This window comes from Nostoc sp. (assembly GCF_036917975.1).
Classification (GTDB): domain Bacteria; phylum Cyanobacteriota; class Cyanobacteriia; order Cyanobacteriales; family Nostocaceae; genus Nostoc.
Genome location: NZ_JBALEJ010000028.1, coordinates 1 through 115,343 on the forward strand (window position 1 = coordinate 1; position 115,343 = coordinate 115,343).

Annotated in this window: 55 protein-coding genes and 5 pseudogenes (1 of these 60 running past the window's edge); 39 read left to right on the forward strand and 21 right to left on the reverse strand. The window is 42.6% G+C overall.

From position 1 onward, the window contains the following. Positions 1–229: 229 nt before the first annotated feature. Both carB and V7K76_RS13245 read right to left on the reverse strand, forming a co-directional pair. On the reverse strand, positions 230–3,490 hold the full coding sequence (gene carB, locus V7K76_RS13240; RefSeq protein ID WP_334952070.1) for a carbamoyl-phosphate synthase large subunit: 3,261 nt from the start codon (positions 3,488–3,490) through the stop codon (positions 230–232). Between the two features lie 722 nt (positions 3,491–4,212). Then, positions 4,213–4,767 (reverse strand): Dps family protein, encoded by a 555-nt coding sequence (locus tag V7K76_RS13245; RefSeq protein ID WP_334776135.1) that lies wholly within the window; start codon positions 4,765–4,767, stop codon positions 4,213–4,215. 766 nt (positions 4,768–5,533) lie between these two features. Here V7K76_RS13245 and V7K76_RS13250 point away from each other — a divergent pair. Beyond that, positions 5,534–5,785 carry an Asr1405/Asl0597 family protein gene (locus V7K76_RS13250; RefSeq protein WP_334776136.1) on the forward strand — a complete coding sequence of 84 codons (252 nt, stop codon included), beginning with the start codon at positions 5,534–5,536 and terminating at the stop codon, positions 5,783–5,785. Positions 5,786–5,855: 70 nt separating this feature from the next. After that, a complete protein-coding gene (locus V7K76_RS13255; RefSeq protein ID WP_334776137.1) occupies positions 5,856–6,503 on the forward strand; it encodes a (2Fe-2S) ferredoxin domain-containing protein in 648 nt (215 codons plus the stop codon). Between the two features lie 209 nt (positions 6,504–6,712). Here the strand turns inward: V7K76_RS13255 and V7K76_RS13260 are convergent, their stop codons facing one another. From V7K76_RS13260 to V7K76_RS13270, 3 genes are all read right to left on the reverse strand, one after another. Then, positions 6,713–6,838 (reverse strand): hypothetical protein, encoded by a 126-nt coding sequence (locus V7K76_RS13260; protein ID WP_334776138.1) that lies wholly within the window; start codon positions 6,836–6,838, stop codon positions 6,713–6,715. Between the two features lie 30 nt (positions 6,839–6,868). Continuing rightward, positions 6,869–8,629, reverse strand: coding sequence for a tetratricopeptide repeat protein (locus V7K76_RS13265; protein ID WP_334776139.1), 1,761 nt, complete (start codon positions 8,627–8,629; stop codon positions 6,869–6,871). A gap of 142 nt (positions 8,630–8,771) precedes the next feature. Then, the gene (locus V7K76_RS13270) at positions 8,772–9,551 is read right to left on the reverse strand and encodes an ATP-binding protein (protein WP_334952067.1); all 780 of its coding nucleotides are present in this window, start codon (positions 9,549–9,551) and stop codon (positions 8,772–8,774) included. Between the two features lie 228 nt (positions 9,552–9,779). On the opposite strand from V7K76_RS13270, the pseudogene V7K76_RS13275 reads away from it, so the two are divergent. The 3 genes and pseudogenes from V7K76_RS13275 to V7K76_RS13285 form a co-directional block, all read left to right on the forward strand. After that, positions 9,780–9,952 (forward strand): annotated as a pseudogene (locus tag V7K76_RS13275) (MotA/TolQ/ExbB proton channel family protein); the annotation flags it as partial. Between the two features lie 127 nt (positions 9,953–10,079). Next, positions 10,080–10,286, forward strand: coding sequence for a glycogen debranching protein (locus tag V7K76_RS13280; protein WP_334776141.1), 207 nt, complete (start codon positions 10,080–10,082; stop codon positions 10,284–10,286). 435 nt (positions 10,287–10,721) lie between these two features. Continuing rightward, positions 10,722–11,279, forward strand: a complete 558-nt coding sequence (locus V7K76_RS13285) for a methylmalonic aciduria and homocystinuria type D protein (protein ID WP_334776142.1) — start codon at positions 10,722–10,724, stop codon at positions 11,277–11,279. A gap of 212 nt (positions 11,280–11,491) precedes the next feature. On the opposite strand, the gene V7K76_RS13290 is transcribed toward V7K76_RS13285, so the two are convergent. Continuing rightward, a complete protein-coding gene (locus V7K76_RS13290) occupies positions 11,492–11,710 on the reverse strand; it encodes a hypothetical protein (RefSeq protein WP_334730754.1) in 219 nt (72 codons plus the stop codon). Positions 11,711–11,766: 56 nt separating this feature from the next. After that, positions 11,767–12,783 (reverse strand): potassium channel family protein, encoded by a 1,017-nt coding sequence (locus tag V7K76_RS13295; RefSeq protein WP_334776143.1) that lies wholly within the window; start codon positions 12,781–12,783, stop codon positions 11,767–11,769. Positions 12,784–12,976: 193 nt separating this feature from the next. On the opposite strand from V7K76_RS13295, the gene V7K76_RS13300 reads away from it, so the two are divergent. Then, positions 12,977–13,723 carry a creatininase family protein gene (locus V7K76_RS13300; RefSeq protein WP_334776144.1) on the forward strand — a complete coding sequence of 249 codons (747 nt, stop codon included), beginning with the start codon at positions 12,977–12,979 and terminating at the stop codon, positions 13,721–13,723. A 95-nt stretch (positions 13,724–13,818) separates the two neighbouring features. Here the strand turns inward: V7K76_RS13300 and V7K76_RS13305 are convergent, their stop codons facing one another. Together V7K76_RS13305 and V7K76_RS13310 are read right to left on the reverse strand one after the other, a co-directional pair. Continuing rightward, the gene (locus tag V7K76_RS13305; RefSeq protein WP_334776145.1) at positions 13,819–14,469 is read right to left on the reverse strand and encodes a Uma2 family endonuclease; all 651 of its coding nucleotides are present in this window, start codon (positions 14,467–14,469) and stop codon (positions 13,819–13,821) included. An 81-nt stretch (positions 14,470–14,550) separates the two neighbouring features. Continuing rightward, on the reverse strand, positions 14,551–14,697 hold the full coding sequence (locus V7K76_RS13310) for a hypothetical protein (RefSeq protein WP_334776146.1): 147 nt from the start codon (positions 14,695–14,697) through the stop codon (positions 14,551–14,553). 222 nt (positions 14,698–14,919) lie between these two features. On the opposite strand from V7K76_RS13310, the gene V7K76_RS13315 reads away from it, so the two are divergent. Continuing rightward, complete coding sequence (locus V7K76_RS13315) at positions 14,920–15,300, forward strand: hypothetical protein (RefSeq protein WP_334776147.1); 381 nt, start codon at positions 14,920–14,922, stop codon at positions 15,298–15,300. On the opposite strand, the gene V7K76_RS13320 is transcribed toward V7K76_RS13315, so the two are convergent. Further along, the gene (locus tag V7K76_RS13320; RefSeq protein ID WP_334776148.1) at positions 15,282–15,755 is read right to left on the reverse strand and encodes a hypothetical protein; all 474 of its coding nucleotides are present in this window, start codon (positions 15,753–15,755) and stop codon (positions 15,282–15,284) included. The two genes, V7K76_RS13315 and V7K76_RS13320, sit on opposite strands and share 19 nt — an antisense overlap. A 35-nt stretch (positions 15,756–15,790) precedes the next feature. Here V7K76_RS13320 and V7K76_RS13325 point away from each other — a divergent pair, with 35 nt between their 5' ends. Continuing rightward, positions 15,791–16,099, forward strand: a complete 309-nt coding sequence (locus V7K76_RS13325) for a hypothetical protein (RefSeq protein WP_334776149.1) — start codon at positions 15,791–15,793, stop codon at positions 16,097–16,099. Positions 16,100–16,454: 355 nt separating this feature from the next. Here V7K76_RS13325 and V7K76_RS13330 read toward each other — a convergent pair whose 3' ends face one another. The 3 genes and pseudogenes from V7K76_RS13330 to V7K76_RS13340 all read right to left on the reverse strand — a co-directional run. After that, positions 16,455–17,846, reverse strand: a complete 1,392-nt coding sequence (locus V7K76_RS13330; protein ID WP_334952062.1) for a malic enzyme-like NAD(P)-binding protein — start codon at positions 17,844–17,846, stop codon at positions 16,455–16,457. A gap of 215 nt (positions 17,847–18,061) precedes the next feature. Continuing rightward, entirely contained in the window at positions 18,062–18,754 is a 693-nt protein-coding gene (locus V7K76_RS13335) for a Uma2 family endonuclease (RefSeq protein WP_334776151.1), read from the reverse strand. 217 nt (positions 18,755–18,971) lie between these two features. Then, positions 18,972–19,160: pseudogene (locus tag V7K76_RS13340) on the reverse strand (transposase); the annotation flags it as partial. 8 nt (positions 19,161–19,168) lie between these two features. Between V7K76_RS13340 and V7K76_RS13345 the strand changes: the two are divergent. Then, complete coding sequence (locus V7K76_RS13345) at positions 19,169–19,300, forward strand: hypothetical protein (protein WP_334776153.1); 132 nt, start codon at positions 19,169–19,171, stop codon at positions 19,298–19,300. A gap of 33 nt (positions 19,301–19,333) precedes the next feature. Here V7K76_RS13345 and V7K76_RS34590 read toward each other — a convergent pair. The 3 genes and pseudogenes from V7K76_RS34590 to psaA form a co-directional block, all read right to left on the reverse strand. Continuing rightward, positions 19,334–19,637: pseudogene (locus V7K76_RS34590) on the reverse strand (transposase); the annotation flags it as partial. 155 nt (positions 19,638–19,792) lie between these two features. Beyond that, positions 19,793–22,018 carry a photosystem I core protein PsaB gene (psaB, locus tag V7K76_RS13350; protein WP_334776154.1) on the reverse strand — a complete coding sequence of 742 codons (2,226 nt, stop codon included), beginning with the start codon at positions 22,016–22,018 and terminating at the stop codon, positions 19,793–19,795. Positions 22,019–22,136: 118 nt separating this feature from the next. Then, a complete protein-coding gene (gene psaA, locus V7K76_RS13355; RefSeq protein ID WP_334776155.1) occupies positions 22,137–24,395 on the reverse strand; it encodes a photosystem I core protein PsaA in 2,259 nt (752 codons plus the stop codon). Positions 24,396–25,345: 950 nt separating this feature from the next. On the opposite strand from psaA, the gene V7K76_RS13360 reads away from it, so the two are divergent. Then, on the forward strand, positions 25,346–26,989 hold the full coding sequence (locus V7K76_RS13360) for a hypothetical protein (protein WP_334776156.1): 1,644 nt from the start codon (positions 25,346–25,348) through the stop codon (positions 26,987–26,989). Here V7K76_RS13360 and glsA read toward each other — a convergent pair. Together glsA and V7K76_RS13370 are read right to left on the reverse strand one after the other, a co-directional pair. Further along, the gene (gene glsA, locus V7K76_RS13365) at positions 26,954–27,868 is read right to left on the reverse strand and encodes a glutaminase A (protein ID WP_334776157.1); all 915 of its coding nucleotides are present in this window, start codon (positions 27,866–27,868) and stop codon (positions 26,954–26,956) included. The two genes, V7K76_RS13360 and glsA, sit on opposite strands and share 36 nt — an antisense overlap. Before the next feature lie 29 nt (positions 27,869–27,897). Further along, positions 27,898–28,596, reverse strand: a complete 699-nt coding sequence (locus tag V7K76_RS13370; RefSeq protein WP_334776158.1) for an HAD family hydrolase — start codon at positions 28,594–28,596, stop codon at positions 27,898–27,900. 275 nt (positions 28,597–28,871) lie between these two features. On the opposite strand from V7K76_RS13370, the gene V7K76_RS13375 reads away from it, so the two are divergent. From V7K76_RS13375 to pgmB, 25 genes and pseudogenes are all read left to right on the forward strand, one after another. Further along, a complete protein-coding gene (locus V7K76_RS13375; protein ID WP_334776159.1) occupies positions 28,872–30,500 on the forward strand; it encodes an energy transducer TonB in 1,629 nt (542 codons plus the stop codon). 809 nt (positions 30,501–31,309) lie between these two features. Next, complete coding sequence (locus V7K76_RS13380; RefSeq protein ID WP_334776160.1) at positions 31,310–37,924, forward strand: amino acid adenylation domain-containing protein; 6,615 nt, start codon at positions 31,310–31,312, stop codon at positions 37,922–37,924. A gap of 62 nt (positions 37,925–37,986) precedes the next feature. Beyond that, entirely contained in the window at positions 37,987–43,809 is a 5,823-nt protein-coding gene (locus V7K76_RS13385) for an SDR family NAD(P)-dependent oxidoreductase (protein ID WP_334776161.1), read from the forward strand. A 78-nt stretch (positions 43,810–43,887) separates the two neighbouring features. Continuing rightward, positions 43,888–46,410 carry a condensation domain-containing protein gene (locus tag V7K76_RS13390; protein ID WP_334776162.1) on the forward strand — a complete coding sequence of 841 codons (2,523 nt, stop codon included), beginning with the start codon at positions 43,888–43,890 and terminating at the stop codon, positions 46,408–46,410. Between the two features lie 94 nt (positions 46,411–46,504). Next, the gene (locus V7K76_RS13395) at positions 46,505–47,266 is read left to right on the forward strand and encodes a class I SAM-dependent DNA methyltransferase (protein WP_334776163.1); all 762 of its coding nucleotides are present in this window, start codon (positions 46,505–46,507) and stop codon (positions 47,264–47,266) included. 74 nt (positions 47,267–47,340) lie between these two features. Next, positions 47,341–50,604, forward strand: coding sequence for a non-ribosomal peptide synthetase (locus V7K76_RS13400; RefSeq protein ID WP_334952055.1), 3,264 nt, complete (start codon positions 47,341–47,343; stop codon positions 50,602–50,604). After that, positions 50,601–57,137, forward strand: a pseudogene (locus V7K76_RS13405) (amino acid adenylation domain-containing protein); the annotation flags it as partial. The gene V7K76_RS13400 and the pseudogene V7K76_RS13405, both read left to right, overlap by 4 nt. 14 nt (positions 57,138–57,151) lie before the next feature. Then, positions 57,152–59,821, forward strand: a pseudogene (locus V7K76_RS13410) (type I polyketide synthase); the annotation flags it as partial. 328 nt (positions 59,822–60,149) lie between these two features. Beyond that, positions 60,150–65,651 carry an amino acid adenylation domain-containing protein gene (locus V7K76_RS13415; protein WP_334776166.1) on the forward strand — a complete coding sequence of 1,834 codons (5,502 nt, stop codon included), beginning with the start codon at positions 60,150–60,152 and terminating at the stop codon, positions 65,649–65,651. A gap of 2 nt (positions 65,652–65,653) precedes the next feature. Continuing rightward, the gene (locus V7K76_RS13420; RefSeq protein WP_334952052.1) at positions 65,654–70,378 is read left to right on the forward strand and encodes a type I polyketide synthase; all 4,725 of its coding nucleotides are present in this window, start codon (positions 65,654–65,656) and stop codon (positions 70,376–70,378) included. A gap of 136 nt (positions 70,379–70,514) precedes the next feature. Beyond that, positions 70,515–71,585 carry an LLM class flavin-dependent oxidoreductase gene (locus V7K76_RS13425; RefSeq protein WP_334952050.1) on the forward strand — a complete coding sequence of 357 codons (1,071 nt, stop codon included), beginning with the start codon at positions 70,515–70,517 and terminating at the stop codon, positions 71,583–71,585. A 67-nt stretch (positions 71,586–71,652) separates the two neighbouring features. After that, the gene (locus V7K76_RS13430; RefSeq protein WP_334776169.1) at positions 71,653–78,243 is read left to right on the forward strand and encodes an amino acid adenylation domain-containing protein; all 6,591 of its coding nucleotides are present in this window, start codon (positions 71,653–71,655) and stop codon (positions 78,241–78,243) included. A gap of 43 nt (positions 78,244–78,286) precedes the next feature. Further along, the gene (locus V7K76_RS13435; RefSeq protein WP_334776170.1) at positions 78,287–79,927 is read left to right on the forward strand and encodes a pyridoxal-dependent decarboxylase; all 1,641 of its coding nucleotides are present in this window, start codon (positions 78,287–78,289) and stop codon (positions 79,925–79,927) included. A 60-nt stretch (positions 79,928–79,987) separates the two neighbouring features. Then, a complete protein-coding gene (locus tag V7K76_RS13440; RefSeq protein ID WP_442936213.1) occupies positions 79,988–84,664 on the forward strand; it encodes an SDR family NAD(P)-dependent oxidoreductase in 4,677 nt (1,558 codons plus the stop codon). Further along, positions 84,657–89,321 carry a type I polyketide synthase gene (locus tag V7K76_RS13445; RefSeq protein ID WP_335029810.1) on the forward strand — a complete coding sequence of 1,555 codons (4,665 nt, stop codon included), beginning with the start codon at positions 84,657–84,659 and terminating at the stop codon, positions 89,319–89,321. The genes V7K76_RS13440 and V7K76_RS13445 overlap by 8 nt, the downstream gene beginning before the upstream one ends. A gap of 44 nt (positions 89,322–89,365) precedes the next feature. After that, entirely contained in the window at positions 89,366–93,490 is a 4,125-nt protein-coding gene (locus V7K76_RS13450; protein ID WP_335029811.1) for a non-ribosomal peptide synthetase, read from the forward strand. Between the two features lie 22 nt (positions 93,491–93,512). Continuing rightward, positions 93,513–94,892, forward strand: coding sequence for a cytochrome P450 (locus tag V7K76_RS13455; protein ID WP_334776174.1), 1,380 nt, complete (start codon positions 93,513–93,515; stop codon positions 94,890–94,892). A 43-nt stretch (positions 94,893–94,935) separates the two neighbouring features. After that, positions 94,936–96,318 carry a cytochrome P450 gene (locus V7K76_RS13460; RefSeq protein WP_334776175.1) on the forward strand — a complete coding sequence of 461 codons (1,383 nt, stop codon included), beginning with the start codon at positions 94,936–94,938 and terminating at the stop codon, positions 96,316–96,318. Positions 96,319–96,390: 72 nt separating this feature from the next. Then, on the forward strand, positions 96,391–97,425 hold the full coding sequence (locus tag V7K76_RS13465; protein ID WP_334776176.1) for a methyltransferase: 1,035 nt from the start codon (positions 96,391–96,393) through the stop codon (positions 97,423–97,425). 123 nt (positions 97,426–97,548) lie between these two features. Next, on the forward strand, positions 97,549–97,698 hold the full coding sequence (locus V7K76_RS13470; protein ID WP_334776177.1) for a hypothetical protein: 150 nt from the start codon (positions 97,549–97,551) through the stop codon (positions 97,696–97,698). Next, the gene (locus V7K76_RS13475; protein WP_334776178.1) at positions 97,695–97,922 is read left to right on the forward strand and encodes a hypothetical protein; all 228 of its coding nucleotides are present in this window, start codon (positions 97,695–97,697) and stop codon (positions 97,920–97,922) included. Before V7K76_RS13470 ends, V7K76_RS13475 begins: the two co-directional genes overlap by 4 nt. A gap of 25 nt (positions 97,923–97,947) precedes the next feature. Then, positions 97,948–99,012 carry a sucrase ferredoxin gene (locus tag V7K76_RS13480; RefSeq protein ID WP_334776179.1) on the forward strand — a complete coding sequence of 355 codons (1,065 nt, stop codon included), beginning with the start codon at positions 97,948–97,950 and terminating at the stop codon, positions 99,010–99,012. Between the two features lie 162 nt (positions 99,013–99,174). After that, on the forward strand, positions 99,175–100,548 hold the full coding sequence (locus tag V7K76_RS13485) for an MATE family efflux transporter (RefSeq protein WP_334776180.1): 1,374 nt from the start codon (positions 99,175–99,177) through the stop codon (positions 100,546–100,548). A gap of 568 nt (positions 100,549–101,116) precedes the next feature. After that, positions 101,117–103,528 (forward strand): sucrose synthase, encoded by a 2,412-nt coding sequence (locus V7K76_RS13490; RefSeq protein WP_334776181.1) that lies wholly within the window; start codon positions 101,117–101,119, stop codon positions 103,526–103,528. 432 nt (positions 103,529–103,960) lie between these two features. Beyond that, on the forward strand, positions 103,961–106,921 hold the full coding sequence (gene pgmB / locus V7K76_RS13495; protein ID WP_334776182.1) for a beta-phosphoglucomutase: 2,961 nt from the start codon (positions 103,961–103,963) through the stop codon (positions 106,919–106,921). Positions 106,922–107,098: 177 nt separating this feature from the next. On the opposite strand, the gene nifH is transcribed toward pgmB, so the two are convergent. Next, positions 107,099–107,989: a nitrogenase iron protein gene (gene nifH, locus V7K76_RS13500; protein ID WP_334776183.1), complete on the reverse strand. Its 891-nt coding sequence runs from the start codon at positions 107,987–107,989 to the stop codon at positions 107,099–107,101. A gap of 1,570 nt (positions 107,990–109,559) precedes the next feature. On the opposite strand from nifH, the gene V7K76_RS13505 reads away from it, so the two are divergent. The 4 genes from V7K76_RS13505 (at position 109,560) to V7K76_RS13520 (ending at position 113,848) form a co-directional block, all read left to right on the forward strand. Beyond that, positions 109,560–110,903 (forward strand): adenylosuccinate synthase, encoded by a 1,344-nt coding sequence (locus tag V7K76_RS13505; protein WP_334776184.1) that lies wholly within the window; start codon positions 109,560–109,562, stop codon positions 110,901–110,903. Between the two features lie 102 nt (positions 110,904–111,005). Then, entirely contained in the window at positions 111,006–111,611 is a 606-nt protein-coding gene (locus V7K76_RS13510; RefSeq protein WP_334776185.1) for a 50S ribosomal protein L25/general stress protein Ctc, read from the forward strand. Between the two features lie 99 nt (positions 111,612–111,710). Then, positions 111,711–113,240, forward strand: a complete 1,530-nt coding sequence (locus V7K76_RS13515) for a bifunctional aminoglycoside phosphotransferase/ATP-binding protein (protein WP_334776186.1) — start codon at positions 111,711–111,713, stop codon at positions 113,238–113,240. Between the two features lie 101 nt (positions 113,241–113,341). Further along, positions 113,342–113,848: a hypothetical protein gene (locus V7K76_RS13520; RefSeq protein WP_334776187.1), complete on the forward strand. Its 507-nt coding sequence runs from the start codon at positions 113,342–113,344 to the stop codon at positions 113,846–113,848. On the opposite strand, the gene V7K76_RS13525 is transcribed toward V7K76_RS13520, so the two are convergent. Together V7K76_RS13525 and V7K76_RS13530 are read right to left on the reverse strand one after the other, a co-directional pair. Continuing rightward, the gene (locus V7K76_RS13525) at positions 113,829–114,143 is read right to left on the reverse strand and encodes a hypothetical protein (protein WP_334776188.1); all 315 of its coding nucleotides are present in this window, start codon (positions 114,141–114,143) and stop codon (positions 113,829–113,831) included. The two genes, V7K76_RS13520 and V7K76_RS13525, sit on opposite strands and share 20 nt — an antisense overlap. 45 nt (positions 114,144–114,188) lie before the next feature. After that, positions 114,189–115,343 carry the 3' portion of an APC family permease gene (locus V7K76_RS13530; protein ID WP_334776189.1) on the reverse strand. The gene runs 303 nt beyond the window's last position, so 1,155 of the gene's 1,458 nt are visible here — the last part of the coding sequence; its start codon lies beyond the right edge, outside the window; the stop codon is at positions 114,189–114,191.

Below are 115,343 nucleotides of genomic sequence, written 5' to 3' on the forward strand. Positions count from 1 at the left end.
TGGGGATTGGGGATTGGGGATTGGGGATTGGGGATTGGGGATTGGGGATTGGGGATTGGGGATTGGGGATTGGGGATTGGGGATTGGGGATTGGGGATTTATTTGAAAAACTTTTTCCTAGTCCCTAGTCCCTAGTCCCCAGTCCCTAGTCCCCAGTCCCTAGTCCCTAGTCCCCAGTCCCTAGTCCCTAGTCCCCAGTCCCTAGTCCCTAGTCCCCAGTCTCTACTCCCTACTCCCTCGCACAGTACTCTTGGATGGTTTTTACGTCCAAAGTCGTATTTTGTAAGGAACGGATGGCGGCGACGGTAGCTTTTGCGCCCGCGATGGTAGTAATGATGGGAATTTTGTAAGCTAAGGCTGTGCGGCGGATTAACCTAGCATCAGTCTGGGCTTCTTCCCCGGATGGTGTGTTGATAATAATTTGGATTTTTTGGTTTTTGATTGCATCTAAAACGTGGGGACGACCTTCATGGAGTTTCAGCACCAACTCAATATTTAATCCCTGTTCGAGAAGAACTCGGCGTGTACCAAGGGTAGCCATCACTGTAAAGCCCAAATCGATAAATTCCTTCACCACACCACTTGCAGCAGCTTTATCGCGATCGCTCATTGATACAAATACAGTTCCCGTTAGCGGTAAACGCTCCCCAGCACCTAATTCTGCTTTGGCAAAGGCACGGCCAAAGTCGCTGTCAATCCCCATCACCTCACCAGTGGATCTCATTTCTGGGCCTAATATTGTATCAGTTCCAGGGAATTTATTAAAGGGTAATACTGCTTCTTTTACAGCAATATGTGTGGGTATGACTTCCTCAGTGAAGTGTAGCTCCTCTAAGGTTTTGCCTGACATAATTAAGGATGCTAATTTCGCTAACTGTACCCCTGTCGCTTTAGATACAAAGGGCACTGTGCGGGAGGCGCGGGGATTAGCTTCGAGAATATAAACTTGGGGAGAATAGCTGCTTGCACCAACAACAGCAAACTGAATATTCATCAACCCGACGACTGACAGCGCTTGTGCTAGCTGCACCGTCCAAGTGCGAATTTGATTGAGAACTGCTGGTGATAGGGAAATGGAGGGTAAAGAACAAGCGGAATCTCCTGAGTGAATACCCGCTTGTTCGATGTGTTCCATAATACCACCAATCACTACCCGTCCGGTATGATCGGCGATCGCATCAACATCGACTTCAATGGCGTTTTCCAAAAACTTATCAATCAAAATCGGATGTTCTGGTTCCACTAGTACCGCAAAGGTCATGTAGCGTTCCAACTCAGCATCGGAATAAACGATTTCCATCGCCCGTCCCCCTAACACATAGCTGGGACGCACCACCACCGGATAGCCTATACGTTTGGCAACAATCAGCGCGTCTTCGTAACTCCGAGCGATACCATTGGGCGGTTGGGAAATATTCAACTGTTGGAGAATCTTTTCAAACCGCTCCCGGTTTTCTGCCATGTCGATAGAATCTGGTGATGTACCCCAAATTTTAGTGATTAGTCCAGAGGTGCTATTGCTAAGGAATTCTTGTAATGGGATAGCCAACTTTAGCGGGGTTTGTCCGCCAAACTGGATAATTACCCCAACTGGATTTTCAGTTTCGATGATGTTAAGGACATCTTCTTTTGTTAAAGGCTCAAAGTAAAGGCGATCGCTAGTATCGTAATCTGTCGAAACTGTCTCTGGGTTAGAGTTGACCATAATTGTCTCATAGCCCGCATCCTTCAAGGCATAAGCGGCGTGACAACAACAATAGTCAAACTCAATTCCCTGTCCAATGCGGTTGGGGCCACCACCCAAAATCAACACTTTTGGCTTGGTTGCGGGCATTACCTCTGTTTCTTCTTCGTAGGTAGAATAGTAGTAGGGGGTAAAGGCTTCAAATTCGGCAGCGCAGGTATCTACGGTTTTGTAAACTGGGATAATTCCTAGTGATTTGCGGTAAGCACGAACTTCATCTTCGGTGGTTTTGGTGGCATAAGCAATCTGGCGATCGCTATATCCATCCCGCTTCACTTCATAAAGTTGCTCTTTTGTCAATTGCTGCAAGGGTGTCCGCTTCAGGAATTTTTCGACCTCTAGGAGTTGCTGCAATTTATCTAAGAACCATCGGTCAATACCAGTGAGTTCATAGATTTCTTCAATGGTCATCCCTTGCTGCAAGGCATGACGCACAGCGAAAATGCGATCGGGGTTAGGTGTTCGTAGTTGGGCGCGGATTTGTTCACCACTGGGTAATTTTTCGGCTTTGTCGCAACCCCAACCCGCGCGTCCGGTTTCGAGCGATCGCAGTGCCTTTTGAAAGGATTCGTTGAAAGTCCGCCCAATTGCCATCGCTTCCCCGACAGACTTCATTTGAGTTGTCAGCACTGGGTCGGAACCGGGGAACTTTTCAAAGGCAAAGCGGGGGATTTTTGTCACCACATAGTCAATTGTCGGCTCAAAGGATGCGGGAGTTTTCTTGGTGATGTCATTTTTAATTTCATCCAAGGTGTAACCCACAGCCAATTTTGCGGCCATTTTGGCAATGGGGAAACCGGTGGCTTTAGAAGATAAAGCCGAACTGCGGGAAACGCGGGGGTTCATCTCAATTACAACCACATCCCCATTAACTGGATTGACGGCAAACTGGATATTAGAACCGCCAGTTTCCACCCCGATCTCGCGGATGATTTTAATTGCCATATCCCGCAGCCTTTGATATTCTTTATCAGTGAGGGTTTGCGCGGGAGCGACGGTAATAGAGTCCCCGGTGTGAATGCCCATTGGATCAAGGTTTTCGATGGAGCAGATAATCACCACGTTATCTGCCAAGTCACGCATCACTTCAAGCTCATATTCTTTCCAGCCGAGTAAAGACTGGTCAATGAGAATTTGCGAAACCGGGCTAGCATCTATACCAACCTGTGCCATTTCTTCAAATTCTTCTTGGTTGTAGGCAATACCGCCGCCACTTCCGCCCATTGTGAAGGCTGGACGAATAATTAGGGGATAAGTACCAATTTGGCGGGCAACAGCTTTGGCTTCTTCTAAAGATTCGGCTGTATCGCTGGGACAAACAGCTACCCCAATCCTTGCCATTGCTTCACCAAACAGCTTTCGATCTTCGGCTTTTTCGATCGCTGGGAGTTTAGCGCCGATTAATTCAACACCGTACTTTTCCAACACGCCATTTTTGGCTAAAGCAACGGCGAGGTTGAGGGCGGTTTGTCCTCCCATTGTTGGTAATAAAGCATCGGGGCGTTCTTTTTCAATGACTTTTTCGACCAATTCTGGTGTTAGCGGCTCAATGTAAGTGCGATCGGCCGTTTCCGGGTCGGTCATAATCGTTGCAGGATTGGAGTTGACCAAAACCACTTCATAGCCTTCTTCTCGGAGCGCTTTGCAGGCTTGAGTGCCAGAGTAGTCAAACTCACAGGCTTGTCCAATCACAATTGGACCAGAGCCTAACAGTAGAATCTTCCGGAGGTCGTCACGGCGGGGCATAGTCGTTGCCTTGAAATACGAGAATACAAATCCTGATCATTTTAAGGGTCTTTACCCCCCATCGTGCTTTTTATTATTAAGTTTTCTAAGTTTGATGATAGAGAGGGAGGGGGGACTGGGGACTGGGGACTAGGGACTAGGGATTGGGGACTAGGGACTGGGGACTGGGGATTGGGGACTGGGGATTGGGGACTAGTACAACACGGCGTAAATAAACCACCCATTTAAAATAGTCAGAAAGCCTACAAAATAAGCATTCTTTCTTTTTACTTTTGCCTTTTTACTTTTGCCTTCTTGTACTAGGGACTGGGACTAGGAAAAAGTTTTTCAAATATTCAATACCCAGTCCCCAATCCCCAGTCCCCAGTCCCCAACAATTATTTTGTATTTCTAATTTTATTTAATTGTGATGCTTAAATTTTTAAAGCTTTTGCAAATATTTATTATTTAACCGGATAATGCTTTTCAACAACTGGTGATTTATTATGCTCTATATCCATTCACTTATTTATGCACAGATAGATTACTTAGATAGGAATTTGTTTTCACTAGCTAATTGCTAAAGATTATCAATGTTAAATATTATGTAAATATGTTTACTTAAATTAAAAATGGCAGAGATATAGGGATAACATTCTCTGCCATTTTTTATAATATTTTAAGGGTTAGTGCTGCCAACTTTTTCTTTCAGTCTAGGTAGATAAATCTAGATTATGAGAGTTTTAGCTTTGAGCAGCTTGGACAAATCCTAAGGTTAAGCTGTCTTTAGCGAGGAAGTGTGACAAATGATAAGCACGTTCCTCAGTTTTCAACAAAATCTTTTCGTACAGATAGCGTGTACCCCGATCGCCTAAACTCTCTGCCTGAGCAGCTTGGCGGCGAATTACACCAATAATCGCTTGTTCAGCAGCTAGGTCATTTTCCACCATTTGGCGGGAGGAATATACGCCCTCAGATTCTTGCTCAAAAACAGTTAATTCTGCTAATTTGCTAAAGGTCGCTACTGGCACACCACCTAGCCCGTCCAAGCGTTCTCCAATTTCATGGATATGGTCTTGTACTTGGTCATAGCTTTCGTTGAAAAACTCGTGCAGAGAATAAAATTCTGAGCCTTCAACTACAAAATGATGCTTCTGGTACTGCAAGTACAGTGCCTGGAAACTAGCTAATATAACGTTAAATCCTTCTGTTACTGGAGCAGTTACGCTGTGATCCAGCAATACAGGATTGTCATATACATGACCAAAATTTCGTAACAAAGTTTGCGTTTCAGACATTGTTCTCCTCGCTTTTTAGCAGCTATAGATTTTAACTGCTCATTGCTTACATATTAACATTTTAATAATAAGAGCAAGCCAATGTGCCATCACAAGATTTTGTATTTTTACCTACCAAAAATCTCTAGTTTGTTGTTTGGTGGATGATGGTACTCTCATTAAAACAAGTCGCAAGTCGCAAGTCGCAAGTCGCAAGTAAGTTTTGTGACGGGGATTTAGACCCCGACCCAAAACTTGCCGGTTATTGAACCGGGGGACTTAAACCCACGGAGTTTGTTAAATTGCATAATATATATCACTATCGATATTGACAAATAGGTTGTAATGTGAATGTTTTTCAAGGTAGAGACATGGGGAAGACAAGGTAAAATTTTCTCCTTCATCTCTCGCTCTGTGGGACGTTAAGGGACTTCCAACAAATAAATTATTCAATCTTGTGGGGTGGACAAGATGTCCACCCTACAAGAAGTAGTTGAGTATTTTTTATTTGGAAGTCCCTAAATTTATAATGTCTCCTAGTGTTTTTCTTCTTTACGAGACACGCTTGGAGAAGTCTCAACGACCACTGCGCGAACAATGTAAGAATTTTGACTTGATTTCTGCCTGATGCGATCGCTACAAAATTTTATTTTTTTCCAAAATTAATGAGAATTCTTGGCACTTAAGCTATGCTGGTTTTAAGAGGTTATACTCCTAAGATTTTGAAAAAGCTGGGAGTTAAATTGGGGTGCTTACTGGAATTTTGTTGCACTTTGAGGGCAATTTCTTGAAATCGTTTAGTTCAGAAATAGAAATAAGTCACCTTGTAGAGGTGAATTGGGCCGATCGCTGGCAAGTCTATCAACGCCTAAAGGAGTTAGACATTCCCTGTAGTTGTGCGGCTAACCAGCCATTGAGAGTTGAAATTAGCAATCCGACTGCGGCTGTTCAACTTTGGAGTGTGATACGGCGATTTACAGTCTCTCGTCAAGACCAGATTTGGACTCTTGAGTGCTGCTGGCAGAATCGCTATCAATAGTTCTAATCTGTTGGTACTGCTGAGAATTTATTGCTTGATAGCTTGTATTAGTTAAAAGGAGGTCAAAAAAATGGGTGTATCTCAAAGTTCAGAATTTTGCCTTGAAGGCAGGTTTATAAATTTTGTTATTAAAGATGGCTATAAGCTCAAAGGTTTACTGCTGAGTACTCATGAGGGTGAATGCTACGTTAAACTTGCTAAACATTTACGGGCTGCTTTTGATTTGCGGCTACCAGCAGGTACTTGGCTACAAGTGGTTGGTTATAAAGAACACGATATAAAAAAAGACAAAGTTACACTGAAAGCTGAACGTGTGATGGCGGCGAATCCTGAAATGGCGAGAGTTCAAACGATCGCAGCACCACAAGAACCCCCATCTATTGATAATGTTAAGGCAAAACCAGCTAAGACCAAGGCCACGATTTTGGTGTGTCAAAAGTCTGATTGTATGAAACGTGGTGGTAACGGAGTTTGTCAGGCATTGGAGGCGGCTTTAAGCGATCGCGGTTTAGAAGACCAAGTTACAATCAAGGGCACTGGTTGTATGAAAAACTGTAAAGCTGGGCCAAACCTAGTTATGCCAGATAAAACTCGCCATAGCCGAATTCAAGCTTCACAAATCCCGGCGCTGATGAATCAGCATTTTGGTGACAAGAATTTACCAGCAAAGCCTGAGAATGTAAGGGAAGTAGCGATATCTAACGGTAAGTTTGGCTGAAAAAATTAGTTAAATCTTGACATTTCAATGAGGAAGCTTAATAATATCTTCATTAAGTGTGTTCCATTTCCATTAATGCTCGGCTGTAAAATTTGCTAGAAGTTAGCAATAAAATCAAAAAACTGGCTTTAATTAAGGCCAGTTTTTTGAGTCGAAGGGTTTCTATTGAGCAATTTTTAACCGGAATCTTACGATCGCTTACTCACACCCTAACAACGTAGTGCAGGTTCTTCACCTTCAGGGGGAATTTTTGCCAAGCTTTTGCAAAAGTTGGGAATGAAGCGATCGCAATGCACTTTGTCATGAGTTAGGTACAGTTGTAAAAGCGTAGGCATCGCTTCATATTTCTACTGAAAATTCACAACCTAAGTTAGAGAAGACTGCAACAACTGTCGCAATGATGTAGCCTGCACATGGTTAGGGAACACGGTTAAAAAGTCATTAAGGTTTTGGATAGCTTCACGAATAGATTCTGAAGAAGCATTTTGAGATATAGCATAGCGATATAACTGCTCTGCTGGTTGAGTATAATGAGAAGCCAAATAGTAAAGGGCTAAATTAAAGGCATTACGCCAGTTTTTAGCATCTTTTTCGTAATTCTGTTTAGCAAGCTTGATGGCAAGTGCTAAGTCAGCCCGTGCTTTATCTGCTAAGTTAAGGGCTTGGTAGGCTAAAGCACGATTATACAATCTCCAATTACTTTCAGAATCTAAGTTAATAGCGCGGTTGAAATCTGCGAGAGCCTCATTATATAGCTTAAGCATCAGGTAAGTTTCACCGCGACTTGCGATCGCCCAGTCATATTTGGGGTAAAGTTCAATAGCGCGGTCAAAATCTTGTAGGGCTTCAGTATAACGCTCCATTAAACGGTAAGTTTCACCGCGAAATGCGATCGCCCAGGCAGATTTAGATTTGGGGTTAAGTTCAATAGCGCGGTCAAAATCTTGTAGGGCTTCGGTGTAACGCTCCATTAAACGGTAAGTTTCACCACGACTTGTGATCGCCCAGTCATATTTGGGATTAAGTTCAATGGCGCGGTCAAAATCTTGTAGGGCTTCTAGGTAACGCTCCATTGATTTGTATATTTGACCGCGACCTGCTATCGCCCAGTCAAGTTTGGGGTCTAGTTCAATGGCGCGGTCAAAATCTTGCAGTGCTTGGGTGTAACGCTCCATTGATTTGTATGTTTGACCGCGACCTGCTATCGCCCCGGCAGATTTGGGGTCTAGTTCAATGGCGCGGTCAAAATCTTGTAGGGCTTCGGTGTAACGCTCCATTAAACGGTAAGTGAAAGCGCGATTTGCGATCACCCAGTCATATTTGGGATCTAGTTCAATTGCGCGGTCAAAATCTTGTAGGGCTTCTGGGTAACGCTCCATAAAAAAGTAAGTTTCACCGCGCCAACCTAAAGCAATTGGTTGCCATTTTACTTCAATCCTAGAATTCTCTAAGACTGCGGTAAAGATTTCTAATGTAACTTGATAAAGTTTCTCCTCATAAGCTTTTAACCCATTAGCTAGTTGCTCACCCCAAACCTTAACTTCAGCAGAATCCGCATCTTTACCAGCCTGAAGCATCGTTTCTGCATATTGTTGTGCAAATTTGCGTTGATTTTTGAGTGCAGCCAAAAATTCATTGAGAGCTAGAGATAAACTCTTTTGCGGTGACTGACATAACCTGTGGTATAACACATTTAAAGTGTGACTTTGCCAGCTAGGATCGCGCTGTTTTTCCTCTTGTGACAATTGCAGATCATTCCGCAGACCGTTATAATATTCTGCCAACTTACCATGTATGTCAGCCCAACCTTGCGGCGATGAAAGGCGCTTGTGGCGTAACATTTGCGTTTTAACGACATCATGATAAGCCCAACCATCGGTACGTTCGTTGACAAAGGATGTTTCTTTCAGCCAAGTAAACAGTTCATCCGCTTCTTCTTCTCCTCTCAACTTGGCCATAACATCCCGATTCAAACACCGAGGAATAGCAGCATCGAGCGCCACTTGTCGCCGCTTGGGGTCGTCAATCCATTTTAAAAAGCGTTCTACAGCACTACTGCTAGGCTCAACTACTTGGTTAGGGTCATTGGGATGAGCATCTGCTAGCATTCCTACTAGCAGGGGCAAATTTCCAGAAAGGCGCAAAATCGTTTCTACAACCTGACTATTGGTAATATCTTTGCGAGTTAAATATTGTTGGGCTTCTTCTTCTGTAAAGGGTTCCAGAGAGAAACGAACTATTAACCCCTCGTAAGGTGCCCAATGATTTTTATCTATCTAATTCATGCCGACCGGCGATCGCTATCAATATATTGAGAGATACTTCTCCGTGGCGACCCTCCAAAATTTCCCGTAGCCAGTTATCTAGAAATTCTCCTGTGCGTTCATAAGTATCAAAAAACAAAACAACGGCAGTTTCTTTAGCAATTTTAAAAATATCTTGCAAAAATAGCGGCGTCAGCACTTCTTCAGGTTCTTGAACTAAACGCACCTCGTCTTTATTTGTTATTTTCTTGGCAACATAAGATGCCCATTCTCCGGCTTGGGTAGCGAAAGCATCCTCATCTACAAAGTCAAATACAGCACCGCCAACAGGAACTCGACGCGCCAGACGCACACCAGTTTTTACCATAGTTTTCCCGACAAAAGCGGAAAAACCTTGAGGAGCGTCTGGATCGGTTTCTAATTCTTGGCGCTTTTGACGGTAAACTTTGTAGCGTTCTGTAAACTGCGTTAGTTTATGACCTTGCCGTTCTAACTCCTCAGCTAAACGACCCATAACTTCTGGTATAGTTTTTTCAGCTTCATCGATGTAAGCGGAAATAATTTTTGCTTCGTCAGCAATTTTACGAAACTGCCGTAACAGAGTGCTTTTACCAACTCCACCTTGACCCCAAACGTTATAAAGAAAACGACGGCGATCGTCTTCTGGGGATAATGCTAGATTTTGGCGAAATTGGTTTATTTGGTCTTCACGACCCACAAAACCTGATTGCTGACGCTGCTTAAGAATATCTTGTAAACTCTTGGGCTTGTTTTGTGGGTTCATTACAAGATTTAATTTGAGGTGCTAATGATAACTACTAAATATACAAGGTGTATTTCGGATTTTATCAGACTTTTTCTAGGTAATTTTTATGCGTTGACCTTCTGAGGCTCAAAAATCCTGGCGACTAGAAGTCGCGGCTACACAGACAAAACCCGCCTACACGGGTTTCAAAAATCTTTAGATACAAAACGCGAAAAGGGCATAACAATTATGTGTATTTTAGCAAGTTTACAAACAGCATCAGGATTGGTAGTAGCAATTTTTACCCTTTTATTTGCCAATACCTTTCGAGGACTCTATCAGCGCCAGATTCCCTATATTCAGGAATATGGTGGACAGTTGAATTACTCTACCGTAGCCGCTATGAAAGAGGAAATCAATCATACCTGCCTACCAAATGAAGTGGAACTGGCTAATTGTAAATTAGTAGCTAGTAATTGGGATTAGTTTGCTACAAGTAGTTTTGATTTTAATAGTATTCTAAAATGGCAAATAGCTTTTTTGCTAAAGTTTTTGAGGTAATATTCTATGACCATTTGGGTAAATGAGCAAATTGATCCGTCTGGGATGATTCATGCCTGTATTGCCACTTGTAATGAATCTCAAGCTAAAGATTGTCATGATTCTTTTGAGAATAATTTGACCGAGACGCAAAAGTCCGCAGGTTGGGTAGCGCGATTACGGACAGTTGATTCTTGGGATGAAGTTCCAGTGAATTCTTTAAAACTCAATTAATTGGGTGTTATGGAAAGTAGGCTGCATAGCTGAATGCCTTTGGCAAAACTCTCACACCCTTTGCTTAACTAGACATCTGTCTAATCAAGTTTTGCTGACAGCTATATCATTTTGGTTTTGACTGCAAATTATATGGGATGGAGGTTATTTTTTGGGATTTTGATTGACCATATTTCAGGCGCGTAGGCGTAGCCCGCCATAGGCATCGCTTGTCTACGACAGCTGCACCTATGCCAACGCCTACAGCGATCGCAGTAAATCCCATTAGAACAGGTTAATAAAGGTTAAAATTAGGATTAAAATTCTCAAATTATTAGTAACTACTTGGAAAAAAAGCAGCATATTAGAGAAAAATGATGCTTTTTTGGAACTTTTAAGAGTTATTATCTATAGCAGAGATTAAATTAAAAATTTTGTATAAACCGAATCAATTTAGTGAACTATCCCAAGGTTTACACTCCGGAGCAAGCCTGTCCCATTAATTTAGTTGGTGAAGCGGGACAAGCGGTTCAAATTTCAATTCATCCTCCCAGTCAATATATCTGTGCCAACTGCGAACGGATATTACCAGATTGGAAACGACAGCCATTTTTACGGGTAGTGATTGTTTTACAACAATCGCGTTATCAATTAGTTGAAAAAACAGCAGAAGTAGAGACAGAGAAAGAACGCTTGCGAGAAAAGTTTATGAGATTTGGCTGCGATTTAGCATTTAATCTACGCGATCGCGGCTATTTAACAGACCTAATCGACCCTCGTACAGGCTATCCTTTACTCTCCCATCCCGGAGCAATTCCCCACGATGACACAGCAGTTGTCAAAGCTTTGCTCAACTATCCAGTGATCAAAAATCAATGCCGTGTATTAATTCATCCCGATTGGGGTGCAGCAGTTTATCCTAGCATTTTGATATCAGAAGCTCCCCCAATTGTGATCGAATGGGTTACAAAAGGCATAGCAGCTATGCATGGGTGGAGAGAAATTGATTATTAGTCATTTGTAATTTGTCGTTGGGCATTGGTTAGAAAAGCTAATATTTTTCAGTGGTTGAGTTAAGCATAATGTATCAAAAGATGTGTTAAAACCTAATAATGACTAAAACACAGCCTAATCACATCAAAATTTACCTAGCCCAACCGCAAGATAGAAATCAGATTTTTGATATCCAAAAAGATGCCACACAGACACTAATAGTATAATCAAAATCATAAATCTGATACAATGCGAACTTTTTTCTCAAGCATAGTTTGTTTTAGATGCTGATACAGAGTATCATCGTGAGTTAGCAAAGCTCGCTTAGTTTTCGTGTTGACAATTACATATCTTGGTTCTTTTTCTGAAGGTGAGGCATAAAATTTTAACAGTGCCCAATCAGGTTCTTGGCCATTCCATAGATATGAGAAATCTTCTAAATTTGTATTCATATCAATACCTATTTTTTTAAAACTTTTTGTCTACAGAAATTATCTGATATCTGCCCTCAACTATTTTTCGGTCGTCGCAATTTCTGAGAACCAATTGGGCCGAGAATTTGATTCAGACTCCGTAACTGTTCTGCTGTACCCATACCAATTAGCCGATCGCCTGGCATTAACACCGTATCGCCAGTGGGGCCACCGATGAGAGTCCCATCAAGACGGCGAATTGCTAGGACTAATGCCCCAGATTGCGATCGCAATCTCGCTTTTTGCAAACTTTGACCCACAAAGGGACAAAAAGCCGGATCGAGTAAAAATTCTTCCATATACAACTGACGGTCTGCACCTGTCAAAATTCCATCTACAAAATCTAAGACTTGGGGTCTGAGAGCCGCAGCAGCCATACGTTTCCCACCAGTGATATAGGGGGATATAACTTCATCTGCACCACCGCGTCGTAACTTCTGCAAAGCTTCTTCTGTACTTGCCCGTGCAATTACCCGAATTCCCGAATTCAGTGTTTTTGCTGATAAAACAATATATAAATTTTCGGCATCTGAAGGAAGGGCAGCAACAATACAAATCGCCCGTTCAATACCAACTTTCAGAAGTGTGTCATCTAGGGTAGCGTCACCTTGATATGCCGTGTAACCTTCAGTCTGCGCCCTTTGTACAGATTCCATGTCAGCATCAATCACTACAAAAGGTGCGTCTTCTGCCCGAAATTCCTTGGCAATTTGACGACCAGTGCGGCTAAATCCACAGATGATGTAATGTTCTGTTAGAGATTCCATTAACCGCCTCTGTTGCTGTAGCCGAATTCCTTCTTGAAAGTAGCCTTGAATGATCGCTTCTGTAAATCTGTTGACAATGTAACCGATATTGACTACACCCAACAAAATCAAGGCAATTGTAAACAATCTTCCTCGGCTACCCAGTGGGTGAGTCTCTCCGTATCCCACAGTGGCTAAAGTGATGACTGTCATATAAGCTGCGTCTTCCCATGACCAGCCTTCCACTAACCAGTACCACAAAGTACCAATGAGGAAAACACCGCCAAGAGCGATCGCCCCAGCCATTAACTCCTTTTGGATACGCTGATATTTTTGCTCAAGTGTTGAAAATGAGGTAACAATAGTACTTTTAACCTACTTTTTCTAGTTTTCTGCTAGCTTTTTAGCATTCGTCCTTTTTAGTATATTTAAACTGAGTAAGTGGGCAAGAAGAAATCGGGTGGATCAGAGATTATTTTATTAAGGGAAATCGTCAAAAATGTTACTGCATTTAAGTACTTGGCAAGAAGTCGAAGCTTATTTACAGCAGTCAAAGGGGATTATTTTCCCTATTGGTTCCACAGAACAACATGGGCCAACGGGGTTAATTGGTACTGATGCTATTTGTGCAGAAGCGATCGCAGCTGGTGTAGGTGATGCAACCCAAGCGATCGTTGGCCCTACAATCAATGTGGGCATGGCACTGCACCATACTGCTTTTCCTGGCTCAATCAGTCTGCGTCCCAGCACTTTAATTCAAGTAGTGCGAGATTATGTAACTTGTTTAGCCAAAGCTGGTTTTAGCAGGTTCTACTTTATCAACGGACATGGTGGGAACATCGCCACCCTGAAAGCGGCTTTCTCCGAAACTTACGCGCACTTAGAAGATTTGCAGATTCCCAATGCTCAACAAGTGCAATGTCAAGTGGCAAACTGGTTTATGTGCGGTTCTGTATATAAGCTAGCTAAAGAATTATATGGTGATCAAGAAGGCTCTCATGCAACGCCAAGTGAAGTAGCGCTCACTCAGTATGTTTATCCAGAGGCGATTAAGCAAGCATACCTTTCACCAGAAGTTGCAAGGGGACATCGGATTTATAGCGCTGCTGACTTTCGAGTGCGTTATCCAGATGGACGTATGGGTTCAAATCCGGCTTTAGCAACGCCTGAACATGGTAAGCAATTTTATGATTTGGCGGTGAAAGAACTTAGCAGTGGGTATTTGGAATTTGTGAACGCAGAATAAAAGTCAAACAATTTTGGATTTTGGATTAATTCTACAGATAAATCTGATTGCTCTATACCATCAAGAATTGCCAGACGGTGCCTGGTAATTCTAATTTATTCCTGCTTTTGCTGAAACTGGCTCAATAACCAAGTTCCAACTTCAGATTGACTCATTTCACGGCTACGGCGTAAGGCTTCTTCTAAAATAGACATTGCCAAACCAGGCAATAGCTGTGATTCTTGAATACGTTTACTGCCTTGATCTGCGATCGCATAAGCTATAATTTCTGCATTTTGGACATCTACTACCCAGTATTCAGTAACACCCAACTCTTCATAGAGCGATCGCTTTGTACCCAAATCATCCAACAGGGATGTTTTCGCAATTTCAATCACTAAATCTGGTGCAGGATAGCGATCGAGGTTGACAATTCCTGTACCTGCTGGGATAGCTTGGGCGCGTTCTCTGAGGTAATACGCCACATCGGGCTGACAATCCTGAACACCAGTTTTACGAAAGGTAGTGGTGTCTAAACCTGTGGCTAGAATCCCTTTAAGTGCTGCAAATAGAGTCACTGCAAAAATAATTACAACATGGTCTTGACCATGATCAAAACTAACTGGTGCCATCTCCAGCCTCATGTGCCCCTTATAGTAGTAACTCTTTGCCTTCTCGTTGAGTAAGTTAGCGACTATCTGCTCATACTCCTGCCAAGAAGTGTAAATCCATGTATCTGTCGGTAACTGGGTCTGAGTTTCACTCATTGCCTAACCCTTATGCGTTTCTGTTTCTGATAGTAATCAAATCTCCTAGCTAAGTCAGTAGGTAGTTTTTGCCATTCTTCATCAGGGACTTGGGCAGATAGGTTTCAAGTCTTTCCCTAAACTATTAAACAACCGTTCCAGCGCACCGTAATAGGAAGTTTCTTTAACCGCAGCACCTGTAGACCGAATATCACGCAATTCTTGGAGGTAGGTTTCTAAGGGATTCATTAGTATATCTCTTTGCTTGCCATACTGGAAGCTCTATAATTAGAGGCTAATTTTCAGGATGCCCCTTTCACAGTAGTTATACACAATCTCCTGTAAATAAACCTTGAAATATCAAGCGTCTACTAAATTCTTTAGGTTCAACTCCTGAGATATTAAGACTTTAGCTCAAATTCCAGACTGCTGAACTTCAAAAATTAAGCTTTTATCTCGAACGTTGAGCCTTTGAACTCGGAAGTTGCACCTTTTTACTCGAACGTTGCACCTTTGAACTCGGAAGTTGCACCTTTTTGCTCGACTGTTGAGCCTCTGAACTCGGAAGTTGCACCTTTTTACTCGAACGTTGAGCCTTTGAACTCGGAAGTTGCACCTTTTTGCTTGAACGTTGAGCCTTTGAACTCGGAAGTTGCACCTTTTTGCTCGAACGTTGAGCCTTTGAACTCGGAAGTTGCACCTTTTTGCTCGAACGTTGAGCCTTTGAACTCAAAAAAACAAGCTCAGAACTCGGAATGTCGTGCTTTTAACTCCAACATCCAATTTCTGAGCTTCAAAGTTACACTTTTTAAGTGCAACTACCGAGCTATTTTCTACAATGCAGCTTTTTGAGACTTGGATTTTCCAGGTTTACGAGCAAATCGCTGTCCCATTTCCACAACTACTGCATCTAAACCCGCGCCCTGTCCACTGGCTTTTGCGTAGTTATACACCTGTAACGCGGCTGCATAAGCTTCACTACCGACTGCAAGAGATGTATCATCTACCAACTCTTGTAACTGCGTCAACGACAATAACACCGGATACAACGCTTCAAATAATTGCACATCCTTCCGCATCTCTTCTAAGTCAAACGATCGCGGTAAAAACTCTGGGTTCTGCGCCGCCACCTCTAATGCTTTACTCACAAACGCCCGACTCTTATCTCCCATCTTGGGTAAAGTCTTGCGATCGTCGGCACTCAAATCAACCAAAAATGGTAGCTTTTCTTTAATGGTGGCGATGGCTTGCAACACAGCATCTCTGTCTGTTTGTGCTAATGTTGCACTAATTGGGGTCGTAGACATAGAAATCACTCTCCAGTAAGTTTCTTAAATCTAGAGTGCCCACATATACAACCAAAATTTTAATTCGCTTGATAGCATGGCGATCGCGCTTGAGTCGGGAGGAGATGGGGAAAATGTTCGGATTAAGTGAGTTAAAGCAAACTAGATTTTACCAAGAAGTTTTTGCAGAGGGTAAAGAAGAAGGTAAACAGGAAGGCAAGCTAGAAACAATACCTCAGCTATGGGCGTTAGGATTGAGCATTGAACAGATATCCCAAGCATTAGGTTTGGACGAACAAGTAGACATCTCCGAAAAAGAACGTAGAGACGTAGCACTGCTACGTCTCTACAAGGGTTCTGGGTAACGCATATTTAATTTCTGGAGATGTCTAGTTGTTAGGCAAGTTGTACAACCAAAATCATAAGATGATGGAGAGTACCAAAAATGGTTTGCTGGTTGTGGCAATTCACTATAGGAGATTGCATACAAGAATGTTCTGTGGGACGGGTGAGACAACCATCCCACAAGAGTCATTATTTTAATTAACCCTGTTTTGTCACTCTGGGAAAATAAAAATCAAAGCCAAATTTTGAACTATAGATACAACGGGCATTTGAGCGTTTATTTTCTAACACAATGGCTGAAATCATGATTTTTTGGTAAAAGTCTTATGCTGTAAGCATTCCAGATTATTCTCTCCCGAAAGTGATAAAAGAGGGTTAATTCCGAGCAATACCTTCTTCCCGCGCTGCACGTTGCACAGCAGCAGCAACAGCAGTGGCGACACGCTCATCAAAGACTGAAGGAATAATGTGTTCCCGATCTAAGTCTGAGGGCTTGACTAAGGAGGCGATCGCACTTGCAGCTTCCAAGTACATTTTGATGGTAATTGTCTGTGCCCGACAATCTAAAGCACCACGGAATACGCCAGGAAAAGCGAGGACGTTATTGATTTGATTTGGGTAATCACTGCGACCGGTCGCAATCACAGCAACATCTTGACTGATTAATTCTGGCTGAATCTCTGGAATGGGATTTGCCATTGCAAACACAATTGGATCTTTCGCCATCGATTGCACCATTTCTGGTGTCAAAACTCCTGGTGCGCTGACGCCAATAAACACATCTGCCCCTTGCATTGCACCCGCTAATGTGCCCTGACCTTTCACCGCAAATTCGAGTTTTTCTTCTGTCAAATCGGTGCGACTGGTAGAGATAATCCCTTTAGAGTCGCACATCCAGATTTTTTCTGCGCCAGCTTTACGGAGTAACCGAGCGATCGCCACTCCCGCCGCCCCAGCACCGTTAATCACAATCTTGATTTCTGCTAAGGATTTATGTACCAGTTTCAGGGAATTAAATAATGCTGCCAAGGTGACAATTGCTGTACCGTGCTGGTCATCGTGAAAAACGGGGATATCTAATTCTTGGCGTAATCTCTTTTCAATTTCAAAGCAGCGAGGTGCAGCAATATCCTCTAAATTCACGCCCCCAAACACCGGAGCGATATTCTTAACTGTCTGGATAATTTCTTCTGTATCTTGGGTGGCGAGACAGATGGGAAAAGCATCTAGCCCAGCAAATTCCTTGAATAGCATTGCTTTACCTTCCATGACTGGTAGGGCGGCGGCGGGGCCGAGATTTCCCAAACCCAAAACGGCACTACCATCGGTGACAATGGCAACAGTGTTTTGTTTGATAGTTAAGTTGTAAACTTCTTCTGGGTCTTGAGCGATCGCTGTACAAATGCGACCGACTCCGGGCGTGTAAGCCATTGCCAAATCGGAAACACTCTTCAGGGGAATTCTGCTGACAATGCTGATTTTGCCACCGCGATGCAAATTAAAGGTGCGATCGTAGACACTGAGCAACTTGATGTCTGGTAATGCTTTGACTGCTTGCACAATGGTTTCAGCGTGTTCGGTACTCGCAGCATCCACAGTCAGATCGCGGGTGGATTCTTTGCGGGTTTGCTCGATTAGATCAATTTGACCGAGATTACCGCCAGTGGAGGCGATCGCCTGGGTTATTGATGCCAACATCCCTACACGATTGGGAATCTGCAAGCGCAGTGTCAAACTAAAACTAGAATTCGGTGTTAGGTTTGCCATATTGATTTAGGATTTTAAGTTTTAGATTTTATATTGAATTGAGACAAAACTAAAATCTGAGCTTTGTAGTCAGTGGAAACAATTTTTATTTATACCAATGCGTCTACTAATATAAATGAGTCACAATTTAGTAATTGTACCCAAATACACCAGATATTTTTTTTAAATTTTATCTCTGTAAATATTTGTACTTAGTAAAGCACTTGTATTAAGTTTTAGTCAGCTAAATGCTCAAGAAACTCCGTATGTTCTTTTGAATTTAACCCTTGTTGCAGCACTGCTAAAACTGTAGTCATGTCTCCTGTAATCAGTGGGGTGACAGCTAACCACAAACCTGGAAATACCTTGCTTTTAATCACACCATCTGCATCCGCTACTAGTGGCAAATATTCACCATTTTGCAAACAAAACCAGTCGAGCTTATTCTCTAGAGTCTTCCAGACGATGTATTCCTGTACTCCGTTGCGGCGGTAAGCGCGTTTTTTGTCGTATAAATCAATAGATGCACTACTGGCAGCTACTTCTGCTACTAATTCGGGTGCGCCTTCTACGTAATCATCTTCACTGATATTTGCCTGTCCCTTGGCTGTTTTTTCTATCAACAGCAAAATATCAGGCTGTGGTTCATTATCTAAATCTAAGCGCACGGTAGCATTATCGCCTAGTTCTACGCCTGGGGTGGAAACTTTGTAATTCCCTAACCAGATAATTAAGTTTCCATGAGGTAAACCATGACTTCTAAAACGTAGAGGTGATGCCACGTAGACAACTCCTTCAATTAATTCTGCTTTTTTATTGGGCATTGCTGTATAACGACGCTCGAATTCGTGGCGGGTTAAGCGATCGCCACTTTCTAAGGGAGGGATAAAAGCGCTATTATTGAAGCCATGTTCCACAGAAGCCGTCATTGCTTGATTCCTCATCCGTAGGAGTTGTAGCTTGAATCTAACATAGCAGAGTGCGATGTCTTCTCTTGGAAAAATTGGTTTTTAGGTAAGGAATTTCCAAGAAATAAATTATTACTAACTTGTAGGGTGGGTATCTTACCATTGGTTACTGGGCGGGCAAGATGCCCACCCCACAAGAGAGAATGTGATCCTACAAGAGAGAATGTCATGATTGAGATTATTCAGGGACTTGCCAAAAGAAGGGGTAATCTTCTGGGCTTGATGACAGTCCTGCTTTTACAGGATTTTGTCTGATATATTCCCAATATTGTTGAAACTCTTCGTCATTCCTAACAATACGGTCATATCTTTCATCTTGCCAAACTGTTCCTATATGTTTCATCACTTGGGGAATTTGTTTAGCACTATAACCGAATGGCACTAAGAAAAGATATAGCCCTTGCCCTGACTGGTTCCCAGCCTCCAGGCTGGGAACGGATTCTGGGAGGCTCCGCCTCCAGGGGCTTGACGAGAGGCAGAGCCTCTTTGAATACATTCCCAGCCTAGAGGCTGGGAACGAGGTGACACAAGCCTTTAGGCTTTTCTTAGTGCCATTCCACTATAACCTTTAATACTTTTCATAATGCTACTCAATGACCAAAACTCATTTTCCGACTTGAGGAATGGCTGAATGAGCAGATGTACATAGATTTGTCATAACTACAAAGACAAATATTTGATATCTGTTTTTATCAAAAAACAAGCAGGAATTAAATACTATTTCTCTAGCTTCTAGGCTAAGTTCTAACTTTTCCCAAGTATTAAAGGTAATGAAATAAACTGCCCCATCTAATTCCCAATGAGGTAATCTTCTCAGAAAAATTTTCAACTTTGGCTCTTGCATTCAGAATAAAAAACTATTTGTTTTTTTGTCTTGTGGGGTGGGCATCTTGCCCGCCCCTTCTTTATTTTTCCCATCCTCCGCACCCAAAACCCAAAAAAATCCCCCACCTTGCGGCAGGGGATTTTTATTACTTATCTACAAAACTAGCAGCCGAATTAACCGAACTTACCAGCAGTAGAAGCAATCAAGAATGCGGCGTAAGTTACGACATAGCCAACAGTGAAGTGAGCTAGACCAACTACACGAGCTTGAACGATGGACAGAGCAACGGGCTTGTCTTTCCAGCGAACTAGGTTAGCTAGAGGAGTGCGTTCGTGTGCCCAAACAAGGGTTTCAATCAACTCTTGCCAGTAACCTCTCCAGGAGATTAAGAACATGAAACCAGTAGCCCAAACTAGGTGTCCAAACAAGAACATCCAAGCCCAGACAGATAGGTTATTCACGCCGTAGGGGTTGTAACCGTTAATCAACTGAGCAGAGTTAGCCCAGAGGTAATCGCGGAACCAGCCCATGAGATATGTAGAGTTCTCATTGAACTGAGCGACGTTGCCTTGCCAAACACCGAGATGTTTCCAATGCCAGTAGAACGTAACCCAACCAAGGGTATTAAGTACCCAGAATGTAGCGAGGTAGAAGGAATCCCAAGCTGAGATGTCGCAAGTACCGCCACGACCGGGGCCGTCGCAAGGGAAGGCATAGCCGAAGTCCTTTTTATCGGGCATCAGCTTAGAACCACGGGCATCCAAAGCACCTTTGACCAAGATCAAAGTGCTGGTGTGCAGACCTAAGGCGATCGCATGGTGAACCAAGAAGTCGCCAGGGCCGATTGTCAAGAACAAGGAGTTAGTACCAGCATTGATGGCATCTAACCAGCCTGGCAACCAAACGTTAGCGTAGTTGGGCCATGCTGTGTAAGCAATACTATCGGGGTTAGATAGTAAGGTGTCTAAACCGTACAGTACTTTACCGTTAGCAGCTTGGACGAATTGAGCAAACACTGGCTCAATCAAGATTTGCTTTTCAGGAGTGCCGAAAGCAACTACTACGTCGTTATGTACGTACAAACCAAGGGTGTGGAAGCCCAAGAAAAGGGATACCCAGCTGAGGTGGGAAATAATCGCTTCTTTGTGCTGTAGTACACGTTCAAGAACGTTACCCTTGTTTTGCTCTGGATCGTAATCACGAACCCAGAAGATTGCTCCGTGAGCAAAAGCACCAAGCATCAGGAAGCCAGCAATATACTGGTGATGCGTGTACAACGCTGCCTGTGTTGTGTAGTCCTTCGCAATAAATGCGTAGGAAGGCAGTGAGTACATGTGCTGCGCTACCAGGGAAGTAACAACACCTAACGCTGCTAAGTGCCATCCCAATTGGAAGTGCAGGGAGTTGTTGTAGGTGTCGTAGATACCTTGGTGAGGTAGGTTGAACGGGCCTTCAACTGGAATACCAAAGAAATTCTTGGCATTCAAGGCTTCCTTGAGACTGTGACCAATCCCAAAGTTTGTCCGGTACATGTGACCAGCAACAATGAATAAAACTGCGATCGCTAAGTGGTGATGAGCGATGTCAGTCAGCCACAAAGCTTCTGTCTGGGGATGGAAACCACCCAAGAAACTCAGAATTGCAGTTCCAGCACCTTGCGATGTCCCGAAGATATGTCCAGGAGTGTCAGGGTTTTGAGAGTAAACACCCCAGTTGCCTGTAAAGAATGGTGTCAAACCGGCTGGATGGGGTGGGGTATTCAGGAAGTTATCCCAACCTACGTGCTGACCGCGAGCTTCGGGGACAGCAACGTGAATTAAGTGACCAGCCCAAGCCAAAGAACTAACACCAAACAAACCTGCTAAGTGGTGGTTTAGGCGATGTTCCGCGCTCTTAAACCATGCCAAGCTAGGACGGTACTTGGGTTGCAAGTGTAGCCAACCAGCGAACAATAATACAGCCGCGAATAACAGCAAGAACACTGAACCGTTGTACAGTTCGCCGTTATTCCGCAGACCGATGGTATACCACCAATGGTAGAGACCAGAGTAGGTAATGTTTACTGGATTGCTAGCGCCCGCTTGGGTAAAAGCTTCGATCGCTGGTTTACCAAAGTGGGGGTCCCAAATCGCGTGGGCGATTGGACGGATGTGAAGGGGATCTTTAATCCACTGTTCAAAGTTACCTTGCCAGGCTACGTGGAACAGGAGGCTGGATGCCCACAGGAAGATGATTGCCAAGTGACCGAAGTGAGTAGCGAAAATCTTTTGGTAAAGATTTTCCTCTGTGATGCCATCATGGGTTTCAAAGTCGTTGCCTGTAGCGATCGCATACCATATCCGACGAGTCGTCGGGTCCTGTGCGAGATCCTGGCTAAATTTCGGAAATTTTGTCGCCATAGGTTTAATAATTCCTCTGACCTTTAGCCATCAAATACCAGCTGAATTTTGGATTTTGGATTTTAGATTTTTGATTGAATCTCAAATCTAAAATCTCAAATCCAAAATTTCCTGATTGCTATCCTACTGAAAGGATGTGTGCGTGGAAGAATGCCCAAGTTGTAGCAATTCCTCCCAAGAGGTAGTGAGCTACCCCTACAGCCCGACCCTGAATAATGCTCAGAGCGCGAGGCTGGATTGCTGGGGCTACCTTCAGTTTGTTATGCGCCCAAACAATGGACTCAATCAGTTCTTGCCAGTAGCCGCGACCACTGAACAGGAACATCAAGCTGAATGCCCAAACAAAGTGAGCGCCTAAGAAAATTAGACCATAAGCAGACAGCGCACTTCCGTAGGAGTTGATGACTTGCGTAGCTTGTGCCCACAAGAAGTCACGCAACCAACCGTTGATGGTGATAGCACTTTGGGCAAAGTTACCACCAGTGATGTGAGTCACTACACCATCTGCATCTACTGTTCCCCAAACATCCGACTGTAACTTCCAACTGAAGTGGAAAATTACAATCGATATGGAGTTGTACATCCAGAAAAGTCCGAGGAATACGTGATCCCAACCAGACACTTGGCAGGTACCGCCACGACCTGGCCCGTCGCAGGGGAAGCGGAAGCCCAGGTTTGCTTTGTCTGGAATCAGACGAGAGCTACGGGCGTACAGCACACCTTTGAGCAGAATTAGGACGGTGACGTGAATGGTAAAGGCGTGAATGTGGTGAATTAGGAAGTCCGCTGTACCCAAAGTGATTGGTGCAGCTGCCACTTTCCCGCCAATAGCCAAAATACCGCCGCCAAAGACATAGCTAACTGGTTCTAGGGCATTAGGTGCAGTTGTACCAGGAGCCAAGGCGTGGATATTTTGTATCCACTGGGCAAATACTGGCTGCAATTGAATTCCTGTATCAGAGAACAAGTCTTGAGGACGACCCAATGCGCGCATTGTGTCGTTGTGGATGTAAAGCCCAAAGCTATGGAAGCCAAGGAATATAGACACCCAGTTTAGATGAGAAATAATCGCATCCCGGTGACGAATTACCCGATCCAGCACGTTGTTTTGGTTCACAACTGGATCGTAATCCCGCACCATGAAGATCGCAGCGTGAGCCGCTCCACCAACGATTAAGAAGCCACCGATCCAAGTATGGTGAGTAAACAGAGCTAGCTGAGTAGCGTAGTCAGTTGCCAAATATGGATAGGGGGGCATCGCGTATTGGTGATGCGCGATGATGATGGTCAGCGAACCCAAGAAGGCTAGGTTAGTAGCCAATTGAGCGTGCCAAGATGTGGTCAGGTTTTCGTAGAGACCTTTGTGACCTTCGCCGGTGAAAGGGCCTTTGTGGTTTTCTAGGATCTCTTTAATGCTGTGACCAATACCCCAGTTGGTACGGTATTGATGACCAGCAATGATAAAGAGAACTGCGATCGCCAAGTGGTGATGGGAAATATCTGTCAGCCACAAGCCGCCTGTTACTGGGTTCAGACCGCCCTTGAAGGTAAGGAAGTCAGCATACTGACCCCAGTTCAAGGTGAAGAAAGGTGCTAAACCAGCAGCAAAGCCGGGATACAGTTCCGTCAACAAGTCTTTGTTCAAGATGAACTCGTGGGGCAAGGGTATGTCTTTGATGGCAACGCCTGCATCCAAAAGCTTGTTGGTCGGTGCGGACACGTGGATTAAGTGACCTGCCCATCCCAAGGAACCAAGACCTAGCAATACTTGCAAGTGGTGGTTGAGGATTGATTCCACATTCTGGAACCATTCCAGTTTGGGAGCGCGTTTGTGGTAGTGGAACCAGCCGGCAAATAGGAATAAGCCTGCTAGTACCAAGCCACCGATCGCTGTTACGTAAAGTTGGAAGGAGTTTGTGATCCCCCAACCGCGCCATACTTGGAACAAACCGGAGGTGATTTGAATACCGTGGAAACCACCGCCAACATCACCGTTTAAAATGTCTTGCCCGACAATGGGCCAAACAACTTGGGCACTTGGTTTAACGTTTAATGGGTCGCTTAACCAAGCTTCGTAGTTAGAAAACTTCGCGCCGTGGAAAATCATCCCGCTCAACCAGATTGTCACTACAGCCAGGTGGCCGAAGTGGGCTGAGAATATCTTGCGGGATATCTCTTCTAAATCGCTTGTATGTGTATCAAAATCATGGGCGAGTGCGTGCAGGTTCCAAATCCATGTGGTGGTTTTGGGACCTCTGGCCAAGGATCTGTCAAAGTGTCCAGGTTGCGCCCATTTCTCGAATGAGGTTGGAACTGGATTGTTATCGACGATTACTCTTGCCTTTTTTTCCTCTCGCTCCGGAGGACTTATTGTCATTCGACCTCCTCTCTTGATAAGGAATGAGGAATCATTAATACCACAAAATGAACCATTACCGACTACTCCAGAATTTTACTGAAGCCACGATGAAGACCCCATGTGGAGAGTTGTTTCTCGTTGAATTATAGAGTCTTCACTTGTACATTGTTGGAGATATTTTAACAATAATTCAAACTTGCCCGAATATTGCTGGAATTACTGCCTTAACTGGCTTTTAACTTCAAACTTTTTTCCCAAAAGTCAATAGATTATCTATTTAATTTACAAAGGATAACAATTCGTAAGATTTATGGTTTGGCTCTACATAGCCGATGTTCCAGCTTTTGCGGCTATTACTCATGAACATTTATGTCATATTTCAATTTTCTTAAGTAAAACGCTGTAATGAATATGACTTTTTTTTTAATCGGGATTGGAGATTGGGAATATTAGGTATGTGGATTCATACCTGCCTGACAATTCAGGTCATCTGGAAAACCTCTCTCTAAATCTCTATCCTCAGAGGAGAGAGACTTTGAATTATCCCCCTTCCCGCAACGAGTTGAGGGTTAGGTTTTTGGGGAACTCCAAGAAATAAATTATCCAAATGTTGTGGGGTGGGCATCTTGCCCGCCCAGTCGATATGGCGGGCAAGATGCCCACCCCACAAGAGTTAATTGAATATTTTTTTATTTGGAAGTCCGTTGGTGGACTTTTCCACATAACCTGAAAAGTCAGGGATTCATACCCCCAGCGAATCTTAAAAGAATTTCTTTCCCATCCCCAATCCCCAACTTCATCTGAGAAAAGTTGCAGAGGAATCAGCGCAACCCGTTAAAATTTCCTGAGATATACAAGAAAACCATGCGATCTGAGGCAGATTTCACCTTTTGGGCTATAGTTCCAGATGGACAGTTTAAGCCAAAATAAATCTGTCAATTATCGAAGACTATCACTGGGTGCAACACATGAACTTGTGGCTGAAAAGGGTGTTAGAGAAATTTATCCCTGAGAGGTTCTCGATTCTCAGGTGGGTAATGACATTGGTGCTGGTATTAAGCTTGACCAGTTGCGGCGAGAAAGTCGCTAGCCAGGAAGTATCTACTATCTATAGAGAAAACTCTCCTCAGATTTCTCAAATTTCTAAGCAGTTTTCGGAAGTTTCCCCACCAGATGTTATTCAAGAACTGCGTCCAATTTTGGAAGTTTATCAGCCACAAGTGACAATTGTTACTCCAAACCCTGATGAAGTATTCCAAGATAATAAAGTTACAGCCAGTTTTCAGGTAAAGGATCTACCAATATTTAAAAATCCACAATTACAACTGGGGCCCCATCTACACGTAATTCTGGATAATCAACCTCATATAGCTGTTTACGACCTGAATCAGCCTTTGATTTTACCAGACTTATCCCCAGGTACTCATACCCTGCGCGTCTTTGCCTCCCGTCCTTGGGATGAAAGCTTCAAAAATGAAGGCGCTTATGCCCAGACAACATTTCACGTTTTCACAAAAACTGACGATAACAATCCAGATTCCAAATTACCCCTGCTAACTTACAGCAATCCTCAAGGTAACTACGGAACAGAACCAATCTTACTGGACTTTTACCTAACTAACGCGCCCCTACACCTCGCCCTGAAGGAAAACGCTAACGAAGGATTTAGTGATTGGCGGATTCGCGTCACAATTAATGGTGAAAGCTTTATTTTCGATCGCTGGCAGACAGTTTACCTTAAAGGCTTCCATCCAGGAAAAAATTGGGTAAAACTGGAATTTCTCGATAATCAGGGAAATGCTGTCAAAAATGCCTTTAATACCACAGTTAGATTGATTGACTACCAGCCAAAGGGTAAAGATACTCTATCAAGAATTATCAGAGGAGAACTCACAGCAGCTGAGGTGCGCGGTATTGTAGACCTGAATTATAAACTTGCACCTAAACCCACACCGACACCTTCTGTTGAAAAAACACCCAAAATACAACCGAAAGTAGAAAAACAGCCCATTCCTGAAACGGAAATTCCCAAAGAATCCAAAATACAGCCAGAAAAACCAACATTAGAAGTTCCAACGGCTTCACCATCTCCCAGCTTGTCCCCGACACCACCAGAAATTATTGAGTCCCCAGAACCACAGCCAACGGTAACACCAACCCCTGAATCTACGCCATTACCTGAAAAAGTTGTGCCTAAACCAACAAAACCTAGATTGGGTGGATTTTTCAACCGTGGGACTGGTAAAGTCACTACCCCACAAGCACCAGTTACACCATCTCCGAGTTTGCCACCCACGCCGCCAGAGATTATTGAGTCTCCAGCACCAGAAATAATTACGCCAACACCAGAACCACAGCCAACGGTAACGCCAACTCCTGAGTCAACGCCGTTACCTGAAAAAGTTACGCCTAAACCAACAAAATCTCGATTTGGTGGATATTTCAACCGTGGGACTGGTAAAGTTCCTACCCCACAAGTAACAGTTACGCCATCTCCCAGTTTGCCACCCACGCCGCCAGAGATTATTGAGTCTCCGACACCAGAACCACAGGCAGAGGTAACACCAACTCCTGAATCAACCAAAGACACTCAGCTGCAACTCTTGCGCTAAAGTTTCAACGAATGCGATCGCACCTACAGGATTTCCGATATTATCCAAGGCGGGACTGTAACAAGCGATCGCTCCCTCACCTGGTACTATTGCTACAAGTCCACCACCAATCCCTGATTTCATCGGTAAACCAACTCTGACTGCAAACTCGGCAGAAGCTTCGTACAATCCACAAGTTAACATCACAGCATTGACAATTCGGCGGTTTTGTGCAGACAAACTGCTGTTTTCACAAGCTAGGAGTTTTCCTAACAGGGCTAAATCTTCAACTCGCCCAGACATACAGCATATTTGCTCGTATGTGTCAAGGGCTATTTCAATATTTTCTAGATAACCGGCTTCGGCAAGATAGTTTGCGATCGCTTCATTGGCTGCTGAACGAGTTAATCGAACTGAAGCCAGCATTACCTCATCTAAGCTTAGTTGGCAATCGGCTAATTGGTTGAGCCATTGACAAAATAAAAAAGTGCGTTGATTAGCGTCTTTTCCTGGTAACTTATCAGCGAGGGTAATTGCCCCACTATTAATCATCGGGTTGCGGGGATGGCCGCGATCGCTAACTAATTGTTCTAAAGAATTGAAGGGTGCATCCGATGGTTCCACCCCAACCCAGCCGAAAACTGTTTCTGCTCCGAGATGTTCTAGCAGATAAAGTAGGGAAAATGTCTTAATCACACTCATTAGCGGGAAAACACAAGCTGTATCCCCAAAACTGATGGTTTTGCCCGATTTACAGCAGATGTGAACTGCAAACCAGCTAAAATAAGCTTTAGCTAATTGCGGAATGCGATCGATAACTTTTCCGTATTCAGCTTTAGTTTTCGCTTGTTGTACCCAAGCTGACACCTCTGTAGTCGTTAGTCTGTCAAGTCTTTTCAAAAGTGATATCCGCTAAAACCATTTCTAGTTTATAAACTCGTTGTAATATTTTCTATCGCTACTGATGGTGGATTGATAAGAGTTAAAAGTATATCGACAACTTCACTAAAAGAAGCTGCACTCTTTAAATTTGCTGATTCTACATAACCAAATCCATAGGAGGCGTGAATAAAATCAACCCCTGCTTTCATAGCTGCTAATCTATCACTTTCTGTATCTCCAACATAAATTGCCTTTTTCAAGCTATTACGCTGACAGATTGCAATGATATTGTCAGCTTTGGGTTTTTGAGTTCTGCCAAAACACTCTGAGTCTACAAAGATATCCCTAAAAGTTTTGTTTGTATTACTAGTGTTTAAAGGCATAGAAAGAAATAATTGTAAGTACCAATACTCACAATTGCTAACTAAAAACAAGGGAACCTGAGCGGACAAAGTATCTAAATATTCTGAAACACCCTCATATAAAGTTCCACCTCTAGTTTTTATCTCTTGCTTTTCACAGTCTTCTATTAAAAGAGAAAATTTATCAATATGTTCCTCTTCTATGTCTGGAAAAATATTTTTTATACATTCTATAAAAGGAAGACCACTTACCCCATTAATATCATCCTCAGTGATAGGAGTTCTCGGAATATTAGCAATCTTAATTGCTTGATTCCAAGCATCTGCACATATACTAGATATATTCCAAAGAGTTCCGTCTAGATCAAATATTACCCCGACCATATATAACTCCTAAAAAAGTCAGATTTCAAAGCATACAGCGTTTTGTATCTAAAAGGTACAAACCTTGCCCCCTTGTGGGCAAAAGCCCCTCTGCCCCTTTTTTCCAATGGTAGAGAGCAACACCCTTTATGGGTGGTTTTTCTCCCTTGCTCCCAGCTAAGAGCTCCCCTGCTTTTTCATGCCCTTGTGCGAGGAATTATAGACAACCGAAAATAACAGAAACTTGTACTCTATAAATAGACTGCTGAGGATGCTATTAAAGAAAGTACAATCACATGGCTTCATCTGATAAATTTCTCTACCATCGGAGTGTGCGCCCTTTCGATCTACTCCAAGGTGTAGTTACTTCTATCCTGCTACACTCTATTTTTTTAGTGGGGAGCAAATATTGGTACAGAGCTTTGATGCCTGAGCCGAAGCAAGAAATTAGCCAAGAGATTCCAATCGAGATAGTTGAAGTTCCTCCTCAGAAAACAGACATAACTCCTCCTTCCTCATTGAGGGCTACCAAAAATTCTCTTGCCGGTGGTAAAGCTTTGCCAAAAAGACCTGTTTTGGGGGTGAAGTCAGCGAATCTGGCAGGACAGAAAGCCGATAACGAGCGTTCTTTTGACTTAACAGCCTCATCTCCTCTCAAGGTATTCCAGACAGGACGGCAGCAGCAGAAAACGGAATTACCAAATCGCTCTGGTCAACAATCGCAATCCAAATCTCCAAAAACGGCATCAGCATCTGCAAGTGAGACACAAGTATCTAACTCTCAAAAAATTGCAGTAGCACCAATGATCACACGACTACCAGTTCCATTTGTTAAAACAGCACCCAACCCAAGGCAAATACCTTCAGTACCAGCAACTACAGCGCAAGTACCTAACTCTCAAAAAATTGCAGTAGCACCGATTACTACGCCACAGGCAGTTGCGCGTCTTAAAACAGCGCCTTTGACAACACCTTTAGTTTTTAACCCAAGGCAAATACCTTCAGCACCTGCAACTACAGCGCAAGTACCTAACTCTCAAAAAATTGCAGCAGCAGCGATTACTACGCCACAGCCAGTTGTGCGTCTTAAAACAGCGCCTTTGACAACACCTTTAGTTTTTAACCCAAGGCAAATACCTTCAGCACCTGCAACTACAGCGCAAGTACCTAATTCTAAGAAAATTGCAGTAGCAGCGATTACTACGCCACAGCCAGTTGCGCGTCTTAAAACAGCGCCTTTGACAACACCTTTAGTATTTAACCCAAGGCAAATACCTTCAGCACCTGCAACTACAGCGCAAGTACCTAATTCTAAGAAAATTGCGGTAGCACCAATGACTACGCCACCGCCAGCCCAATTGGGAAAAACAGCACTTGAAAGAGCTACAACACTACCAGTACCCAGGAATCCTAAGAAGTTAGGGCAGTCGAGAGTTGGATTTAGTGGGCGAACACTACCTCAAGCTGAGTCATCTCTAAAAACAGGTGCAGCAAGTTTGTTGGGTGGTACTGTGGGGGTATCTAGTCAGAATTATCGCGGCGATCAACTCGCAGCTGTGCCTAATTCCAACCGCGATCGCATTGGGACTTCTGGTATTGATGCCAGCAGTCAAGATGTAGACCTCACCTCTTATTTAAACAAATTAAAGCAACGCGTTCAGCAGCAGTGGCTACCAGGAATGAGCCAGTCTAATCGGCGAACGGTGCTTAACTTCACTATTAATCGTTCAGGTGAAGTTAACAATCTCAATATTGTACAAACCTCTGGATTTCGTGTGACTGATGAAGTAGCAATGAATGCGATACAGCGAGCTGCACCTTTTGCACCTTTGCCCAGAGGATATCCCAAGAACTACATTGATATTGAATTTACATTTGATATCAATGTTTATGGCGAACTAAATTTATGGAGGGATGGTGGCTAACAACAGGGAAACGGGAGCATCCCAATTTTGCTTAAATCTTTTCCCTCACCCCCAGCCCCTCTCCCAAAGATGGGAGAGGGGAGACATTAACTCTAGTTCTCCTTCTCCCATCTTTGGGAGAAGGGGTTAGGGGATGAGGGCACTACATCGCCATATTCTCAATAAAACCAGGTTTATTTCGTTGCGATACCTACGGCGGGCTGCGCCTACGCACAACACAGTTGTCGCGTACCTGTTTATGACACGCTGAGTCTAAGTGGATTAGGTTCTCTAGACTTTTTCCAGTCGTTGACATCTATCAAAAGTCATAGAATATTTTGGTAATAGTCTAAAACGACACATATTTCCAATATTGATAATTATTTGCTATTAATTACAGGATTGCTAAATGCCACAATCCCTAGTAATGTAAGAAAGTCTAAATGAAAATTACTAGCAATATAGAAGCTTACATACCTGACTTACTAATTTCGCCCTGTCTTCCCTAGAGCAGGATTGAGGTGTTCTTTGAGTTTTACCAATTAGACATCTCCGAAAATGAATGTAGAGACGTAGCAGTGCTACGTCTCTACAAGGATTCTGGATAACGCATATTTAATTTCTGGAGATGTCTATTCAATTAAATAATCCTGTAAACGCAGCACTTTGAGCCAGAAAGAGGTATGTCAGTTTAAGGTTAGCTGTATTTAAGTGAATTTTTAAATTAAGATACCCACAAAAACTGCTCAAACCCTTGTTCAGTCAGAAGTGAGTGTGAGATTAATTTTGCCACTATTGTTTGTGTGCATCTGATTACCTGAAGCATAATAATGAGTAAATTTATCAATAACTTCCAAGAAATTCTCCCTCAGTGTGCGACTATCGTTGATATTCTGCGCGATCGCAGTTTCAAGATGCCGCACACACAAGCGTTCACTTTTCTTGAAGATGGAGAGACTCAGGAATTAACGCTGACTTACCATGAATTGGATCGGCGCAGTCGGGCTGTAGCAGCTCAACTCCAAGCTCTTGGTTTGAGTGGAGAACGTGCCATATTACTGTATCCTCCTGGACTGGATTACCTAACAGCATTTTTTGGTTGTCTATATGCTGGAGTAGTGGCTGTTCCAGCTTATCCACCTAGCAATCAACGTAAAACGCCCAGAATACAAGCTATTAGCATAGATGCACAGGCAAGTATTGCTCTCACTACAACAGCAATGCTTCCCACATTACAATCAATACTCACACCCGAAACAAAACAGGGAAATTTTCACTGGCTGACAACTGACAACATAGCACAGGGTATAGAAGATTCTTGGCAACAACCTGCAATCAATGGGGATACCCTAGCCTTTCTGCAATACACATCGGGTTCTACAGGGACACCCAAGGGAGTCATGCTCAGTCATGGCAATCTGCTGCACAATGCTGCTGTAACTTACCAACTCATGGAACATTCACCCAGCAGCAAGTTTGTATCCTGGCTGCCTGTTTACCATGATATGGGGTTGATTGGTGGGATTTTGCAACCTTTGTATGGCGGTTTTCCTTGTATCTTAATGTCGCCAGCATCTTTTTTACAACGACCTTATCGCTGGTTACAGGCTATATCTCACTATAAAGGCACCACGAGTGGTGGTCCTAACTTTGCTTATGAACAATGTGTTCAAAGGATTACTCAAGAACAAAAAGAAACTCTTGACTTGAGTAGTTGGAATGTCGCGTTTAACGGTGCTGAACCAGTCCGGCAAGATACTCTTGAACTATTTGCAACCACCTTTGCAGAGTGTGGCTTTCGTCCGGAAACGTTCTATCCATGTTACGGCATGGCGGAAGCAACTTTGATAGTTTCTGGTGGAATCAAAACAGCCTTAGCCCAAGTCAAAACTGTAGAGAAATCTGCACTTTCACAGAACCAGATAGTCGAAGCAACTCCCCTAAGTCAAGATATCCAAAGCTTTGTCAGTTGTGGTGAAACTATTCCTCAACAGCAGATTGTCATTGTTAATCCTGAAACATTAACTCGCTGTTCATCAGATGAAGTTGGGGAAATCTGGGTATCTGGCTTCAGTGTAGGTCAGGGTTATTGGAATCGAACAGAAGAAACAGAGCAAACATTCCACGCTTATCTCAAAGACACAAAAGAGGGGCCGTTTTTACGGACTGGTGACTTAGGCTTTTTGGACAATGGTGAGCTTTTCATTACAGGTAGGGCAAAAGATTTAATTATTATTCGTGGTCGCAATCTTTACCCACAGGATATCGAATTAACCGCAGAACATAGTCATCCATCCTTACGTTCTGGTGCTAATGCAGCATTTACAGTAGAGGTTAACAACGAAGAAAGGCTCATAGTTGTACAAGAATTAGAGTTTCGTGCCAAGCCAAATTTGGCAGAAGTAGCTAGCGCAATTCGGCAAGCTATTACTGAAGAACATGAAGTACAAGTTTATGGCGTAGTTTTAATTAAACCAGGTAGTATACCTAAAACTTCTAGCGGTAAGATTCAACGTCGTGCAACTCGCACTCAGTTTGAGAATGGTGAACTGAATGTAGTTGAAAGTGACATTCTCAAGATTAGTGATATTGCGAGAAAGGAAACTCAATTACAACGTTCTGAACTTTTGGCACTTTCCCCAAGGGAGTGTCAAGCGATTCTAGAATCTTATTTAATTGAATTATTGGCGGGAGTACTTTCAATTGCAACAGATGATATCAATCCACAAGAACCATTAAGTACTCTCGGACTAGACTCTTTAAAAGTATTTGAATTAAAAAATCGGATTGAGGTTGATTTAGAAATAGAAGTATCTGTAGCAGATTTCTTTGAAGGGATGAGTGGGCGATCGCTCGTCACCAAGATACTGGCTCAAATTACAGCAGAGGCTTTCATCCACTCAAAGTCTCTTAGCCAAGTCCAGCCAGCCGAAGTATATCCCCTGTCTTTTGCCCAACAGCGACTATGGTTTCTCGACAGATTAGAACCAGGAAATCCAGCTTACAATATTTCCTTAGCTGTTAATATCAAAGGTCAACTTGACATTATTTTACTAGAACAAAGTCTCAATGAAATTATCCGGCGACACGAGACTTTAAGAACCACATTTACAACAGTCAACGGACAGCCAGTACAAATTATTGCTGATTCCTTAAAATTATCTTTATCAGTAATAAATACAGAATTACAGAGCAATGTTGCAGTTCAAAAATTACTGACTCAAGAAAGTCAACGACCTTTTGACCTAACGCACGGGCCATTATTACGTGCTAAACTTTTGCGCCTAGCGCAGCAAGAGCATATTCTTTTGCTGGAGATGCACCACATCATCTCTGATGGCTGGTCTACTGAAGTCTTTTTACAAGAGATTGCATTACTTTACCCAGCATTCTTAACTATAAGTGCTTCACCTTTAGCGGAAATTTCTATTCAATACAAAGACTTTGCACAGTGGCAGCGACAATGGTTAGAAGGGGAAATTCTGCAAAATCAACTCTCTTATTGGAAGCAACAACTTGAGGGTATACCAGCAGCATTAAAACTACCTACTGACCGACCAAGACCGGCGGTGCAAACCTCACACGGCGCTCAACAATCTATAGAGTTGTCTGAAGCAGTAATCAAGCAACTAAAGGCGATCGCTCGTCAAGAGGGTGTAACTGTATTCATGTTGCTATTGGCAGCATTTGAGACTTTCCTCTACCGTTACACAGGACAAGATGATATTGCTGTCGGAACACCTGTCGCTAACCGTAATCGTGAAGAAATAAAACAGTTAATTGGCTTTTTTGTCAATACCTTAGTACTACGTATAGATATGAGCGGCAACCCGACTTTTGATGAGTTGCTGACACGGGTAAAAAAGGTAGCTTTAGGAGCCTATACACATCAGGATTTGCCCTTCGACCAACTGGTAGAAGCAGTGCAACCAGAACGGGATACAAGTCGGACACCGCTGTTTCAAGTGATGTTCAATGTCCAAGATTACTCGCAGTTACCAGAAATGCCTGGTTTGGCTTTGAGCTTGGTAAAAATAGAAACCGAAACAGCGCAGTTTGATTTGAGCTTGTCTATTGAGATTACAGAGCAAGAAGTGGCGGCATCCTTTTATTACAATACAGACCTCTTTGATGCTGCTACCATTACCCGAATGCTGAGGCATTTTCAGAATTTGCTCTCAGGCATTGCGGCTAATCCTCAAGCTCGGCTATCCAACTTACCACTTTTGAGCGCGGCAGATCGTCAGGATTTACTAGAACTTAGTCGCAATCAATCCCTAATTCCTTCCCAATCCGAACAATGCATTCATCAACTGTTTGAGGAACAGGTAGAGCAAACACCAGATGCGATCGCGGTGGTATTTCAAAACCAGCATTTAACTTACAGAGAATTGAACCAGCGTGCGAATAAACTAGCACATTATCTGCGATCGCTGGGAGTTGGGCCAGAAGTGCGAGTTGGTATTTGTATACAGCGCTCTTTAGAGATGGCGATCGGACTCTTGGCGATCCTCAAAGCCGGAGGTGCTTATGTACCTATAGATCCTGCTTATCCAAAAGAACGTCTTGCTTTAATCTTGAGAGATGCTCAAGTGTCAGTCCTTGTGACTCAGCAATCACTGCTGGCTGTTCTGCCTGCGCTTGAGTCACAAGTCGTGTGCGTTGATACAGACAAGAGCGCGATCGCCCAAGAAAGTCAGGAAAATCTTGTTAATCAGACGCAACTAGAAAATCTTGTCTATATTATTTACACCTCTGGCTCGACGGGAACTCCCAAGGGCGTGACAATTCAGCATCGCTCTTTAGCCAGTTATGCCAAAATTGCCTGTTTAGAGTATGGACTACAAGCAAGCGATGCCGTTCGCGGAGCGTCTCGTAGAGAAGGGGGGCAAAGCGATCGCGTGCTGCAATTCGCTTCCATCAGCTTTGATGCTGCTGCTGAAGAAATCTTTCCCTGTCTAATCTGCGGTGCTGCTCTCATCCTGCGTACAGATGAGATGCTAAGTTCAATACCTCGATTTTTACAGCAGTGTCGTGATTGGGGGATAACTGTCCTTGATTTACCTACCGCCTTTTGGCACCAAGTTACCTCTGAATTAGCAACAGCAAAATTGGCACTTCCCGATTCCCTGCGATTGGTGATTATTGGTGGCGAAAGAGCTGACAGAAAACACCTAACAACGTGGCAGCAGCAAGTTGGTCAACGAGTACGCCTTGTCAACACCTACGGCCCTACAGAAACAACAATTGTAGCTACACTCTGTGACTTATCAGGATCGACAGCCGACGAAGTGCCGATTGGCAAACCCATTCCCCAAGTCCAAACTTATGTCCTCGACCCTTCTCTACAACTCGTGCCTGTAGGAACTCCTGGCGAATTGTATATTGGAGGTGTCGGTGTTGCTCGAGGCTACCTCAACCGACCAGACTTAACAGCAGAAAAGTTTATTCCTAACCCCTACAGTTCAAAACCTGGGGAGCGTCTTTACAAGACAGGTGACTTAGTTCGCTACCTAAGTGATGGCAACCTCGAATTTATCGGACGCATTGATCATCAAGTCAAGATTCGGGGTTTCCGCATTGAATTAGGAGAAATAGAAGCCTTACTGAATCAACACCCAGGTGTTCAAGAAGCCGTGGTCGTTGCTCACAGCGATCGCTCAGACCATCAGCGCTTGATTGCTTATGTCGTTGGGCAATATCAGCCGGAAACGGTAGAAGCGTTAGACACTCAGCAAACCTTGCAGTGGCAAACTGTTTTTGATAGCCTCTATAAAAAGTTTGATGCCACTCAACACTCCGGCTTTTATATCAAAGGTTGGGAAAGCAGCTACACAGGGGCATCTATTCCAGACGAAGAAGTGCGCGAGTGGATGGAGCAAACCACCGGGCGCATCTTGGCTTTGCAGCCTAATCGGGTTTTAGAAATCGGTTGTGGAGGTAGCGGCCTGATGCTTTTGAGCATTGCCCCTCATTGCCAGCAGTACTGGGCAACAGACCCTTCACAAAATGCCCTGCAAGTTCTCCAACAGCAGTTGGACACCCTAGAGCAGCCATTAGCAGGAGTCATACTCAGCCAGAGAAGTGCTTTAGATTTTGAAGATGTGGCAGAGAATAGCTTTGATACGGTGTTAATTGTCTCTGTGGCTCAGTATTTCCCAAGCATTGACTATTTGCTCCAGGTTCTGGAAAAGGCAGTCAATGCTGTAGAACCAGGTGGCTTTATTTTTCTAGGAGATGTTCGCAGTCTGCCCTTATTAGAAGCATTCCACGCCTCAGTTCAACTTTATCGGGCATCAGAAACTCTCTCTAGAGAAACATTGCAACAGCGTGTGCAAAAACAGTTGTTTGAGGAAAAACAATTAGTCATCGATCCCGCTTTTTTTACTGCCCTCAAACAGGATCTACCTAAAATTGGTCATGTTGATATTTTGCTAGAGCGTGGCTGTTCCCAGAATGAATTAACCAAATTCCGTTACGATGTCATTCTCCATGTGGACGATAAAGCACCTCAGACAAAGGAAATCACCTGGCTCGATTGGAACAAAGAAGATTTAACCCTATCCTCAGTTCGCCGTATCTTAGGAGAAACTGCACCTCAATTTTTAGGTCTTACCAGTGTACCGAATGCCCGGGCGATCGCAGACCTTCAGCTCGTGCAGTGGTTGGGAAATAGTGAGGCAACAGAAACTGTAGGCGATATCAAGCAGGTTTTAAACTCCCTTGAAGATGAAGGCATAGAGCCAGAAGTCTTCTGGGCATTAGAAAAAGACTTCCCTTACTTAGTCCAAATTACTTGGTCAGGTAATGGTGCAGGCGATCGCTATGACGTGATCTTCAAGCGCTCTACACCGAATGCGGCTCGATGTTTCTGTTTGCCTGCTGCTGTACCTCCTTCGTCCCGTCCTTGGCACGATTACGCTAACACTCCTTGGCAAGGAAGTTTAGCGCGTGAACGAGTACCTCAACTCCGAGATTTCCTCAGAGAAAAACTACCTGAATACATGGTGCCAACGGCTTTTATATTCTTAGACGCGCTCCCTTTAACCCCCAATGGCAAAGTCAATCGTCGCTTCTTACCGTTGCCAGAAAGTTACTCTACCCAGAACAACCTTTATGTGGCTCCCGAAACAGAGCTACAGCAGACCATTGCTAGTACATGGCAAACAGTACTCGGTCTTGAAAAAGTTAGTATTAACGATAACTTTTTCGATCTAGGCGGTCATTCTTTACTGATCTCTCAGGTAAACGCGCAACTGCGAGAACAACTGCAACGCGATATCTCAGTAGTAGAAATGTTTCAATATCCTAGTATCAGTTTGTTGGCGAAACACCTTAGTCAAGAACAGCAAGAACAACATTCCTTTAAAAAGATTCATAACCGCTCTGAAAAACAGAAATTGGCTCTAAATCGAAAAAAGCAAACTCATAATTCACGTAAATAAGTATAAAGGACGCAAAAATTGGCTATCAGCAGACAAAATAAATCGGCATTAAGGACAAAGCTATGAGTATTTCAGAAACGCCAAATTCTATAGAAGGAATAGCCATTATTGGCATGGCAGGGGGTTTTCCTGGGGCTAAAAGTATCGATAAATTTTGGCAAAATATTCGAGATGGTGTAGAATCTATTGCTGTTTTTTCAGATGAAGAATTACTGTCGGAAGGTATAAAACCGACAGTAATCAATGACCCGAAATATATAAAATCTAGAGCGGTACTAGAAGATATAGATTTATTTGATGCTTCATTCTTTGGCGTTAATCCTAAAGAAGCAGAAATTACAGATCCGCAGCATCGTTTATTTTTAGAATATGCATGGGAAGCATTAGAAAATGCTGGCTATGACTCCCAACGTTGCGAAAGTCGGATTGGAGTTTACGCTGGTTCTAGTTCAAATAATTATTTATCATTGGATTTAAATAGCGATGCCTGCGGCGGGCTGCGCCAACAAGTTGGATTAGCTAGCATTTTCCAAAAGGGAATTGGTAACGATAAAGATTTTCTGGCGACTCGAGTTTCCTATAAATTAAATCTCACAGGCCCAAGTCTAACGGTACAAACCGCTTGTTCTACTTCCTTAGTAGCTATTTCTTTAGCTTGTCAAAGTCTATTAAATTACCAATGCGATATGGCTTTAGCAGGTGGAGTATCTATTCATATTCCCCAAAAAACCGGGTATTTGTATGAAGAAGGAGGTATCTTATCACCTGATGGCCACTGTCGTGCCTTTGATGCCAAAGCCAAGGGAACAATTATTGGTAATGGACTGGGAATTGTAGTTTTGAAGCGGTTATCTGAGGCGATCGCTGATGGTGATAATATCTATGCTGTGATTAAAAGTAGTGCGATCAACAATGATGGTTCTGGTAAAGTTGGTTACACAGCACCCAGTGTTAACGGACAAGCAGATGTCATCGCAGAAGCACTTGCTTTAGCTGGGCTGGAACCTGAAACAATTAGCTATGTAGAAGCTCACGGTACAGGAACTGTCTTAGGCGATCCCATTGAAATTTCTGCTTTAACAAACGTGTTTCGTGAAAGTACCGATAAAAAAGGCTTCTGTGCGATCGCTTCAGTTAAAACAAACATTGGTCATCTAGATGCAGCTGCTGGGATTGCAGGACTGATTAAAACAGTTTTAGCCCTGAAACATCAGCAAATACCACCCAGCTTGAATTTTGAGCAGCCCAATCCCCAGATTGATTTTGCGAATAGTCCCTTTTACGTCAATACAAAATTGACAGAGTGGAAAACGAATGGTGTTCCTCGTCGTGCTGGTGTGAGTTCGTTGGGTATTGGTGGGACTAATGCTCATGTCATTCTAGAAGAAGCACCAGTCCTGGAACCTTCTAGCCCTTCTCGTCCCTGGCAATTGTTGCTACTTTCTGCCAAAACTGACTCAGCTTTGGAAACTGCAACAGAAAATCTGATTCAATACCTCAAGCAACACAGCGATATTACTCTGGCAGATGTGGCGCATACGTTGCAAGTAGGACGCAGGGAATTTAATCATCGTCGCGTGCTGGTGTGTGAAGATATCGAAGATGCAATCAACGCCTTACAGGTGCGAGATCCTCAAAGAGTTTTCACTAACTTACTTGAAGTAGAGAATCGCCCCATCGCGTTTATGTTTCCTGGACAGGGCGCTCAGTATGTGGACATGGGCAAAGAACTTTACCAGACTGAGCCAATTTTTCGAGAACAAGTGGATTTGTGCTGTAAATTGCTCCAACCTCATATAGGATTGGATCTGCGATCGCTCATTTATCCGAGCGAGTCTGAGTCAGAAGCCGCAGCACAAAAACTACAACAAACTCATATCACTCAGCCAGCACTATTTGTGATTGAATATGCTCTGGCTCAGTTGTGGATGTCATGGGGCATTTCTCCCCAAGCGATGATAGGGCATAGTATTGGGGAATATGTCGCCGCTTGTTTAGCTAGTGTTATGTCTCTTGGCGATGCTTTGGGGCTGGTGGCTGCTCGTGGGCGACTAATGCAACAACTACCATCTGGTGCTATGCTCTCCGTACCATTGCCAGAGGAAGAAGTTAAAGCTTTACTTGATGAAAAATTATCCCTTGCTGCCAGTAATGCACCCGCCTTGTGTGTGGTTTCGGGAACCCATGATGCTATAGATGCATTTCAAAACAAGCTCCAAGATCAAGGTATAGACTGCCGCCGTCTCCATACTTCCCATGCTTTTCATTCCCCAATGATGGAACCCATATTAGAGGCATTCCAGAAGGAAGTAAGCAAAGTCAAATTACACCCTCCAAAAATTCCCTTTGTTTCTAATGTCACAGGAACCTGGATTACAGCAGAACAAGCCACAGATTCAAATTACTGGGCAAAACATTTACGGCAAACAGTGCGGTTTGCAGCAGGTATTTATACATTGTTGCAAGAGCCAAATCACATCCTACTAGAAGTGGGGCCAGGACGCACTTTGTGTAGCTTTACTAAAAAGCATTTAGATTCCCCAGGACTATCTTCATTACGGCATCCGAAAGAAAAACAGTCGGATATTACATTCTTATTGAACACATTAGGTAAACTCTGGTTGTATGGAGTACAAGTAGATTGGTCAAGATTTTACACCAATGAGCGCCGTCATCGTCTTCCCTTGCCAACATATCCCTTTGAGCGGCAGCGTTACTGGATTGAACCCGAAAAACTTTCACCTTCAACTAAGGGAAACCTCCAACGAAGTGTATCGGCACCGGAGCTTTGGAAATCTCTGGTAGAAGTTGGTCAATTCCAAGCCGGTGAAGGAATAAAGGAATTTGACAATCATACTTATCTAGCGAACAAACAGTCCTTAGAACATTTATGTACCGCCTACATGAATCTTGCTTTAAAGGGTTTAGGTGCATTCAACAATCCATCACAGAACTATTCTCTTGAGGAGTTGTTTGAGCAATGTCAAGTTATTCCTCACTACCGACAATTATTGTGTCGCTGGCTGGATGTCCTTGTAGAGCGAGGCCACCTAAAGCAAGATGGGGAACTCTTTACAAACCTTTTACCATTGTCAGCAGATTGTATTAATAGTTTGGTAAAAGAATTCAGAATTAGATGGGCTGATATACCTCAACAGATAGAACTCGTCCAGAACTTTGGTGAAAATCTGGCAGACATACTTATTGGTAAAAAAGAACCATTGAAGTTGTATGCTGCTACGTTAGCCAAGGAGGGAGAAATTTCTCGGCAAAACTTACCTGCTGATATCTACTTTAATGCCATTATCCAAGCGAGCCTGGAGGTGGTAATAAAGTCATTGCCATCCGAGGTAAACCTAAGAATCCTAGAAATCGGGGGTGGAACTGGTATTGTAACGGCAGAATTGCTACCTATATTGCTATCCAAGCAAACCAATTACACCTTTACTGATGTAGGCGGTTTTTTCCTAACGGAAGCTGAAAAGGAATTTAGCGCCTATCCATTTGTTGAATATCGTTTGCTAAACATCGAGCAGCCTCCATCTGAGCAAGGGTACGAGAGCCACAGCTTTGATGTAGTAGTAGCTGTAAATGTGCTGCATGTGACTCAGAACATAGGAAAAACTCTTGAGCATGTACGCTCTTTATTGGCTCCTGAAGGTCTGTTATTAATCCAGGAGATAACGCAACCTCAATTAGACTTCGACATGATTGATGGTCTGTTGATGAATCCGTTAGAGGATGAACAACGAAGTTCAGGTAATCCCTTTTTATCAAAAGAACAGTGGCAGGAAGCTTTACGTAATCATGGGTTTGTTGAGGTGGAGGCTTTTTCTGAAATTGATGCTTTTGAACAATATGTTTTCGTAGCTCAAGCTTCTGCGTCAACAGCATTACCCGCAGCTTCAGCATTTACTGTAACCTTTGAGCCAAAAGATGCTGAAAGCAAACTTCAAGTTTCATTACACGAAAAGCTGGATATTTCCGACTGGTTTTACATTCCATCTTGGAAACGCTTAATGCCGCCTCAGCTGTTTAGCTCAAAGCTTCAAGCAACTCAGCCAGGGTGTTGGTTAGTATTTATCGATGAGTGCGGCTTGGGTGATAAAATCGTGCAACGACTTACCCTTGAGGGTAACAATGCAATTATCGTCAGAATAGGAGAGCAATTTAGTAGCGAAATAGCATATGATCAACGCGTATATACCATCAACCCTCGACGACAGGATGACTACTACGCCTTAATCAAAGAACTTAGTAGACTGGATCTGACTCCAAACAGGACTTTACATTTGTGGAATCTTACATCGAACAGTCACACAGAATTAACAATTGATTCCCTTGAAAGGTGTGAAACTCTTGGCTTTTACAGTCTGGTATTTCTAGCACAAGCGCTTGCAGAGCAGCAAAGTCTGACAAATCCTATGCAAATTGAAATTGTGTCAAACAATTTGCAGGAAGTGACAGGCTCAGAGGTGTTAGACCCTGGTAAGGCTTTTGTATTAGGGCCGTGTAAAGTCATTCAGCAAGAGTATCCGAATATCACCTGTCGTAGCATTGATATCGTTATTCCTGCAACAGAAAATTGGCAACAAGAAAAGCTTGTAAATCAGCTACTAGCAGAATTCACAATTCAGTCGTCTGACCGTGTTGTGGCATACCGTGGAAATTATCGCTGGGTACAGACTTTTGAACCCGTCCGCTTGGATAGAGTAGTTGAAGCAAAACCCCAGTTAAGGGAAAGGGGAGTTTATCTAATTACGGGTGGATTAGGAGGAGTTGGTCTTTTTAATGCAGAATATCTAGCGAAGACTCTACAAGCAAAACTCATACTGATAGGGCGTTCAGCTTTTCCTAACCAAGATGAGTGGTCACAATGGCTATCAGATTATGGTGAGCAAGATAGCGTCAGCCGTAAGATCCTTAAATTGCAAGAACTTGAGGCGTTGGGTGCGGAAGTTTTAGTAGTTAAAGCTGACGTTACCAATCGAGAACAAATGGAAGCAGCAATCACTCACGCTAACAATCGATTTGGTCAGATTAATGGGGTAATTCATAATGCTGTAGAAAGCCAACAAGAATTCTTTGCCCAAAAAACGCTAGAAACAGGAAGAATTTTTCTTGCACCGAAAGTAATAGGAACAATAATACTTGATAATCTCTTCAAAGATACCGAGTTGGATTTCTTTGTACTGACTTCATCCCAAGCTTCAGTTCTAGGCGGAATCGGGCTAGTAGAATATACTGCTGAATGTGCTTTTATTGATGCGTTTGCTTACTATAGTGCCTCTAAAAAAGGCAGGTTTATTAGATCCATAAATTGGAATAGATGGAACACTCCAGAATGGATAACTCAAACAAACTTAGATAGAGTGTCAGAATTAACACTTGAAGAAGCAGGATTAACCCTTGAAGAAGGTATGGAGGCTTTTAGACGTATTCTGTTTTGTAGCACAATACCTCAGGTAGTTGTATCGAAAAGCGATTTTAATAACCTGATTAATCGGAATTTGATTAATTTAAAAGATACTCTCAATGCCTTAGAAGAAGAATTTACTAAGGTTAGGCGAGATAAACCAACTCACCCTCGTCCTAACCTAGTAAATGCTTATGTTGCTCCACGTACCGAGATTGAGGGCATTCTAACGGATATATGGCAGGAAATCTTTAGTATTGAACAGGTAGGAATTCATGATAATTTTTTTGAGTTGAGAGGAGACTCTTTACTTGCTACTATTGTTATTTCTCGAATACGTAAAACCTTCAATATAGAACTGTCTCATCAACGCTTCTTCGATGAACCAAATATAGCTGAGTTGGCTTTGGTTATTGAAGAAATGATCCTAGAAGAGTTAGAAAAATTCTCAGAAGTTAAAATTAATTAGATTTGAGAAATGCCTTTTACCCTTGATGTGCAATTGTCAAACTAGATAGCAAAAGTCTTTGAGATAAAGATATTGTTCATGAAAATTTCAAAAGATGAAATTTGGAAACGACGGTCGAAGCTTTCACCCACTCAGCGAGAACTTCTCGAAAAGCGGCTGCGGGGTCAAGTTGACTCTCGCTCTCAACTAGAGGTTATTCCCAAACGTTCCCAAAGAAATCCTATTCCCCTATCCTTTGCTCAACAACGGTTGTGGTTTCTCGATCAAATTGATCCTGGCAATACTTCTTATAATGAACTAGGAATTATACAGTTGATAGGTGCGCTTGACTTGGTAGCTCTGGAGCAGAGTTTCAACGAGATTGTGCGACGCCATGAAGCTTTACGTACTACTTTTGAAATGGTGGAGGATCAACCAGTTCAAGTCATTCATCCTATTCTTACTGCGAATGTCACAATCACAGTAGTGAATATGTGTAAGTTGCCAGAAGCACAACAGAATCCTGAGGTACAACGACTAATTGTAGAAGAATCTCAACGCACCTTTGACCTCATCCAAGGCCCGTTACTCAGATGTAGCCTCCTGCGCCTCGGCGAACAAGAGCATATATTATTATTTACAATTCACCATATTGTCTCAGATGGGTGGTCAATGGGTGTGTTTGTTCGAGAGTTGGGAGCATTGTACCAAGCCTTCTCCACTGGAAAACCCTCCCCACTTCCGGAACTGCCAATTCAGTATGCAGACTTTGCAGCTTGGCAGCATCAGTGGATGCAAGGTGAGGTACTGCAAGGCCAACTTGCATACTGGAAGAAACAACTAGGGAACAACCTCCCTGTACTGCAATTACCGACAACTCGTCCCAGAGCAGAAGTTAAAACCAATCGGGGTGCTACTTCATCCTTCGTAATTCCCCCAAACCTATCAAAAGCACTGCAAGCACTTTCACGTGAAGAGGGTGTGACTTTATTCATGACCCTGCTAGCAGGTTTTCAAGTATTGCTACAACGCTACACAAATCAGGATGACATCGTTGTGGGTACTGATGTCGCCAACCGTAACCGGGCTGAAATAGAACCATTAATTGGTTTTTTTGTTAATTTGCTTGTCTTACGCACTGACCTGAGTGGTAACCCCAGTTTCCGGGAGTTGCTCAAACGAGTCCGCCAAGTAGCATTGGGAGCTTATGCTCATCAGGATTTACCCTTCGATCAATTAGTCAAGGCTTTGCAACCTGAGCGAAATTTGAGCAATAGTTCGCCACTATTTCAGGTATTGTTTGTCCTTCAGAATACGCCCCTACCAGCTTTAGAATTGCCCGGACTGACATTAAGCTTTTTGGAGGTTGAAAACAAAGTAGCAAGGTTTGATTTAGCGCTATTTCTCACCGAAACAGAGCAGGGAATCTTGGGCAAGTGGCAGTACAATGCAGATATTTTCGATGCGACGACCATTACTCGCCTGACAGCTCATTTCCAGAAGCTACTTAACAGTATTATATCCCAACCTGATACGCGGATTGGCACTTTAGAAATGCTCACTGAAGCTGAAATAAAACAACAAGCTATGCAAAAACAAGAGCGCAAAGCGTTTAATCGGGAAAAATTCCTCAGTGTTGCCTCCAAACCTGTTATCCTATCACAAGAAAGATTAATCAAAACCGATTATCTCCAACCAGGGCAAACATTTCCTCTAGTCATTCAGCCTGCTGAAGAGATTGATTTAGTGTTTTGGGCTAAAGCTAACCGAGATTTTCTAGAAAGACAATTATTAAAACATGGCGCCATTCTCTTGCGAGGTTTCAATGTAAATTCAGCTTCGGAATTTGAAAGCGTAGCCCAAGCAATTTGTCCAGACTTATTTGGTGATTATGGTGACTTACCTCGTGCTGGAGAAGGCGGTAAAATTTATGGTTCTACCCCTTACCCAGCAGATACAGCTATCCTCTTCCACAATGAAAGTTCTCACTTGCATCGCTTTCCTCTAAAAATTTGGTTTTTCTGCATCCAACCAGCCCAGCAAGGTGGAGAAACGCCAATTGTAGACTGTCGGAAAGCCTATAAAATCATCAATCCTAAATTGCGAGAAAGACTAGCTGAAAAACAATTAATGTATGTTCGCAATTACACTGATGGTTTAGATGTCAGTTGGCAAGACTTCTTTCAGACCAATGATAAATTGGTCGTAGAAAATTATTGTAATCAGGCAAAAATTGATTTTGAATGGTATGATAATAAAAACTTAATAACCCGCCAAGTTCGTCCAGCGATCGCAGTCCATCCTCAAACTGGTGACAGGGTATTTTTTAATCAAATACAGTTACATCACATAGCATATTTAAATACAGAAGTTCGAGAATCTCTGTTGTCTTTATTCGGAGAGCAAAAGTTACCGCGTAATGTATATTACGGTGATGGAACTCCTATAGAAGACTCAATTATTGCAGAAATTAATGAAGTTTATCAGCAGTCAAAGATTAGCTTTCCTTGGCATCAAGGAGATATTTTGATGCTAGATAATATGCTGGCTGCACATGGACGTTATCCCTATGTTGGGCAACGAAAAATTGTGGTAGCAATGGGAGAAATGATAGAAAATTAGCAAATGATATTTTATGAAATTAATAAACATTTATTAATTTTATAAAAAATAGATAAATAATATTAGGATTATTTAGTATTAGGAGAAAATAGTTATGTCTTCAACGAAACGCAATACTAATCATGATTCTATAGCTTCCTATTACGACTTGAAAGGTATAGAACATCACGATCTGGTAGTAAGTTGTCTGGAAAAGTTAGTTTTTAAACATATCCCCGAAGGAGCACATATTTTTGACTTAGGTTGTGGTTCAGGACAAATTGCACAACGGTTATTAAAAAGAGGGTATCGAGTAACTGGGCTTGATCCCTCTGAAGGAATGTTGCAGCGCGCTCGTGAGAATGCACCAGATGGGGAATTCATTCTAGATGATGCACGATTATTCAAATTAAATGCTACCTTCCATCTAGCTATTTCTACAGATCATGTTCTCAACTACCTTCTTTATATTGATGAACTAAAAGATGCCTTAAAGAATGTGTATGAATCACTGCTAGAAAACGGTTTTTTTATATTTCAATTATATATAGAAGAATTGTGTGAAAAAAATTGGGCAAGGAATGATGTTGGTGGTGGTATCACAGATGAGAATGTCTGGACTGAAATTTGGAGCTACGATTCTGAAAATAAAATAGCTCGAAAATACACAGCTAACTTTCAACTGATAAATGGAACGTGGCAACGTTCAAATGGAACTTTTTTATTGAAACCTTATTCAACAATAGCAGTTGAGTCAGCTTTAAAAGAAATAGGGTTTACTGAAATTACTATTTATGATCCAATAAAAGATTTTGGATTAGAAGACATACCGGATACAGGATCTGTATTTATGTGTCGTAAACAGCCAAATCAGTAAATTTTTAAGAAGTCTTAATTTTACTTATTCAGTAATGTGTAATTAACAGATTAGTAATGAATTACGATAAATATATGCAAAATAAAATTACTGAAGGTTTTCGGCTTTCTCTGCAACAAAAACGCCTTTGGTTATTGCAAAAAAATGGTTCTACTTACCTTACTAAATGCGCCCTGATCCTTGAAGGTAATATAAATCCAGAGGTTTTAAAAGCAGCTTTACAGCAAGTAATTAATCGACATGAAATTCTGCGGACAAGCTTTATTCACCTGCCCGGTGTAAAGTTTCCAATTATGGTTGTAGTAAATAGCAATATTCTCTCGTGGCGCGACATCAATCTGAGTGATTGGGAACCTAAAGAACAAGAAGCCAAAATCGCAGCAATTTCCCAAGAAGAGAGACATCAAGATTTTGAATTTGAGCAAGGTTTACTATTGCATTCCTCCCTACTAAGACTGTCAGCAAATAAGCATATTTTGCTAATTAGTCTACCTTCCTTGTGTGCCGATAACTGGACACTTAAAAATCTGGTAGCCGAAATCAGCAATTCATACTCTGATTGCTTGCAAGGGAAAACAGTATTTGAAGCAGTTGCACAATTTCTGCAATTCTCAGAATGGCAAAATCAACTAATCGCACATGATGATGCAGAGGTTGCTAAGGAATATTGGCACAAGCAAAAACTATCTAGACTCGCTGATTTAAAGTTGCCTTTTGAGAAAAAGCCCTTAAAAAAATCAAGATTTGAGATAAACTGTTTCCAGTTAGCGATCACTCCGGAATTAACAGCGAAGATTGAAACTTTAGCCCACAAGTATGAAACATCTGCTAATGTCGTATTATTAGCCTGTTGGCAAACGCTGATTTGGCGACTCACAGGACAGCCAGAGATAATCATTGGCATGGGGTGCGATCGCAGAGAATACGAAGAACTCCATGAGATACTGGGACTACTTGCCACCTGGATACCAATTAAAAGTCATTTGCTTCCAGACTTGAGCTTCCGAGAAGTCTTGGAACTTGCACAAAAAACTCTAAATGAAGCTGGAGAGTGGCAAGATTATTTCGTTCCTGAACCCGTAGAAAATGGCAATCATCTAGCTTTTCCTATTGGTTTCGAGTTTGAAAAGTTACCTGAAAAATGCTTTGGCGCTGGTGTATCATTTACACTTGATAAATATTATAGTTGTATTGAGCCATTCAAAGTTAAACTCACCTGTACTCAATACAATAATACTTTGAATGCAGAATTCTACTACGATGTCAATTATTTTTCATTAGATACGATTCAAAGATTATCCACACAGTTTCAAACTTTATTAACTAGTGCAACGGCAAATCCAGATGAGCAAATTAGTAAATTAGAAATACTCAGCTACAGCGATCGCCAAAAATTACTGGTTGAGTTTAACAAAACTCAGGTTGATTACCCACAAGATAAGTGTATTCACCAGCTATTTGAAGCACAGGTAGAAAAAACACCTAACAACATTGCCGTTGTATATGAAGACCAACAACTCACCTATGCAGAACTCAACCGTAAAGCTAATCAACTAGCTCATTACTTGCAAACACTGGGAGTCAAGCCGGAAGTTGTAGTTGGACTGTGTGTAGAGCGATCGCTCGAAATGATTATTGGACTACTGGGGATTCTCAAAGCAGGTGGAGCTTATCTACCACTAGATCCTGCATTACCAAATGAGGGTCTTGCTTTCCGGTTGCAGGATGCTCAAGTATCCGTGCTATTGACTCAACAGCAGCTAGTCGCTAATCTACCGATCAATGTAACACAGGTCATCTGCTTGGATCAGGACTGGGATGCGATCGCTCAGCACAAGGATGGAAATCCCAATAGTGAGACGACAGTTGAGAATCTAGTCTACATACTATACACTTCAGGCTCTACAGGCAAATCGAAAGGAGTTGCCATCGAACATCGGCAACTTCTTAATTATCTCAATGCGATTTTAGACAAACTCGATCTGCCGCCTAGTACCAGCTTTGCAATAGTTTCCTCGTTTGCGGCAGACTTAGGCAACACAGCAATTTTTCCAGCTTTGTGTAATGGCGGTTGTCTCCATGTGGTGTCCCAAGAACGAGCTTCCGATCCAGCAGCCTTAGCAGCTTACTTTGACCTTTATCCTATTGATTGTCTCAAAATTGTCCCCTCCCACTTAGCAATCCTTCTGACATCTTCTCATTCAGAGAAAATCCTACCCCGCAAGCGTCTGATTCTTGGTGGTGAGATTGCTAGTTGGCACTTAATTGAACAGCTTCAGCAGTACTTGCCAGCTTGTGAAATTTTCAACCACTATGGTCCAACAGAAACCACCGTCGGTGTGCTAACCTATTTGCTAGAAAAACAGCAAACAAATCATTACTCTGAAACTGTCCCCATAGGACGACCCTTAGCCAATACACAGGTTTATGTGCTGGATCGGCAGCTGCAACCAGTTCCTCTGGGCGTATCAGGAGAGTTATACATTAGTGGTGCAGGACTAGCGCGAGGTTATTTAAACCGTCCTGAACTAAGCGCTGCTAAGTTCATACCGAACCCCTTTAGTGACACACCAAAAGCAAAGCTGTACAAGACGGGAGACAGGGTTCGCTACTTGAGCGACGGGAATTTGGAGTTTCTTGGACGGATTGACAACCAGGTCAAGGTTCGAGGCTTCCGTATTGAGCCAGAAGAGATTGAGTTGGCACTGAGACAACATCCCCAGGTGCGAGAAGTTGTAGTCATAGTTCGGGAAGATAAACTCGGTGACAAACGCTTGGTCGCCTATGTTGTTCCGAGACAAAATCAAGGCTCTAGCACTAGCGAACTGCGTCTTTTCCTGAGAAGCAAGCTACCTGAGTATATGGTGCCATCTGCCTTTATTATGTTAAAGAACTTGCCTGTAACCCCCAACGGCAAAGTAGATCGCCTTGCACTGCCTTCACCGGACACAGCTAGACCGGATATAGAAGATATTTTTGTAGCACCTCGAACGCCTGTTGAAAAACAGCTGGCAGAAGTCTGGTCTGAAGTGTTGCGGCTTGAGCGCGTCGGTGTTCACGACAATTTCTTCGATTTAGGTGGACACTCCTTGCTAGCCACTCAAGTTGTGTCTCGTTTGCGCGACGCCTTCGAGGTGGACTTAGCCCTGCGTGACCTTTTTGAGAAACCTACCATAGCTGACTTAGCTGTGACTATTGCACAACGGCTAGCTCAAGCGACAGATAGTGAACTACTGGCTCAGACGTTTGCAGAACTAGAGCAACTTTCGCAAGAGGAAGTTCAAGCAATACTTGCTGGCGAACAACAGTCAATCAATTGGGAGGAGAGCAGAAAATGAGTGATTTAGTTAAAGATATTGCTAATCTTTCTATTGAGAAACGTGAGCTTCTTCTGCAACGACTCAGGCAGAAAAAAGAAAACACCTCTCGAACAAAAATCACATCTCAAAGTCGAGATTCTAACATTTTCCCGCTGTCTTTCGCCCAACAACGACTGTGGTTTCTTGAACAGTTGGAGCCAGGAAACCCCTTTTACAATCAACCAGCTACCGTGCGTCTGACAGGAGCGCTGAATTTAACTGTACTGGAGCAAAGTTTTAATGAAATTATACGTCGCCACGAAGCCTTACGCACTACCTTTACTGTTGTCGAGGGGCAACCAGTTCAAGTCATTGCTCCGACTCTAGCATTAAAGCTGCCAGTCGTTGACCTACAAAAACTTCCTCACGCAGATCGGGAGAAAGAGGTTGTGCGTGTTGCTACTAAGGAAGCTCAAGTGCCGTTCAACTTAGTAGAGGGTCCGCTACTGCGATGTACTCTCCTACGACTGGACGAGGTAGAATACGTGCTGCTATTTACAATGCATCACATTATCTCTGATGGCTGGTCAAAAGGGATACTCATTCGTGAAATGGCAGCACTTTATGAAGCCTTTTCTACTGGACAACTTTCACCGTTACCTGAACTGCCAATCCAATATGCAGACTTCGCAGCTTGGCAGCGAAAATGGCTACAAGGAGATGTACTAAAATCCCAGATATCTTACTGGCAAAAGCAGTTAGAGGATGCACCGGCAATACTAGAGTTATCCACTGACCACCCACGACCCGCCGTTCAAACCTTCCGGGGTGCTACCTATTCATTCCAGCTATCTGTCGAGCTATTACAAGCCCTGAAGAAATTGAGCCAGCAGCAAGGAACTACCTTGTTTATGACTCTGCTGGCAGCTTTTCAGACTTTGTTATGGCGATACACAGGGCAAGAAGATGTTGTAGTTGGTTCGCCCATCGCCAACCGCAACCGTGCCGAGATAGAAGGGTTGATTGGTTTTTTTGTCAATACCCTGGTGCTGCGAACTAACTTGGCAGGTAATCCCACTTTTGGGGAGCTACTAACTCGCGTGCAGGAAGTGGCATTAGAAGCCTATGCTCACCAAGATTTACCTTTTGAGCAGCTTGTAGAGGAACTGCAACCACAGCGAGACTTAAGTCGCACGCCACTGTTCCAGGTGATGTTTGCGCTTCAGAATGCACCAATGTCGGCGTTAGAGTTGCCAGGTTTGAGTTTAAGTCTTCTAGCAAGTGAGAGTGGTAGTACCAAGTTTGATTTGACTCTGTTGATGACAGAAACAGCACAGGGATTAGTTGGCAGTTTAGAGTACAGTACCGATTTATTCGAGTCAAGCACTATCATCCGGATGGCTAGGCATTTGCAAACGTTGCTCTTTGGGATAGTTGCCAATCCACAGCAGCGACTCTCAGAGTTACCGTTGTTAACTGAAGCCGAGAAGGCGCTGCTAGTGAAGTGGAATGATACCCAGGCTGAGTATCCTAAAGACCAGTGTATCCATCAGTTGTTTGAAGCCCAAGTGGAACGAACACCCGATGCAGTGGCTGTGGTGTTTGAAGATGAGCAATTGACCTACTGTGAATTAAACGCAAGAGCGAATCAACTGGCGCACTACCTGCGATCGCTCGGAGTAAAACCAGAAGTACTGGTGGGAATTTGTGTGGAGCGATCGCTCGATATGATAGTCGGATTATTGGGAATCCTGAAAGCAGGTGGCGCATATGTACCCCTCGACCCCACTTATCCCCAAGAGCGGTTAAGCTTTGTACTAGAAGATGCTCAGGTGTCATTGGTCATTAGTCATTTGTCATTGGTTAACAGCTTGGGACAAATGACGGTTATATGTCTAGATACAGATTGGGAGACTATAGTAAAATGTAGCCGCAATCAGCCTCGCAATCGCGCTACTCCAGAGAATTTAGCATATATTATTTATACTTCTGGCTCTACGGGTAAACCAAAGGGAGTACCAGTTAACCACAGAAACTTAGTGCATTCCACCAGTGCGCGAATTGCCTACTATTCCGAACCTGTTCGCAGTTTCTTATTAATTCCCTCCTTTGCCTTCGATAGTTCAGTTGCCGTCATTTTCTGGACACTTTGTCAAGGAAGTACACTGATATTACTCAAGGAAGCTTCGCAGAAGGATATATGGCAATTAGCAAATGCGATCACCCAATACCAAATCTCTCATTGGTTAAGCGTTCCTTCCCTTTATACAGCTTTATTAGCACACATACCACCTGCTGAATTAATTTCTTTGCGTACCGTCATTGTTGCTGGAGAATCTTGTTCATCTGCATTGGTGAAACGTCATTATCAGCTATTATCCCAAGCATCACTTTTTAACGAATACGGTCCAACAGAAACAACTATCTGGAGTAGTGTTTACAATTGTCAAAACTATGAATCGAGCAATACTATCCCCATTGGGCGTCCAATTTCTAATACGCAAATATATTTGCTGGATACACATTTACAACTTATACCTATTGGAGTTGTTGGAGAGTTGTACATTGGCGGAATGGGTGTAGTCAGTGGATATTTAAACCGTCCAGAATTGACGGAAGATAAATTTATCTGTAATCCCTTTAGCGACAAATCAGCTGCACGTCTGTACAAAACAGGAGATTTAGCCCGCTATCTGCCGAATGGAGAGATAGAGTACATTGGTCGAATTGACCACCAAGTTAAAATTCGTGGTTTCCGTATTGAACTCGGAGAAATTGAAGCACTCATCAATCAACACCCAGTAGTGCTAGAAACTGTAGTTTTAGTTCTCTCAGATTCAGCAGATTCGCAACGAATAGTCGCCTATGTCGTCCCTTACTCAAAAGAAAAGCTGACAATTACTGAACTGCGCCATTTCTTGGAGTCGAAGCTGCCAAACTACATGCTGCCAGCAGCTTTTGTGATGCTAGAGGCATTACCACTAACTCCTAATGGTAAAGTAGACCGAAAAGCGCTACCTGCACCCGAACTCACACAGCTATTCTCTGAATCAGATTTTATCCCTCCTACCACACCAATAGAGCAGATGCTAGCAGGAATCTGGGCAGAGGTGCTTGGTATTGAAAAAATAGGGATTTACAATAATTTCTTTGAATTAGGCGGACACTCGCTTTTAGCGACTCAAGTGATTTCCCAAGTCCGAAAAGTTTTTCAGCAAGAGCTACCTTTACGTCGTTTATTTGAACAACCAACAATAGCTGGGCTAGCCAAAGACATTGAAAAAGCGACTAAGGCAGGCTTAGGACTCGAAACAGCAACCATTGAACGGATTTCCCGAACGCAACAGTTACCCTTATCATTTGCCCAGCAACGGTTATGGTTCCTTGCCCAGTTCGAGCCAAACAGTCCCTTCTACAACATCCCTGCTGCTGTTCGCTTACAAGGGGAATTGAACTTAGGAGGACTACAACAAAGTTTCAACGAAATTCTCCGCCGCCAGGAAGCGTTGCGAACTAATTTCCAGACAATAGAAGGGCAAGCTGTAGCAGTAGTCTCATCAGTGACATCACTACTATTACCAGTATTTGATCTCAGTGAATTACCTTCAAATCAACAAGAAGCCGAAATCAGACAACTGGTAGACTTGGAAGCGCAACAACCCTTTGACCTGAACAGTGACTTGCTGCTGCGTGTAAAACTACTACGTCTTGATGAATTTGAGCATATATTACTACTAACCATGCACCACATTGCCTCTGACGGTTGGTCAGTAGGCGTGCTGGTGCGTGAGGTGGCAACACTTTATCAAACCTACTGCGATCAACAATCCTCAACGTTAGCTGAACTACCAATCCAGTATGTAGATTTCGCAGCTTGGCAAAGACAATGGCTACAAGCAGAAGTACTACAATCCCAGATATCTTACTGGAAGAAGCAGTTAGAGGGCGCACCGGCAATACTGGAGTTACCCACTGACCATCCGCGTCCTGCTATTGTTACCTTCCAAGGAGCAAGTTATTCATTTAACCTATCTTTTGAGTTATCACAAGCCTTGAATAAATTCAGCCAGCAACAGGGAAGTACTTTATTTATGACCCTACTGGCAGCTTTTCAGACCCTGTTATGGCGCTACACGGGCAATGAAGATATTGTGGTTGGTTCCCCGATTGCCAACCGCAATCGGCAGGAAATAGAAGGGTTAATTGGATTTTTTGTCAATACCTTGGTGCTGCGAACTAACTTGGCAGGTAATCCTACTTTTGGGGAGCTACTAACTCGTGTGCGAGAAGTTGCATTAGGAGCCTATGCACATCAGGATTTACCCTTTGAGCAGTTGGTAGAACAACTGCAACCACAACGAGATTTAAGCTACACACCACTGTTTCAAGTGATGTTTGTCCTCCAGAATGCACCAATGTCGGCGCTAGAGTTGCCTGGTTTGACTTTAAGTCTTCTAGAAAGTGAGAGTCGCACTGCCAAGTTTGATTTGACTCTGTATATGACAGAAACAGCACAGGGATTAGTTGGGACTTTGGAGTATAATACTAATTTATTTGAGTCAAATACTATCAGCCGGATGGCTGGGCATCTGCAAACATTGCTCTCTGGAATTGTTGCCAATCCTATTCAGCACCTCAAAGATTTGCCTTTGTTGACTGAAGTTGAGTTGGCGCTGCTGGCAGAGTGGAATCATACCGAGGTTGAGTATCCCCAACACCAATGCATCCATCAGTTGTTTGAGGCTCAGGTAGAGCGATCGCCTGACGCCATTGCCGTGGTTTTTGAAGATCAGCAATTGACTTACAGGGAACTAAATACACGAGCTAATCAACTGGCGCACTATTTGCGATCGCTGGGAGTAAAACCAGAGGTACTGGTGGGAATTTGTGTGGAGCGATCGCTCTATATGGTCATTGGACTGTTGGGAATCCTGAAAGCAGGTGGTGCATATGTACCCCTCGACCCAACTTATCCCCAAGAACGGTTAAGCTTTATACTAGAAGATGCCAAAGTGCCACTGCTGCTAACTCAAGCGCGGCTAGTAAAAGCAATACCCCAACACCAAAGCAAAGTCGTTTGTTTAGATACTGATTGCCTCCTTATTGCTCAAGAAAACAAGGAAAATTCCATAACTGAGGTAACTACTAGCAACTTAGCCTATGTGATCTACACCTCTGGCTCGACTGGTCAACCCAAGGGTGTACAAATTCCCCACAGCGCTTTGAGCAACTTCTTGCAGGCTATGCGGCAAACACCAAAGCTAACCGAGCAAGATACTTTGCTAGCTGTCACCACCATATCCTTTGATATTGCCGCTTTGGAACTTTTCCTCCCAATCACAGTGGGTGCTCGCTTAGAAGTCCTCAGCCGGGAAGTTGCTTCAAACGGAATGCAGTTGTCAGCAAAACTAACTGACTCGAATGCTACAGTCATACAAGCGACACCAGCTACATGGCAGCTACTTTTGGCAGCAGGCTGGGAAGGCAACCATCAGTTGAAAATCCTTTGTGGCGGAGAAGCATTACCAGGACACCTAGCGAATCAGTTACTCAATCGGTGTGATTCTTTATGGAATATGTATGGTCCTACGGAAACCACCATCTGGTCAGCAGCTTGCTTGGTAGAAACTGTCAGCAGTATTGTACCAATTAGTCGTCCGATTGCTAACACTCAGTTCTATATTCTAGATCAACAGGGTCAGCTAGTTCCTGTTGGTGTACCAGGAGAACTGCATATAGGTGGGGATGGCCTAGCACGCGGTTACTTAAACCAGCCTGAACTGACAGCAGAAAAATTTATCCCTAACTCCTTTAGCAACAAATTAGCAGCACGTCTCTACAAAACAGGAGATTTAGCCCACTATCTGCCCAATGGAAATATTGAATATTTAGGACGTATTGACCACCAAGTTAAAATTCGTGGTTTTCGCATCGAACTTGGAGAAATTGAAGCACTCATCAATCGATACCCAGCAGTGCGAGAAACTGTAGTTGTCGTTCGTGAAGATTCAGCAGATTCTCAACGTTTGGTTGCCTATGTTGTTTCTCACTCAGAGCAAACACTGACGATGACTGAACTTCGCCGCTTTTTAGAGTCAAAGCTGCCAAACTACATGGTGCCAGCAGCCTTTGTGATGCTAGAAGCTTTACCGCTTACACCTAATGGTAAAGTTGATCGCAAAGTCCTGCCTGCACCTGATACAGCACGTCCCGAATTGGAAGCGGTTTACCAGCCACCCCAAACCGAGGTAGAACAAACAATTGCGAAGATTTGGCAAGAAGTACTTCATGTCAAGGACGTAGGAATCAATGATAATTTCTTTGAACTCGGTGGTCATTCATTGCTCTTGCTTCAAGTTCATAGCAAGTTACAAAAAATATTTGAGAGCGATTTATTAGTACTCGATCTGTTTAGATATCCGACCATCAGCTCTTTAGCAAGTTACTTAAATGAAGTCAAAAACAAAAAACCTTCTTTTCGTACAACTGATATTGATACTAAAAAGATTGAAGCTGGCAAAGCCCACCAAAGAAAACGTCAGCAAAAGATTCAAAAAATTGGAAATATTTAAGGAATGGTCGAATTATGAACTCTCCAGTTGTATCTACTCTTAAAAATGGTTCAGAAATAGCTATTATAGGCTTGACAGGACGTTTTCCTGGAGCTAAAAATATTGATGAATTTTGGAATAATCTTCAGAATGGAATAGAATCAGTATCCTTTTTTACTGACGAAGAACTATTGTTATCAGGAATCAGTTCATCTGTACTCACTGACTCCAACTATGTAAAAGCAGCATCTATATTAGAAGATGTAGAATTTTTTGACGCTTCATTCTTTGGCTTTAATCCTAGAGAAGCAGAAATTACCGATCCGCAACACCGACTTTTCTTGGAGTGTGCTTGGGAAGCCCTTGAAAGTGCTGGATACGACTCAGAAGCCTACAAAGGTAATATTGGCGTTTATGCCGGAGCTAGTTTAAGTGACCACTTAATCAAAGTTTATTTAAATCAAAATGCCATACAATCTGTTTCTGATCACCAACTAATGATTGGAGGTGACAAAGATTATTTAACCACACGCGTTTCTTACAAACTCAACCTAGAGGGACCTAGTTATACCGTTCAAACAGCCTGCTCAACTTCATTGGTTGCTATCCACTTGGCTTGCCAAAGCTTGCTGAATGTTGAATGTGATATCGCTTTGGCTGGTGGGGTTTCTATAAGATTGCCAAGAAAAGCTGGATATTTTTACGAAGAAGGGGGAATATCGTCTCCTGATGGACACTGCCGTGCCTTTGATGCTAAAGCACAAGGAACTGTTAGCGGTGAGGGTGTGGGCATTGTGGTATTGAAGCGATTAGAGGAGGCTCTTGCTGATGGCGATCGCATTCATGCTGTCATCAAAGGTTCAGCCATCAATAATGATGGTTCATTAAAGGTTAGCTACACAGCACCCCGTATTGATACCCAAGCAAAGGTGATTAGAACAGCTCAAATCATAGCAGAAGTAGAACCTGAAACAATTACTTATATTGAAGCTCACGGCACAGGAACACCTCTAGGAGATCCCATTGAAATTGCAGCGCTGACACAAGCTTTTCGCTCCAGCACTCAGAAGAAGGGATTCTGTGCAATTGGTTCAGTCAAAACTAATATCGGACATTTGGATGCTGCTGCTGGTGTGACTGGATTGATCAAAACTACGCTAGCACTTAAGCACAAACAGATACCACCCAGCTTGCATTTTCAAGAACCATCACCTCAGATTGATTTTGTTAACAGTCCTTTTTATGTTAATAACTCTTTTTCTGATTGGAAGGCAAACATAAACGGTATTCCACGTCGCGCTGGAGTTAGTTCCTTTGGGATAGGGGGAACAAATGCCCATGTGATTATGGAAGAAGCCCCAGTTGTCGAGCCATCAGGTTCTTCACGCCCCTGGCAGTTGTTGCTGTTTTCGGCTAAGACTAGTACAGCCATAGAAACTGTAACAACCAATATAGCTGCTCATCTCCAGCAGCATACTTCTTTGAACTTGGCTGATGTTGCTTACACTCTACAGGTAGGTCGCCGAGCTTTTAACCATCGCCGCATGGTAGTGTGTCAAGATTTCGATGATGCTGTGAAGGTACTGAGTAGCCAAGATCCACAACGAGTATTCACCCACCATCAAGAACCATGCAATCGCCCTGTGGTGTTTATGTTTTCTGGACAAGGGGCGCAGTACGTAAATATGGGCAAGGAACTCTACCAGAGTGAACCCATCTTCAAAGAGCAAGTTGATCAGTGTTGTGAGCTACTAAAACCTCGTATTGGGCTGGATTTGCGTACAGTACTCTATCCAAATGAACAACAGGCTCAACAAGCAACACAGCAGTTACTACAAACCGCTATTACTCAACCAGCACTGTTTGTGATTGAGTATGCCCTAGCTCAGTTATGGATGGCATGGGGCGTGCAACCTGAGGCAATGATTGGTCATAGTATTGGGGAATATGTAGCTGCTTGTGTCGCTGGTGTGTTTTCCCTAGAAGATGCATTGGCATTGGTAGCTACTCGTGGGCGACTAATGCAACAACTTCCCACTGGTGCTATGCTGGCAGTACCGCTCATGGAGGAAGAGATCGAACACCTCTTAAACGATGAACTTTCTCTAGCGGGAAGTAATGCACCATCCCTGAGTGTCGTTGCTGGTTCTATTAAGGCTATTGATGATTTGCAAAATCATCTTACTGACCAAGGTGTGGACTGTCGTCGTCTGCATACTTCTCATGCCTTTCATTCGTGGATGATGGAGCCAATTATCGAGCCGTTCAGAGTACAAGTCGAAAAAATCAATCTGAAGGCTCCTGAAATTCCCTTTGTGTCTAATGTCACAGGCACTTGGATTACTGAACAGGAAGCAACTAATCCAAGCTATTGGGCACAACATCTACGGCAAAAGGTACGCTTTGGAGAAGGCATTTCCAAGCTGCTGCAACCAAAGCAAATTCTACTAGAAGTTGGTCCTGGGCGGACGTTGAGTACCTTCGCTAGACAGCATATCGAGCCGGACACTCAACAAGTTGTGCTATCTTCGTTACGCCATCCGAAAGATCAACAATCAGACCTAGCTTTCCTACTAAACACATTAGGACAACTTTGGCTCAATGGTTTGCAAGTGAACTGGTTAAGATTTTATGCTCATGAGCGACGTCATCGTCTTTCCTTGCCAACTTATCCCTTTGAGCGGCAAAGATATTGGATTGAGTCTGCTCCGACTATGGAACATCAACTCTTATTGAACAAGAAAGCTCATAACATACTAATTGATCAACAAGACAAACATTATTCAAATTTTGAAAAAATAGACTTAAATACCTCTTCAGTAGTTAAATCGCTAAATAATATTACTGATAACAGATTGTACAATCAAGAGCCAAATATATCTGAGGCTGAAATTGAACAAATAATAAATCAGCAGATTGAGATTATGTCTCAACAGTTAGATTTGTTGCTAAGGGAATAATTAAAAAGTCATTCCTATCCATAAATAAAAAGTAATCAGAGACATAAGTTGCTACCTAATTAATAAATTCATCATGAATCAAATAGAAAAAAATACTACAAACAACTCTTTAATAGCAAATTCACAATTTAATAAAATTGTGTTGATTCTCAAGAAAATTTTCAAAAGCTTGGGCTTAATTTCAGATGAAATAAATATTTCTACTAATTTTTTAGAACTAGGTTTGGAATCTCTTGCATTAATTCAAATTAGCCGTGCTGTTCAACAAGAGCTTGGTGTTAAAGTTAATTTTCGTCTATTGCTGGAAGAGTTTTCAACAATTGAGACATTAGGTATCCATATAGCTAACCAATTACCACCAGAAGAGACAAAATTAGCACATTCTTTTGAAGATGATAAATCTCGAATTGCTAAGTTAATAACAAGTGAATTAAGTACAAACAATGACACCAAATTAAATTCGGGTTCAACATCTGATCAGGGTAAAGTATTGTTGGGGGAAAATATTTCTGAGCAAACTACTAATACTGCCATTCAAAGACTGATTACACAGCAGTTGCAGGTTATGTCTAAACAGCTAGACTTACTGCACAAAGGCTCTTCGACAAAGAAGAAGATGTTAACTCCATCTCATATGGAACAATCTACATCAGTGCCTGAAAGTACACAAGTTATAGAGGTATTTACTGAAGCGTCTCAGTCTCAAGAGAATCAGGTGGAGTTTGCTCAACAGCAGCTAAACCTGAAAATTGAGAATAAAACAGTTGTTGAGTCTCAAAGAATTGAGAAAGGAGAAAGTAAAGGCTTAAATCCTCAGCAGCAAAAATACATAGACGCACTGATTGAACGAGTGGTCAAACGCACCCAAGAATCAAAAAGACTCACGCAAGCAGCACGCCCTTTCTTGGCTAATCCTAGAACAATAACAGGGTTTCGCCTTTCTATTAAGGAGATGTTGTATCCACTTCATATCCAACGAGGATCTGGTGCCAGAATTTGGGATGTTGATGACAATGAATACATCGATTTATCAATGGGATTTGGTCCACTTCTGTTTGGTCACTCGCCTTCTTTTGTTATAGAGGCTATTCATCAGCATATTCAGCAGGGAATGCAGAATGGTCCGCAATCATATTTGACAGCTAAAGTCGCTGAGTTATTTTGTGAACTAACAGGTCAAGAAAGGGTAGCCTTTTGTAACGATGGTACAGAAGCGGTAATGGGAGCAATCCGCATAGCGCGTGCCAGTACGAAACGCTCTAAAATCGCTATTTTTGCTGGGTCGTATCATGGAAACTTGGATGAGGTTTTAGTCGCAGGAGTACCTTTCGGAGACTCCAAAGACGAAACGCTGGGTTCTTTGCCAAGCGCTACAGGAATTCCACAGCATATGGCCGAACAAGTAATAGTACTTAATTATGGAAGTCCGAAATCTCTTGAAATTTTGAAAGCTAAAGCCCATGAGTTAGCTGCTGTTTTAGTAGAACCGGTGCAGAGTCAGCGCCCAGATTTCCAACCTCAAGAATTTTTACGTGAACTTAGGAAATTAACCCAGCAAACAGGAATTGTATTAATCTTTGATGAAGTAATTACTGGCTTTCGGATGCATCCTGGGGGCATCCAGGCTTTGTGGGATATTCAAGCAGATATTACAACATACGGTAAAGCGATTGGTTCTGGTCTCCCGATGGGGGTAATAGCTGGCAAAGCTGCCTTTATGGATGTATTAGACGGAGGTTTTTGGAATTATGAAGATGCGTCTTATCCTCAGGTAGAAACGACTAGGTTTGCCGGTACTTTTTTCAAGAATCCCCTCGGACTTGCTGTTGTCTGGGCTATACTCAAGCATCTCAAAAATAGCGGGACAAAACTTCAGGAAGAGTTAGCTCGGAAAACCCAAGAATTAGCAGATAGTCTAAATATTTATTTTCAGCAGAAACAGTTACCAATTCAGGTGGTTCATTTTGGTTCTCTGTTTCGTTTTGCTTACCCACCCAATATCAAATGGATGAATTTGCTGTTCTATCACTTGCTAGAAAAGGGAATTTATATCTGGGAAGGGCGCTCATGTTTTCTCTCTACAGAGCATACCCATGAAGATATTGAGCAGGTGATTAGAGCGGTTAAGGAAAGCATACTGCAAATGCAAGAAGGAGGGTTTTTACCAACTAATTCTATCTTAATTAACGATGACAGGTCGAGCAGCCATCAAGTTAATGAGTTATCAAATACACAGACTGACTTATTGTCAAACTTACGTAATGAACCGTCTCCTACTACTTCAAGCACATGCAATAATAAAAATATATCAAGCATACGTAATGTCCCTTTAATAGAAGCACAAAAGCAACTTTGGTTTTTGGCTCAGATGGGAGATGAGGTTTCCCGCGCTTATAATCAATCAAGTATTATCCATCTGCGTGAATCGTTCAATTTGAAGGCAGCACATAAGGCTATTCAGGAAGTTGTCAATCGTCACGAAGCACTGAGAACATCTTTTAGCCCCCAGGGAGATTATCAGCAAATACATTCAACTCTGATAATAGACGTACCTTTGATAGATTTATCGACTTTAGATAACAGTAAGCGTGAAGCACATCTATCGGAGTTTTTAGCACAGGAAGCCCGACAGACTTTTGATCTTGAAAAAGGTCCATTACTCCGTACACAAATTGTCAAGCTGGGGGAACAACATCATCTTCTGGTTCTTACTATTCATCACATAATTGCTGATGGTTGGTCGTTTGGTGTTTTGCAACAAGAACTAGCTGCAATTTATACAGCAGAGTGCCAAGGTATCACCTGCCAACTCCCACCACCTATGCAACTAAGTGAGTATATTCAATGGGAGGCGCGCCAGCAGGAAAGCCCAGAGATGGCAAAGGCTGAGGCTTATTGGTTGGAGCAATTTGCCAATTCAGTCCCAATATTGGAGTTGCCCACTGATCGTCCTCGACCATCAGTCAATACATACAACGGTACTCGACATAGCATCACGCTTAGTACATCTTTGTATAGTTCTTTAAAAAAACTGAATGTTGAGCTTAAAAGTACCTTGTTTACAACCCTTTTGGCTAGTTTTTTGGTGTTGCTACACCGATTAACAGGTCAGAGCGATATCATGGTTGGTATCCCTTCAGCAGGACAACTATCTGTAGATGGAGAATGTCTTATTGGTCACTATGTCAATCTATTACCAATACGTAGTCAAATTGTTATAAATACTACATTTTCCAAGTATCTGAGTTCATTAAAGGGGGTATTGTCGGATGCTTATGAGCATCAAATTTATCCTTTTAATACGTTGGTCAAGAATTTGAATTTACCACGAGATCCTAGTCGAGCACCTCTAGTGACGACAATATTTAATATAGACACGTCTCTTTCTAAGTCAGAGTTTTTGAGCAAAGAAGTTGACTTTGTAAGAAATTCCACCAGTTCCGCTATCTCCGATATTTTCTTGGATATTCATCAGAGAGATAATGAACTTTTAGTGGATTGTGAATACAACACCGATCTATTCGACTCCCAAACAATTCAGCGCTGGATGGGATGTTGGCAGGTCTTGCTCTCTGGCATTGTTGCTAATCCAGAACACCAGCTTTCGGAGTTACCACTGTTAACAGAACTTGAGCAGCACACTCTGCTGGTAGATTGGAATGATACCTCTGTTGAGTATCCTCAACAACAGTGCATCCATCAGTTATTTGAGGCTCAAGTAGAACGCACGCCTGATGCCATTGCCGTGGTTTTTGAAGACCAACAGTTAACCTACGGGGAACTGAACCAGCGAGCTAATCAACTGGCGCACTATTTGCGATCGCTCGGAGTAAAACCAGAGGTACTGGTGGGAATTTGTGTAGAGCGTTCGTCGAAGACGTTGCCGGAGGCATCGCTCCACATGATCATCGGACTTTTAGGCATCCTCAAAGCAGGTGGTGCATATGTACCGCTAGATCCAGCATATCCGCCATCACGTTTGGCTTTCATGTTGTCAGATTCTCAAGTACCAGTACTACTAACCCAGCAGCAACTGGTGGCGAAACTTCCTGAACATCAAGCACAGGTGGTTTGCCTAGACACCGACTGGAATATCATTGCCCAGCAAAGCCAAGATCACCCTGTTAACATTTCAGAAGTCGAGAACTTAGCTTACGTGATCTACACTTCTGGTTCTACAGGTCAACCTAAGGGAGTTTTTGGTCTACATCGCGGTGCTGTCAATCGCTTTCACTGGATGTGGCAGAATTATCCTTTTGTAAAAGGAGAAGTTTGTTGCCAGAAAACATCGTTAAACTTTGTGGATTCAGTCTGGGAAATCTTTGGGTCTTTACTTCAAGGAGTCACCACAGTCATTGTGCCCGATGAAGTTATCAAAGACCCAGAACAGTTCATAACTACTCTGGATCACAACAATGTGACACGGTTAGTACTTGTTCCCTCCTTATTGCGTATACTGTTGAATACATCTAGTATTTTACAGTTGCAGCTACCCCAACTGAAGTTGTGGATTAGCAGTGGCGAAGCCCTCTCAATTGACTTACTTGAGCAATTTCGGCGGAGTTTACCGGATAGCACCTTGTTAAACCTTTACGGTTCGTCGGAGGTTTCTGGGGACGTGAGTTGCTACAGCCTCAGTCCGCAAGCACCTTTGCCAGAGTCTGTTTTGATTGGTCGGGCGATCGCTAATACACAGATATATATACTAGATACAAGCAGACAACCAGTTCCCATTGGTGTACCAGGGGAACTGTACATAGGTGGAGATGGATTAGCACGAGGTTATTTAAACCAGCCCGAACTCACTGCTGAAAAATTCATCTCCAACCCCTTTAGCAACAAATTAGCAGCACGTCTGTACAAAACAGGAGATTTAGCCCGCTATCTGCCCAATGGAGAGATAGAGTACATTGGTCGTATCGACCACCAAGTTAAAATTCGTGGCTTCCGCATCGAACTCCCAGAAATTGAAGCACGACTAACTCAACATCCCACCATTCGAGAAGCCGTAGTCGTCGTCAGGGAGGATGTATCTGGAGACAAATGGCTAGTAGCTTATCTAGTGTGTGAACATGAGTTAATTCCTACACTCAGTGAATTACGGAGCTTCTTAAAAGAGAATTTGCCTGATTATATGGTGCCTACTGCCTTTGTGCCCATGAAGGCTCTGCCATTGACACCTAATGGCAAAGTGGATCGTCAAGCATTGCCAGTACCGGATAATCTTCGCCCACAGTTGGAAGCGACTTACATCAAACCACAAACTGATTTGGAAAAAGCGATCGCTGCTGTTTGGCAGAAGGCACTCAAGCTAGAGAAAGTAGGTATTCACGATAACTTCTTTGAACTTGGTGGACATTCATTGCTGATAGTTCAGGTTCATAACCAGTTGCGTCAAATATCCCCAAGAAATTTATCAATGCTTGAAATGTTTAAATATCCAACTATCAGTTCATTGGCAGAGTTTCTGAATCAAACAAACACAAATTCTCAGACTGATACTAGAAGTGAACAGTTAAAAGATGGTAAATCTCGAATAAAACAATTTTTAGCAATTAGTAAGAAAGTTAAATAAATATGAGTACTTCCGCAGAATTCAGTCGAAATGGTTTAGAAGTAGCCATAATTGGTATGGCTGGTCGCTTTCCTGGTGCCAAAAATATTGAGGAATTTTGGCAAAATCTGCAAAATGGGGTGGAATCAATAGCTTCTTTCACAGATGAAGAACTGATATCTTCAGGAATAGATTCTGCTATGCTGAATCACCCTCAGTATGTAAAATCTAAGGCGGTATTAGAAGATGTTGAATTATTTGATGCTTCATTCTTTGGCTTCAATCCAAGAGAAGCAGAAATCATCGATCCCCAACAACGTCTTTTCTTAGAGTGCGCTTGGGAGGCTCTTGAAAGCGCTGGTTACGATTCTCAAAAGTACAAAGGATTGATTGGAATTTATGGTGGTACAAGTATTAATAGTTATCTAATTAACCTTTATTCAAATCAAAATCTGATAAATTCTCTTGATAATCAACAGTTGGTATTTGGAAATGACAAAGATTTCCTAACAACACGAGTATCCTACAAATTAGAGTTAGAAGGGCCATCAATAGACATTCAAACGGCCTGTTCAACTTCATTAGTTGCTGTACATCTAGCGTGTCGAAGTTTGCTAGGTGGTGAATGTGATATTGCCTTAGCTGGTGGTGTTGCAATCAGTTCATCACAAAAAGCTGGATATTTATATCAAGAAGGGGGAATTTTATCTCCAGACGGTCATTGCCGTGCCTTTGATGCTAAAGCACAAGGAACCGTTTTTGGTAGCGGTGTAGGCATTGTGGTATTGAAGCGATTAGAGGATGCTCTTGCTGATGGCGATCGCATTGATGCTGTCATTAAAGGTTCTGCTATCAACAACGATGGCGCTCTCAAAGTAAGCTATACAGCACCCCGTATAGATACTCAAGCAAAAGTGATTAAAGCGGCTCAAACGATTGCTGAGGTTGACCCAGAGACAATAACTTATATTGAGGCACACGGAACTGGAACATCTTTGGGAGATCCGATTGAAATCGCTGCACTGACACAAGCGTTTCATGCCGATACCCAGAAAAAAAGTTTCTGTGCGATCGCGAAGCGTGCACATTGTGCAATCGGTTCACTCAAGACGAATATTGGACACCTAGATACTGCGGCTGGTGTTGCAGGATTAATCAAGACTGTTTTAGCTCTTAAGCATCAACAAATACCGCCTAGCTTGCACTTTAAGCAGCCTAATCCTGAAATAGACTTCGACAACAGTCCCTTTTACGTCAATACCACACTTTCAGAATGGAAGACAAACGGCACTCCCCGTCGCGCTGGAGTCAGTTCCTTTGGTATTGGTGGCACCAATGCCCATGTAATACTGGAAGAAGCCCCATCTGTTGAACCCTCAAGTCCTTCTCGCCCTTGGCAGTTATTGCTGCTTTCTGCAAAAACCGACTCGGCATTAGAAACTGCGACGGCAAATTTAGTTACCCGCTTCAAGCAGCATCCTGACTTAAACCTGGCTGATGTAGCATATACTCTTAAAGTCGGTCGTCGAGCATTTGACCATCGTCGAATGGTAGTATGCCAAAACTTTGACGATGCAGTAAAAACCCTAGAGACTCTAGACCCACAAAGAATTTTCACCCACTTCCAAGAACCGTCTAACCAAAAGGTTGTGTTTATGTTTCCTGGTCAAGGTTCACAGTATGTGAATATGGGTCGAGAATTATATGAAACTGAGTCCGTATTTCGGAAACATATTGATAAATGCTGTGAAATACTCAAATATCACTTAGGTATTGATTTATGCACAATTTTATACCCAGGCGAAGAACACTCACAAGCAGCAGCAGAGCAACTGCAACAAACTCATATCACTCAGCCAGCACTATTTGTTATTGAGTATGCCTTAGCTCAGTTGTGGATGGCATGGGGCATATCTCCTACAGCAATGATTGGTCACAGTATAGGAGAGTATGTAGCTGCTTGTTTGGCAGGTGTATTCTCTTTAGAAGATGCTTTAGCACTTGTTGCAACCCGTGGAAGGCTCATGCAACAACTTCCGACGGGTGCTATGCTTTCCGTTCCACTTTCTGAAGAGGAGATACAACCTTGGCTGAATGAAGAACTAACTCTTGCTGGAATTAACGCACCATCACTATGTGTTGTATCAGGTTGTGAAGAAGCGATCGCCAATTTGCAAAGTCGTTTAACACAACAAGGTGTAGAATGTCGTCGATTACATACTTCCCACGCTTTTCATTCCCAAATTATGGATTCCATCCTGGAACCATTTACCAAGCAAGTTGAAAAAGTTAATTTAAATCCTCCTGAAATTCCGTTTATTTCCAACTTGACAGGAACTTGGATTACTAATAATGAAGCAACCAATCCCAGTTACTGGGCAAGACATCTGCGGCACACTGTGCTATTTAGTACAGGCATTGCTGAGTTAATTAAAGAATCAGAGCAAATATTACTGGAAGTTGGTCCTGGGCAAACTTTAAACACTTTTGTAAAACAACAAACTAATCAGTCAATAGTATTGAATTCAATGCGCCATCCAAAAGAGCAAAAATCGGATGTAGCATTTTTACTCAACACTTTAGGGCGACTCTGGCTAGCAGGAGTACAGGTAGATTGGGATGGCTTTTATGTTACCGAGCAAAGACATCGAATGCCATTGCCAACATACCCTTTTGAGCGCCAGCGTTATTGGATTGAGTCGCAAACAATAGATAGTAGCAATAATCGTCAAATTCAACTTAGCAAAAAACCAAATATTGGTGACTGGTTTTATCTTCCTAGCTGGAAACAAGTAAAGTTACTTGATACCTTCCAGAAAAGAAGGTTGGTAAAGCAAAAGCTATGTTGGCTGGTCTTTGTGGATTCATCTAAACTAGGCGCACAAATTGTTCAACAACTTGAGCAAGAAGGGCAAGAAGTTATTACTGTAACCGTAGGAGATAAATTTGCTCAACTGGGCGAATGTCCTACGGACAGGCTTTGCCAACGCGCCTACGCAATCAATCCTCAACAGCGACATGACTATGATGCCCTATTCCAAGCATTACGTGCAATAGATAAAATTCCGCAAATCATCGCTCATTTTTGGGGTGTCACAACAAATATTCAATCCCAAAATCAAACCTTATTCGAGCAGACACAATCAGAAATTTCCAGCTTTGAAAAGCATCAGGATTTAGGTTTTTACAGTTTACTATTCATCGCCCAAGCACTTAGTAAACAAAATGTTACAGACTCTGTGCAAATAAAGATTGTAACCAACAATCTTTATGATACTCTTGGACAAGAGGAGTTGATTCCAGAAAAGGGGACAGTATTAGGGCCATGCAAGGTAATTCCCCAAGAGTACCCAAATATTACCTGCCGTAACATTGATATCGTTATTCCGGAATCTGGGACTTCCCAGGAAAATCAACTCATAAACCAACTCATGGCAGAACTGACGACCGAGTTATCTGACTTGGTTGTTGCTTACCGTGGTAGTCATAGATGGGTACAAACCTTTGAGCCTGCACAATTAAAAGAAGTTGAAGAAGAAACAATTAGACTCAGAGAAGGGGGAACTTACTTAATTGCAGGCGATTTGATGGGAAGTCTTGGTTTAGTGTTTGCAGAGCATTTAGCTCAAACAGTACAAGCTGAAATCATTCTGATTGGCAATATAGGGCTTCCCCAAAGAAATCAATGGTCACAATGGCTGGTAACTCACGATGAACAGGATGCAATTAGCAGCTACATCCGAAAAATACTTGCGTTAGAAGAGTTAGGTACAAAATTTCTCATTATTGAGGCTGATATTGCAAATTTTGAACAAGTGCAAGCAGCAATTACTCAAGCATATGAATACTTTGGTCAGATTCATGGGGTGTTCTACGCAACACCAATGAGTAACGAGAAGTCAGCTTTCTCTATTCAAGAGATTGGTCGAAGAGAGAGTGAGTCGCAATTCCACTCAAAAGTTCACGGACTCTATATCATAGAAAAAGTCTTACAAGGCAGAGAACTTGATTTTTATCTGTTGCAATCCTCATTATCGTCTGTTGTGGGAGGACTTGGACTTGTTGCCTATTCCGCAGCTAATCTCTTCATTGATGCTTTTGTAAACAAACGTAATCAGACAAGCTCTATTCCTTGGTTCAGCGTCAATTGGGATGCCGTAAAGTATGAAGAGAAACAAGAAGAAAATATTGGGTTTGGAGCAGATTTGAATGAATTGGCAATGACACCCAAAGAAGTATGGGATATTTCTGGGCGCGTTTTATCAATGGGTTCAGCAGGTCAATTCATTGTTTCACCAGGAGATTTGCAAGTCAGGCTTAACACATGGATTAAGCGTGAATCTCTACACAGTACAAAGAATTCCCCAGAAGACCAACTCTCGCAGCACTCAAGACCAAATCTGCAAACTGCCTACATAGCCCCTAGTAACGAGATTGAGCAAAAAATTGCAAATATTTGGCAAGAGCTTCTTGGTACTGAATTAGTGGGTATTCATGATAACTTTTTTGAGTTAGGAGGACACTCTTTGCTAGCTGTTCAGGTAACTTCACGTCTGCGAGAAAATTTTCAAGTGGAATTGCCTCTACAAAGTATTCTTTTTGATGCTCCTACAGTGGCTGGGCTTGCTGTTATCATTGCTGAAACACAACCTAATCAAGAAGAAAATCAAAAAATTGCGGCTTTATTAGAAGAGATAAAAAGCCTCTCAGCAGAAGAAATTCAACAAGAACTAGTGATAGATTCTTAGTATACCCACCATAAAATGGGTTTGGAAGTTGTCAAGATTTTAATTTCCAAACCCCAGGAATGAGGAACTCTTTAATGTGGTTAATTAGACAACCAAAAAATTAATAACTGTTTTGTACAACTGGAGAATTTTATAAATGGAGTTTAGTATATTTTATTTTTCCGGCGATGGTTTAAAAACTCAAGAAAACAAATATAATCTATTAATAGAAAGTGCAAAATTTGCAGATCAAAATGGTTTTTCCGCACTTTGGACTCCGGAACGTCATTTTCACCCGTTTGGAGGACTTTATCCTAACCCATCGTTGACAAGTGCAGCGCTGGCTATGATAACTGAGCGAATTCAATTGCGCTCTGGCAGTATTGTCATGCCACTTCATAATCCAGCACGTGTTGCTGAGGAATGGTCTGTGGTTGATAATCTTTCAAACGGTAGAGTTGCCCTTGCTTTTGCCTCAGGTTGGACGATAGATGACTTTGTACTTTCTAGCGAAATTCATGCCAACCGCAAAGAAAGTATGTGGAGTGGAATCCAGATAGTCCATAAGCTTTGGGAAGGTGAACAAGTTGAACTCAAAGATGCAACAGGAAACACTTTCAAAGTGAGGACATTTCCACGACCGATACAGCGTAAACTACCTACTTGGATTGTGTGTCAATCAAACGCAACATTTATTGAAGCTGGCAAAATAGGTGCTAACGTACTCACTTCTTTATTGGGAGGAACTCTAGAAGAAGTTGCTCCACAAATATCACTGTATCGTGAATCTTTAGCAAAATACGGTAACAACCCTAAAGCAGGGAAAGTAGCAATGATGATACATACCTTTGTAGGAGAAGACTTCAACACAGTAAAAGAACAAGCAAGGGAACCTTTCTGTAATTACTTAAAAACACATATTGACTTACTGGAGAATTTAGCTAAGAATGCTGGTATAAAGGTAAGTTTAGAGAAATTTACGGAAGCAGACATCAATAGTCTTTTACGGTTTGCCTATGAAGGTTGGCTCAAAGGAAGAACTCTGATTGGGTCAAAAACGACTTGTATGCAAATGATTAAGCGTTTAAAACAGATTGGTGTTGATGAAGTCGCTTGTTTAATTGATTTCAACCCAAATTATGATGCTGTAATGGCAAGTTTGTCTTACCTCAAAGATTTGAAGGATCTCTGTAGCCTTAATCAGGAAAAATTGCTGTCACTTAGCTGATAATTTAGTTGCTACGAATGCTCCGAATGCTCAGTTTCAAGTATTAAATTAATTTTGGTATAAATTAATGAGTGATTTAGCTCAACAAATTGTTGCTCTTTCTCCAGAGCAACGGAAATTATTGGAAAAGCGACTCAAGCAGAGAGGTTTGAGTTCTCTAAAAACGTCAGAAATTTATAAAAGAAAAGATTCTAACGCGTTACCTTTATCCTTTTCCCAGCAACGGCTATGGTTTGTTCAGCAATTAGACCCTGACAACAGTAATTACAATATTTTTAGTGCTTTACGCCTTGAGGGTCAGCTGAATGCCGCATTGCTAGAACAGGTATTTACCGAGATTGTCAGGCGTCATGAAAACTTGCGAGCAACTTTTATTAGTAATTCAGAAGGGCAACCAATCCAGGTTATTGGTTTAACACAGCCATTAAAATTACCGATAGTGGATTTGAGGGATACACCCATAACAGAGCGGGAGATTCAGCGCCTCGCTAAAGAAGAAGCTCACCGACCCTTTGACTTAACGAAACCATTATTGCGATTTACTCTTTTACAGTTGAGAGAGACAGAATCTGTGCTGTTCTTGACAATACATCACATTATTTCTGACAACTGGTCTCTGGGGATATTTGTTCGGGAGATGAAAGTACTCTACGAAGCTTTTGCTAGTGGGAAGTCTTCCCCCTTACCCGAACTTCCAATCCAGTATGCAGATTGGGCAGCTTGGCAACGCCAATGGCTACAGGGAGAGGTGCTGGAAACTCAGGTGGCTTACTGGAAACAGCAGTTGGCTAATCTTCCTATTTTAGAACTGCCAACAGACAGACCTCGACCAGCTATTGCAACATACCAAGGCGCACGGCAACCTTTTGTATTATCTAAATCTCTATCTGATGCTCTTAAGGCTTTGAGTGCAAAAGAAGGGGTTACACTGTTTACATTATTGTTGGCAGCATTTAAGGTTCTGCTGCATAGGTACACTAGCCAGGATGACATTTTTGTAGGTACAGATATTGCCAATCGCAATCGAGTTGAGATAGAGGGATTAATTGGTCTTATAATTAACACCTTGGTATTACGTACCAATGTGTCTGGGAATCCTGCTTTTCGCGAGTTGCTCAGTCGGGTGCGTGAGGTAATGCTGGGGGCTTATGCTCATCAAGACTTGCCCTTTGAGAAACTGGTTGAGGTTCTGAATCCAGAGCGAAACCTGAGCCAAATGATGCCCCTATTTCAAGTTGGATTTAGTTTACAGTTAGCACCAGTAGAACATTTAGAGCTTTCGGATCTAACCATCAGCCCTTTGACTATTGACAACGAGACAGCAAAGTGTGAACTGCGCTTTAACCTCAGGGAAACAGATCAAGGACTAACAGTACTGGCGGAATACAGTACTGATCTGTTTGATGCCATCACGATTACTCGGATGCTAGGGCATTTTCAGACTTTGTTGGAGGGCATTGTTGCCAATCCAGAGCAGCGACTTTCGGAGTTACCATTGTTAACACAACCTGAGCGGCAGACTCTGCTGGTAGAGTGGAATGATACTCAGGCTGAGTACCCATCAGACCAATGCATCCATCAGTTGTTTGAAGCTCAGGTAGAGCGATCGCCAGATGCTGTGGCAGTGGTCTTTGAAGATGAGCAGCTAACCTATCGGGAACTGAATGCCAGAGCTAATCAGCTAGGACAATACCTGAGAAAGCTAGGAGTGAAACCAGAAGTACTGGTGGGGATTTGTGTGGAGCGATCGCTCGATATGGTCATCGGACTGTTAGGCATCCTCAAAGCAGGTGGTGCTTATGTACCCCTTGACCCCACTTATCCTCAGGAACGCTTGGCTTTCATGTTAGAAAACTCTCAACCAAGCGTGTTGTTAACACAACAGCACCTAGTTGAGAGTCTACCAACTCACAGGGCTAAAGTCGTTTGCCTAGACAGCAACTGGGAACTCATCGCTCAACAGAGCATAGAAAACACTATTTGCAACATCATCCCCGATAACCTCGCTTACGTCATCTACACCTCTGGCTCAACTGGTAGACCAAAGGGAGCAATGAATAGCCACCGAGGAATCTGTAATCGCTTACTGTGGATGCAAGACGCTTACCAATTAACCGTAATAGATAAGGTTTTGCAGAAGACACCCTTCAGCTTCGATGTGTCAGTCTGGGAATTTTTCTGGCCGTTAATCACAGGTGCGTGTCTAGTGGTGGCTCAACCAGAGGGGCATCGAGACACTAACTACTTGGTTAATTTGATAACACAGCAGCAAATTACGACCTTACATTTTGTCCCTTCCATGCTGCAATTGTTTCTAGAAGCAGAAAATATTGAAACTTGTAAATGTCTCAAACGGGTAATAGCGAGCGGTGAGGTATTGCCAGTCCAACTGGAAAAAGGGTTTTTTAACCGTCTTGATGCTGAATTATACAATCTTTATGGTCCAACGGAAGCTGCCGTAGATGTCACTTATTGGGCATGTATACACCAAAGCAGTCCTAAAGACAATAGCATTACACATCAAAACACAGTTCCCATCGGTCATCCGATTGCTAATATCCAGATTTATTTACTTGATGAGTATCTAAACCCTATTCCTGTAGGCGTAACGGGCGAAGTGTATATCGGTGGTGTAGGAGTAGGCAGGGGTTATCTGAACAGTCCCGAACTAACAGCACAAAGATTTATCCCTAACCCTTTTAGCTCTCAATCGGCGACACGTTTGTACAAGACAGGGGATTTAGGACGCTATTTGCCTAATGGAGAAATTGAGTACATTGGTCGTATTGACCACCAAGTTAAAGTCCGTGGTTTCCGCATTGAACTGGGAGAAATTGAAGCTTACCTCAGCCAACACCCAGCAATACGAGAAACTGTAGTTGTCGTTCGCTCAGACTCAGCCGATTCTCAACGAATAGTCGCCTATGTTGTTCCTCAAAAAGAGCAAACACTAACAATAACTGAACTGCGTGGCTTCCTAGAATCGAAACTGCCAAACTACATGGTGCCAACAGCTTTTGTGATCCTAGAAGCACTACCTCTGACACCTAATGGTAAAGTGGATCGTAAAGCACTGCCAGTGCCTGATGCAACACAGCTACTATTCGATTTTACTCCTCCTTCCACACCAATAGAGCAGATGCTAGCAGGAATCTGGGCAGAGGTGCTTGGTCTTGAAAAAGTAGGCATTCATCATAACTTTTTCGAGTTGGGAGGACACTCCCTGCTAGGGACTCGCGTTATTTCCCAGGTGCGGCAAGTTTTTCAGCAAGAACTTCCTTTACGTCGTTTATTTGAACAACCAACAATAGCTGGGCTAGCCAAAGAAATTCAAAAAGCCACCAAGGCAGTCCTGGGACTAGAAACGGCAAACATTGAGCGAATTTCCCGCTCGCAAAAGTTACCCCTATCCTTTGCCCAACAGCGGTTATGGTTCCTTGCCCAATTAGAACCAAACAGCCCCTTCTACAACATCCGTGCTGCCGTTCGCCTACAGGGACAATTGAACCAAGAAGCACTACAACAAAGTTTTAACGAAATTCTACGCCGCCACGAAACGTTGCGAACAAATTTTCAGACAACAGAAGGAGAACCTGTAGCAATTATCTCATCAGTCACACCGCTACTGTTGTCCGTAGTAGATATTAGTGAGTTATCTTCAAATCAACAACAAGCTCAAGTCAGACAGCTAGCAAACTTTGAAGCGCAACAAGCATTTGACCTCAACAATGACCTCTTGCTGCGGGTAAAACTACTATGCCTTGGAGAACAAGAGCACATAGTACTACTGACGATGCACCATATTACTTCTGACGCTTGGTCAATCGGCGTACTAGTGCGTGAATTGGCAACACTTTATCAAGCCTTCTGTACTGAGCAACCTAGCCTGCGGCACGCTACACTAACACAGTTAGCTGAACTGCCAATCCAATATGCAGACTTCGCAGCTTGGCAGCGGCAATGGCTACAAGCAGAGGTACTACAATCCCAGATATCCTACTGGAAAAAGCAGTTGGAGGGCGCACCAAGGCTACTAGAGTTACCCACTGACCACCCACGTCCTGCCGTTCAGACATTTCGGGGTGCTAGTTATTCATTTGAGCTATCTCAAGAACTATCACAAGCCTTGAATAAATTGAGCCAGCAGCAAGGATGTACTTTATTTATGACCCTGCTAGCAGCTTTTCAGACTCTACTATGGCGATACACAGGGCAAGAAGATATTGTGGTGGGTTCGCCGATCGCCAACCGCAACCGGGCCGAGATAGAAGGGTTGATTGGATTTTTTGTCAATACCCTGGTACTAAGAACGAACTTGGCAGGTCATCTCACGTTTAAGGAGCTACTGACTCGCGTGCGGGAAATGGCACTAGGAGCCTATGCTCACCAGGATTTGCCCTTTGAAAAACTAGTTGAGGAACTGCAACCACAGCGTTCTTTGAGTCACACGCCACTGTTTCAAGTGATGTTTGTACTTCAAAATGCACCAATGTCCGCGTTAGAATTGCCGGGTTTGACTTTAAGTCCCCTGGAAAGTGAGAGTGGTAGTGCTAAGTTTGATTTGACTCTATCCATCAAGGAAACAGCACAGAGATTAGTTTGCAGCTTAGAATACAATACTGATTTATTCGAGAAAAGTACCATCAGCCGGATGGCAGAGCATTTGCAAACGTTACTCTCTGGGATTATTGCTAATCCACAGCAGTGTTTGTCGAACTTACCACTGTTGACTCAAGCCGAGAAGACGCTGCTAGTACAGTGGAATGATACCTCTGTTGAGTATCCCCAACACCAGTGCATCCATCAGTTATTTGAGGCTCAGGTGGAGCGATCGCCTGAAGCTATAGCAGTGGTGTTTGAAGACCAACAGTTGACCTATAAGGAACTAAACTCAAAAGCAAATCAACTAGCACATTATTTGCAAAAGCTAGGTGTAGGACCAGAGGTACTGGTGGGAATTTGTGTGGAGCGATCGCTTTCTATGGTCATTGGACTTTTAGGCACCCTCAAAGCGGGTGGTGCTTATTTACCGCTTGATCCTACTTATCCTAAAGAGCGACTAGCTTTTATACTAGAAGACGCCCAACTGCCAGTATTGCTGACTCAAGGACACTTAGTGGAGGCTTTGCCCCAAGACAAAGCTAAAGTTATTTGTTTAGATACTAATTGGCAGACTATTGCCCAGCAAAGCCAGGAAAATTCAGTTACCTCAGTAACTACTGCTAACAATCTAGCTTATATCATTTATACCTCTGGCTCAACTGGCAAACCCAAAGGTGTGCAAATTCCTCACAGCGCTTTGAGCAACTTTTTGCACGCGATGCGGCAAACACCAGGGCTAACTGAGCAAGATACCTTATTAGCAGTTACCACCTATTCCTTCGATATTGCCGCATTAGAACTCTTCCTTCCCATCACAATAGGTGCCCGCTTGGTAGTCCTCAGCCGGGAAATTGCCTCGGATGGAACACGCTTGTTGGCAAAACTTACTGACTCAAATGCTACAGTCATGCAAGCGACACCAGCTACTTGGCAGCTACTTTTGGTAGCAGGTTGGGGTGGGAATCATCAATTGAAAATCCTCTGTGGCGGAGAAGCCTTACCTGGATACCTAGCCAATGAGTTACTCAAGCGGTGTGACTCGCTGTGGAATATGTACGGTCCTACCGAAACCACCATTTGGTCAGCAGCTTGCTTGGTAGAAACTGTCAGCAGTATTGTACCAATTAGTCACCCGATCGCCAATACACAATTCTATATCTTAGACCAACACGATCAGCTAGTTCCTGTTGGAGTGCCTGGAGAACTGCACATAGGTGGGAATGGACTAGCTCGTGGCTATTTAAACCGCCCTGAATTAACAGCAGAAAAATTCATTCCCAATCCCTTTAGCGAACAACCTGCGACACGCCTGTACAAAACAGGAGATTTAGCACGCTATTTGCCCAATGGAGAGATAGAGTACATTGGTCGCATCGATCACCAAGTTAAAATTCGTGGTTTTCGCATTGAACTCCCAGAAATTGAAGCAGTCATTAGCCAACACCCAGCAGTGCGAGAAGTTGTACTTGTCGTCCACTCAGACTCAGCCGATTCTCAACGAATAGTCGCCTATGTCGTACCTCAAAAAGAGCAAACACTGACAATAACTGATCTGCGGGAATTTCTGGAGTCAAAGTTGCCCAATTACATGGTGCCAGCAGCTTTTATCATGCTGGAAGCACTACCCCTCACTCCTAATGGTAAAATTGATCGCAAAGCGCTGCCTGCACCTGATACAACACGTCCGGAATTAGAAGTAGTTTATCACCCACCCCAAACTGAAGTAGAAAAAACTATTGCCAATATCTGGGAAGAAGTACTTCATCTTGAAGACTTAGGAATTCATGATAACTTCTTTGAACTCGGTGGTCATTCATTGCTCTTGGTTCAGGTTCATAGCAAGTTACAAAAAATATTTGAGCTAAATTTTCCCTTGGTGGAAATGTTTCAATATCCGACTATCAGCCATCTAGCTAAATATCTTAGTCAGGAATCAAACCAACAAGAGTCTCTTACACAACATTCTCGTCGCCGTGAAAACCGAACAGCGTCAGTACAACAACGCAAACAAGCTAGGAAAGAACATCGTTCAGCGACAAAGCCCAAGGGTGTTTAATCACAATAATTAAGTAAAAAACAAAATTATTTCAGGATAAGATATGACATTAAGCAAACAAGAAATGCAGAGCCAAAATTACTTTTTCGAGACTGAACAAGCATTAAATTATGATATTCAAAAACAAGTAATGCAACTGTTTAGTTCATCAAGCCAGACAATATCTATTGCTCAAAAAATAGATAAAATATTTGATAATCTTTCTGAAGATGTTTTAAACACGATTGATACCAACACTTGCATTGATTTAGATTCTTTATTAGGAAGCTTTTCTGATAGTCAAATACCTGTTCAACCTATTGATTTTGAGAGCTATCTCAAATGCTTAGGCAACAATGTTGTTGCTCATTCAATAAATACATCCTCGCCACGATTTATTGGTCACATGACCTCGGCGCTTCCTTCCTTTGTGCGTCCTCTGGCAAAATTGATGACGGCAATGAACCAAAATGTTGTCAAAATAGAGACTGCTAAAGCCCTAAGCTTCTGTGAACGCGAAGCTTTGGCGATGTTGCATCGACTAATTTACAACTTTTCTGATAATTTCTATGCTCAACACATTCAAAATAACCTGAGTACACTGGGAATTTTGGTTTCCGGTGGGACAGTGGCAAATATCACAGCGCTTTGGTGCGCCCGAAATGCGATTTTGGGAGCGAAAGATGAGTTTCTTGGTGTAGAAAAAGAAGGTTTAGCCGCAGCTCTAGATTTCTACGGCTACAAAGGAGCAGTGATTATTGGCTCTGACTTGATGCATTACTCTTTTGATAAAGCTGCGGATTTGATGGGAATTGGTACACAGAGTTTAATTAGAATTCCCACTGACAGCAACAATCGAGTTGACATCCAAGCGCTACGCCAAGCTGTTGTGGAGTGTCGTGCTCAAAACTTGTTGATCATTGCTATTGTAGGCATTGCTGGCACTACAGACTCAGGTGGGGTGGATTCACTCTTCGATATTGCCGAGATTGCACAAGAAGCTCACGTTCATTTTCACGTAGATGCTGCTTGGGGTGGGCCACTCATTTTTTCTGAACAACATCGGCATAAGCTTGCTGGCATCGAACGGGCTGATTCAGTAACTATTGACGGGCATAAACAACTCTACTTGCCAATGGGCATTGGTATGGTCTTTCTGCGAGATCCGCATCTGGCAACAGCGATCGAAAAGCAAGCTAGCTACACTATGCGTAAAGGGTCATTTGATTTAGGTAAACGTGCTTTAGAAGGTTCTAGGCCGGGTATGGCTTTATTTTTACATGCTGGGCTAAATCTAATCGGACTTAAGGGATATGAATTTTTGATTGATGAAGGTATTCGGAAAACTGAATATATGGCAGACCGGATCTGTACCATGCCTGAGTTTGAGTTGTTAGCAAAACCTAATACTAACCTGCTTCTATATCGCTACATTCCAGAGCCATTGAGAGAGCTTGTTATCAAAAAGCAGTTGACTGAAATCGACAATCAACGAATCAATAAATTTAATGAATGCTTGCAGAAACTTCAGCGCCAAATTGGTCATACGTTTATTTCAAGAACGACAAAATCAATCACCAGCTTTGGCAAAGAAATCCCGATTATTGCTCTGCGTGCAGTGATTGCCAATCCGTTAACTAAAGAAGAAGATATTGATGCAGTTTTAAATGATCAGATTCAAATTGCTGCAAAAATTTCAATCTGAATTCTGGCGACTGACACCTTGATTTGGTTTGGTAATTTAAAACTGTTTTATCTGATGAATATGTTGAATAGTATTAATAACTTAAATGCTCAAGAAGAAATAGCTATCATCGGTACGGCAGGTCGTTTTCCCGGAGCTAAAAACGTTGATGGTTTTTGGCAAAACATCCGAGATGGTGTAGAGTCTATTTCTTTTTTCACAGATGAGCAGCTAGTATCTGCTGGAGTAAATCTAACATTGCTGAATGACCCTCTGTACGTAAAAGCAGGCGGTGTACTAGAAAATATAGAGTTGTTTGATGCTTCATTTTTTGGCTTTTCCCCTAGAGAAGCTGAAATTACAGACCCACAACACCGTCTTTTCCTAGAATGTGTTTGGGAAGCTTTAGAAAATGCTGGCTACAACTCCCAAACCTATAATGGTCAAATTGGTCTTTTCGCTGGTGTAGCTGCGAGTAGCTATCTGCTTACAAACTTATATCCCAATCGGGACTTTATGGAATCAGTAGACAGCTACCAACTTGTGATTGGAAACGATAAGGATTTTTTGCCCACGCAAGTTTCTTACAAATTAAACCTAAAGGGGCCTAGCATCAATATTCAGACTGCCTGCTCTACCTCCTTGGTTGCTGTCCATTTAGCCTGCCAAAGTTTACTAAATGGTGAAAGTGATATGGCTTTGGCTGGTGGCGTTTCCATAGGAGTGCCGCAAATATCTGGTTATCAATATCAAGAAAGCGGAATTCACTCTCCTGATGGACACTGCCGAGCTTTTGATACAAACGCTAAAGGCACTAATGGCGGCAGTGGTTTAGGTGTGGTGGTCTTGAAAAGATTAGAGGATGCGATCGCAGATGGCGATTTAATTCATGCGGTTATCAAAGGTTCGGCTGTCAATAACGATGGTTCTTTAAAGGTTGGATATACAGCCCCCAGTGTTGATGGTCAAAGGGAGGTCATTTTAGAAGCCCTTGCCTTAGCTGGAGTTGAACCTGAGACTATCACATATGTGGAAGCACATGGTACTGCAACTCCGTTAGGAGACCCTATTGAAATCAAAGCTCTTACACAAGCTTTTCGTACTAGTACAAACGAAAAAAGTTTTTGTGCCATTGGTTCAGTAAAAACAAATGTCGGACATTTGAATACAGCAGCAGGTGTCACTGGCTTAATCAAAACAGTAGAAGCACTGAAGCATAAACAAATACCCCCCAGTTTACACTTTAATAAACCCAATCCTCAAATAGATTTCGCCAATAGCCCTTTCTACGTCAATACTAAGCTGTCGGAGTGGGAAACCAACGGCACTCCTCGCCGAGCAGGTGTCAGTTCTTTCGGTATTGGTGGGACTAACGCCCATGTGATCTTGGAAGAAGCCCCAGTTGTTGAACCCTCAAGTACTTCCCGCCCTTGGCAATTGTTGCTGCTCTGTGCTAAAACCACCACAGCCCTGGAAACTACCACAGCTAATTTAGCTAGTTACTTCCAGCAACATCCTAATATTAGTCTGCCCGATGTGACTCACACCTTGCAAGTGGGTCGTCGAGCATTTGACCACCGCCGCATAGTGGTTTGCCAGGACTGGGAGGATGCAGTCAAAGTGCTGACATCCCAAAACCCGCAACGTGTTTTCACATACCACCAGAAACCCACTCATCGTCCAGTCATCTTCATGTTTTCTGGACAAGGGGCGCAATATGTGAATATGGCACGGGAACTGTACGAAATTGAACCTACATTGCGTCAGCACGTAGATATCTGTGCTAGCATTCTCCAACCGTTGCTCAATCAAGACATCCGCCATATACTCTTTCCAGACGAACAACTCCTTGAAACTGCTACTCAAAAATTACAACAAACAGCAATCACCCAAAGCGCACTGTTTGTCATTGAGTACGCATTAGCACAGTTGTGGATGGAATGGGGAGTGCATCCAGAGGCGATGATTGGTCATAGCATTGGGGAATATGTTGCAGCGACAATTGCAGGTGTATTCTCTCTAGAAGATGCTTTAGGGATTGTGGCAAAAAGGGGACAATTGATGCAACAGTTGCCCAGAGGAAGTATGCTTGCGATTCCACTTTCACCTGAAAAAGTGCAAGCGATTTTGGATGTACAGACGGTGGATGGCGCATCTGTAGAAATAGCAGCCATCAACAGTCCATCCTCATGCGTAGTTTCTGGTTCGGTTGATGCTATAGCCACATTCCAACAGCAATTATCCTCACAAGAAATAGAATGTCGGCTATTGCATACATCTCATGGGTTTCATTCTCTGATGATGGAACCAATCTTAGAACCATTCGTGCAAGCCGTGAACAAAGTGAAGCTAAACCCACCGCGTATTCGCTTCATTTCCAATGTGACTGGTACGTGGATTACAGATGAGCAAGCAACAAATCCCGCTTACTGGGGTCAACATCTGCGACAAACTGTCAGATTTTCAGATGGGATATCTCAATTGTTACAACAGTTTGAAGGTGTTTTCTTGGAAGTTGGCCCTGGGCGAACATTAAGCACATTAACAAGGCAACATCTCTTGCCAGAAGCAAAACAAATTGTGCTAACTTCTTTAGCTCATGTTAAAGAAAAACAATCAGATGTTAGCTTTTTGTTACAGACATTAGGTCGGCTGTGGCTTTCTGGTGTAGAGATAGATTGGTCAGGATTTTATACTCATGAGCAGCGTCATCGTCTGCCTTTGCCTACCTATCCCTTTGAGCGACAAAGATACTGGATTGATCCTAAAAAACAAGGAATTGATGAGCGTCCTACTCCAGTGTCAATCGGTAAAAAGCCCGACATTGCCGACTGGTTCTATATTCCTTTTTGGAAACCATCTTTACCTCCAGTACCCCTCAATCAGGAGAAATTAGCAGAGCAAAAATCCTGTACTTTGGTGTTTATCGATGAGTGTGGTTTAGGTAATAAACTAGTTCAACAATTGGAACAACAAAACCAGGATGTCATTACTGTAAAAGTGGGAGGTGAGTTCACCAAGCTAAACGAGTGCCAGTATACGCTCAATCCTCAAAACAATTATGATTACGATGCCTTAATCAAAGAACTTCTCACACAACAGAAGTTGCCAAAGACAATTCTTCATTTGTGGAGTGTCACACCTGTTGGTAACAAAGAATTAGAACTTGAAGAAGTTGACAAAGCTCAAGCAACAGGATTCTACAGTTTGCTATTTCTTACCCAAGCTCTGGGAAGACAGGAAACTACAGATGATTTTCAAATTATAGTTATTTCTAACAACTTACAGCCAGTCACAGGAACTGAGGTGCTTTGTCCAGAAAAAGCAACTTTACTGGGACCAATTAAAGTGATATCTCAAGAATACTCGAATATCAATTGTCGGAGTATTGATGTTATTCTTCCTGTTAGTGGAAGTTGGCAAGAGGAAAAACTCACAGAAAGATTAGTCGCAGAATTGACAGTTCCCACCTCTGACAAAGTGATTGCTTACCGAGGTATTAATCGCTGGGTACAAACTTTTGAGCCAGTGCGCTTTGATGAAGCGAAAATTGTCAAGACACGATTAAGGGAACAGGGAGTCTATCTGATTACAGGTGGACTCGGAGGTATCGGACTTGTGATAGCAGAATACTTGGCTAAAACTGTACAAGCAAAACTGCTGTTGATCGGACGTTCTGCTTTCCCCAATCGAGATGAGTGGGAACAATGGTTGCTTACTCATGACGAAACTGATAGCACCAGCCGCAAGATTCTCAAAGTGCAACAACTCGAACATCTGGGTGCTGAAGTGTTGGTGGTGAGTGCTGATGTGAGCAATAGAGAACAAATGCAAAAGGCGATCGCTCAAGCTCAACAGCAGTTTGGTAAACTTAACGGTGTCATCCACGCTGCTGGAATTCTTGGAGGCAAATCTTTTGCAGCTATTGAAAAGATCAGCAAAACTGATTGTGAGCAGCAGTTTCAACCAAAAGTAGATGGACTCTTAGTATTAGAAAAAGTTTTGCAAGACAGAGAGCTTGATTTTTGTTTATTGCTATCTTCTGTATCATCTATTTTAGGAGGATTAGGATTTGTTGCCTACTCAGCAGCCAATCTCTTCATGGATGCTTTTGTACACCAACATAATCAAAATTATCCTATTTCGTGGATCAGCGTCAGTTGGGATGGCTGGCAATTTGAAAAAGAAAACAAACAAAGTACATCGTTGAGTGCAAGTGTGGCGGAATTGGCTATGCAGCCAGAAGAAGGTGTCAAAGCTTTTCAAAAGATTTTGAACTGGTGTGAATTTAATCATGTCGTTATCTCGACTGGAGAACTTCAAGCGAGGATTAATCAATGGATTAAGCTAGAAAAAGCAGTTAGCCAACAAGCCAATTCATTATCACTCCATCCCAGACCTGATTTAGAAAATCTCTACATAGCTCCCATAAATGAAGTTGAGCAAAAGATTGCTAACATCTGGCAAGAAGTTCTGGGGATTAAAGAGGTTGGGAGGAATGATAATTTCTTTGAATTAGGAGGAGATTCACTACTCATAATTCAGGTTCGTAGTAAACTTCTAAAAACCTTAAACAAAAATTTATCGATCGCTGACCTCTTTGAGCATTCAACTATAGGTGCTTTGGTAGAAAATATTAGCGCAAAACAGGTTGAAGAACCAACATTTCAGGAAGCTGATGAACGCGCCAGCAAAAAAGAAGCGGCTATGCAAGAAAAAAGACAATTAATGAAACAAAGGAGGAAGGCAGATGGATAATCAACAAATCCACGATTCCATCAAAGGCATAGCCGTAATCGGTATGGTCGGTCGTTTTCCTAAAGCCAAAGGTGTTGATGAATTTTGGAAGAATTTGTGCAATGGACAGGAGTCCATTTCTTTCTTCAGTGATGAAGAATTAAAAGATTCAGGGATAGACCCAGCATGGCTGCGTGACCCTCAATATGTAAAAGCCGCTGCTCGTCTTTTTGACATTGAAATGTTTGATGGTTCCTTCTTCGATATCTCGCCAAGAGAAGCCGAAATCATGGACCCGCAACACCGTATTCTCCTTGAGTGTGCCTGGGAAGCGCTAGAAAATGCTGGTTATGACCCTGAAGCAGGTAAAGGATTGACTGGTGTTTATGTGGGAACCAACCTGAGTAGCTATTTTCTCAGGAATTTGAATTCCCACCCTGACCTCATCAAATCAATGGGTCTTTCAACTGCACTAAGCAATAGTCAAGATTATGCAGCCACACGAGTTTCATATAAATTGAACTTGAAGGGCCCAAGCATCAACATTAGTACGGCTTGCTCCACGTCATTGGTAGCTGTTCACTCGGCTTGCCAAGGATTGCTAAACTATGAGTGCGATCTGGCTTTGGCAGGTGGTATTTCAATACAGTCTCTGCAAAAACAAGGTTATTTCTATGAACAAGGGGGTATCAATTCTCCCGATGGTCACTGTCGCGCCTTTGATGCTAAAGCACAGGGAACTATTTTCGGTGACGGGGTGGGCATTGTCGTGCTTAAGAGATTAGAGGATGCCTTAGCAGACGGTGACTTTATTCACGCAACAATCAAAGGTTCAGCCATCAATAACGATGGTGCAATGAAAGTGGGTTATACAGCTCCTAGTGTAGTTGGTCAAGCTCAGGTTATTGCCGAGGCTCAGGCGATCGCTGGGTTTAATCCGGAGACAATTACCCACATCGAAACTCACGGAACTGGTACAGCCCTGGGAGATCCTATTGAAATTAGTGCCCTTAAGAGAGTATTTGAAGCTGGTACTAAAAAGAGGGGCTTTTGTGCCATTACTTCAGTAAAGACCAATGTTGGACATCTCAATAGTGCTGCTGGTGTCACTGGCTTAATCAAAACAGTCATGGCACTGAAAGATAAGATGATTCCACCTAGCTTGCATTTTGAACAACCCAACCCTGAGATAGACTTCACTAACAGTCCTTTCTACGTCAATACTAAGCTGTCGGAGTGGGAAACCAACGGCACTCCTCGTCGAGCAGGTGTCAGTTCTTTCGGTATTGGGGGGACTAACGCCCATGTGATCTTGGAAGAAGCCCCAGTTATTGAGCCTTCAAGTACTTCCCGCCCTTGGCAATTGTTGCTGCTTTGTGCCAAAACCAGTACAGCCCTGGAAACTACCACAGCCAACTTAGCTACTTACCTCCAGCAAAATCCTGATTTGCAATTCCCTGATGTCGCTTACACTCTACAGGTAGGTCGTCGAGATTTTGACCATCGTCGTATGGTAGTTTGTCATAATCAAGATGAAGCAGTCGAAATGCTGACATCCCAAGACGCGCAACGTGTTTTCACATACCACCAGAAACCCACTCATCGTCCAGTCATCTTCATGTTTTCTGGACAAGGGGCGCAATATGTGAATATGGCACGGGAACTGTACGAAATTGAACCTACATTTCGTCAGCACGTAGATATCTGTGCTAGCATTCTACAACTCCATCTCAATCAAGACATCCGTCATATACTCTTTCCAGACGAACAACTCCTTGAAACTGCTACTCAAAAACTACAACAAACAGCAATGACTCAAAGCGCACTGTTTGTCATTGAGTACGCCTTAGCACAGTTGTGGATGGAATGGGGAGTGCGTCCAGAGGCAATGATTGGTCATAGCATTGGGGAATATGTTGCAGCAACAATTGCAGGTGTATTCTCTCTAGAAGATGCTTTAGGGATTGTCGCCAAGAGGGGACAATTGATGCAACAGTTGCCCACAGGAAGTATGCTGGCGATCGCACTGACAGCAAAAGATGTCCAATCCCTTTTGGATGTACAGACGATGGATGGCGCATCTGTAGAAATAGCAGCCATCAACAGTCCATCCTCATGCGTAGTTTCTGGTTCGGTTGATGCTATAGCCACATTGCAAAAGCAATTATCCTCACAAGAAATAGAATGTCGGCTGTTGCATACATCTCATGGGTTTCATTCTGTGATGATGGAACCAATCTTAAAACCATTCGTGCAAGCCGTGAACAAGATGAAGCTCAATCCACCACGTATTCGCTTCATTTCCAATATGACTGGTACGTGGATTACAGATGAGCAAGCAACAAATCCTACTTACTGGGGTCAACATCTGCGACAAACTGTCAGATTTTCAGATGGAATATCTCAATTGTTACAACAGTTTGAAGGTGTTTTCTTGGAAGTTGGACCGGGGCGAACTTTAAGCACATTAACAAGGCAACATCTCTTGCCAGAAGCAAAACAAATTGTGCTAACTTCTTTAGCTCATGTTAAAGAAAAACAATCAGATGTTAGCTTTTTGTTACAGACATTAGGTCGGCTGTGGCTTTCTGGTGTAGAGATAGATTGGTCAGGATTTTATACTCATGAGCAGCGTCATCGTCTGCCTTTACCTACCTACCCCTTTGAGCGACAAAGATACTGGATTGATGCTAAATCTCCATCATCTTCAAGTAGCAAGCCAGTCACATTAGACAAAAGACAAGACATTGCTGATTGGTTCTATATTCCTTCATGGAAACGCTCTTTACTACCTCATTCAACCTCTGCATCTGGCGAAGAAACAGGGAATGAGGGATGGTTATTGTTTATTGATGAGTGTGGGGTTGGTTCTCAGTTAGTCAATAGACTTCAACAGAGTGGCAAAAATGTCATTGTGGTGAAGGTGGGAGAGCAGTTTACCAAATTGAGTCAAGGAATTTATGCTATTGATCCGCAAAACCACGATGACTATGATGCATTGTTCAAAGAACTGTTGAGATTAGGTAAAATTCCTCAAAATATTGCTCATTTGTGGAGTCTTAGTACTTTTGAAACTCGTCAATTGAGTGAGTATTTTGAATTCAACAGTTTGCTGTTTTTAATCCAGACTCTTAGTAGTCTCAAAATTAGCAACTCCTTGCAAATCTGGGTTATATCGAGTGAGATTCAAGAGGTTAATGGTAATGAGATTCTCAACCCGGAGAAAGCAACGGTGCTAGGTTTATGTAAGGTTATTCCTCAAGAATATTCCAATATCACTTGTCGGAGTATTGATGTTGTTTTAACGAACCGCCAAGACGAGTTTTGCCCTGACGGTAAAGTGTCCGTCATCAAGGGTGCAGAGATAGGAGGAAATTATGATAGTCATATTATTGACCAAATAATCAGTGAATTTACGGCTGTGTCGCCTGATTTAGTTGTTGCATATCGCGATCGCTACCGTTGGGTGCAAACATTTGAGTCAGTACGTTTAGAGTCAGCAGTTGCAGAAAAAATACCACTTTTGAAACAAGGTGTTTATCTATTTCCTGGGGGGCTGGAAAGTCTTGGAGTTGTCCTAGCCCAATATCTGGCAAAAACTCTACAAGCAAAACTCATATTTATCGAGAATTCCACTTTCCCAGAAAAGGAGGAATACTTGCAATGGCTTGAAACTCACAATACTGAAGATGAGGTGAGCCACAAAATCCAAACACTGCAAGAATTAGATAATTTGGATGTAGAAGTTTTGGTAGTGCGTGCAGATACAACTAACTATGAACAAATGCATCAGAGTCTAGCACCTGAGAAGATTGGTCAAATTCATGGAGTTATCTATTCAACTGGAAGAACACGCGAAAATATATTTGGCTCCATACCAGAAATTGGTCTGACAGAGTTAGGACAACTGCTTGATTCTCAACGTCAGAAGATAACTGTATTAGAAGAAGTTTTAGAGAATAGAAAGTTAGATTTTTGTATCATTCTTTCTTCTTTATCTTCAATTTTAGGAGGATTTGGGTTAGCTTTATACTCAGGAGTTAATCAGTTAACAGATACTTTTAGTCAAAGACATAATCAAACTAAATCTTTGCCTTGGAAAGTCATAAATTGGGATAAGTTACAACTCAATGTAATCCCAGAACAAAAAACACTTGGACAAGCATCTGGAATGGAATTAGCTATCACTGAGACAGAAAGTGTAGAAATATTTAAACGGATACTTTCTTTAGCAGAGGGAACTCAGGTTGTTGTTTCCACAGTAGATTTTCAAGCCAGGTGCGAGCGTACATTTCATCTCAACTCTCTACCAGATTCAAAATCTTCCAGTCAAGTAGACTCATCCTCAAGCTATTCTAGACCTAATCTTGGTAATTCCTATGTTGCTCCGAGTAACGAATTAGAAAAAAAAATTACCGAAATCTGGCAAGAAGTTCTAGGAATTGCACAAGTTGGTATTTATGACAACTTCTATGAATTGGGAGGAGATTCCCTGATTGCAACTCAGCTTGTTTCTCGATTGCGAGCAAACTTTCCAGTGGAATTACCACTGCGTGACCTTCTACTCCAAGCAATGATACCAGCTAAACAGGCAGAAATGATGGAACAACTTTTGTTAGAGAAAATTGAAGAATTATCTGACGAAGAAGTAGAACTTCTTTTGGTTAGTAAGTCGTAGTGTAGCCGTTCCCCCCTACTAGAATTTTTATAAAACTATTAACAATGGATAATAAATACTCTAACTTATCACCCGCCAAAAAAGCCCTTCTAGAGAAATGGAAGGGAGGTAATTTTCAAGCTGATACGATTCCCAAGCGACAAAGCTCGAACAATATTCCCTTGTCTTTCTCCCAACAAAGGCTATGGTTTATTGACCAACTTTATCACGGGAATCCCTTCTACAATATTCCCAGCGCCTTTCATTTAAAAGGACTACTTAATATTACGGCACTCCAGCAAAGTCTTAATGAAATTCTCAAGCGTCATGAAGTTTGGCGCACAACTTTTGCACTCGTAAATGGAGAGCCAGTGCAGGAGATTGCACCGGAATTAACTTGGGATCTACCTATAATCAACCTGGAACATTTATCTGGCAAAAATTGGGAAGGAGAGGTTAAACAATTTGCAGCCGAGGAAGCCAAAAAACCGTTCAATTTAGCGACTGGACTTCTCGTAAGAGCAACTTTACTGCGCTTGGGTGAGGAAGAACACGTTTTCCTTTTGACCATGCACCATATTATTACAGATGGATGGTCTATTGGTGTGTTCTTGCGGGAGTTGGCAAAGCTGTATGCAGCTTTCTCTACAAATCAGCCTTCTCCTTTACCTGAACTCCCCATTCAGTATGCAGATTTTGCAATTTGGCAGCGCGATCGCCTACAAGGTGAACTACTCAAAACCCAACTTAATTACTGGAAACAACAACTCAGTGGTGAATTACCTGTCCTACAGTTACCAACAGACCGTTCACGACCAAATGCTACCACTTTTGCTGGTGCTAAACAATATTTTACCTTCTCCAAAACCCTGACAGATGCACTAAGTCAATTCAGCCAGCGAGAAGACGCCACTTTATTCATGACTCTGCTGGCAGCATTTAATATATTGCTATACCACTACACAGAGCAAGAAGACATCCTCATTGGTTCTCCAATTGCAAACCGGAACCAAGCCGAACTAGAAGGAATGCTGGGTTTGTTTGTGAATACTTTGGTGTTGCGTAATAACCTCAGTGGCGATCCCAGCTTTCGGGAACTATTACATCGGGTGCGTGAGGTAACTCTCGATGCTTATGCACATCAAGATTTGCCTTTTGAAATGCTTGTAGAAGAATTGCAACCTGAACGAGACTTGAGCCGGAATCCACTTTATGAAGTGATGTTTGTCCTGCAAAATACCCCAATGTCGGTGCAAGAAGTTTCTGGTTTAACCTTGCGTACTTTGCAATTTGATAGCGGTACAGCACAGTTGGATATTTTCTTATCAATGTCTGAATCTCAACAGGGATTAACAGGGTTTTTGGAGTACAATACAGACATTTTTGATGAGGCAACAATTACTCGATTCATTAGTCATTTCCAAACTTTATTGGAACGCATTGTTACGAATCAAGAGCAACGTATTTCAGAATTATCACTACTGAGTGTTAAAGAGCGATCGCAACTATTATTTGAGTGGAGTCAGACTCATACAGATTATCCTCAAGATATCTCCCTTCATCAACTATTTGAGCAGCAATTAGAGCGATCGCCTGATGCATTAGCCTTAATTAGTCAATCAGAACAACTGACTTATCGCCAACTCAATCAGAGGGTTAATCAGCTAGCTCATTATCTACAAAAACAGGGTGTCATAAAGGAAACCCTCGTCGCCATTTGTCTGGAACGTTCACCAGAAATGGTCGTGGGGATTTTAGCTGTTCTCAAAGTTGGCGGTGCATATATTCCCCTCGATCCAAGTTATCCGATAGAGCGCCTTGCCTTCATGCTCTCTGATTCTCAAGCATCAGTGTTAATCACCCGACAAGAGATATTAGAAAAGCTCCCAGCTTCTTCAGCTAAAACTGTTTATTTGGACATCCATAAAAACGAAATTGCTGAAGAAGGTGAGGAAAATCTTATCAGTCCGTCAAAAGCTGATAATCTTGCCTATATTATCTACACTTCTGGCTCAACTGGAACTCCTAAAGGTGTTCTCGGAACTCATCGCGGTACAGTCAATGGCTTACACTGGTTGTGGAAAACTTATCCCTTCACAAAAGAAGAGGTTTGTTGTCAGAAAACAGCCATTAGTTTTGTAGACTCAGTATGGGAAATTTTTGCTCCCTTACTTCAGGGCATACCTACTGTTATTATTCCAGATGCAGTTGTACTAGACCCACAATTGTTCATAGAAACCTTAATACATCACAAAGTTACGCGGATTGTACTTGTCCCCTCACTACTGCATTTACTCCTAGATAATTACAATCATCTAATTAAGAATTTATCGCATTTGAAACTCTGGATAACGAGTGGAGAGGCGCTGTCTGTTAACTTAGTCCAAACTTTCTTCCAATTGATGCCATTTGCAAAGCTGATAAACCTCTACGGCTCATCGGAAGTTTCTGCTAATGTTACTTACTATGACACGAGCTTATTGCCAAAACAAGCAACTAGTATTCCTATAGGTCGTCCTATTGATAATACTCAGGTTTATGTATTGAATAGCCATTTGCAACTAACACCTGTGGGAGTTTTTGGTGAACTATATATTGGTGGTGATGGACTAGCAAATGGATATTTGCATCGGACTGAATTAACTCAAGAACGGTTTATTAATAATCCTTTTGTCCCAGGAAGCAAACTTTATAAAACTGGTGACTTAGTGCGCTATCTCAACGATGGTCATCTTGAGTATTTAGGGCGTCGTGATGACCAAGTAAAAATCCGTGGTTTCCGCGTGGAATTGGGAGAAATTGCAGATGCGATCGCACAACATAAAGATGTGCGAGAATCTGTTGTTATTGTCCAAGATGATCCTCAAAGCTCAAAGCGTCTGATTGCATATGTCGTCACGGATAAGCAAGACGTTGTGTCACAATTGTTGCATGAATTACAGAGGAAACTGCCGAATTACATGATACCATCTGCTTTCGTGGTATTGGATGCTCTCCCTCTGACACCCAATGGTAAAATTGACAAGCGATCTCTATCGAGAAGCCGCTTTGCGTCTACGCTTCTTCTCACCGACGATGGTATCCAACCAAACACTACGAAATCCTTCGTTGCTCCCCGAAATTTTACAGAATTGAGTTTGGTGAAAACTTGGGAAAATCTATTGAATACTAATTCAATTGGGGTAACAGATAACTTCTTTGACTTAGGTGGTCACTCGTTTTTAGCTGTACGCTTAATGGCTCAAATTCACGACCGATTTGGGCATAATCTTCCCTTGTCTACTCTTTTTGAAAACCCGACGATTGAAAGACTAGCCACTATTGTCACTCAGCCAGTCCGTGAGAGTTCCAATTCTCATCTGGTCGCAATTCAGTCAAATGGTGACAAGATTCCTTTCTTCTGTATGCATGGCGCTGGTGGAGGTGTTAATGCTTACTTTAAATTGTCCGCAAGGCTTGGTGAAGACTATCCATTTTATGCCTTACAAGATCCTTCCTCTGAAGAGGAACCAGAAATTATTTCTGTGGAGGAGACAGCATCTCGCTACCTCCAAGAAATTCGTCAGGTGCAACCGAATGGCCCTTATCTTTTAGGGGGTCATTGTTACGGTGGTGTCCTTGCTTTTGAAATAGCGCAACAATTGCAAAGGCAGGGTCAAACGGTAGGCTTGTTAGTTGTCATTGACGCTATATTAGCAGAAACTGTCATTAAACCAGCAGAGGATGATGATGCAAAATTCTTACTCCGCATGGCTGAATCGATAAAAACTAACAATAATATAGACTTTTCTCTTCCTTTTGAGGAACTGAGAGATTTGCCCGTAGATCAGCAATTTCATTTGGTAAATAAAAAAGCTAATTTCATCTTTAGCGATACAGAGATGAAAAATTTTCTCCGCCATTACAAACTTTTCAAAGCTCATGTCCAAGCCATGCGAGATTATGTTCCGCAAATTTATCCTCACTCTATGACTCTCATGAAAGCTAGGGAGGAAATTATTCATGACTTTGAAAGTCCAGAATTTCATACTGATGACCCGTTGCTAGGTTGGGGTAAATGTTCCAGCCAACCTATTGAGGTGGTTGAAGTTCCAGGGGATCATTTCTCGATATTCATCGAACCAAATATTCAGGAATTAGTTAAACTATTGAGAATTTATATTGATAATGCTCAGTACAGTGTAAAATAGAAAATAGCAGTAAACAAGACTGATGAACCTACCCGCAGGACCGAAAACTCCTAATTGGCTGCTAAACCAGCAATTCCAGGCTGACCCCTTTGGCTATATGGATGCTGTTTGCAAACGCTATGGTGATATCGCAACCATAATGTCTGGTTCTACACCAATAGTGCATATTAGCAATCCCTCAGGGATGAAACAGATTTTTACTAACACTAAAGAAATTACAGCTAGGGGTGCATTAAACCAAAGTTTCGCCTTGTTTACTGGGAACCAAGGAGTCCTTCAACTCGATGGCTTCCGCCACAAACACCGTCGCAAGCTCTTGATGCAGGCTTTTCACGGCGATCGCATGGAAGCCTGTGGGCGACGTATCTGCGAACTCACAGAAAAGATTATCAGTCAACAGGCGATTGGAAAACCTTTCATTGCCTACCCTACCATCGAAGATATCACCCTCCGGGTGGGTATAGAGGTTGTGATGGGATTGCGTGAGGGAGAGCGCCATCACAAAATCAAGCATCTATTTGCTTCTCTAATTAAATATTCGCAATCTCCTCTATTTGAGATCCTCACAAAACTTCCCTTTGGACAACGGGATTTAGGTCGGTGGAGTCCAAGGGGATACCGACTCCACCTGCGCCGAGAACTTTTCGGTTTGCTGTACGCTGAAGTCCAAGAATGCCGTCAGCAAGCTGATTCCTCACGCACTGACATCCTCTCCGATCTCATATTTGCTCGTGATGAAACAGGTGAACCATTAAGCGATGAAGAGGTGCGTGACCTCCTCTTATCACCCATATTCGCCGCTCAAGATGCTTCAGGAACTGCTCTAGCCTGGTCTTTGTACTGGATTCACCATTTGCCAAAAGTTCGCGAACGAATGCTTGAAGAACTCGATAGTCTTGGTGAAAACCCAGATCCCATGAGCATTGTTGCTTTACCCTACCTCAATGCTGTTTGTCAGGAAGTTTTGCGAATTTACCCGACTCAGTTATTTACATTTCCGAGGTTGGTAGAGTCCCCAGTTGAGGTGATGGGCTATGAGTTGAGTCCAGGAACAGTACTTATTGGTAATATTTATTTGACCCATCAACGTGAAGATTTATACCCAGATCCAAAGCAATTTAAGCCAGAGCGCTTTCTGGAAAAACAATTTTCAAACTACGAATTTCTTCCCTTTGGGGGCGGCGCTCGTAGTTGTATTGGTGGGGCTTTTGCTTTATTTGAAATGAAGCTTGTGTTGGCGACGATTCTTTCACGCTATCAATTAGCGCTGGTTGATCAGCGACCAGAGAAACCCAAGTTTGGAGGTTTAATTTGTTACCCAAAAAGTGGCGTGAAGATGGTTATGCATGGTCGGCGTCAGTATCAAGGACAGCCGCAGCCATTGGTTATCGGTTCAATTTAATAGCTATCAATAAATCACACAATTACTGAATATAAAAATACTAATGAAACTACCTGATGGACCAAAAACTTCTCCCCGATCGCTGAGTCATCACTTTAAGACCGATCCTCTTGGCTTCATGGATGCTATGAATGAAAGCTATGGTGACATTTTCACCATTATGGCTGGTTCTACACCTTTAGTAATAGTCAGTAACCCACTGGGGATGAAGCAGATTTTTACAAGTGCCAAAGAGATTACGGCTTCTGGGAAACTGAACCAAGGTGGCGCTCTATTAGTCGGAAGCAACGGATTACTGATGCTTGATGGCTTACGCCACAAACATCGCCGTCAGTTATTGATGCCTCCCCTGCACGGAAATCGAGTAAAAGCATACGGACAGCGTATCTGTCAAGTAACAGAGAAAGTCATGAATGATCTGGCGAGCGGCAAATCTTTTTATGCTTACCCGACTATGCAAAAAATTACCCTAGAGGTCATTTTACAAGCTTTGTTTGGTTTGCATTCAGGAGAACGTTACGAACAATTTCGGGGACTGTTTTCTAATTTATTAAGTTTTGCCCGGTCTCGTTGGCTGAGATTATCCCTGTCCTATCCCTTTCTCCGACAAGATTTAGGTCGGTGGAGTCCGTGGGGATACTGGCAGAACCTCCAACGACAATTTGACAAACTACTCCACGCCGAAATTGCAGAGCGTCGATCGCAAGCAGACCGCGATCGCACCGATGTCCTTTCTGAACTCGTGTTCGCCTGCGATGAAACGGGTCAACCAATGACCTATGAGGATGTACGAGATTTGTTCCCTTCTTTGCTATTGGGTGGTCAAGATGCATCAGCTACTGCCATAACTTGGGCATTGTACTGGATTCACCGTTTGAGAGATGTTCGCGAACGATTGCTAGAAGAACTCGATACCCTCAGTGAATCCCCAGATCCGATGAGCATTGTTGCACTACCCTACCTTAGTGCTGTTTGTAATGAAGTCCTCCGAATTTACCCGACTCAGGTAGTTACATTTCCACGACTCGTAGAATCACCAATTGAGGTGATGGGCTTCGAGTTGAGTCCAGGGACAGTGGTCAGAGGCTCTATTTATCTAACACATCAACGTGAAGATTTATACCCACAGCCGAAGGAATTCAAGCCAGAGCGCTTTCTGGAGCGACAATATTCTCCCTATGAATTTCTACCATTTGGCGGCGGTGCTCGTCGCTGTCCGGGCGAGGCATTAGCGCTTTTTGAAATGAAGCTAGTTTTAGCAACGATTCTCTCACGCTATCAACTAGCACTCTTTGATGAAAAAAAAGTGGAAAAACCCAAGGCTATAGGTGTTAACTATCCCCCTGCGAGTGGCTTAAAAATGGTAATACTTGGTGAACGTCCACGCCAAGAGCGATCGCAACAGCTTGTTGCTGACTTTACTTAGCATCAGATTGAAGAAATCTTACTGTTAGCACACTTTTAGATTACCAACACTCAATGAGTTTCGTTAAAAATCATGGTTTTATCAGACCCTAAACCTACCAAGATTCTGCCTCCAATGACCGCTTTCCAATGGGTTCATGCCTATTGGGTTTCACGGATGGTATATGTCGTCGCTAAACTTGGCATTGCTGACTTACTTAAAGACGGCTCCCAGCACTGTGATGTTTTAGCTGCTGCAACAAATACCCACAGCGATTCTCTTTATCGCGTGTTACGATCTCTTGCCAGTATCGGAATTTTTGCTGAGACACAACCCCGATATTTTGAGCTAACTCCACTAGCAGATTGTTTACAAAGCGACGTTCCTGATTCGATACAGGCTATAACAATGTTACGGGGCGAAGAGCATTACTACAAATCCTGGGGAAGTTTGATGTATAGCTTGCAGACAGGGGAAAGTGCCTTTGAGCATTTGTATGGCATGGATTTATTTCAGTACAACGAGGAAAATCCTATCCAAGGAAAAATCTTCGATCAGGCTATGACTTCCTCAAAAAATGCATATACCCCACTTATTGAGGTTTATGATTTTTCCTCAATTGATAAACTAGTTGATATTGGTGGTGGTGAAGGTGGCTTACTCGCTGCTATCCTTCAAGCTTATCCCACTATGAAAGGAGTGTTATTTGACCACCCAGATGTGATTGATAGAGCCAAAGATTCGCTCGAAACAGCAGTTGGGAATGATCGCTGTCAATTAGTAGGGGGAGATTTCTTTGAGGCTGTCCCAGCAGGAGGAGATACCTATTTGCTCAAGAATGTTCTTCATAACTGGGATGATCAGCGCGCAAAAGATATTCTCAGGCGCTGTCATCAAGCGATGAAAGAACAAGGGCGACTGTTGGTGATAGACTTCGTAATTCCTCCTGATAATGAGCTTTCTTGGGGTAAGTTTATGGATGTCAATATGTTGGTGATGTGCCCTGGTGGACGCGATCGCACGGAAGCTGAGTTTCGAGATTTATTGACATCTACAGGATTCAAACTCACCAAAATTATCCAAACAAAATTGGAAGTCAGCATCATTGAAGCAATTAAACAAGAGTAGAAAAATCCCAAGTTTAAGGTGTTAATTATTTCCCTGATGTTGAGACGTGTCTGAATTAAGCCTGATTCCTAGTTTACATACCTTGATGTGATTGGATTTTTTCCAGCCAACCTACTTGGCTGAATGGCACTAAGAAAAGATACAGCCCTTGCTCTGACTGGTTCCCAGCCTGAAGGCTGGGAACCCATTCTGGGAGGCTCCGCCTCCAGTAGCTTGACGAGAGGCAGAGCCTCTTTGAATACATTCCCAGCCTGGAGGCTGGGAACGAGGTGACACAAGCCTTTAGGCTTTTCTTAGTGCCATTCCTACTTGGCTGGAAAATGGCCATGATCGGTCAGAATCTACGCCAAGAGCGATCGCAAGAGCTTGGGGAGCATCTAGTACAAGAAGGAAAAAGTAAAAAGAAAGAATGCTTATTTTGTAAGCTTTCTGACTATTTTAAATGGTTGGTTTATTTACGCCGTGTTGTACTAGAGCTTGTTACTAGTTTTACCTAAATATATATGCAAATAACTCATAAATATGCAAACTCAACAAACCGATCAACTTCCCCTGACAGATTGTCGTTTTTGCTCATTGGTTTCCAAAACCAACAAAGAAGACCCAATTGGTACAGCAGGTACTTGCGACCATTGGCTGATCATGGAACTTTCACAACCTTGGCCGCAAAATCTCTTTCAGGAACATCCAACAATCAAGCCATTGATCGGTTTGTTCCAAAAGTTAATTGTTAAGCATGGGGTCAAGCTCAGACCAATGTTGATTGCTCCTGACCGCGAGTACTCTCACCCTGGCTTTACCCGCGTGCTGTACTACTATCGTCCTACCAAGTTATTTTCTCAGTTTGAGAAACAGGAGTTTGTTGTTCCAGAAGGGGAAGCCACTGCTTTGGTAACAGCAATACTCAAGCAGTTAATACAACACCCTAACGATTTATCAAAGTTTCAGCAGTATCGGCAACCAACCAGTCATATCCGCGAACTTATGGTTTGCACCCATGCTCAAGTTGACCTTGCTTGTGGTAGATTCGGAACTCCTCTATATCGTCGGTTACGCAAAGAATATGCGCCTGCTTCCAATGGGAAGTTAAGAGTGTGGCAAACAACTCATTTTGGTGGTCATCAGTTTGCTCCCACCTTAGTTGATTTACCTCAAGGATGCTTGTGGGGACATTTAGAACCAGAAGTACTGGATTTACTAGTAAACAGAAATGGTTCAGTCTCTGGTTTGCGTCAATTCTATCGAGGATGGGCAGGTTTAACCAAGTTTGAGCAAATTGTTGAGTGCGAAATATGGATGCTGTTGGGTTGGACTTGGCTTGATTATTTGAAAACTGGCGAAGTGCTGGCAAAAGAACTCAATGAAGAGCATCATGTCGATGAAGAGGCTCATGTTGATGAGGATCATCCTATCTATTGGGCTGAGGTGCGTATTGATTTCGCTGCTCCCGATGGAAGTACATCAGGTGCTTATGAAGCCAGAGTTGAAGTTTGTGGTGAGGTTATGAGTGCATTTAACTCAGCAAAACAGATGGAGTTAGAAGTGGTGAAGCAGTATTGTGTTAGCCGTTTGGTCAAGGTTGATTAAATAATTCGTAATTCGTAATTCGTAATTCGTAATTAAGTTTTGTGAAAGCGACGCGCAAAGCGAGTCTGCGATAGCGCCGGCGGCAAGCGAGTACTCGAGCGTCGCGTCCGGGGATTTAGACCCACGGAGTTTGTTAAACAGGAACAAGCCGAAAATTTTAAAATGACTTCACAAAAACAATCTCAACTGACAAATGAGATCCTGCATGGCAATCTCGTTAAACTGATGTTTAAGTTAACAACTCCCAGTATTGCGGGAAGTCTTGTACTAGGTTTGACTCCTTTTCTTGATGCTTTATTTGCTGGGCAATTCATTGGAAAAACTGCGATCGGTGGTATAACTCTTGCTTTACCATTCATTTCTCTCATGAGTGGTTTGACTGACTTAGTTGGGATAGGTTCTGCTTCTCTTCTCAGTCGAGCTATTGGTTCTGGAGATATCAAAACTCAGTCTAAAATATTTGGTAACTTAGTGGTAATGAGTATTGTTATCTCATTTATTATCACAATTATTGGTTATAGTTTTGCTGAAGAATTCATTGTATTTATGGGAGGTCGTGGTGAAGTTGCCTCTGCTGGAACAGAATTTCTTAAGACTTATGTGCTTGGTTCAGTGTTTTTTGTTTTAGGGATTGCTTGTAACGATCTCATAAAATCAGAAGGTCAACTCCGAATATCTATGGTATTTAATACTATATATTTCATCACTAATCTCATTTTAAATACTGTATTTGTTAGTGTTTTTCACTGGGGAATTACGGGATTAGCTCTCGCTACAGTTATTGCAATGGGGGCTTACTGTACTGGATTATTGATTTATTATTTTTCTGGAAAAAGCCTGATCAAAGTTGATTACAGGAAAATAATTTTAGCCAGAGATTTACTGCCTAAAATTTTATCAATAGGAAGTTCAAATTTAATTATTCCAGTGATAGCCTTCATTCAAAGTTTTGTCGTTTTTCAATCAATTTCTCGTTATGGAACACAGAACGATATAGCTTTCTTCGGAGCAACAGCAACATTGAATTCATTGGCATCTATCCCCTTAGATGGATTTGTAGAATCCTTACGACCTGTGATTGGCATAAATTATGGAGCAAGAAATTATAATAGAATCAAAAAAGCTTATTTAATTTTTATCACTTGTGCCACTGCTTTATTAACATTATTTTGGCTATCTATACAATTCAAACCAGAAACATTTTTAGATTTGATATTACCAGATTTTACTTTTAATAAAAATGATATACTGAACTTTCATATTCTTAGTTTTTTAATACCAATTATGCCCTTTATTCCTTTTAGTGCAGTTTTATTTCAATCTATAGGTCAGGGAAAAATTGTTTCAATAATAGTTTTATTAAAAAGTTTGTTTTTCTACATACCACTTGTTTTTGTATTAGGTAAATTCATGGGTATAAAGGGTATATATTTTGCAATAGTAACAACGAATATTTTAGTTTTATTAATAGCATTAATATTCACTTTTAGGAAATTTCAGCAATTCAATAAGATATTATTCAAATCTTCTTCTTGATATAGCTATCTACTGATGATTTTAAATAATAAACTAGTGGACATTTTTACCTAAATTAATTAAACATTTCCAGAAATTAAATATGTGTTATCTATAACCATTGTAGAGACGTAGCGCACTGCTATACCAGTCCTAAATCATTCGTGAACAATAAGATCCCCGACTTCTCTGAGAAGTCGGGGATCTTATTATATCGATTTTCACAACTCATTTAGGATTGTTATATGTCTCTACATTCTTTTTCACCAGATGCCTATTGGTTATGAGATATTAGTTAGTCCCTAGTACAAGAAGGCAAAAATAAAAAGAAAGAATGCTTATTTTGTAAGCTTTCTGGCTATTTTAAATGGTTGGTTTATTTACGCCGTGTTGTACTAGTCCCCAGTCCCTAGTCCCCAGTCCCCAATCCCCAGTCCCTAATCCTATCGACTCGCCGCATTTCACCCCAAAGCTAGACGCGAAGATTTTTATAGTTCTTTAAAATTACGAGGGAAATGTACCTCAAAGAACCGAAAACTAGAGAGAAAAATGAGGTCGTAACCTAACTAAATTTCTGGAATTCGTCATCATGTATGAACTAGTTCAAGCTGTCATCAACGGTGATGAAAAAACTGATGCGAATCAGTTTATTTATGCGTTGAGTGCTTCAGGTAAGCGTTACTTTCTGAGAAATGAGATTTTGCAAGCTTTTGCTGATTACTGCGATCAATCTCAAAAGCCAGCCTATTTTTACTACTCTTCTTCTCTTGGTAAACTGATACAATATACCCACGAAATAATTCTTGAAGAGGAAAGTACTTGGTTTGTAATTCGACCGAAGATTGCTAACCAAGAAGTTTGGAAACTGACAGCCGACTTTAGCAGCTTCGAGCAGATGACGCCTCAAGCGCTGTTAGATGTGAGAGATCGCCTAGTCAACCGCTACCAACCCGACATCCTCGAAATCGACCTCCACCCCTTTTATGAGAATTCCCTAAGAATCGATGACGCCAGAAATATCGGTCAAGGTTTAGCCTTCCTCAACCGTTATCTGTGCAATCAATTGTTGACTGACCCTGAATATTGGGTAGAAATGTTATTTAAAGCATTACGTGGGCTGCAATGCAATGGTATTCGCCTGTTGTTGAGCGATCGCATTGACTCTGGTATTGAGTTAGCCAAACAAATTAAGCCAGCGCTCAAATTGCTGAGTGAGCGATCGCCTCATGAACCTTATGAAAAATTTAGCGTTGACCTCCAAGAACTCGGTTTTGAGCCAGGTTGGGGTAACACTGCGGCGCGAGTCTCCGAAACCTTAGAACTCCTCGACCGACTCTTTTACTCCCCAGAACCCGGCATTTTAGAAGCTTTTGTGGCCCGTGTTCCCGCCGTCTTTCGCATCGTTCTCGTTTCTGTCCACGGCTGGGTGGGACAGGAAGATGTTTTAGGAAGAGATGAAACACTCGGTCAAGTTATCTATGTCCTCGAACAAGCACGCAGCTTAGAAAACGAACTACGCGAACAAATTAAACTCGCTGGACTCGACCGACTAGGCATTAAACCCCATATTATTATTCTCACCCGACTAATTCCTAACTGTGAAGGAACATTTTGTAACCTGCACTTAGAAAAAGTTCAACATACTGAGAATGCTTGGATATTGCGCGTTCCTTTTGGTGAATTCAATCCCGAAATTACCAATAATTGGATTTCTAAATTTGATATTTGGCCTTATTTAGAACAATTTGCGCTCGATGCCGAAAAAGAATTACTAGCTCAATTTAAAGCCAAACCTAATCTGATTATTGGTAACTACAGCGACGGTAACTTAGTAGCCTTTCTCCTCTCTCGCCGGATGAAAGTTACCCAGTGTAACATTGCCCATTCTTTGGCAAAACCTAAATATCTATTTAGTAATTTATACTGGCAAGATTTAGAAGAACAATATCATTTTTCAGTACAATTTACTGCCGATTTGATTAGCATGAATGCAGCCGACTTCATCATCACATCGTCCTATCAAGAAATTGTCGGCACACCTGATACCATCGGTCAATACGAATCGTATAAATGGTTTACGATGCCGCAGTTGTATCATGTAGTTGATGGCATTGATTTGTTTAGTCCTAAATTCAACTTAGTGCCGCCGGGAGTAAATGAAAATATTTTCTTTCCCTATAGCCAAAAAGAAAAGCGAGATTCTCACCTGCGTAAACAAGTCCATGACTTACTCTTTAGCCGCGAAGACTCCCAAATCTTAGGTCATTTAGATCGCCCCAACAAGCGACCAATCTTTGCCGTTGATACCGTCACCTCAATCAATAATCTCACTGGTCTAGCTGAATGCTTTGGTAATAATCAGGCGTTGCAAGAGCATTGCAACCTGATTATCTTAACTAGTAAACTGCGTCCAGATGAAGCTACAAACTCACAAGAAGCAGAAGAAATTCAAAAACTCCACGACGTTATTAATGAATATCATCTCTATGGCAAGATTCGCTGGGTGGGGATGCGTATTCCTAGCATTGAACTCGGTGAAGCCTACCGAGTAGTTGCAGATTCTCAAGGGATCTATGTCCATTTTGCCCGCTTTGAATCCTTCGGACGGAGTATTTTGGAAGCGATGATTTCCGGCTTGCCAACTTTCACTACTCAGTTTGGCGGTTCTTCAGAAATTATCGATTACCAAGAAAACGGATTTCATATTAATCCCACAGACTTAGAAGGAACAGCAAAGACAATTTTAGACTTCCTTCAAAAATGTGATACTCATGCTGAATACTGGCAAGAAGTTTCAGAATGGATGAATCAGCGAATTCATCATAAATATAATTGGCATTTACATAGCAATCAATTACTACTGCTGACTAAAATGTTTAGTTTTTGGAACTTTGTTGCTCCAGAAAATAACGAAGCCAGAGATCGGTACATGGAAACTTTATTTCATCTCATTTATAAGCCCAGAGTTGAGAAGATTTTGGAAAAGCATAAGGGGGGGTGAGGAAAGTAGGGGGCAGGGGAGAATTAGAACTCCGTTCATCCACCTCGGAACTCCGTTTACCCACCTTAGAACTCAATACGCTTGGGTTAAGGCTAGCACTCTTTGTCAAAGTCGTTTTTTTTAACGAACCACAGAGGCGCAGAGGACACAGAGAGAGGAAAGAGAAGGAAAAAATTGCTTAACTGAACTGTATTGCCTTAGAACTCCGTTCATCTACCTCAGAACTCCGTTCATCCACCTCAGAACTCCGTTCATCTACCTCAGAACTCCGTTCATCTACCTCAGAACTCCGTTCATCTACCTCAGAACTCCGTTCATCTATCTCAGAACTCCGTTCATCTATCTCAAAGACTCATTAACGGAGTTAAAAGACTTATTCATTTACCTCAAAATCCTCAATCCCTAATTCCTATGCCCAATGCCCAATGCCCCATGCCCCAATTTACCTACACAGATTGGATATTAATCGAAACCCAGTTTGACCCTGAGCAATTACAGTCTAAAGAAACTGTCTTTACAATCGGCAATGGATATCTGGGAACAAGAGGCAGTTTTGAAGAGGGTTATCCTCATGCATCGCCAGCTACTTTTATAAATGGTGTCTACGATGATGTGCCAGTAGTATACACTGAACTGGTAAATTGCCCTGACTGGCTACCCTTGATAGTAATTGTAAATGGCGATCGCTTCCGTCTCGATCAAGGTGAAATATTACACTATGAGCGACAGCTTGATTTACGCCAAGGATTGCTGACTCGTGCCTTGCGTTGGCGCTCTCCCAGTGGGAATACTATAGATATCAGCTTTGAACGCTTTGCTAGTCTGGCAGATCCGCACGTGTTGGCGTTACGCTGCCATTTAACACCAGTAAATTTTGAGGGGTTAATTGAAGTTCAAGCTAGTATCAATGGCTATCCCGAAAATCAAGGTTTTAATCACTGGGAAGGATTAGATCAAGGCAAAATCGACCAAGGAATTTGGTTGCAACGCCGCACCCGCACTTCCCGAATTGAACTCGGTATGGCAGCTAAGGTGACAATATCAGGTAGTGAAGCATCTTTGCAAGTCAATACCGCACCTGGTTATCCCACCTTAAGCACGTCTTTCGTTGCGAAAGCGCAACAGACTGTAACGGTGGAAAAAATCGTCACAGTTTTTACCTCACGGGAGATAGAAACACCAGTCAAAGCCGCTCAAGAAAAACTCGCGCACCTGCCAGATTACATAACATTACTAAAAGCCAATGAGCAAGCATGGGATGAGGTTTGGCAGCAAAGTGACATCCTGATTGAGGGGGATAGCACAGCTACTTTTGCAGTTCGCTACAATCTGTTTCAACTGCTGATTGCTGCTCCCTGGAATGATGATAGAGTGAGTATTCCCGCTAAAACCCTTTCTGGGTTTGGCTATCGCGGTCATATCTTTTGGGATACAGAAATTTTTATGCAGCCCTTGTTTCTGTTTACCCAACCAGCGATCGCCCGGAACTTACTCAGTTACCGTTGGCACACCTTAGCCGGAGCTAGACGCAAGGCAATTCATTACGGCTATAAAGGGGCAATGTTTGCCTGGGAAAGTGCTGAAACGGGTGATGAAGTTACACCCCGTTGGGCTATCGGCAGTGATTTTTACGGTGAAGATGTGCGAATTTGGTGCCGCGATCGCGAAATTCATATTAATGCAGATATTCCCTACGCGATTTGGAATTACTGGCAAGCTACTGCTGATGATGAGTGGATGCAAAAGTATGGTGCAGAGGTAATCTTGGATGCCGCAATCTTTTGGAGTAGCCGGGTGGAATTCAATCCTGAGCGTGAAAAGTATGAAATTCGGGGAGTGATTGGAGCGGATGAATACCATGAATTAGTCCACAATAACGCCTTTACAAACCGGATGGCGCAATGGCATCTAGAGAAAGCGATCGCAGTTTATGATTGGTTAGTTCACAAATTCCCCGAACGAGCGACTGAATTAGAGGCGAAACTGCAACTCACCTCCCAAGAAACATCGCACTGGCAAGACATTATCGCTAAAATATTGTTTCTCTATGACCCATCAACAGAACTAATCGAGCAGTTCGACGGATTTTTTCAATCGGAAGATATCAATTTAGCAGATTATGAACCACGCGATCGCTCCATGCAGGCTATTTTAGGTGTCGATCAAATCAATAAATATCAAGTAATCAAGCAGCCAGATATATTAATGCTCCTATATTTAATGCGGGAATCAGCAGATTTTCCCTATAACGAAAAAGCATTGCAGACAAACTGGGACTACTACGCACCCCGCACTGATATTACCTATGGTTCCTCTCTTGGCCCATCAGTTCAGGCGATCTTAGCTTCCGACTTAGGCAAATCAACCGAAGCTTACGAACAGTTTATACGGGCGTTAATGGTTGATCTTGAAGATAACCGAGGTAACACCAGGGATGGAATTCACGGCGCTAGTGCTGGTGGTATTTGGCAAGCCGTAATTTTTGGATTCGGCGGCATCCAATTTACCGAAAATGGCCCCGTAGCCAATCCTCACCTCCCCCCAGGCTGGACGCGCTTGAAGTTTAAACTGCACTGGCAAGGGAAATGGCACGAGTTTGATTTGAAGGGATTGGGGGATGAGGGAGCAGGGGAAGCAGGGGGAGTAGGGGAAGAATTAATAACCAATGCCCCATGCCCAATGCCCAATGCCCCATGCCCAATGCCCAATATCCAAGGATTCATCTTCGATTTAGATGGTGTGCTAACAGATACAGCAGAAATTCACTACTTAGCTTGGAAAAAGCTAGCAGATGAAGAGGGTATACCGTTTAATCGGGAAGCTAACGAAGCCCTGCGGGGTGTATCCCGTCGCGCTTCCTTGATGCTGATTATTGGCAATAGACCTTATTCGGAAGCACAAATCCAGGAGATGATGGAGCGTAAAAATCGCTACTATATAGAGTTAATCCAAGACATGACACCCAAGGATTTGTTACCAGGTGCGATCGCCCTTTTGGATGAACTGCGGCAAGCTGGGATTAAAATTGGTATTGGTTCAGCCAGCAAAAATGCCCGGACAGTCCTAGAGCGATTAGGCATTGTGGACAAAGTAGATGCGATCGCTGACGGTTACAGTGTACAGGAACCAAAGCCAGCACCAGACTTATTTCTGTACGCAGCCAAGCAACTAGGAATTAAACCAGAGGAATCTGTCGTTGTAGAAGATGCCACAGCCGGTATTGATGCAGCCCTAGCTGCTGGTATGTGGGCTGTAGGACTCGGCCCCGTTGAACGAGTTGGAGCGGCTCATATTGTTTTACCCAGCCTCGCAGGTATTAAATGGGCAGACCTTCGAGATCAATTCAGTAAAATCTCGGCGAATATCTTCAAGGTATCCAATAGCTTTCAGTAGATTATCGGCCAATATAGTTCAGTTAAGCTTCTCTTTTTTCTCTTTCTTTGCGTCCTCTGTGCCTCTGCGGTTCGTTAAATCCGATTAATTAGCAACTTGAGTTATCAGGCATTGAAACAAAGAAATGGAAAAGGTGGGCAGCAGCCCACCCTAAACCATTATTGACCTAGCAATACTTTAAACAGGTGCTTCAGTAGCAGACTTACCAACCAGCATTGCGGTATTTTCGTCACTTTCCAGGATACCGAATTCAATCAACAACTCTTCTAACTCTTCCATCTCAATGGGGGTGGGGATAGTAAGGTTCTTGTTATCGACAATCTTTTGAGCCAATGTCCGATATTCGTTAGCTTGATTGCTGTCAGGTGCGTACTCGTTAACAGTCATCCGGCGCAATTCTGCGTGTTGTACAATGTTGTCACGAGGTACGTAGTGAATCATTTGGGTGTTCAAGCGTTTTGCCAGGGTTTCGATTAGGTCGATTTCCCGGTCAGTGTTACGGCTATTACAAATCAAACCACCCAAGCGCACGCCACCAGTGTGAGCATACTTAAGAACACCACGAGCGATGTTGTTAGCAGCGTACATCGCCATCATTTCACCTGATGTCACGATGTAGATTTCTTGTGCCTTGCCTTCACGGATAGGCATAGCAAAACCACCACACACAACGTCACCTAATACGTCGTAAGATACAAAGTCTAGGTCTTGGTAAGCACCGTTTTCTTCCAAGAAGTTGATGGCGGTAATGATACCACGACCGGCGCAACCTACACCGGGTTCTGGCCCACCAGATTCTACGCAAAGAACGTCACGGAAACCCTTGAGCATCACTTCATGGAGTTCTATATCTTCTACTGCGCCACGTTCAGCAGCGAGGTGAAGAACGGTTGTTTGAGCCTTGCTATGTAGCATCAAACGGGTAGAGTCAGCTTTGGGGTCGCAACCGACAATAAGAATGCGTTTACCCATTTCAGCCATAGCTGCTAGGGTGTTTTGAGAAGTGGTAGATTTACCAATACCGCCTTTACCATAGAAAGCTATTTGTCTAATCTTTGGGTCAGTCATGGTTGTGTTTTCCTACAATGATTTAGTTGATGAGTCGGAAGCTTGATGTGAGATATTCACCCTTGGTGCTGTAGGGAAGTAGAGCCTGTTGGCGATTGCACCCTGGCAAAAACATTTAAAATCAGAACATATTTACCCACGAAACGTAGACGCAGAGCGGCTTGTCGTCAGACATGGCTTAAGAGATAGAAAAATCTAATCTCCTAATAACGAAGTCTTTGAAACTATGACTTCAGCATTATCAGCTCTTGTAAACGATCCCAAATGGTTGCTCAAGCCTCAAGAGTGGTTGCAGCAGGAATTCAAATGAACGCAGATTTGTTCTCTGAACCACACAACCAACCAAATTGCAATCCACTCTTAAATGGTCGCTACAACTTTTCTGATTTTGTTGATGTCAAGTAACCAAGAAAATCTATAGCGCTTCTCGTTTCGTGATTGATGCAGCAGTATAAATTTCAGCCTAAAATTAGCAGTTACAGATGCAGTAATATAATGCCTGCACAGGCAACCCCTAACACTGTGGCTTAGATAATATTTTGGTGACTTTTGACAGTATGGTTAAATTCCTCGAAATTATGGAACGACACCATTCTGCTTGAAGTTTTCGTTCCAAAAGTCAACAACTGCTTCAACTTAGTTTGCGGTTGAAAACCTTTACTCCCGCAAGACGAAGTTAGTAAATATTCTGTATTTCTATTGAATTGTCAGGCTGTACTAAGAGTCTTTCTTCCCAGACTCCAAGAGTAATTGCCTTTGGTGAGTAATGCTCTAGCTAGGTTAGCCAACTCTTATTAGCTCATACCCAGATAAATTTTGATTGACTTCAAGTTGTTACAAAGGCTACTATCCTACTCAATCTAGTTTTAGATTTTCGTTAAAAACAGATGTAGCTAATTGAAGGGGACTTACCAGAGCAAAAAAACTTTCTTGAGCTTGCCTCAAACTTGTCTTGAAGTCTTTTTGTGTTTTTACTTGTTTGATTCCTATAAAAACCATAACATACATCTCACTAATTAATTTGCCGAATCTCAAATTAATTCTCTATTTAATAGAAGATTATCCTTAGAACCTTTAATAGTCATAAGTTACGTCTTCGCTCGTTGCTAGTTCATAAAATTATTTTTCATAACCAATATGTCCAGTTAGATACTTTTGGGTATTTGATAAAAGTACTTAAAACTAATATTTGATAAAGAAAACAGAATTTCTGATTTTTGCAGTCAAAAGTTTTGTAAATAAAGTCAGATCCAGTTTTACCCCACCCTTGGGATGAACCAGAAAGCCCTCATGTAGAGACGCGATTCATCGCGTCTAAAAAACTGGCACGTTATACAGACGCGATAAATCGCCGTTTCTACAGAAAATATACTCGTCAATTATTCTTTGACAGACTACTATTTCCGACTTGTGTGTACACCGTAGGCAATCACGGGGGAGTGCCGCAACTTAGACTTTCGCCCAAGCTTCTAAATATCCCGATAAATTAGAGGAATTTTATGATTGACATGATTCACGCAATGTGTTAATAATAATAGTTTGTGGAAACTTTACTTCTTAATATAAGCTCTTGGCTAACGTCATTGTCATAGGTGCCCAATGGGGCGATGAAGGAAAAGGTAAAATAACTGACTTACTCAGTCGTTCCGCAGATGTTGTGGTGCGTTACCAAGGGGGTGTCAATGCTGGACACACGATTGTAGTCAAAGGTCAGACCTTTAAACTGCACTTGATTCCCTCTGGTATTTTGTATCCAAATACCGATTGCATTATCGGCTGTGGAACAGTGATCGATCCACAGATTTTGATCGCAGAAATCGACCAACTAAAAGATTTAAATATTTCCACTGACCACCTGCTGATATCTGAGACAGCCCACGTAACCATGCCTTATCATCGGTTGATTGACCAGGCATCGGAAGAACGAAGGGGAAGCCATAAGATCGGCACAACAGGTCGGGGCATTGGGCCGACTTATGCTGACAAATCTGAACGTACAGGCATTCGAGTTTTAGACTTGATGAACCCCGATAGCCTACGTGAGCAGTTAGAGTGGACGATTAATTATAAAAACGTCATTTTAGAAAAGCTTTACAACTTGCCGCCTCTAGATCCACAAGAGGTAATTGAACAGTATTTGGGTTATGCAGAACGCTTGCGCCCTTATGTTATTGATACATCGTTGAAAATATACGATGCGATTCAGCGACGGCGCAATATTTTGTTTGAAGGCGCACAAGGTACGCTCCTCGATCTAGATCATGGAACTTATCCCTATGTCACCTCCTCTAACCCTGTGGCGGGTGGGGCTTGCGTTGGTACTGGGGTAGGTCCGACAATGATTGATCGGGTAATTGGGGTGTCAAAAGCCTATACAACCCGTGTAGGAGAGGGGCCATTTCCCACTGAGTTAGATGGAGAGTTGGGAGAGTTGCTGTGCGATCGCGGTGCCGAGTTTGGCACAACCACCGGGCGCAAACGTCGCTGTGGCTGGTTTGATGCTGTCATTGGTCGCTATGCCGTGCGGATTAACGGCATGGATTGTATGGCGCTGACCAAACTAGATGTTCTCGATGAATTAGAGGAAATCCAAGTTTGTGTCGCTTATGACATAGATGGACAACGCAGCGAACACTTCCCCACCAGTTCCCGTCAATTTGCGAGATGTCGCCCCATCTACAAAACCTTACCAGGATGGCAAGTGTCAACAACTCACTGCCGCACCCTAGAAGACTTGCCGCAGCGAGCATTGGACTATCTCAAATTCCTAGCCGAATTGATGGAAGTTCCGATCGCGATCGTCTCACTAGGAGCCAGCCGCGATCAAACCATAATCGTAGAAGACCCCATCCACGGGCCAAAACGCGCTTTATTGCACCCTGACGGGACACCTGCTACCCTACTTAGTGCTTAGTTAAGAGTGCGGAGTTAAGAGTGAGTAATTAAATCAAAATTCCTAACTCCTAACTCCTAACTCTAATTAACAATTAACTCTAATTAACAACTAACAACTTCTATGGCTATTACAGTCGAATCTCAAAAACGTCCAGAAGGCAGCAAGCCAAGAGCTTTGCGTCGTGCTGGATTGATACCTGCCAATTTGTATGGTCATAAAGGTACAGAATCTATTTCTTTGACCATTGAGGCTAAAACTGTTGAGCGTTTGCTCAAAAGAGCTTCCGTTAATAACACCTTGATTGAATTGAATGTCGCTGATGCACCTTGGCGCGGTAAAACCTTGCTGCGGGAACTTCAGATCCATCCAGCCAAAGGTACGCCTTACCACCTCAGCTTTTTCGCGGTTGCTGGCCACGGCGACACCACTGTAGAAGTACGTCTGCGGTTTGTGGGAACTGCTGTTGGTGTTAAACAAGCCGGTGGTGTGCTAGACACCGTAATCACTGAATTGCAAGTGAGTTGTGCGCCAGAAAACATCCCAGATGTCATCGAAATCGATGTCTCTAACCTGCAAATTGGCGACAGCTTGAGTATTAGTGATATAGCCTTTCCTGAAGGTGTTACACCTCTAGCTGAATCGGAACGACTTGTTGTCAGCGTTTTGCCACCACAGATTAGCGCTGAGGATGCTGGGATTGAAACTGAAACTGAGGCAGCTTCTTAAGCTAGTTAAACTGTGTAATAATTTTTGATGATACCAGGGGGGAACTCCTGGTTTTTTTGTATTTGAACCGCAGAGGCGCAGAGAGCGCAGAGGACAGAGATGACAGAAGCGACTCTTCCAGCTTTAATTCAGCAAATGTTGCAGCCGGGATTTTATCCCCATACAGTAACAGAACCTATTCAACTAATTCAAACCCACGTTTCTTATGTGCTGTTAACTGGGGATTACGCCTATAAGCTGAAAAAACCTGTGAATTTCGGCTTTTTGGACTTTTCTACCTTAGAGAAGCGGCAGCATTTTTGTCAGGAAGAGTTACGGTTAAATCAGCGGGGTGCTGGTGAACTGTATTTAGAAGTTTTGCCCATAACCTTGGCAGGGGAGCAATACCAGTTAGAGGGAACGAGCGAGGCTGTAGAATATACGCTGAAGATGCGCCAGTTTCCGCAAGAGTCGCTATTAAGTACGCTTTTTGAAGAAGGTAAGTTAAATGAGACACGCCTAGATGAGTTGGGGCGGGTAGTGGCTCAATACCATGCTGAAGCACAAACAAATGATTATATTCGTACTTTTGGGGAAGTGCCAAATGTCCGGGCTGCCTTTGATGAGAATTATGAGCAAAGTGAGAAATATATTGGCGGCCCCCAGACGCAGACGCAGTTTACAGAAACAAAGCAATATACAGATAAATTTTTTGCCGAACGTCCAGAATTATTCGCTAGCAGAATTCACAACAACTATATTCGTGAATGTCACGGGGATTTACACCTGAGAAATATTGCCCTGTGGCACGATAAAATTTTGTTGTTCGATTGCATTGAGTTTAATGAGCCGTTTCGCTTTGTCGATGTGATGTACGATGTGGCGTTCACGGTGATGGATTTGGAAGCTCGCCAACGCAAAGATTTGGGTAATGCGTTTTTGAATGCCTATATAGAGCAAACTGGTGACTGGGAAGGCTTACAAGTGTTGCCTTTATATTTAAGTCGTCAGGCTTACGTCCGAGCTAAGGTGACATCATTTTTGTTAGATGATCCGAGTGTACCTGCGACAGTAAAGGAAGAAGCAACAAAAACGGCTGCTGACTATTACAAACAGGCTTGGGAATACACTAAACCAAACCAGGGACAACTAATTTTGATGTCGGGGTTGTCGGGTTCTGGTAAAAGTACCACAGCCAGGTCTTTAGCCCGTCAACAGGGAGCGATTCACCTGCGTTCTGATGCGGTACGGAAGCATTTAGGGGGAATTCCTTTGTGGGAAAAGGGTGGCGATGATTTGTATACGCCGGAGATGACCGCGAAAACTTACACACGGCTGTTAGAATTGGGAATTATCTTGGCTAAACAAGGTTTTTCGGTGATTTTGGATGCCAAGTATGATAAACAACATTTACGGCAAGAAGCGATCGCACAAGCTACAAAGCACCAACTTCCTATTCAGATTATCCAATGCACAGCACCCCTTGAAGTGATAAAAGAGCGTTTGAACAATCGCACTGGTGATATTGCTGATGCCACCGCCGATTTATTAGCCTCACAAATCAAACAAGCTGAACCTTTTACTGAAGAAGAACAACCTTATGTGAAGATTTGGGATACAACTCAAATACAACAGGCACAATTAAAATAATTCGTAATTCGTAATTCGTAATTCGTAATTCGTAATTCGTAATTCGTAATTTTCGATTCAATTACGAATTATGAATTAGTAATTAGTTAGTTTTTTATTCTATGGCAGACAAAAAGAACGACTTTTTCAGTATTTCTCCTAGCTTCTTTTCTCAACTATTATTTGGGGCATTTTTAACATTTATATTAATCATGACTGGCTCCGCACCAGCCCTGAGTATCTTCTTAGGAATTATGGGCGGTTTCATTTTAAGTTGGATCACCAATGTAACTGATAATAGCCCCAAGGCTCCAGCAGTCGCTTCCTCTGATGGTGTCGATACAGGATTGAAATACTGGTTATTTTTCATGCTGGGTTTTGTATATTTAGGCTATCCAGCACCCATGAGTATCTTGCTAGGTGGATTAGGCGCTTTAGCTGGAGGCTGGATTACTGCTTGGTGGGGAAGTAAGGAAGAAACTAGAACTCAGTTGCAAGTTGAAGAACCAGAAGATGGTGAAGTTGAACCAACGAATGAGAGAATCAACAAACGTCAAACAAGAAGGGCTGGCCGCCGTTACCGTCGCGCCCCTGGAAGTAGTTTTAATTTTAAGTTTTGGGAAAGGTAGTAATTTGGGAATTGGGCATTGGGCATTGGGCATTGAGAAGAGGCAGAGGCGCGGAGGAGGTAAAACTCCTCTCCCTCATCTCTCCTACTCCCTCATCTCCCCACTCAATTTTAAAGGTTTCCAGCCTATCTCGGTGAACCCAACGTCTAAGGGATTCACCAGTAGTCTTTAGTACCTGAATTTGGACTTGTTTTTGACTGAATTTGATGATTTGAGCAGGAATCTTGTGAGTATAGGTGTGCCTTGTACGAGACTTGTAGTTCCAGATCACCTGCTGTCCTAGTTCAAATTCCATTACGATCTCCTGATGGGACTATAGCCTAACTTGAAATAACGAAGGTTAAAGGGTTTCGTCTTGGAATCGAGCGTGAATCTCATCAATGGAGCGTTCCATTTTCTTCACCATTCTGGGATAACGCAGTTTTTGAATAACAAGCCATCCAAACCCTGCAACAAAGTACAGTAAGACCAAGTAAGGGAAGGTATTGTAGGGTGCTGCTGGTACTGGAAATAGAGTACTACCAGGAATTCCGACAGTACCAAGAACAGGAATCATCATAAAAACTACGCCTAAGACTGAAAACAAGATATCCGTTGAGCGAAGTTTGTTGATGCGATACAAGTAAATTGGAGCAGCAATTGAAACCAAAATATATACAACTAAAAAACCATAAGTGCAAAGTGTTCCTGTGTAACCCAAAATTTCAAAAGGCTTGATGTTAAAGAGGTTCAACGCACTAGGGACTATAAATGTAATCAAGGAACACAGAGCAATTGCCGTGTGGGGTGTCAGGTTAGAATCATGGGCTTTACCCAGAGAATTGTGAAACAAACCATCCCGTGCCATCATGAACACTATCCTGGCTGCTGGATTGATACAAGCAAGAGTACAAGCGAAGAAGCTCAATAATGCACCAATACTAATTAACGTTCCCAATAAGCCTACACCTGCTTGATTTGCCAAAAATGTAAGTGGCTCCTCAGTTTTGCCCAAGTCTACAGAGCTACCACTGAAGCCCAGCACTTCTACATACGCCATGAACATGAAAAATACACCAGACCACATCGTGCTTTGAATCAAAGATTTGGGAATATTTTTCAGTGGTTTTTTCGCTTCATCTCCTAAAGACGTGGAACTTTCAAAACCCGAAAAACCAAACACAACCAGGACAATTCCTAGTGAGATACCACCTGGGGTAGCTCCTTTGAGGGTTAGTTGCGACAGATCAATTGCAAAGCCCTTGTGCGCCCAAACAATCATCCCTAACAACAAAATTGAAACTACAGAGATGCCTTCAAGTACCAGCATCATTTTTGCTGATAACTGAATGTCTTTATAACCCACATACCAAGCCAGAATTGTCCCCAGTGCGAACAACGTTAAAGTATGCGTGTGTATGCCAATATGACCCAGCAAAGATTCACCAAATATTGCAAAGCCAGATAAGGTTGACATCCCGGTAAATAAATAACCCAGAATCAAACCCCAGGCAGA

Coding starts and splice junctions, on each gene's coding strand:
- carB (WP_334952070.1), bottom strand. CDS start 3,490: ATGCCCCGCCGTGACGACCTCCGGAAGATTCTACTGTTAGGCTCTGGT.
- V7K76_RS13245 (WP_334776135.1), bottom strand. CDS start 4,767: ATGTCTGAAACGCAAACTTTGTTACGAAATTTTGGTCATGTATATGAC.
- V7K76_RS13255 (WP_334776137.1), top strand. CDS start 5,856: ATGGGTGTATCTCAAAGTTCAGAATTTTGCCTTGAAGGCAGGTTTATA.
- V7K76_RS13260 (WP_334776138.1), bottom strand. CDS start 6,838: ATGCCTACGCTTTTACAACTGTACCTAACTCATGACAAAGTGCATTGC.
- V7K76_RS13270 (WP_334952067.1), bottom strand. CDS start 9,551: ATGAACCCACAAAACAAGCCCAAGAGTTTACAAGATATTCTTAAGCAG.
- V7K76_RS13280 (WP_334776141.1), top strand. CDS start 10,080: ATGACCATTTGGGTAAATGAGCAAATTGATCCGTCTGGGATGATTCAT.
- V7K76_RS13290 (WP_334730754.1), bottom strand. CDS start 11,710: ATGAATACAAATTTAGAAGATTTCTCATATCTATGGAATGGCCAAGAA.
- V7K76_RS13295 (WP_334776143.1), bottom strand. CDS start 12,783: ATGGCTGGGGCGATCGCTCTTGGCGGTGTTTTCCTCATTGGTACTTTG.
- V7K76_RS13300 (WP_334776144.1), top strand. CDS start 12,977: ATGTTACTGCATTTAAGTACTTGGCAAGAAGTCGAAGCTTATTTACAG.
- V7K76_RS13305 (WP_334776145.1), bottom strand. CDS start 14,469: ATGAGTGAAACTCAGACCCAGTTACCGACAGATACATGGATTTACACT.
- V7K76_RS13310 (WP_334776146.1), bottom strand. CDS start 14,697: ATGAATCCCTTAGAAACCTACCTCCAAGAATTGCGTGATATTCGGTCT.
- V7K76_RS13320 (WP_334776148.1), bottom strand. CDS start 15,755: ATGTCTACGACCCCAATTAGTGCAACATTAGCACAAACAGACAGAGAT.
- V7K76_RS13330 (WP_334952062.1), bottom strand. CDS start 17,846: ATGGCAAACCTAACACCGAATTCTAGTTTTAGTTTGACACTGCGCTTG.
- V7K76_RS13335 (WP_334776151.1), bottom strand. CDS start 18,754: ATGACGGCTTCTGTGGAACATGGCTTCAATAATAGCGCTTTTATCCCT.
- V7K76_RS13345 (WP_334776153.1), top strand. CDS start 19,169: ATGGCACTAAGAAAAGATATAGCCCTTGCCCTGACTGGTTCCCAGCCT.
- psaB (WP_334776154.1), bottom strand. CDS start 22,018: ATGGCGACAAAATTTCCGAAATTTAGCCAGGATCTCGCACAGGACCCG.
- psaA (WP_334776155.1), bottom strand. CDS start 24,395: ATGACAATAAGTCCTCCGGAGCGAGAGGAAAAAAAGGCAAGAGTAATC.
- V7K76_RS13360 (WP_334776156.1), top strand. CDS start 25,346: ATGAACTTGTGGCTGAAAAGGGTGTTAGAGAAATTTATCCCTGAGAGG.
- V7K76_RS13370 (WP_334776158.1), bottom strand. CDS start 28,596: ATGGTCGGGGTAATATTTGATCTAGACGGAACTCTTTGGAATATATCT.
- V7K76_RS13375 (WP_334776159.1), top strand. CDS start 28,872: ATGGCTTCATCTGATAAATTTCTCTACCATCGGAGTGTGCGCCCTTTC.
- V7K76_RS13380 (WP_334776160.1), top strand. CDS start 31,310: ATGAGTAAATTTATCAATAACTTCCAAGAAATTCTCCCTCAGTGTGCG.
- V7K76_RS13385 (WP_334776161.1), top strand. CDS start 37,987: ATGAGTATTTCAGAAACGCCAAATTCTATAGAAGGAATAGCCATTATT.
- V7K76_RS13390 (WP_334776162.1), top strand. CDS start 43,888: ATGAAAATTTCAAAAGATGAAATTTGGAAACGACGGTCGAAGCTTTCA.
- V7K76_RS13395 (WP_334776163.1), top strand. CDS start 46,505: ATGTCTTCAACGAAACGCAATACTAATCATGATTCTATAGCTTCCTAT.
- V7K76_RS13400 (WP_334952055.1), top strand. CDS start 47,341: ATGCAAAATAAAATTACTGAAGGTTTTCGGCTTTCTCTGCAACAAAAA.
- V7K76_RS13415 (WP_334776166.1), top strand. CDS start 60,150: ATGAATCAAATAGAAAAAAATACTACAAACAACTCTTTAATAGCAAAT.
- V7K76_RS13420 (WP_334952052.1), top strand. CDS start 65,654: ATGAGTACTTCCGCAGAATTCAGTCGAAATGGTTTAGAAGTAGCCATA.
- V7K76_RS13425 (WP_334952050.1), top strand. CDS start 70,515: ATGGAGTTTAGTATATTTTATTTTTCCGGCGATGGTTTAAAAACTCAA.
- V7K76_RS13430 (WP_334776169.1), top strand. CDS start 71,653: ATGAGTGATTTAGCTCAACAAATTGTTGCTCTTTCTCCAGAGCAACGG.
- V7K76_RS13435 (WP_334776170.1), top strand. CDS start 78,287: ATGACATTAAGCAAACAAGAAATGCAGAGCCAAAATTACTTTTTCGAG.
- V7K76_RS13440 (WP_442936213.1), top strand. CDS start 79,988: ATGTTGAATAGTATTAATAACTTAAATGCTCAAGAAGAAATAGCTATC.
- V7K76_RS13445 (WP_335029810.1), top strand. CDS start 84,657: ATGGATAATCAACAAATCCACGATTCCATCAAAGGCATAGCCGTAATC.
- V7K76_RS13450 (WP_335029811.1), top strand. CDS start 89,366: ATGGATAATAAATACTCTAACTTATCACCCGCCAAAAAAGCCCTTCTA.
- V7K76_RS13455 (WP_334776174.1), top strand. CDS start 93,513: ATGAACCTACCCGCAGGACCGAAAACTCCTAATTGGCTGCTAAACCAG.
- V7K76_RS13460 (WP_334776175.1), top strand. CDS start 94,936: ATGAAACTACCTGATGGACCAAAAACTTCTCCCCGATCGCTGAGTCAT.
- V7K76_RS13465 (WP_334776176.1), top strand. CDS start 96,391: ATGGTTTTATCAGACCCTAAACCTACCAAGATTCTGCCTCCAATGACC.
- V7K76_RS13470 (WP_334776177.1), top strand. CDS start 97,549: ATGGCACTAAGAAAAGATACAGCCCTTGCTCTGACTGGTTCCCAGCCT.
- V7K76_RS13480 (WP_334776179.1), top strand. CDS start 97,948: ATGCAAACTCAACAAACCGATCAACTTCCCCTGACAGATTGTCGTTTT.
- V7K76_RS13485 (WP_334776180.1), top strand. CDS start 99,175: ATGACTTCACAAAAACAATCTCAACTGACAAATGAGATCCTGCATGGC.
- V7K76_RS13490 (WP_334776181.1), top strand. CDS start 101,117: ATGTATGAACTAGTTCAAGCTGTCATCAACGGTGATGAAAAAACTGAT.
- pgmB (WP_334776182.1), top strand. CDS start 103,961: ATGCCCCAATTTACCTACACAGATTGGATATTAATCGAAACCCAGTTT.
- nifH (WP_334776183.1), bottom strand. CDS start 107,989: ATGACTGACCCAAAGATTAGACAAATAGCTTTCTATGGTAAAGGCGGT.
- V7K76_RS13510 (WP_334776185.1), top strand. CDS start 111,006: ATGGCTATTACAGTCGAATCTCAAAAACGTCCAGAAGGCAGCAAGCCA.
- V7K76_RS13515 (WP_334776186.1), top strand. CDS start 111,711: ATGACAGAAGCGACTCTTCCAGCTTTAATTCAGCAAATGTTGCAGCCG.
- V7K76_RS13520 (WP_334776187.1), top strand. CDS start 113,342: ATGGCAGACAAAAAGAACGACTTTTTCAGTATTTCTCCTAGCTTCTTT.
- V7K76_RS13525 (WP_334776188.1), bottom strand. CDS start 114,143: ATGGAATTTGAACTAGGACAGCAGGTGATCTGGAACTACAAGTCTCGT.